The organism is Pseudodesulfovibrio senegalensis (genome assembly GCF_008830225.1).
Classification (GTDB): Bacteria; Desulfobacterota; Desulfovibrionia; order Desulfovibrionales; family Desulfovibrionaceae; genus Pseudodesulfovibrio; species Pseudodesulfovibrio senegalensis.
The window spans coordinates 915,655-1,028,274 of record NZ_WAIE01000001.1; the positions used below are offsets into that span (position 1 = coordinate 915,655).

Sequence of the window (112,620 nt, forward strand, 5' to 3'; positions counted from 1 at the left end):
CGGTTCTGGCTGCAGTGGAAAGGATGAGGTGTATTTCGATGCCGGCGTTTGCAAGACCCTGCGCCACATCGAGTGAATACTGAATGCCGCTTGCGCCGCTTATGGCCAGAATGATTCGTTTGGTTTGCATCTTGGTCCGAACATTGGTTTGTACAAAAATGATTTTCAGGACATTTGGAATATTTCTATACTTTTTTTAGAAATATATGCAAGACAAATATTGATCAAGGAAAGAGGATGTATTCTTGACGGTGTTCCCGGTTCTTGCGAGCCTTTGCTTGACAATCCCGGTGTCCGGGGATAGGTATTCCCGCTTGTGCGGGCAATTAGCTCAGTTGGATAGAGCGCTAGCCTCCGGAGCTAGAGGCCGCAGGTTCGACTCCTGCATTGCCCGCCACTTGATAATTCTACCACGTCCCATGTGGTTCAAAAGCCCTCGGATTCCGGGGGCTTTTTTGTTTTGGAGCAGGACAAAAGGCGGGCCGCCCGGTAGGACGGCCCGCAGGTGGTCATTATGGGGACAATGTTTTATCATCAACCGCCGAACCAGCCCGGGGCGATGACTTCCATGGCCTTGCTGTAATGGACGCGCAGGTCTTCAAGGCCTTTGCCGATGACCTGTTCTTCCTTGCTCATGCTTGCCGGGCATGCTTCTTCCAACTTGGCGGCCACGGCTTCAAGTTCTTTCATGGTGGATTTGAGCTGGATGAGCGTGTCACCCATTTCACCGGCCTTTTCATTGGTCAGCACGTCATACAGACGGGCCTTCCATGCATTGAGTTCCATTTCAAGGCCCTTGCAGTAATGTTTGACCGCTTCCTGCTTGCCTGCATCATTGGGGCAACCGTCGATTCCGGTACAACTGGGGCAGGGGCCCGGGTAATCCATGTTCGCCATTTTGCTACTCCTCGGTTGGTACTATTGAAAATGGGGCTCCACAATGAAAACAGATAATAGCGTATTCGCGGATAATTGGAAGCGCTTGATGCAGATTATAACATTTGAGGCCGGGATAGGCGTGGCTGCTTGACTCGGCCACCAAGGCCCACTAAATATCGGGGCGCGATGGCGATGCTAAAACGGTTGGAGAAGACCATGATGAACAGAATGATCATTTCCGTCACGTTGTCGGTTGACCGGGAGCACCTTGATGATGCGTTTCTGGATTTCAATCTGACTGTTGACGATGAATATATCCATCCCGTGGACAGCTATATTGATCCTGCGGCCTTGGTGGCCAGCGCGGCGGCTGAGGGCGAGTATTTCATCTTTACCTGCAGTTGTGGTGATCCGGCGTGCGTTGGCATCGACAGGGGGATTGTGGTTGGTCATGATTCCGGGCATGTGCGTTGGAAGATGCGCAATCCTTTGGCATGGCCCGCCAATGAGCCTCTTCCCGACTGGGCCCAGGAGGTTGAGCTTGTGTTCGAGCGAGACGAATACCTGAGCGCTGTCAAGGTCGCCCTTGATCAGGCCAAGGCCCTTATCCGGCACTGGAACGGCCCGGGGACGTTGTGGGTCGGCCCCGGCGATATGCCGGTGGAAATGGTGCTGGATTTGGACATTGCGGATTTTTCATCCGTTTCCGCGGGCATGTTCATGCCTGGAGACAAAGCCCTTCACTGATTTTTTCCTTTTTTCCCCGGGCAGTGCACGGCGACCGTGCCGATGATTCATACATTATAATTGTCCCATGGCTTCAGGCGTGGTGAGGATGTATGAATTAGAGAACTGTCGGGAGAACAGCATGACATTGAACAGCCATCACCAAAACCAGTGTCGGGGGTGCGTTTTTTATCTGCGGAAATGCCTTGTGGGAATTCGAAGGCCCTGGAATCAGGTGCGGTGCGACAATTTTTTGCCGTATTGTCTTATCTGCACGTATCCGGAGTCGTTTTGCACCACTTGTTGCAACCGCCTGTTGCGAACGGGAAAACCCATGACCGGCGACAGACGCATGACCATGAATGTTGCCCCGGATCCTCCATGCCGCTGTGAATGGCATATCGAGTCTGAATAGTCTTCCTTCCTCAAATTTTCCCCGTTCATTCACTCTCCACTCTTTGCTTAACTTTTCTGCCACTTCCGTCTAGATTGCTCCCCAATACATTTGGGAGACGAATTCAAATGGGATATGTGAATCTGGGCCAGTTGATAGCCGATCTTGAGGCGCACGGAGAGTTGATCCGTATTGATGTACCCGTGGATGCCCGGCTTCAGGCCGGGGCCATTCAACGGCGTGTTTTTCGTGCGGGCGGTCCGGCCGTGCTTTTCACCAATGTCAGCGGGTGCGTTTTCCCCATGGTGGCGAATCTGTATGGGACCATGGATCGCATGCGCTTTATCTTTCGGGATACGCTGCAAACCGTGGAACGGCTCATGCGCCTCAAGCTTGATCCCATGACGGCCGTGCGGCGTTTCTGGGAGTATGCGGGCGCGCCCCGGGCCGCATGGAATACCATGCCCAAAAAGCTGCGGACCGGGCCTGTCATGGAAAACGAGTGTTCGGTCTCCGACTTGCCCGAGCTTGTGTCATGGCCCATGGACGGCGGCGGCTATGTGACACTGCCGCAGGTGTACAGCGAGAACCCGGTCAGCCCCGGTTTCGGGGCGTCCAATCTGGGCATGTACCGTGTGCAGTTGACCGGTGATTCTTATGAAACCGATCGCGAGGTGGGGCTGCACTACCAGATCCATCGCGGGATCGGCCCGCATCATGCTGAAGCGATCCGCCGCAAGGAGCCGTTGCGAGTCAATGTGTTCGTGGGAGGACCGCCCGCAATGACGCTGGCCGCTGTCATGCCTTTGCCGGAAGGGCTGCCCGAAGTCTTTTTTGCCGGCGCCATGGCCGGGCATCGTATTGGCTTCGTCACGGGCGACGGGCGGTTGCCCATCCTTGCCGAGGCGGATTTCTGCCTCAGCGGGACCATCGCCCCGGATTTGCAAAAGCCTGAAGGCCCGTTTGGTGACCATCTCGGCTACTACAGCCTTGCCCATGATTTTCCTGTGTTGCGGGTGGACAAGGTCTATCACCGCACTGGGGCTGTCTGGCCGTTTACCACTGTGGGCAGGCCGCCGCAGGAAGACACCATGTTTGGTCAGTTCATTCATGAGATGACGGCCGAACTTGTCCCTTCCGTATTTGCCGGAGTGCATGAGGTGCACGCCGTTGACGCGGCCGGAGTGCACCCGTTGCTGTTGGCTGTCGGAAGTGAGCGCTATGTTCCGTATGCGGCAGAACGTCAGCCGCAGGAATTGATTACCAACGCACTGTCGCTGCTGGGTAATACCCAGACGTCACTGTCCAAGTATGTGCTCATTTGTGCCCGGGAAGATTCACCAATGATCTCTGCGCATGATGTGCCCGGTTTCTTTGACAACCTGCTTCGTCGCATCGACCTGACTCGCGATTTTCATTTCATAACCAGAACGACCATCGACACGTTGGATTATTCGGGCATCAGCCTGAATCAGGGCTCCAAGGTCGTTGTTTCGGTCGCCGGCCCGCACAAGCGGCAATTGGGAACCGAGATTCCGGCGGATTTCGACTTGCCGGAAGGGTTTTCGGACGCTCAGGTGTTTGCGCCCGGCATATTGGTTGTGGGTTCCCGGGCCCATGATCGGGGCAGGGACGAACACGATCCTGCGCTGGAGCGACTTGGCGAGCGTCTGTCGCATGTGAAGGGACTGGAGGAGTTCCCGCTGATCGTGGTGGCTGACGATGCCGGGTTTACATCGGCCGATTGGGATAATTTTCTGTGGGTGGCGTTTACGCGTTCTGATCCGGCAACGGATTTGTACGGCGTGGGGGCGTTCTCGCATTGCAAGCATTGGGGCGCACGTACCTCTGTGATCATGGATGCCCGTCTGAAGACGTATCACGCACCGCCGCTGGAGCCTGTCCCCGATGTGGAGCGTTTTGTGGACGGACTCGGTGCTTCAGGCGGGCCGTTGCATGGTATTATTTGACAAAAAAGAGGGAGAATCTGATGGATGAACGGGTAACCGCAGAGTTGACGGAAGGTTTTGCCATGGACTTGTGGGAAACGGTCCGGGCCGCAAAGGGTGCCACGGGTGAACGGGTTTTTCGGCATACAATGTACGCCGAAGGGGAGGACATGGTTTTTGCCGGTCTGTTTCCCAAACAGGACTTGCTTGAAATCCCGGATATGGACGACGAATTCAGGTCTCGGTTGAAGGTGTTCAACCTGTTGGGCGTGGTTACGGACGGCAAACGTTCCATGGACATGTTTTTTCTGGGCGGATCCAACAAGCCTTTTACCTCTCTCAAGTCGCCCGGTGAGTTGATGAAGGTTCTGGAGCCCGAACCCCTCATGGCTTTTTTGCATCTGTATTTCAAGGCCCGGGGCTTTTCGTTCGATATCAGGGAAATGGATTACGACAATTTCATGCGTGCGGTTGAACGTGAAGCCCTTGCGGGTACGCCGTTGGCCGAGATGGCCAAATTGCAGAACTTGTTCGGCGCGTAAGGACGTACGGGCCGTGAGGGGGGGGGCTGGTTTTAGTCGTTTCCTGAAACGGCCTTTTGTACGACCATGTTCAGCATGGCTTCGTGCAGGCGAATGCTGATGGAATCACTTTCATCAACGCGATCCATGAGTTCTCGGAGTTTGTCCACCGTTTCCAGCAACACCGTGATGGTTTGATCATCAGGCATAAGCTGCCCCTTGCGGACCATTTCCAGAATGTTTTCCAGTTTGTGCGCCAGGGTTTCCACATTTTCGAGCTTGAGCAGGTTCGCTCCGGCCTTGACCGAATGGGCATCCCGAAAGATGCCGTGTACAACGGAATCCTCTATCTGATTACCGTCTGCTTCCAACTTGAGAAGCCCGGATTCGATGGAGGACAGCCGTTCGGCGGTTTCTTCCGTGAAAACCTGCAGCACCTGGTCGGTCGTTGTCATTAGCTGTTTCCGTTTTCTATCAATTCAATGGCTTTTTTGGCGATTGTGGACAAGTCCGGCTTGGAAACCTGAAAGTCCGCCTTCACGGTTTCACCTTTATGGCGCAGTTCATCGGTGATGATGGATGAATAGAGGATGACCGGGAGTTTTTGCAATACCGGATCTTCCTTTATGTTTTTTGTCAGGCTGAAGCCGTCCATGAGCGGCATCTCGATGTCGGAAATGACCACATCCACATAATTGCTGATATCTTTTTTCTCGTCTTCAGCGCGTTGCTTGAGCGCCATGATCTGTCTGAGAGCTTCCTCGCCGTTGGAGGTGATTATATGGTTGAAATTGGCCTGTTCCAACGATGCCTGGAGCATGGTTCGTATTGTGGCCGAGTCATCCGCAACCAATGCCGTGTACTGTTGCTGCGCGACCACCGATTCGATTTCATCGGGGTGCAGCTGAAATTCGGAAAGAATCGTTTCAAGATCAAGAAGTTGTATGAAACGATCTCCCTTGTCAACCATCCCTACGATGGCATCGGTGCTATGTGCGATGTAACCGGCGGGCGGGATTACCTGTCCCCATCCGACGCGGTGTATTTCCGTAACTCCGGAAACGAGGAATCCGGTAATGGAGTTGCTGAATTCCGTGACGATGACGATGTCCCGTTCGCTTTTGGGCATATCGATTTCGAGCCATACACTGAGGTCCAGCACGGGCAGAATGTGTTGGCGCAGGGGGATGGTACCCATGAAGGAGGGGTGCGGCGCCGATTCCGGAGGTTCGAGGTTCGGGGTCTCGATGACCTGCATCACCTTGGCCACGTTGACGCCGAAGTAGTGTTCGGTGAGCGGTGTTTCGTCCCCGTTTGTTTCGTTGATGAAGAATTCAAGGATTTCAAGCTCGTTTGTCCCGGTCTCCAGAAGTATGCCGGTATCAATGGCCGAGGTCTGTTTTTTTGTCATACCGTATTATCCTTCCTTTCGCACAGATCGGGGCGCGAGCCTCGCATAGTGGAGTTGTCTTGATAATAATTGTTAATGATTATTGTCCAATACAGTATTATTTCAAATATGGCGATTGTGCGCATGATTGAAATGATTTTTTTGAAAACGTCTTTTTGCCTAGTGGAGCAGTTCTGGAAAGATGCTCGTTATATTCTGCAATCAAGCTCTTGCCGAATGTGTTCGGTCTGATATGATCATTTTAATAATTCAATAATTTCTGCACGATGTATCAACACTCACACAGTGGAGGAAGGCATGGAAAGAACCGGCGTGACAACGTTTCAGGGCAATCCCCTTACCTTGATGGGGGCAGAGGTTGCGGTAGGTGCCAAGGCTCCTGATTTCACGGCCTTGGACAACGATCTCAATCCGGTGCGTCTGTCGGATTATTCCGGAAGTACTGTGATTATCGCTTCGGTGCCTTCGCTCGATACGCCCGTGTGCGATATGGAAACCCGGCGTTTCAACTCCGAAGCAGCAGCCCTTGGCGATTCTGTGAAGATTCTTACCGTGAGCATGGATTTGCCGTTTGCGCAGAAGCGTTGGTGCGGCGCTGCCGGTGTTGAAGCTGTCACGACCCTTTCCGACCACAAGGATGCAGAATTCGGTACCCGATATGGCGTGTTGATCAAGGAGCTTCGCCTGCTGGCACGGGCCGTTTTTGTCGTGGATGCTTCCGGTGTGGTTCGGTATGCGGTTTGCCTGCCGGACATAACGGACGAACCAGACTATGACGACGTCCTGTCTTTTGTAAAATCATTGAATTGATGAGGGGGTCTTTTTGGGCTAGTGACATTTCTGCAACAGGACGGATTTTTGCAGGCTGCTGCTGCAGCGGGATAAGGGGAAATTGATGAACGGTGATATTTGCAATCATACGGAGAATCACAATCCGGATGTGGACAGTGTCCGATTGACCATGCTTTCGGAAAAGGATTTTCTTTTTTTGGCAGAACTTTTCAAGGCTCTTGGCGATTATACTCGAGTCAGGATTTTGTATGCGCTCTCCGAGTCCGAGTTGTGCGTCTGTGCCCTTGCCGAGGTGCTGGACATGTCGCAGTCCGCGATTTCACACCAACTTCGCCTCTTGCGCGCTGCCCGACTCGTGCGGTATAGAAAAAAGGGAAAGAATGTCTACTATGCGCTTGATGACGACCATGTGGCCAATCTCTTGAAACAGGGATTGGACCACATTCGGGAAGAGGGGTAGGCATTGCCTCCCCTTTTTTTGTGTTTATATATGAACAAATGAACACATTTAGTTTGTTTGAGGTGGGTATGATAGATATGGGTATCGAAATTTTCATAGAATCATGGGCAGTCATGGTCGATGCTTCACCGTACGTGTTGCTCGGTTTTTTTGTGGCCGGTTTGCTCAAGGGCTTTGTGCCGGATGAGTTGATGGCCCGTCATTTTGGAAAGCGGACGTTTTCTTCGATCATCAAGGCCGCTCTGGCCGGGGTGCCGCTTCCTCTGTGTTCGTGTGGTGTTCTGCCTGCGGCCCTGGGGTTGCGCAAGCAGGGTGCCAGTAAGGGAGCGACAACGGCTTTCATGATTTCCACGCCGGAAACCGGAGTGGATTCAATGGCCGTCACGTATGCACTCATTGATCCCATCATGACGGTGATTCGTCCGGTGGCAGCGTTTTTTACAGCGATTTTTGCCGGGTGGCTCGTCAATGCATCCGATGCCGGGGAAAAACCTGTTTCGCGCGACCTGCCCATGGCTCCCATTGCCTGCGCATGTGATGACGGCGAGCAGGAAGATGGAACATGGAGGCGTTTTCATAACGGCATGCATTTCGCCTTTGGGGAGATGATAGGCGACATCGGCAAGTGGTTTCTCATGGGCGTTGTCATTGCCGGTGCCATTTCTGCACTGATTCCGGAGGGATTCATTGAACAGAGCGTGGGACACGGATTGCTGTCTCTGTTCGTCATGTTGGCCGTGGGCCTTCCCCTGTACGTCTGCGCCACGGCTTCTACTCCCATTGCGGCTTCCCTGCTGCTCAAGGGCCTTTCTCCGGGAGCGGCTTTGGTCTTCCTGCTGGCCGGACCGGCCACCAACGGAGCTACGCTCACGGTCATGTTCAAGGTGCTGGGACGCCGTGCCGCCTCCATGTACCTTGTGGCCATAGCCGTTGGTTCGCTGGTTTTGGGATGGTTGGTCGATCGGCTGTACGGGGCTTTGGGACTGGACATCCGAGCCGTTGTTGCGCAGGCCGGGGAAGTCTTGCCCCATTGGGTCGGTTGCGTGTCTGCGATTATCGTGCTGGGGCTTGTTGTGCGCACATGGCTGCGACCCCATGCACACGGATGTGGCTGCAGGGGGTGATGCCGGATTTCAGGGCATCCGCATGTCTTTTCATTCCTTGGGCTGCGTGGTAGATGCTGTTCATTCGTAACAGCCCATGGAGTTTGAGGATCATGAAAAGTATTTTTGCCGCATTTGTCCTGTTTGCAATGCTGTGGGGCACGCCTGCACAAGCCGCAAATGAAAATGTCACGATTCGCTTTGGTGTTCTGCCTGTTCTGGACACGCTGCCCATGCAGGTGGCTGTGCAGGAAGGCTTCTTTGCCGATGCTGGTTTGAATGTCGAGTTGGTCAGCTTTGCTTCGGCCCTTGAGCGTGATACTGCCATGCAGGCCGGACTGTTAGATGGGTATTTCGGCGACCTGATCGCCACCTGCCTGTTGGTGCGTCAGGGAGTTCCCATGCGCATAGCTCTGACGTCCTACAGGACCACGCCCGGAAGCCCCATGTTCGGCATAGCTGTGGGGAGCGGCAAGGCCGAAGCCACTCTGGCCGACCTCAGGGGAGCGTCGATCGGCTATTCCCGCTCCACCATCATGGAATACCTGCTGGACAGGATAAGCGAAAAGTACGGCCTTGCTCCTGACTATTTCAGGCGTATCGAGGTCAAGAAGATTCCCATTCGTCTGCAAATGCTCATGGACGGCCAGTTGGACGCGGCGATTCTGCCCGAACCGCTCATGTCGCTGGTGGAATATAAGGGCGGGGCGGTTGTGCTGACTGCCGAGGATATGGACATGCCCCTGACCGTGTTGTGTCTGCACGAGCGTTTTTTTGCCGATGAGGGCCGGATTTACCGGCGTTTTGCGGATGCCTATGCAAAAGCTGTGGAGCATTTGGCTGAAACCCCGGAAAAGTACCGTGGACTTATGGCAAGGACGTGTCGAATTCCGCCGCCGCTGGCACCCAAGTATCCCATTTACCGATACCCCGCGCCCGCACTTCCCACTGCTGCGGAACTGGATGACGTGCAGGATTGGATGATCGCGCACGATATGCTTAAACAGCGCATGCCCCATGCCAGGCTGCTCCCCGGGAACGTCCGGTAGTCATGCTCAGGGCCGGGGATCTATGCAAGCGTTATCCGGACGGCAACGCCGTTCTGGAAAACGTGTCCTTTGAACTTGCTGCGGATGAAACACTTGCCGTGGTGGGGCCGTCCGGGTGCGGCAAGACGACTCTTTTGTACGTCCTCGCCGGATTGACGCAGTGCGACTGTGGCACTGTGACCCTTGACGGCGCGCCCATTGCCGAATCCCGGCGTGATGTCTCCATCATTCTTCAGGATTACGGATTGCTGCCGTGGAAAAGCGTGGTCGAGAACGTTGCTCTGGGCCTCAAGGTTCGTGGCGTGGCGCGAGGTGAACGCCTTGTCCGTGCCGCAGAGCAGTTGCAGGAGCTGGGCATTTATGGTCGCGAGGGTGATTATCCGGCCAACCTCAGTGGCGGAGAGCAGCAGCGTGTGGCCATTGCGCGCGCGTTTGTTACCGAGCCGCGCCTGATGCTGCTGGACGAGCCTTTTTCCTCGCTGGACGCATTGACCCGTGAGAAGTTGCAGGGAACCATGCTGGAAGTCTGGAAGCGCAAGCGTGTTCCGTATGTCCTGGTGACGCACAGCCTTGAAGAGGCTGTTTTCCTCGGGAGAAGGATTCTGGTCCTTTCCGGCCGCCCGGCCCGGCCCGTGGCCTGTTTCGACAATCCCGGCTTTGGCTCCGAAGGATACCGGGATACGGAATCCTATTATGCCATGCTCCGGGAATTGCGGCGGGCAGTGGAGGCGGCATGGTGAAGTGCGCAGTGCGTTATGCCGCCGTGATTCTGGTGCTCGGCCTGTTGTGGAAAGGCGCGGCCCTGATGGCCGGAAGCGGGGTGCTGCCGCACCCTGAGGTTGCCTGCATAGCCTTTGTGCGCGCTTTGGGCACAGGTGGGTTCTGGGCCGATTTTGCTTCCAGCGCATACCGGGCCGTGACCGCCATGGTCCTTGCGTGGGGCGTTGCGTTTCCCCTTGGTCTGGTCATGGGCAGCAGCAGGCGCGTGGACGGTATTTTGGCCCCGTTCGTCTTTTTGACCTACCCAATTCCCAAGATCGTTCTTTTGCCCGTTTTCCTTTTGCTGTTCGGTCTGGGAGACGTGTCCAAGATCGCCATGATCGCGCTGATTCTGGGCTATCAGGTGCTGGTGACCACGCGCGACGGCGTGCGGGCCATTCATCCCAAGTATTTTGATTCGGTTCGTTCGCTTGGAGGCTCTCGGCGGCACATCCTGCTTGAGGTGCTGGTTCCGGCGGCCTTGCCGCATGGCTTCACGGCCCTGCGCCTGGGAACCGGGGTGGCTGTAGCGGTGTTGTTTTTCGTGGAGTCCTTTGCCACCATGCACGGCTTGGGGTATCGCATCATGGATGCTTGGGGCCGTATGGATTACGTGAACATGTTCATCGGGATTCTGGGCATGAGCCTTTTGGGTGCAGTGCTATACGAAGCCGCAAACTTTTTGGAAAAACGCATGTGCCGGTGGATGTCTGCCGGACGTAAATGATTGAACCATCCGGGAGGGTGAGACCCTGGTCAACCGCAAGCTTGAATTCGACGACAATGAACTGGCCATGCGCCTGTTCGGTCCTCAGGAAAATCATTTGAAACTTGTTGCCGAACGGTTCGATCTGAAGATCGAGAGCCGGGGGAGCAAGGTTGTGGTAACGTCGCTTGGCGACGATGAAAATGCCGTTGACATGGCCTGCCAGGTGCTTTCCCAGCTGTATGGCATGATCCGGGCAGGAAAACGCGTGCACCCGCAGGACGTCGACCTTGCCTGCCGTGTTTTGGACCGTGAGCCGGATGCCAACATCGGGCAGGTGTTTCGCAAGGATGTCTCCGCCGGGTCGCCCAAACGCGGCATCGTGCCCAAGACCCTGAACCAGCGCGCCTACCTTGAGGCCATCCGGAAAAGGGATTTGACCTTCGGGGTTGGGCCTGCCGGAACAGGGAAGACCTATCTTGCCGTGGCCATGGCCGTGGGGTCGCTGCTGCGGCGAGAGGTCAAGCGCATCGTGCTGACGCGTCCTGCCGTGGAGGCCGGTGAAAAACTCGGGTTTTTGCCCGGCGATCTGATCGAAAAGATCAATCCATACCTGCGTCCCCTGTACGACGCGCTGCACGACATGCTGGACTTCGAAAAAGTTCAAGAGTACATGGAGACCGGCATTATCGAGGTGGCTCCGCTGGCGTTCATGCGCGGCCGGACCCTCAATGACGCCTTTATCATTCTGGACGAGGCGCAGAACACCACGCCCGAACAGATGAAAATGTTTCTTACCCGGCTCGGATTCGGTTCCCGGGCCGTGGTCACGGGCGATGTCACCCAGATCGACCTGCCGCGCCACGACACGTCCGGCATGTTGCATGCCTTGGAAGTGCTGAAGGACGTAAAGGGCATTGAAACCGTGATTTTCGACGAACAGGACGTCATCCGCCATCCGTTGGTGGGCAGGATAGTCAAGGCTTACGACAGTCACGACAGCGAGGAATGATGCAACAGACAGGCGTTACCGTCCTCCGCCATTGCCGGGCATGGGAGCCGGTTTTCCCTCTTTCGAAAAGGGAAATCGGACCCGTTGCGCGTTGTATCTTGACCGAGTTGGGCCTTGATCATGCCCACTTCACGCTCAAGCTGGTGGACGATGCCGAGATCGCACGGCTCAACGCCGAATTCATGGGCTGCGTTGGTCCCACCAACGTGTTGAGTTTTCCCGCCGGGGACCCGGAATCCGACGAAAAAGCCGCACGGCAAGACGATGCTGCTGACCATTTGGGAGAGATTGCGCTTTCCGTGGACACGCTGGCCCGCGAATCCGTTTTGTATGGACAATCCCCCGGCGATCATCTTGTCCGTCTGCTTTCCCACGCTGTTTTGCATCTGGCCGGATTCGACCATGGCGAAGCCATGGACGCGCTGACCGATGCCGCTGTTGCCGCCTGCGGCGACCGACGATGAGTCTTCCCTTTTCCCGGCTGTAGAAGGGCGGTGTTCCGTCCTTTACATTCCTATTGATATCGGCCAAAATTCATCCCCTTTTGCTATTGTTATATGAACGATGGAGTGAGTGCACATGCCTAAACATTTTTTGTCCATTCTGGACATGTCCAAGGAAGAAGCCCACGCGGTTTTGGCGCGGGCCAAGGAAATGAAGGATACCTCCCACAGGAGCGACCTGCTTTCCGGCAAGACCCTGCTGCTGATTTTCGAAAAAGCCTCCACGCGTACGCGCGTGTCCTTTGAAGTGGGCGTTCGCCAGCTTGGCGGGGACCCCGTATTCATTGCCTCCAAGGATTCGCAGCTCGGCCGTTCCGAGCCGCTTGCGGATACCGCTCGTGTCCTTTCCCGCTATGCGGACGGCCTCGTGGTCAGGACTTTCGGTCAGGCCAAGCTGGACACGCTGGTGAAGTACGGAACCATCCCGGTGATCAATGCCCTGACGGACGAGTTCCATCCCTGTCAGGTCATGAGCGACATGCTGACCATGTATGAGCGCACCCCCGACCTTTCCAAGGTCAAGGTCGCCTGGGTGGGCGACGGCAACAATATGGCCCATTCGTTTGTCAATGCCTCGGCCCTGTTCGGTTTTGAACTGGCTCTGGCCATTCCGGACGGTTATGACATGGATCAGGATATCGTGGAAAAGGCTGCGGCCATGGGCGCGCGTTTTTCCGTGACCCGCGATCCTGCCGAGGCGGTTGCCGGAGCGCACTTTGTGAACACGGACGTGTGGGCCAGCATGGGGCAGGAAGAGGAACAGCGCATGCGTGAGGAAGCCTTCAAGGGCTTTATCGTGGATGAGGCCCTCATGAGCAAGGCCGATGCGGACGTGAAGTTTATGCATTGCCTGCCCGCCCATTGCGGGGAAGAGGTTTCCGCGCAGGTATTTGAATCATCCGCGTCCATTGTCTGGGACCAGGCCGAAAATCGTCTGCACATGCAGAAGGCGATCATGGAATGGATCTGGAAGTAACGGGCGTATCCTACATATTATTCGGGGAAGACAATGAGCAAGATTGAAAAGGTCGTATTGGCATATTCCGGTGGACTGGACACGTCCATCATTCTCAAGTGGATCGCCACCCATTACGGTTGTGAAGTCATCACCATGACCGCGGATTTGGGGCAGGGCGAGGAAATGGACGGCATTGACGAAAAGGCGCTTTCCACCGGGGCGTCCAAGGCCTATGTCGAGGACCTGCGCGAGGAGTTCGTGCGGGATTACGTGTTTCCGGCCTTCAGGGCCGGTGCCCTGTACGAGGGGCGCTACCTGCTCGGCACGGCCATTGCCCGTCCGTTGATCGCCAAGCGCATGGTGGAGATTGCCGAGCTTGAAGGCGCCCAGGCCGTGGCTCACGGCGCAACGGGCAAAGGCAACGACCAGGTGCGGTTCGAGTTGGCCCAGATGGCCCTGAATCCCCGCATATCCACCATTGCCCCGTGGCGTGATTGGGAGCTCAAGTCCCGTACGGACCTGATCAACTTTGCCAAGGAACACGGCATTCCCATTCCGGTCAGCCGCAAGAAGCCGTGGTCCATTGACGCCAACATGCTGCACACCTCGTTTGAGGGCGGCGAGTTGGAAGACCCGTGGAATGCGCCCGGACCGGATTGCTTCCGCAACGTGACCCCCATCGAGCAATGCCCGGACGAACCCGAGGAAATCACCATTGATTTCGAGCAGGGTGATCCCGTGGCCATCAACAATGTCAAGCACTCTCCGGCCGCGCTTCTGGCCAAGCTCAACGAGCTGGGCGGCAAGCACGGCATTGGTCGTGTGGACATGGTCGAAAACCGCTTTGTGGGCATGAAGTCCCGCGGCGTGTACGAGACCCCCGGCGGCACCATCCTGCACAGCGCCCACCGCGACCTCGAAGGCCTGACCATGGATCGCGAGGTCATGCATATGCGTGACGGACTGATTCCCAAATACGCCGAGATGATTTATTACGGATACTGGTTCAGCCCGGAACGGGAAGCATTGCAGGCCATGGTGGACAAGACGCAGGAGCGGGTCACCGGCACCGTGCGGCTCAAGCTCTACAAGGGTAACTGCATTCCGCTGGCGCGCAAGTCTCCGTACTCCCTGTATAATCCCGAGCTGGCCACGTTCGAGGAAGATTACGTTTACGATCAGGCGGATGCCGCCGGTTTCATCAAGCTCGTGGGGCTGCGTCTCAAGGGACGCATGCAGCAGAGCAAGTGGGGCGGCAAGGAATCCGACGAGGCATGCGAGTAACCCATGGCTGAAAAGAAAATGTGGGGCGGTCGGTTCGCGGAGCGGACCGCCGCCACCATGGAAGCATATTCGGAATCGGTTTCCTATGACCACCGCCTGTACCGCGAGGACATCCGCGGCTCGCAGGCCCATGCCCGCATGCTGGCCGCGCAGGGCTTTCTGACCGACGACGAGGCTGTAAAAATCGTGCAGGGACTGGACGCGGTGCGCGAAGAGATCGATGCCGGAAATTTCGAGTGGAAGGTCGAATTCGAAGACGTGCACATGAATGTGGAATCGCGTCTGACCGAACTGATAGGCCCGCTCGGCGGCAAGCTGCATACGGCCAGAAGCCGCAACGATCAGGTGGCGCTGGACTTCCGGCTGCACGTGGCCGCACGCCTTGAACAGTGGGATGAGCTTCTCCATGCCGTTGTGGCCGCGTTTCATGCGCAGGCCGAGGACCATGTGGAGACCCTGCTGCCCGGGTGCACGCATTTTCAGCCCGCACAGCCCGTGAGCCTTGCGCACCATCTGTTGGCATACTGCCAGATGTTCATGCGCGATGCCGCCCGCGTGCGGGACTGCCTTGGCCGCGTCCGCGTTTCTCCGCTGGGAGCGGCCGCATTGGCCGGGACCACGCATCCGATCAATCCCGAGGCCGTGCGCAGCGACCTTGGGCTGGACCATGTCTTTGCCAACAGCATGGACGCGGTCTCGGATCGTGATTTCGTGCTGGAAGCATTGTTCTGCTCCAGCATGATCATGGCGCACCTGTCCCGCTTCTGCGAGGAGATCATCATCTGGGCCAACCCCAATTTCGGTTTCGTGAAGTTGCCGGACGCCTATTCCACGGGCTCGTCCATCATGCCTCAGAAAAAGAATCCCGACGCCTGCGAGATCATGCGTGGCAAGACCGGGCGCGTGTACGGCTCGCTCATGTCCATGCTGACCGTGATCAAGGGATTGCCCATGACCTACAACCGCGATTTGCAGGAAGACAAGGAACCGTTTTTCGATGCGGACAAAACCGTGCGCATGTCGCTGGAGGTCATGGCGGGCATGCTGCCCGGACTGACCTTTGTTCCCGAGACCATGGCCGCCACCATGCGCAAGGGTTTTTTGAACGCCACGGAGTTGGCCGACTACTTGGCCGCGAAGGGCGTTCCCTTCCGCGAGGCGCACCACATCACCGGCGCGGCCGTGGCTTTGGCAGAAGAGCAGGGCAAGGGATTGGAAGACCTCTCGCTGTCAGACTTACAGAAATTCAGCCCGGAAATCGGGGATGATGTTTTTGACATCCTTTCGTACGAGGCCGCAGTGCGCAGGAGGACTTCTCCCGGAGGAACCGGTCCGGGATCAGTCAACGCGCAGCTGACAGCTGTCCGGCAATGGCTCGCGGACTAGCGGAGACAGCGATGAAGCATTGCCGTGATTGTATGTCCGGAATGCAGATATTGCCGTATCATGATGTGGAGCATTTGGCCTGAGCCAGACCAAGGGCTTTACGACCAGAAATGCATTCTCCACATGGAACTGAAGAGAATCAAGGTGACGTGTGAAAAGGGGCATCTTCTTTTGGAAAAAGGACAAAAACTTTTTCATCCAGTCGGTGTTGGGATTTGAGCGCGTCGTATTGTCTTGTGGCTCTGCGTTTTTTTGGATATCTGGATTGAATGGAACCGCCAAGAGACGTTTTTTCATATGAATTCTCTTGCCATTTTCTGAACAGGCCTTAGTTTTTGAAATGTCTTTGATTGTTTGTCCGCAGATCCATGGGCCCCTTTTTCCGGCTCTGGGCCAAGGCGGGCCACACATAGTTGCAAGGAGTCTTTCTTGAACAATTTTTCCAAGAATCTGATTATCTGGGCGACCATCTCGCTTTTGATGGTCGTTCTCTTCAATCTGTTCAATCAACCTCCGGCCCCTCAGACGCAGTATTCCTACAGCGAATTTCTCGCGCGCGTCGAGAGCGGCGAAATCATGTCCGTAAAGATTCAGGACAGCACCATCAACGGCGTCACCTCGGACAATCGAAGGTTCCAGACCTTTGCCCCGGATGATCCCAAGCTGGTGGATACACTGATTCAGAAGGGCGTGGAGGTTTCCGCAGAGCCGCCGGAAGAGGCACCATGGTACATGACCCTGCTTATGAGCTGGTTCCCCATGCTGCTGCTCATCGGCGTCTGGATTTTCTTCATGCGCCAGATGCAGGGTGGTGGCGGAGGACGTGGTGCCATGTCGTTCGGTCGTTCTCGGGCGCGTCTCATCAACGAGGAAACCGCCAAGGTCACGTTTCAGGATGTGGCCGGTGTTGACGAAGCCAAGGAAGAGCTTTCCGAGGTCGTTGATTTCCTGCGCGAACCGAGAAGGTTTACCCGCCTGGGCGGCCGGATTCCCAAGGGCGTTCTGCTCGTGGGCCCTCCGGGCACGGGTAAAACCCTGCTTGCCCGGGCCGTTGCCGGTGAGGCTGGCGTTCCGTTCTTTTCCATTTCCGGTTCGGATTTCGTGGAAATGTTCGTGGGCGTCGGTGCATCCCGTGTACGCGATCTGTTTTCCCAGGGTAAGAAAAACGCGCCCTGCCTTATCTTCATCGATGAGATCGATGCGGTGGGTCGTCAGCGCGGTGCCGGACTCGGCGGTGGGCATGACGAGCGCGAACAGACTCTGAACCAGCTTTTGGTTGAAATGGACGGGTTCGAGTCCAACGAGGGCGTAATCCTTGTTGCGGCCACCAACCGGCCTGACGTGCTTGACCCGGCCCTGTTGCGTCCCGGACGTTTTGACAGGCAGGTGGTGGTTCCCACCCCGGACCTGCGCGGCCGTGAACGCATCCTCAAGGTACACTCCCGCCGCACGCCGTTGGCTCCCGAGGTCGATTTGGCCACTATTGCCCGCGGCACTCCCGGCTTTTCCGGTGCGGATCTCGAAAACCTCGTGAACGAGGCTGCCCTGCACGCCGCCAAGAAGAATCAGGACCGCGTGCTGATGGCCGATTTCGAGGAAGCCAAGGACAAGGTCCTCATGGGCAAGGAGCGCAGAAGCGTAATCATGTCCGACGAAGAAAAGAAGACCACGGCATATCATGAAGCCGGTCACGCCCTCGTGGCCAAGTTGTTGCCCGGCACTGATCCTGTGCACAAGGTTTCCATCATTCCGCGCGGCATGGCTCTTGGCGTGACTATGCAATTGCCGGTGGATGATCGCCACGGGTACTCAAAGGATTATCTGGAAAATCAGATAGCCATGCTGCTTGGCGGACGCCTGGCCGAGGAAATCGTCCTTGATCAGAAAACCACCGGGGCCAGTAACGATATTGAACGCGCATCCCAGATGGCTCGAAAGATGGTCTGCCAATGGGGTATGAGTGATGCCTTGGGGCCGCTTTCCTTTGGGGATAATCAGGAACAGGTTTTCCTTGGCAAGGAGTTGATCCACAGCAAGGATTACAGCGAAGACACGGCCCGCATGATCGACGATGAGGTCCGCCGCATCGTGGATGAAGGATATGAGAAGGCCAAGAAGCTGCTCAAGGATAACAGCGAGATGCTTGAGGCCATAGCGCAGGCATTGCTTGACCGGGAGACCATTTCCGGTGCCGATATCGATTTGATCATGGATGGCAAGGAATTGCCGCCTGTTCCCGAGGTTTCCGGAAACGGAAACAACGGAAAGGACGGTTCCGATGATCAGTCCGGTTCCGACGAAGGGAGCGGATACGTTCCCAAGAGTGAAGCCGGTCCTGCAGCCTATGGCCCGGATGGAACACCTGTTGAGGACGCAGAAGGAGAGGATGATTTCATCCTTGAAGACGACGACAAGAAGATTCAGTAGCCATCGGAGAATATTATCGATCATGGCTGACATTACTTGGAAATTGAACGGGGGCAGGGCGTTAGGGCCTGCCCCCTTTTTTATTGCCGGAATAGTCAATGTGACCCCCGACTCCTTTTACGATGGTGGACTCCATGCGTCCGCCGGGTCGGCAGTTGAGCACGCTGTCAGGTTGGCCGCTCAGGGCGCGGATATTCTGGACATCGGCGGAGAAAGCACCCGGCCTTATGCCGATCCCGTTTCGCTTGAGCAGGAGATGGAGCGGGTGGTCCCGGTGGTGCGGGAGCTTTCCCAAATGCAGATGCGCGGTCCGGACGGGGAGGATGTGTGGCCGTTGATATCCGTGGATACCTACAAGGCCGGGGTTGCCGCTGCTGCCTTGGAGGCCGGTGCCGAAATCATCAATGATGTTTCGGCTTGCGCCTTTGATCCGCAGTTGGTGGACGTTTTGGGGCAGTACAAACCCGGCTATGTGCTCATGCACAGTCTCGGGCGTCCCGAAACCATGCAGGACGAGCCTCATTATGATGACGTGGTTGATTCCATCATGCTGTTTTTCGAGCAGAAGCTGAACGTGCTCCAGAAAGCGGGATTGCCTGCCGAACGGGTCGTGCTGGACCCGGGCATCGGCTTCGGCAAGACGCTTGAACACAATTTTCAGATATTGCGAAATATCGAACGTTTCATGGATTTCGGGCTTCCCGTGTACATGGGGTTGTCCAACAAGTCGCTTTGGCAGGGGCTGCTCGGCCTCGGGCCGGAAGACCGGTGCAACGCTACGCAGGTCGCCACGGCTCTGCTTGCCGCGCGTGGTGTGGCTATTCATCGCGTCCATGAGGTTGCGTTGACCCGTCAATCATTGACCATCGTAAGGGAAATGGCTTAAATCAAAACAGATGTTGGATATCTTCGGAATACAGATCAACTGGCAGGTTTTGCTGGATGTCGGCCTTGTCGCACTGATTTACTATTATTTGATAGTGATGGTGCGCGATACTCGTGCCGTGGCCGTGATTTATGGCCTCATGCTGGTGCTTGTCGTCTATTTTGTGTCCGGTTACCTGAACCTGTTCACGCTGCATACGCTGCTGAGTGAATTTCTTGATTCAATCTTTCTGGTCATAATCATTCTTTTCCAGCGGGACATTCGCAAGGCATTGGCCCAAGTGGGCACCGGGCGGATATGGAGCCGGGCGCAAAAAGTCGAGACCAAGGCTCTCGAGCAGTTGGTGCAGGCCGTTATTTCCATGTCCCGCACCAAGACCGGCGCGTTGATAGTGATAGAAAAAAGTGTGCCTCTGGGAGATATCATCGAACGGGGCGTGGAAGTGGACGGCGTCCTTTCCAAGGAACTGCTGGAAACCATATTCTTTGAAGACACCCCCCTTCACGATGCTGCGGTGATCATTCGGAACAACCGCGTTGCCGCGGCTTCGTGCGTTTTGCCCCTGTCTTCCAAGTTGCGGGGCGAAACCAAGTTCGGAACCCGGCACAGGGCTGCACTGGGCATCAGTGAAGGTACTGATGCTGTCACCGTGGTGATTTCCGAAGAGCGGGGCGATATTTCCTTGGCCATTGACGGCCGCCTGACCACAAATCTCGGCGAAGCCCGACTGCGTCGGTTGCTGCAAAAAGCGCTGGAGCACTGAGAAATGAAAAGTAACTGGGTTTACGCCGTCCTCGCCATTCTCCTTTCCGTTTTTTCCTGGTTTCTGGTGACGGGCCGGGAAAAGGTTGAGGTTCTTGCGGACATGTCTCTGGTCATGACCAATCCTCCCGAGGGGCTCATTATTGAAAGCGGCCTTCCCGACCATATCAAGGTGCGTGTGCGCGGCCCCAAGGGGCTGGTGCGTTCGCTGGTGGAAAAAACCCTGACGTATCCTCTGGACATCAGCAATCTTGAGGTTGGCGAGAGCGTGGTTGATATTCGCGAGGACCGTGTGCCGCTCTCTGCCGCCTTCGATATCGTGGAGATCAAGCCCAACCGCCTTGTGCTCAAGGTGGACCGCATGGCTTCCAAGGATATTCGTGTGGAGGCGGGGTGGAAGGGTACGATTAATCCCGATTATGAACTGAGCCGGGCGGAAGTGGAGCCGGACATGGTGGAGCTCAGGGGCCCTGAAACCGTGTTGCGCAAGATATCCTTCAACAAGGTGATCGTGCGCGAAGATTTTTCCGAAGAGGTCCCCTCCCTGTGGGAACGGGAAGTAGCCTTGGATTTGCCGGCGTCGGTGGAGGCATCACCCGGTCAGGTCAAGGCGATTCTGCATTTTTCCCCCAAGATGCGGCAGATATGGGTCAAGATTCCCTTGACCGTGCAAAGCCCCGAAGGTATCCGCGTCAAGCCGCGTCAGGACTATGTGCGGCTTTTGCTGGAAGGCCCCGTGTACCTTTTCCGCGATCGTCAGTTCCGAAACGACGTTGCCGCGGTTATCAAGGTTGGGGAGGATGCCCGGGCTGGAAAATATGAAATGGGGTACACCGTATTGCTTCCAGATGATTGTCGGCTGGAAAGAAAGAATCCCGAGACGATAAGTCTTACAATACGATAGGAGCGCTTTTCGCGTCCTGCCGGAGTATACGAGAATGAATCAGCGATTGTTCGGAACCGACGGCCTGCGCGGCCAGGTCAATATATTCCCAATGACTCCCGAGGTGGCCTTGCGACTTGGTCTGGCGGCTGGCCAGTATTTTCGCAATGGCAAGAAACGGCACAGGGTGGTTATCGGCAAGGATACACGCTTGTCGGGCTATGTGTTTGAAACCGCACTTACCTCCGGTTTTTGTGCCAACGGAATGGATGTTTTTCTTGTCGGCCCCATGCCGACTCCCGCCATTTCCTTTCTGACCCGCAATATGCGGGCAGATTTGGGTGTGGTTATTTCCGCGTCGCACAACCCGTTTATGGACAACGGCATCAAGTTTTTCGACCGTGACGGCTTCAAGCTACCTGATGAAGTCGAGGACGAGATCGCCGAGTTGGTCATGTCGGGCAAGTCCGATTGGGACTATCCCCAACCGGAAAGTATCGGCCGCACTTATCGTATCAATGACGCTCGTGGCCGTTACATTGTTTATCTGAAAAGCAGTTTTTCCAACCACCTGACTTTGGACGGCATGAAGATCGTGCTCGATTGCGCCAACGGCGCTGCGTACGGCGTTGCTCCGGATGTGCTGGAAGAGCTTGGCGCGACCGTTGTCCGTGTTGGTGTGGAACCGAACGGCATCAACATCAATCGACAGTGCGGTTCCATGTATCCGGAAGTCGTCTCGCGTACCGTCGTGGAAACCGGCGCGGATATCGGGCTTGCTCTGGATGGAGATGCCGACAGGCTTATTGTTTGCGATGAAAAAGGCAGGGTGCTTGACGGCGATCAGATCATGGCCATCAGCGCTCTTGAAATGATGGAACAGGACAGGCTGCCCGGTGGTATGCTGGTGGCCACAGTCATGAGCAACATGGCTCTTGAGCTTTTCATGCGTGAAAAGGGCGGTTCACTTCTGCGCACTCCCGTGGGCGATCGCTATGTGGTGGAAGCCATGCGGCGCGAAGGAGCCATGTTGGGCGGTGAACAGTCCGGCCATCTTGTTTTCATGGAACAGAGTACCACCGGGGACGGTATGCTTGCGGCACTGCAATTATTGCGTATAATGTGCGAAAAACAGCAGCCCTTGTCGGAACTTGCCCACTTGCTGCAACCGTTTCCGCAGGTTTTGAAGAACGTGCATGTCGAACGGAAGATTCCTTTTGAAGAGGCCCCCAAGGTCGTGGAGGCCGTCAGCAGGGTGGAGCGAGAGCTTGAAGGCAAGGGGCGTGTGCTTTTGCGTTATTCCGGAACCGAAGCTGTTGCCCGGGTTATGGTGGAAGGCCCGAATCAGGACAAGGTAGAGCAGTACACCGATGACCTTGTTGCTGTTTTGGAAAAATATCTTCGCTAATTTGCATACTGTTTCAAGGAGTCGTTCATGAAGATTCGCAAGGCGGTCATTCCCGTGGCGGGATGGGGTACCCGTTCCCTTCCTGCAACCAAGAACATTCCCAAGGAAATGCTGCCCATCTACAAGAAACCCATTGTGCAGTATATTGTCGAGGAAGCCATTGAAGCCGGGCTGACAGATGTGGTTTTCGTGACCAACCAGAACAAGAAAATTATCGAAGATCATTTCGATCGCAACTTTCTGCTCGAGCAACTGCTTGAACGCGCCGGCAAGAAGGAATTGCTTGAAGAGGTTCGCCGGGTTTCCGACATGGTGAACATCATTTCCGTTCGTCAGAAGGAACAGTTGGGGCTGGGGCATGCCGTGCTGTGTGCTGACGAGGTCTGCAAGAATGAACCCTTTGCCGTCATGCTTGGCGATGATCTCATGTTCGGCCTGAATGCCGGCATCAGCGAATTGCTGGAGGCCGCCCGTTCCGAGGGCAAGGCCGTTGTGGGCGTTATTGAAGTTCCCGAGGACAAGGTCAATCGCTACGGCATTATACAGGGCGAAGAGTTTGCTCCGAACATGTATCGGGTTAATCGTCTGGTGGAAAAACCCTCACCTGAAGAGGCTCCTTCCAACCTTGCCATTACCGGGCGTTACGTGCTCCTGCCCGAAATATTCGACATTCTGGAAAATCAGGAAGCCGGCGTGGGCGGAGAGATTCAGTTGACTGACGCCCTGCAGGGACTTGCCGATCAGGACAAGCTCATAGCCGTACGCCTTCAAGGCCAGCGGTTTGATGCCGGGGACTGGGTCGAATATTTGACTGCCAACATCTATTTTGCCCTGCATGATGAAGAGCTGCATGATGATCTGGTCAAACGTCTCATGGAGTTGCTTCCGTGCACAGATATATAGCAGTCCTTTTGGGGACGGTTTTCCTGTTGCTTTTGCATGCTCAGGCTTATGCCTTTGCGCCGGGGGAGCAGGAACTGGCAGACAAGTATCGCCGGAGTTACGGCGGACTGAGGTCGTGGACTGCTGAAATCCGGTTTGCGGATGAACCGGGAACGCTGTTGCGTATTGAATGGGCGTCCGGCAAATGGCGTCAGACATGGACTGATGTTTCGGGTATCGGTTGTGAGGCTGTGGGCATTGGGTGCCGGATTTTGGCTTCCTGTCCTGAACAGGATTTTCCTCTTCCCGTGCTATTGCCCTGGAGTCCGTTGCGTCCTCTGGAAATGTGGCGCGGCATGGGGCTTGATTTGAACAAGGCCGAGTTCAGGTTCAGCGGCGATTCTCCCAGCATCTTGTTTTCCAGCAACGCTACTTCCGCACTCATGAGTTTCAATAACGAGAGCCTTGCTCCGCTTGAGGCCAGATATCCTGTTGCGGACGGCGATCTCGTGTTCACGTATGGCGATTATCAGACGGTGAAGGGCTTTGCATTGCCTCAATCGGGTCGTGTGGACGCCCCTGATGGCGTCTCCATGAAATATTCTGTGAATTGGACCGCCATTAACGCAAGCGTTGTCCCATCCCTTTTCGACCGGGATGATTTTGTTGCTGCCCATGCCGGGAAAAGCTGTGTTTTCAGCTCCGCAGTGTTCGGTTCCTTGGGGGCAATTTTTCATTCCCTGCCTGTGGCACACTGAATCATGAAAGAATTCTGGCATGTTATCCTTGCCTCTCCACCGTACCAGAGCCTGACGTACGGTCTTCCTGATTATTTCCCGGATCCGCTGCCGGGTATGCGTGTTCTCGTGCCTTTGGGGCGTGGACACAGGGTGGGTATTGTTTCCGGTGCGGCTAGCGCTGCCCCCGCAGGAGTCAGGGTCAAGCCCATGCTCTGGCCTTTGGAGCACAAGCCGGTCCTGGACGACCATTATATGAGCCTGGTGCGCACATTGGCCGCACGGAACATGGAGCCGGAAGGGCGCGTGCTGGAGAATCTGTTGCCCCACGGCATGCGAAAGGCGTCGGTTTCCTTACATGTGGAGCGGGATTCGGCCAGCAGCCCGTTTCCGGCCACACTCAAGCCACCTGCGCTTGCCGCAATGGATGAAAGCGCACGACAGCAGCTCATGGATTTGTGGCATAGCGGAAAAATGCGTGCCCGTTTCAATATAAAGAAAGACGAGCAGGAACGTTTCGTTCGTCTGTTGGTTGATCCTCCGTGGCCTGTGCGCCCCAATGCGCGGCGGCAGATAAATTTGCTGGAACATCTTTTCGACAAAGGACCGCAGAGCCTGCATGCGCTCAAATATTCCTTGGGGAATTGGGCCGCGGACACTGCCTTGCGATTGGAAACGGCCGGTTTGCTGAACGTTGGTGCGTTGACATCGGACATGATCGATCTCGTGGATTCGGTGCAGTGCGAAGCGGAAGCCCCGGATTTTACTCATGAGCTGACCCGGGAACAGCAAGGTGCTTTTGAAACCCTGAGCACCGCGCTTAACACCGGTCAGGCTGCCACGCATCTGGTGCATGGCGTTACAGGGAGTGGTAAAACATACCTTTACCTGAGGCTTGCCGCACAATGCCTCGAAGCTGGCCGTTCAGTCATGTTGCTGGCCCCGGAAGTTGCTCTGGCGTGCCAGTTGGCAAAAGCTGCCGCGGCTGCGTTTCCCGGCAGAAAAATTTATTTTCATCATGGATACCAGAGTCCTCGCAAACGTGAATCCACGTTCATGGAACTGGCTGATTCGGATCAGGCTGCTGTTGTGGTGGGAACGCGTTCCAGTCTTTTTTTGCCTGTTCGCAACGTGGGGCTTGTTGTTTTGGACGAAGAGCACGACGAATCCTACAAACAGGAAGAGCGTATGCCCTACCAAGCCAAGGAAGTGGCTTGGTTTCGCGCCCGTTTGTGGGGCGCACTCATGATTCTGGGGTCTGCAACCCCTGACGTGAAAACCTACCATGCAGCCAAGCAGGGCGGCGTGCCGGTTTCCGTGCTGCGGGACCGTATCGGCACGAGTGTCCTGCCCGAGGTCTCTCTGGTTGCCATGGACGGCAAAAAGGATCGGGAACAGCCGTTTGCGCCTCAGACCGTGCAGGCCTTGCAACGGGTTGTCGAGGCGGGGGAACAGGCCATTGTCATGCTTAACCGCAGAGGCTACGCGCCACTGATGTATTGCGTTGACTGCGCCCAGGTGGTGCGTTGCCCCGATTGTGAGGTCGGCATGACGTTTCACAAGGGACGCGAGCGAGTGGTTTGTCATTACTGCGGCCGTCATCAGTCATATCCACTGCTGTGCTCCAAGTGTGGCGGCGGGAATTTTATTCCCATGGGCGAAGGCACCGAGCGTCTTGAGGAGCAACTTGAGGCCATGCTTCCCGATGGAACGGGGATTTTGCGTCTGGACAGGGATTCCACACGCAGACAGGAACGGATGGAAGAAATTCTGGATGAGTTCGGTCGGGGCGAGGCCCAGATTCTGGTCGGAACGCAGATGCTTTCCAAGGGACATCATTTCCCCGGGGTGACACTGGTTGTGGTGACGGATGGCGATCTGGGCTTGAATCTACCGGATTATCGGGCCTCGGAGCGTACTTTTCAGTTGCTTGTCCAGGTGGCTGGGCGTGCCGGCAGAGGCACACGTTCCGGAAAGGTGCTCATTCAGACACGCAACCCCGGTCACCCCATCTGGCAGGAAGTTCTTGCTGCCGACTATGAAGGCTTTTTTGCGCGGGAAATTGAAAAACGTCGTTCCTTTGGTTATCCGCCGTTCAGCAAACTGGGCCTGATTCGCATGAGCTTTCCTGCGGACTGGGAACAGGGTGCGCGAACGGTTATGGAATTTTCAGCTCATTTGCGGACTCTGGCCGCCCGTCTGGATGTTGTGGTCCTGGGACCGGCCCCTGCACCCCTCGCCATGTTGCGGGGACGCCGACGTTTTAATTGTTTGCTCAAGGCTGGGGACTGGCCTGCTGTCCGCCAGTTGTTTGCCGCATTGCGGGATGCCAATCCTGCCACGGCCAAGATACGCATGAGTCTGGACCTTGATCCCGTGAGCATGTTGTAGCATGGTTTGCGGCGTTCATGCGGTGTGCACAATCTCGACACCGGAATGATTGAAAGCTACAGTTTCATTTAAATCTGTAAACAACGGATCACACGATATGAAACGATTACTTTTACTCGTGACCCTGACAGGCCTGTTGTGCATGGCCGTGACTCCCGCCTTTGCCCGGGTGGGATTCATCAACCCGCAGCGGGTGGTCAATGAGTCCAAGATAGGACGCACGGCTCAGGAAGATCTGGCCCGTCTCGGTCGGATCAAGGATAAGCGCATCAATATCAGTGCCGAACGAATCAAGTCCATGCGCGCCGAGGTTGACAAGGGCATGCTTTCCGTTTCGCAGCAGAAAGTGCGTGAGGATGACATTGAAGCGGCTCTGGCGCGTCACAAGCTGCTTATTGAGCAGAGCAACCGTTCCATTCGGGATCAGGAAAATCAGTTGATTCAGTTCATCATGAGAAAGGCAGATAAAATATTGCGCCGGATTGCCGCCGGTGGCGGATTTACCTTGGTGTTGACCGACCCCGAGGCCATCGGGTTCATCGCTCCGGAAGTGGACCTGACGGACAGGGTTATCGAGGCCCTGAACAATGAAATGTAGGGGGGCGGTCATGCGACGTGCAGTTATCCTGACCTTATGGATGGTTTTGTTGTGTGCTGCGGCGGCCAGTGCCGCCGAATTTGGTGAGATTCGTTATCCGGACAGAACGTTGAATCTTCGCGTGGAACGCTCGCCCAAGGCCGAGTGGGTGGGAATTCTTCAGGCTGGCCAACCTGTTCGCGTGGCCTACCTGAAAGACGGCTGGGTTGCTGTTTTCGAACCCTATATGAAGACGCGGGATTCGGTTAAGGTGGCCGGGTATGCCAATGTGAAATACCTCAATAAAAAACGCAGCAAGGTTGAAGAGAAGTCCTGGGGGGCCGTGATGCATCCGCGCACAGCTGTCAACATCCGCTCCAAACGGAATGCCAGATCCTCGAAAATGGGGAAACTTGTTCCGGGGACCAACGTCCGGGTGGATTTTCCCGAGGACGGATGGGTGGCCGTGCTGGAAGACCGCGCGACCATTCGCAGCAAGCTCAATGTCCGTGGGTTCGTCAAGTCGACGTATCTTCTGCCCGGGCCCGTAGCAGGTACCGCTCGTAAACCGGCTTCCAGTCCCGAGGCTGTGCAGACAACACCACCAGCCACAGGCGAAGGGCAGGTTCGCGGTTCCGTTGCTCCTGCACCGAAAACCCAAAAAGCCGAGAAGGCTGAGGAACATGCCGTTTCCGACACGCAAGATCGTGAGGCCAAGGCACAGACTCCGGTCAAGCCGTGGGGAACGGTGATTACGGCGAAGCACAAGGTTCGCATTCGTAAGGAACGATCAATGACTTCGCATTTTGTGAAAACCGTTGCCGCGGGCGAACGGATAAAGATCGACTTTCCGAAAAATGGCTGGTTTGCCGTTTTCGAGCCCGATGCAACGGTCCGTTCGGAACAGCGGGCTTTGGGATATGTTTTGGCCGAGCATTTGAAAAAAGGCGAGCCTGTTACCGTGACACCCCGGCCTGAGTCCCTCGGGAACGAGGGGGCTAAAGAGGCGCGGCCTGCCAAGCCGATCATTATCAAGCCCGATCCTCTGGCTGCTAGTGCGCGGCCTGCGCCCAAAGGGGACAAATATCTGCATGGCGTCCACTACAAACTGCTGGAAAAGGCTGAAACCTCCCGTAATGGAGTGGATGTTGTGGACATGAAGATTTTTGTGGACGTCAAGCAATTACCCAAGGCGACCATCATGGAGGATTTCGCCAAAAGTCTTTGGAAAGAACATCGCAGAAGCAACAAGCTTCTGGTCATTCATATATTTCTGCCGGAAATGGATCTGGATGACATCTCTTTTATCGAGGCGGTGTATTCGCATGACGAGCCCCTTGAATTCTGGGCGAGGCGAACCGCTCTTTACGGAACGCGGTTCATGGATCAATGATGACGGTGTCCGGGATTTAGCCGTTCATACAGTTTTCGGATTTGGTTTTGCATAAAAAAAGCGCGGCCTCACGGGCCGCGCTTTTCATTTTTCGCTATCCGAGTTCATGACCCAGAACAAGAGGGAATTGGGGGGAAACTCGTTTCCGTTCGGCGTGTGTTTCTTTTTTCGTGGTCATGAACAGGCTTTTGCAACTTTGGCATTCCCAGTGTTTTCCGTGGGGCTGCAAATGGATAAGCAATCCTTCCCGATCATAACATAACTGGCAGAACGGTCCTTTTCGTTCATTGCCGTCTTCAAGCCAGTACTTCTGACCATCGTAGGCAACGTTCTGTGCCAGATCCAGCACATCGGCAACTTCCGTTAATTGTCTTTTGAGTGTGCTGTTTTCATCGCAAAGGGCGATATACTCGTCCTGGAGGGCCTTGAGAAGTAGTGTGCCTTCCTCAATGCGTCCTTCCCTGAAAAGAACCTGAACACGTTTGAACCCGGTGGCTTGAGTGACATCTGCCATGTTTCAATTCCTGTTGCGGTTGGTTATCGTCTACCGTATCGGCGCCATGTACCAATATCTTTAGGGTCTGCGAGGCTATACTGGAATAGTGACGCTGTAGAAGGGGGTTTGACTTTAGTCTTTTTTATAAGTAAACGTTTACTAAACGAGGGGGGGCGACATGACCAAATCAAAGCGTATGAGCGCGGAGGAGCGACGTTCGCAAATACTTGACGTGGCGTTGGATGTTTTTGCCAAAAGAGGCTTCAGCGGTGCGCGGACGCGCGAGGTTGCGGATCTGGCAGGGATCAGCGAAACCCTGATATATCGTCATTTCAAGACCAAGGCCGATTTGTATGACGCGGCATTGCATCATCTGTTCGGGGGGCACCCCATGCGCTTGGAGTTGCAGGACCCCATGCAGCGTAGAGATGACGAGGGAGTTTTTTTTCAGCTGGCATTGCACATGCTCTCGCATACCGCGTATGATCCCCGCATTGTTCGCCTGCACCTTTTTCAGCTGTTGGACGACCGCGTTCAGCCTGTAGAGGAAAGGCATGGTAAGGATAATACGTTGGTTATGCTTACCTCGTATGTGGCAGAGCGCATTGAAGATGGAGCGTTTGCGGGCGAGGACCCCGAATGTATGGCGCGTCTTTTTCATTATATGGTCTACATGGCGGTTACGGATATTCAGATGGGGTTATTGGGCGGTCCCTATTCGGTGGACCCTGAGCGTATGGCCCGGACAATGACCCGGACCTTTTTGAACGGTTTGCGCAGCAGGTAATTTTTTTTGCTGCGATTGTTTGTAAATATTTACTTATCTGAGGAGGAAGTCATGGCTCATGTTTGCCCGGTCTGGGTTGGTCGGCTTTTGGCAAGCCCGATAAGAAGATTGGTTGAAAATCCTGAAAAGATGATGCGTCCGTTCGTGCGCGAGGGCATGGTGGTTCTCGAGCCCGGATGCGGTATGGTTTTTTTTCCATACCCATTGCGCGATTGGTCGGTAAAAATGGAAGTGTGGTCGTGGTAGACGTGCAGCAGGCAATGCTGGACGGAGTTCGAAAGCGTGCCGAAAAGGCTGGCGTTTCAGGAATAATCGATTGTCGGCTGGCGGATGGGAATGAACCGTGCCTGGAAGATCTGAAACAGAATGTGGATTTTATACCTGTGATTCACATGTTGCATGAAACTCCTGATCAGCATGAGTTTCTGTGCACAATGCATAATGCCCTGAAGCCCGGAGGCATCCTGTTGGTGATAGAGCCGGGCGGACATGTTTCTGGTAAGGATTTTGCCGAGGTGCGCAGGACGGCGAAGGAAGTCGGTTTTCGTGAAATTGACAAAAGCGGAAAGCTGCGCGCGGTTTTTCAGAAGCCGGAGTCCGTGCGTCATTGATTTTTTTTCAGTTGTACAGCGCGGGGAGCTATGCTTTTTTCGGGACAACTGAATGACGTTTCAGTTTCGTTGTTGTTTTGTCCTCTCGCCAATGAATGATTTTGCACATGAAAAAAGGACTTGGATTTGTTCCAAGTCCTTGTTTTTTCTCGTGGTAGCGGGGACAAGATTTGAACTTGCGACCTTCGGGTTATGAGCCCGACGAGCTACCGAACTGCTCCACCCCGCGTCATTGAGAAGGGATATCTATGTGGTTTGCATTCAGGTGTCAACCTCTATTTACAAGTTTTTTAAAATTCCGTATCCCTACCCACCTATGACAAACACCAAAAAATTCTCGGTTGTTCTTCCCGTGTTCAATGAGCAGGACAATCTTCAAAAATTGTTTGCTGAGATCCGATGCGCCGCGGATTCCACAGGATGGGAGTGGGAAGCGGTTTTTGTGGACGATTGCAGTACGGACCAGAGCCTTGACGTGATCCGGACCCTTGCCCGGGACAATCGAGAGGTGCGCTTTGTGGCGTTTGAAGGGAATCGTGGTCAATCCGTGGCCTTTTGTGCCGGGTTCGACGCGGCCGATTCCGACGTGATCGTTACCATGGACGCTGACCTGCAGAATGATCCCGGTGATATTCCGGCCATGCTCGCTGCGTTTGGCAACGGTTGCGACATGGTTGTCGGCTGGCGAGCGCGCAGGAAGGATACCTTTTGGAAGCGCATTGCCTCCAGGATCGGCAATGCCGTACGAAACTGGTTTACGGACGATGGTATCCACGACACCGGGTGTTCCCTGAAGGTCATGCGCCGGGATATGCTCATGAATCTGCCGAGGTTCAAGAACATGCATCGCTTTTTCCCCATTCTCATGAAGATGCAGGGTGCCACGATCAGCGAGGTTGTGGTCAACCATCGGGAGCGTCATGCCGGGGTTTCCAAGTACGGCAACTGGCAACGCGCCAAACAGGGTATTTATGACCTTTTCGGGGTGCGCTGGCTCATGACCCGTCAGGTTTCGTATACAGTGCGCGAAAAGAAGTAGGGCGCGGTGAAAATGGTCCTGCCGCAGTTCTGGTGGCTGCTCCTTATCGCCACCTTGGGCCAGCTTGCGTATTTCGTTGCATTCTTCATTTTACGCTGGCGTTCGAAAGACGTACAAGAAATGCCGTTGGCCACGCAGGCTTCGCTGTGGATCGGCGGGTTATGTGGCCTTGGGTACGGTTTCATGCAGAGTGATTTTCTTTTTGTAGTGGGGCAGGCATGTGTTTTGCTCATAGCCATTCGAATGACAAGGAAGAACGGGGCTGAATGAAAAAGATCGACGACGTAGGCCGCATTGGCCTCAGGTCCATGCTCAAGGGCATGCTCATGCTCGCCGTGTTTGCTGCGGCCGTTGTTGCTGCGCGCAAGGCAGGATTGGACGACATGCTCGGCAATACGCAGTGGTTTACCGATCACGTGCTCGGGCGCGGGCCGCTTTCCGTTTTTATCTTTGTGGGTGTGTGCATGGGCTTTTCCGCACTCGGACTGCCCAGACAGCTGCTGGCATTTTTGGGCGGATTCGCCTTTGGCATGCTAGGGGGCGCGTTGCTGGCAACCCTGGGCTGCGGCCTTGGATGTGCTCTTGCTTCAGGATATGCCCGTTTCTTCGGTAAAAAAGGGATTGTCCGGCGTTTTGGCCCGCGCGTTCAAAAAGTTGATCGTTTCCTGAGCCACCAGCCGTTTACCATGGCGCTTGCGCTGCGTCTTTTCCCCTTGGGCAGTAATTTCATCACCAATCTGGCGGCAGGGGTAAGCAGCATTCCGCTTCTGCCGTTCGTGCTTGGCTCATCCATCGGCTATCTGCCGCAGAATTTTATCTTCGCACTGTTTGGGGCGGGCATGAACGCGGAATCCCGTACCGGCGTGATTCTGTCCGTGGGCATGAGCATCGCGCTTTTCGTGGCCTCAGGACTCGTGGGCATGGCCGCATATCGGCGCTATCGTGCCGAGGCTGCCGGTGTCGTAGACGAAGGATGACTATCTTTTGCTGTTCGATGGGATGAAGCGCCTGCATGCAAGCCAGACGGCAACGGCGATTACCGCTCCGAACAACCAGCCACCGACCACGTCCGTGGGGTAGTGCTTGCCCAGATAAACGCGGGAATAGCCTACCACCAGCGGGAGCAGCAAGGGCCATTTTTTCAGAGCGGGCCAGAACAGCATGCTCAGCACGGCCAGACACATGGTGTTGGCACCATGCGCCGAAGGATACGAGGTGCCGTTTTCCTTGGTCTGCTCAAAGTCGGCTGGCCGACGTTCCCATTGGCCGTCTTCCACAAAATATGTGTTGGGCAGGGCGTTGAGCGGCCTGACCCGATGGATGGATTTCTTGATCACATTGGTGCCCAGGTCGGTCATGCCCACGGCGAGCAGCAGCACGGGAATCAGCAACAGGCTGCGGGAACCGTATTTGCGCCATACCCATGCAGCCAGTGGTATCAACAGAACATAAAAGAGCGCGTGGCTGGAAAAAATAGGCATGAGCGTGTCCAGCAGGGGGGCTCTCATGTGCTGGTTGATGGTTTCCTGTATTGTTGCGTCCAGGGCCGGTGTTTTGAAAAACATGCTGTCTCCGTATTTTTCCGAATTTGTAGCGGGCTTTGGCTTCGGGAGCAATAACGCACTTCTTGATTAAGTTCGAAAAATGATTACAAATGGTTGGCGGAGTTTTTAATGCAGGGAACCACCAAAAAAAAAGCACGTATTGCCGTTGTCATGCCCAAGCTGGGCCGTTATGGCGGAGCCGAAGGGTTTGCTTGGCGGCTTGCTGCTGCCCTTGCTGAAAAGGGGCACGACGTGGATTTCATCTGTGCGCGGGTTGAGGAAGAAATACCGTCCGGCGTGCGTCCTGTGGTGGTGGGGCGTTTTGGGCCGTTTCGGTTCATCAAGGTGCTGTGGTTTGCCCTTGCAGCCGAATATGTTCAACGTCGCAATACCTATGATTTGGTTTTTGGCTTGGGCAATACCGTAACCCAGGACATCGCCCGGGTCGGCGGGTGCCCCATACGGGTATTCAACCGACTCTCCATTCGTGCATGGCCCAAGGGTTTTGCACGCTTTCTCAAGGCATTTCGTCGTGCTGTCTCTCCTGCCGGATGGACCATTGCCGCCATTGATTCACTGCGCATGAAACGGGCTGGAACCGTTGTTGCCGTGTCGGACTTCGTTCGGGAGCGTATCCTTGAGGCGCATCCGTATCTTGAGGCGCAGCGGGTCAGGGTCATTTACAACGAACCGGACATATCCCGTTTTGTCCCTGCAACGGATCAGGAGCGGCAGCATTGCAGGGGGGCGCTGGGAATCGGCCCCAATGATGTGGTTGTTGCCACGGCCGGAACCAATTTTATGCTCAAGGGAATCGGGCCGCTGCTCAGGGCCTTGGCCCTGTTGCCGCAGGAGTTCAAGCTTCACGTGGCTGGCGGACGTAATCCGGCTGCTTTTTTGCGGCTTGCGCGCACGCTCGGAGTGGAGGAGCGGGTATGCTTTCATGGCCGTGTTTCGGACATGGTTTCTTTTTATCGGGCTGCGGATGTTTTCGTGCTTGCCTCCTTTTTTGACGCCTGTTCCAATGCCGTGCTTGAAGCCCAGGCCTGTGGTTGCAGGGTTCTCTCCAGTGCCATGAACGGAAGTGCCCGCTTTGTCGATACGAAGTACGTCTTTCCCGACCCTGCCGACCATGCGAACATGGCGAAGCTGATACAGCGAGTCTTTCGGGAACCGGTAGCTGCTCCGCCTGACTGGCCGGATGCCATTGATTCCGGCCTTGGGCCGTATCTTGATCTTGTGGACAATCATCTTAATAACCGCAGGCCGGTGTGAAAATGCTGGATGTCTTGTTCTTGGTGAAAAAACGCCCCGTTTGCGTCCAACAGTCACGAGTGGCTCTATTCATGGATCGGGCCGAGGCCGAAGGTTTGGCCTGCAGCCTGCGAGATGTTCCGGAAAGTGGTCTGCGGCGGTTTTTATTTTTCATGGGGCTGCCCCGTGCCAGACAGATAATCGTTCATGACCTGCTGTTGTCCCGTGCTGAACTGGTGTGGCTCGGTACCCGTGGCGCCCGCATTGTCTTTGATTGTTCCACGGTTTTTCCGGAGAGTCGGCAGGAGCGGTTTGTGCACCAGTGCCGCAGGGCCGGGGTTTGTACCGCGTCGCATCTTGAATTGGCCCGGGTCATGAATCCCCATTGCGAGCGCGTGCGCGTGGTGCCCGAAGGAGTGGATACCGGACGCTTTGTTCCACGCAGTGAAAGTGATTCGGCCTCTCCGCTGCAGGTAGGCATTATGGGGACGCAGGAGACCGCCGGCGCGCTTGATTCTGTGCTGAACCGGTTACAAGGGCTGGCTGGTCCGGTTCAGTTTCAGGTTGTTTCGGAAAAGCCGTATGAAGGTCCTTGCAGTGATTTCGTTTTTTGGGAAAAGCGTTCCGAAGAACGCCTTGTTGCCCAGTTGTGGGGCATGGATGTCGGGGTCGTTCCTTCTGAGGAAAATGATTTATCAAGAAATGTTTCCGAATTATTGCAGTTTATGGCTTGTGGGATTGTTCCGGTGGTCTCTGCCGCGGGGAGCAATGCCGAAGTCGTTGACCATGGTATCGATGGGTTTCTTGTTGACGATCCCAGTGAGTGGGAAAAATATGTAATGCATTTGCTGGATGACCCTGAATTGCGTCAGGCTATGGGCAGAGCGGCCCGAGACAAGGTTGTATCGCGATTTGATAGTGCTGTCGTTGGTCGACAGTTTTGGGAGCCGTGGTAGATTGAACGAAATGATGTGATTGGCCTTGCCGGGATTGCCCGGCTTTTTTTTTGCGAATTAGTAGCATTTATGATATTTTAGTATTCAAATGATGTTACTGTTAAAGAATTAGTGCTCAAAAAGAGTGGTTGGATTTGCCCGTGATGTTTTTTGTGAGGTTGTGCATTTCTGCACAATCGTTAACGAAGGTGGGGTTCTGGGGGCAATGCGAGAAAAAAAAAGCAGGGAAAGTTTTCACAAGCCGAGACATTTCTTGCCTTTAGTTTGCAAATGAAGCTATAAGCAAAGTAATCATACAAACTTCATTCGGTCTTGTGGGGGGATGGTTGCGCTGCCGGATGAAAAGTTCTTGTGACAAGGGGTGTTCATGGAGACCAGGATTGCGGAGTGTCCGGGCGGGGCCGGACTAACCGAAGGCCTCGCAATGGTTTTTCGTCTGTTGCGCGACTGTTGTATTTGTATACGTACTTGCCTTGAAAAAGGGCGGGTATGTATTTTTTCGCGTCAAAACGTTTTTTTTGATTCTCTGCATGCTGTTCGTCTGCCGCGAACCTGTTTCCTGTCCGCGAATGTTTTCCCCTTTGTTGTTCCCTTGCGCGAACCTGTGAAGTCGAGACCGTTGCCGAGGTCTCAGGGTGAAGTGTTGGCCTTTGGCTGAAAGGGGAGGTCCTTGTTGCGCGGCGGCGTATTTATTTGTTTGCAGTCTTAATATTCTGCACATTCGTTGAAAAAAGTGTTTAAAGTTTTTTTATTTGTCTGATATTTAAAAGTTAATTGTACTAATTGCTCTTTGGGAAATGTTGAAAGTTTAACCCTGCTCCCGATGGTGCGGACGTTGTTTTTGGTGAGGGTCGTTGTTAGGCGCTTCATAATGCCGTTGAATCGTCATTAACGTTCCAAACCCGTACGACGCCAGAGGGTAAGAGATGTCCACAAGTGAGATGAAAGTGTTGATCGTCGACGACTCGCAAACAAATTTGGCACTGCTTAACCACCTGCTTTCGGAGCAGGAGTGCGATGTGCTTCAGGCCGCCAACGGGGCTGAAGCGATCGAGCAGGTCAAGGAAAACGAGTTCGCGCTGATCCTTTTGGATATTCAGATGCCGGGGATGAATGGGTACGAAGTTGCCGAAGCCATCAAGTCCATTGATAACGGCCGACACGTTCCGATTATTTTCATAACCGCCATTTTCCAGGATCAGGACAACGTGAAGCTCGGCTATGAAGCCGGGGCCGTCGATTATTTGTTTCGTCCGGTGGATGTGCAGACGCTCAAGAGCAAGGTACAGGTTTTTCTGCAGCTGCATCGACAGAAGGTTCAGCTGCAAAATGAAATCAGGCAACGCGCCGAGGCCGAACGTGCCTTGCGTGCGGCTGAGGAAAAGTTCAGATCGATTTTCGAGCGTGCGGTAGAAGGAATCTTCCAGTGCTCGATGGACGGAACCTTCCGGGAGGCCAACCCTGCCCTGCTGGGCATTTTGGGCTATGACCGTCCGGAAGATTTAATCGGTGTTCCGGGACTCGCCGACAGGCTTATGCATGATGGTGAGCAAAAGAGGCGGTTTTTGGCTTCGCTCCGTAACGACGGCTATGTTTCGAATTTTGAATTTGAGGTCATCCGTCAAGACGGCAAGGTGGTCTGGCTTTCGGAAAGCTCTCGCCTTGTCCGGGATGAAAACGGAGACGAGTTGCTGATCGAAGGGGTGGTGGAAGATGTAACGAGGCGCAAGAGCCGCGAAAAGGAGTTACGTCATCTTGCCACCATAGACAGCCTCACCGGGGTGCCCAACCGGCATGTGTTTTTTGATCGTCTTGAGCACGCCGTTCAGGCTGCAAGACGTTATAAAACAGAACTTGCCGTGTTGTTTGTAGATCTGAATGATTTCAAAAGCGTCAACGATTCCTTCGGACACGGCGTGGGCGACAGGCTTCTTGGCCAGGTCGCAGATCGTTGTCTCGGGAGAATCCGCGCGGCGGATACGTTTGCCCGTATCGGGGGAGACGAGTTTGGCGTGTTGCTTGAGAGGATAGAGGGTGTCGACAGTGTGTCAGCGGTGGCCCGCGGCCTGATTGATGTTCTGGAAAAACCGTTTGAGGTGAACGGCCGGATCATGCGAGTCGGGGCGACCATTGGCATAAGCCTGTATCCCGTCAATGGGGATGATGCAGCCGATCTGCTGAGCAAGGCGGATTCGGCCATGTACATGTCCAAGCGGACGGGAAGTTCCGGGTATGCATTCTACCGTCCGGTACAGTAGCTGATTCTGGCCGTTGGTGCGGCCTGGGACCAGTGTTCAGGTTGGTCGACATCGTTTCGGAGCCGGGTTGGCCGGTTTTGAAAACGGAACGGTTCGTCATACGACCCGTTCGTCAACCGCAAGAGGAACGTTTATGGTCTTCAACTGGTTGCACTTTGCCATCATTTTGTTCTTGCTGGCGGGGGTGTTGTTTGCTGCCGGGCCGTTGCTTCTGGCCTCGCTGCTTGCTCCAAAGGCCCGCGGAGGGGATGTGGGCATGTCGTATGAATGCGGCATGCGTCCCATGGGCAGCCCCTGGGTACGATTCGGCATTTCCTATTACGTCTATGCGCTGATCTTTCTCGCTTTTGACGTGGACGTGCTTTACCTGTTCCCGGTTTCAGTGGCATACCGGGAGGCCGCAGGGTGGCTTCCGTTTGTCAAGGTGTTCATTTTCCTTTTCTTTCTTATTCTTTCCATTGCCTATTTCTGGGCGAAGGGGGTTTTCACATGGCCGAGAAAGATACGTTGAAGCGCCCGGACCTCCTGACCGCCAACGGCAGTTACATGGAAGAGCCGTTGGTCAACGTCGAGTTGGCCCAGGATATCATGGATGTCTGCCGATCCATGTCGCTTTGGCCCATGACCTTCGGACTGGCTTGTTGTGCCATCGAGATGATGGCCACAGGCATGGCGCGATTTGACCTCGCTCGTTTTGGTGCGGAGGTTTTTCGCCCCTCGCCAAGGCAGGCCGACCTCATGATCGTGGCCGGGACCGTGACACACAAGTTCGCGCCGGGCATTGTCCGTCTTTACGAACAGATGCCTGGGCCCAAATGGGTAATCGCCATGGGCAACTGTGCCATTTCCGGCGGTCCCTTCAAATTCAAGGGGCAGTACAATGTGGTTGAAGGAGTGGACAAGCTGATTCCCGTGGACGTTTACGTGCCGGGATGTCCTCCCAGACCGGAAGGACTGCTTGAAGGATTGTTCGAACTGCAACGCAAGATTACCGGCAAACGCTGGTGGCCGGTTGCAAAGCAGGTGGGAGAGTGATCATGACCGTATTTGAACACTTCAACACGCTTTGCGTTGCCAAGGGCGACCGCGCGGCCACCGGAATAGACTGGAACGTGTTTCTGGATCCGGACCGGGTCGTGGATGCTGCCGAACAGCTGAAGCATTTGGATTTTCATTTGGAAAGCGTACACGCCATAGATGCGGCCGAAGGCATGTTGGTCAACTATCTGTTTGACCATTTTGAAAAGCGGGAGCGCGTATGTTTGCGTGTGTTGCTTGATCATACGGATGCCGAGGTTGATTCCATTGCGGGCGTGTTCCAGGGGGCCGAATGGCATGAGCGGGAGACCTATGATTTCCATGGCATCATGTTCAGGGGCAACCCGAATATGGTGAATCTGCTTTTGCCTGCCGAGTCCGACATCCATCCTCTTGTGAAGGCGGCCAAGAAACGGTTTACGCTGGTCGAACTGCTTAATTGTGGTGAAATCGTGAGCCGGGCCGACGGGTTCGACCTTCTGGATGAAAAGACAGAGGAGGCAGCGCAATGAGCTCTGAAACCGTTTTTCAGGCCCGGGTCGAAGACCCGATTGGCGGCGACTTCTATGCACGGCGTTTCCAGCAGGGGTGCGAGGAAAATACGCTGGTGCTCAACATGGGGCCGCAGCATCCATCCACACACGGCGTTTTGCGCGTCATTCTCGAGGTGGACGGCGAATATATCCTGCGGGCCGAGCCTGTTTTGGGATATCTGCACCGGATGCACGAGAAGATGGGCGAGGTAAAGAGCTGGTATCAGTTCATTCCCAACATGGGGCGCGTGGACTACGGGCATCCCCTGGCCTGGAACTGGGCTTATGTGGGAGCCGTGGAGAAATTGGCCGGGATCGAGGTGCCCGAGAGGGCCGAATACATTCGGGTCATCACCTGCGAATTGAACAGGCTGGCGTCGCACCTCTTGTGGTGGGGCGCATACCTGCTGGACCTTGGGGCATTTACCCCCATCCTGTACGCGTTTGATGATCGTGAAGCCATTCTGGACATACTGCAGAGGCCTACGGGGTCGCGCCTGACCTACAGCTCGTTCCGCATCGGCGGAGTGCAGATGGATCTGGACGACAAGGCCGTGCAGATGATCAAGGACTTCATCCCCTACTTCCGCAAGCGGTTGCCCATGTACAAGGATCTTGTCACGGACAACATCATTCTGCGCAAACGTGTCGAGGGCATCGGGGAGATGTCTCCGGACGTGGTGAATCGCTTCGGTTGCACAGGACCTGTGGCGAGAGGCTCCGGCATCAATTACGATGTGCGGCGCAACGAGCCATATTCCATTTATGACCGTTTCGACTTTGAAATTCCTACGGAAGATACCTGTTGCGCGGCAGGACGGTACCTGGTGCGCATGGAGGAAATGGCCCAGACCCTGCGGATTCTGGAACAGGCCGTGGAAGGGTTGGAACAGGCCAAGGGCGAACGCATCATGGAGAAGGCACCCAAGCCCAACTGGAAGGCTCCGGCGGGCGAGGCGTGGTTTGCCGTGGAAAGCGGACGCGGCAAGGTCGGCGTGCACGTGGTTTCCGATGGCTCCAAGACACCGTATCGCGTCAAGCTGCGGTCCCCGAGCTACAGCAACCTGAGTTCGTTCGGGGAAGTGGCAGAGGGTGTGCTTATTGCCGACGCCGTTGCCATTCTCGGCAGTCTTGACCTGATCATTCCGGAAATCGACAGGTAGGGGGGCGTATGACGACATTCATCAATACTCAATTGTTGCATCTGATCATCGCCCTGGTCGCAATCATGGCATGGGTCGGACTCAACGCGTTGGTTCTGGTTTACTTTGAACGCAAGTTTGCAGGCCACATCCAGCGCAGGCCCGGACCGTTCGAGGTTGGACCGCACGGCATATTGCAGCCGCTCATTGACGGTCTCAAGCTCATGGGCAAACAGCTGCTGACCCCGGACGGGGCGGACAGCGTACTGTTCTGGCTGGCGCCGGTCCTTTCCTTTGTGCCGGTGCTGTTGCTGTTTGCGCCCATTCCTTACGGCCCGGTTTTGACCGGCATGGAAATGAACCTCGGCATCCTGTTGATTCTGGCTTTCGCCGGATTCAACTCGCTGGCTCTGTTGCTGGCAGGGTGGGCTTCCAAGAACAAATGGGGGCTTTTGGGTGCTGCGCGTGCGGTGGCACAGGCCGTGGCATACGAGATCCCCATGCTTCTGGCCGTGTTGGCCGTTGCCTTCATCACAGGAACGCTGAATCTGACCGAGATAACCACCATGCAGGGAGCATGGCCCTGGCAATGGAACATCGTGATACAGCCTTTGGGCTTCATTATTTTCCTGGTCAGTGCTTTTGGTGAAACCAACCGCGCCCCGTTCGACTTGCCCGAAGGTGAGTCCGAACTGACCGCAGGGTTCCACACCGAATATTCCTCCATGGGATTCGGCCTGTTCTTCATGGCTGAATACGCCTACATGGTGGTCGTCTGCTCGGTGTGTACGGTTCTGTATCTGGGCGGTTTCAAGGGGCCGTTCCTTGACGGATGGTGGTGGTTCCTGGCCAAGACCTATGCACTGTTGTTCCTGATGATCTGGGTTCGCTGGACCTACCCGCGCGTGCGGTTCGACCAGCTGTTGAACATCAACTGGAAATGGCTGTTGCCGCTGGCCACGTTCAATCTGCTGGCAACCGCGCTTTTCATAAAGCTGTAGGGAGGAGGATCCTATGGAAACGATCCGCAGGAACATCCTGCAGCCCATCAAGGATCTCTGGAGCCTGATCGTGGGCCTCAAGGTGACCGGCAAGTATTTTGCCATGAAACAGGTCACGGTCCACTATCCGCGCCAGGTTATCGATGATGAAAACCTCAAGACATACGCGGGCCATATCGAGCTTGTGGGCAAGCCCAAGGACCCGTGCATGCCGCGGTGCATTTCGTGTCAGATGTGCGCCACAAGCTGCCCGAGCGGGTGTATCAAGGTGACCAAGCAGAAGGCACCAAAGCCCACGCCCGAACAGCAGAAGGCTATGGAAGAGGCCAAGGCCAAGGGAGAAAAGGTCAAGAAGCCTGCCGCACCCAAGAATCCTGCCGGATTCATGCTCGATTATTCGTTGTGCAGCCTGTGCGGTACGTGCGTCGAGGTCTGTCCCGTCAAATCACTTCGGTTCTCCAACGACATTTATCTTGTCGGAACAAGTCGGGACGATTTCAAGTTCGACCTGTTGGAACGCCTGCGCAGTCAGGCTGAGCCGCGGTGCGACGCGCCTGCATCAAAGAAACAATAAGCGAGGTTGACAGATGGAACTCATGGGTAAAGTGGCTTTTGCCGTCTACACCGCCGTCATCCTCGCCGGTGCGGTGGTAGCCGTGGGCAGCAGCAGCCTTGTCCGGGCCCTTGTGGGGCTGATCACGACCCTTGTGGGCGTGGCAGGCATGTACATGCTGCTCAATTCGCCGTTCATGGCCTTCATGCAACTGCTTATCTACGTTGGAGCGGTGAGTGTGCTCATCTTCTTCGCGGTCATGCTCACACGGGCTGATGCCGCGGGTGATGAGGCCAAACCCGCCTCCATACGCAAACACCTGTTTGCCCTTGTGGGGGCAGCGTCTCCGGCCGCGATTTTGGGCTGGATTCTTATGACCCGCCCGGTGGACAGCATAAACACGCCTCCGGATGTGAGCATCAACGCGTTGGGACACGAGCTGCTTGGTTCGTATTTCCTGCCGTTCGAGATCATTTCAGCCGTACTGATGATCGCCATGTCCGGCGCAGTGCTGCTGGCATGGGAAAGGAGGGGACGCAAATGAGCACTCTCGTTCTTTACCAACTGGTGGCGCTCATGCTGCTTACTGCGGGACTCTTCGGAATCACCAAGCGCAGGAGTCTGGTGGGTATGCTGATCGCCGTGGAGCTCATGCTTAACGGGGCAGGGCTGTCCATTGTGGCGGCCGCGCAACTGACCGAGGCCAATGCGACGCTCGGGCAGTTGGGAACCCTGTTCGTCATGGGCCTGGCAGCAGCCGAGGCAACGCTCGTGCTGTCCATAATCGTGGTCGTGTTCAGGCGGTTCGGCTCCGCAAAAACCGGTGATATCACCACGTTGAAGGAATAGTTATGGTCAACGGAGTCACAATCGAAACCACACGGTTGCTGATGCCGGTAGCTGCTACCCTTGTCGCACCGCTTCTGATCTGGCTGGCTCGCCACGATCAGAACAAACGGGAAGCCATGAGCTTTCTCGCGGCTGGGGTCACGTTTCTCTCGGTATTGAGCATGGCACCCATGGTGCTGCGGGGCGAGGTGCCCGGGTTTGAACTCTTCACGATTCTTCCCGGCATCAAGGTCTCCTTTGCAGCAGACGGGCTTAGCATGATCTTCGGGCTGATCGCTTCCTTCCTCTGGATATTCGCGACCAGCTACAACATAGGGTACATGCGCAGTCTCAAAGAGCACGCGCAGACCCGCTACTATATCTGTTTTGCCGTGGCCATATTCGGTGCCATGGGCGTGGCCTTTGCGGCCAACGTGTTCACCCTGTACCTCTTCTACGAGGTCATCACCGTGTTCACCTACCCGCTGGTCGCCCATCATCAGGACACCGATGGGTTCTCCGGGGCGCGGAAGTACATCGTCTATTTGATGGGTACGTCCAAGCTCTTCCTGCTCCCGGCCATGGTGCTTACCTACGTATTGACCGGCTCGCTGGATTTCAACTTGCACGACATCGTGCATGGCATGTTCTCGGCACAGGTTCTTGCCGAGCATCCCGGTCTGGTTGGCCTGACGTACATTCTGTATATCGCAGGTATCGGCAAGGCCGCGCTTATGCCGTTCCACAACTGGCTGCCTTCGGCAATGGTGGCGCCCACACCGGTTTCCGCGTTGCTGCACGCAGTGGCAGTTGTTAAGGCGGGTGTGTTTTGCGTCTGCCGGATCATCCTTTCGGGATTCGGCACCGGCGTTCTTGGCAAGCTGACCTTTTCGGACATGTCCTTCAGCATCCTGGGCAGCGTCTGGTTTGCCCCGGGAACGTTCATGGGCAATCTGAACCTCGGGCTGGCAACGGCGTATGTTGCGGCGTTCACCATCGTGTGCGCCTCGCTTATCGCCCTGACCAAGGACGACATCAAGGCCCGGCTGGCCTATTCCACGGTCAGTCAGCTTTCATATGTAGTTATCGGCGTGGCCATGCTCTCGCAATTCGCGGTGCAGGGCGGCGTGATGCACATCGCCCACCACGCCTTTTCCAAGATCACGCTGTTCTTCGCAGCCGGTGCCATCTATGTGGCCACGCACATCAAGAAGATCAGCCTCATGGACGGGCTGGGACGGCGCATGCCGTGGACATTTGGTGCGTTCGGTCTGGCAAGCCTGTCCATGATCGGCGTTCCTCCGGTCTGCGGATTCGTTTCCAAATGGTATCTGGTCAAGGGAACCCTGCAGATCGATCAGACGATCCTGCTGGTTGCCCTGTTGGCCAGTACGGCGCTCAATGCCGGGTACTTCGTACCCATTCTGTACAGGGCCTTCTTCCGCAAACCCGCGCCGGAGGCCAACATTGAGCAATACAGCGAGGCTCCGGGAGTCATGGTCGTGCCGTTGTTCACTACTGCGGTCATCTCCGTGCTGCTGGGTCTGTATCCGCAGACATTCCTGAACTTCATAAAAGTCTTCGGGAACTTCTAGGGGGTAACTATGAACAGCGGACTCGGAATAATGCTGGAAAAGATGCGGGACAACTGGAAGGCATGGAGAATGATATTCTTCGTGGTGCTGGCCGTGCTGGTCGCACTCAACTTCTTCATCCATCCGCATCATCCGCACTTTGGATTGGATAAATACCCGGGCTTCTGGGCCATCTTCGGATGCGGGATCGGACTTGTCATGGTCTTGGTCATGAAGAAGATCGTTCAGCCCACCATAGGCAGGAAGGAGGATTACTATGATCGAGGCGAGTAGCTTCCTTCACCCGTCCATCGGCTTCCTGGCCTTTGCCTTGGCCGTCCCGTTTTTCCGGGGCGGAGCATGGCGCTGGCTGGCGCTGGTGCCCCCGCTTCTGGCCCTGTACGGGATCATGACGGTGGACCCCGGCACGTATGGCGGACTGCCGTACATCGGTGAAACCCTCGTGCTGGGACGCGTGGACAAACTGTCCATTGTTTTCGGTCAGGTCTTCGCCATAATCGCACTTATCGGCATGGTGTATTCCATGCATCTCAAGGACAAGGGGCACTACATCGCCGGTTCACTGTATGTGGCGGGCGGATTCGGCTGCGTGTTCGCGGGCGACTACGTGACCCTGTTCCTGTTCTGGGAACTCATGAGCGTCGGCTCGACCTTCCTGGTCTGGCAGGCCGGAACAAAGGAATGCGTCGGGGCCGGTTTCCGGTACTTCATGTACCATACGGTCGGCGGCCTTTTCCTTCTGGCCGGCATGCTGTTGCGCTACAAGGCGCTTGGCACCTTCGCCTTCACGCACATTGATCCCTCGGCAGCTCAGTACTATGACTGGCTGATTCTGGCCGGGTTCTGCGTGAACGCGGCCGTGGTTCCGCTGCATGCGTGGCTGCCGGACGCCTATCCGCGTGCATCAATCGCGGGTGCGGTGTTCATGTGCGCGTTCACCACCAAGACCGCCGTGTACGTGCTTTGCCGCGGATTCGCCGGTTGGGAGGTGCTGGCCATAGCCGGTACCATCATGGCTGTTTTCGGCGTGCTGTACGCGTGTATCGAGAACAATGCGCGGCGCATCCTTTCCTACCACATCGTTTCGCAGGTGGGATACATGGTTGCGGGTATCGGCATCGGCACGGCCATGACACTGAACGGAGCCGTGGCGCACGCCTATGCGCACATCCTCTACAAGGGGTTGCTGTTCATGGGCGCGGGCTGCCTGCTGTATGCCACGGGCACGGCCAAGCTCGACAAGCTGGGCGGCCTTGCCTACAAGTTGCCGTGGGTCATGGTTTTGTACATGATCGCGGCCCTGTCCATCTCGGGGATGCCGCTGTTCAACGGCTTCATCTCCAAGACCATGACCATCACCGGAGCGGCCGAGGCGCATCGCACTTGGCTGGCTTTCGGTATGGAAGTGGCTGCCGTGGGTACGTTCATTTCGGTGGGCATCAAGCTCCCGTACTTCGCCTTCTGGGGACGGAAGCGCGAGTATACCGGTGAGATCAGGCCCATTCCGTTGAACATGTACGTGGCCATGGCCATGGGCGGCTTCCTGTGCACCTTGCAGGGTATCTATCCCGATATCCTGTACCGCTACCTGCCGTACGCGGTTGAACACGCCTATCACCCCTGGACCACATGGCACGTGCTGCAGGCATTGCTGCTGCTCGGATTCTCGGGGCTGGCGTTCTACTTCACCCGGCAGGTCATCACGCCGCACTCCAAGCTCAATCTGGACTTCGACTACTTCTACCGTCTGATCGGCAAGCTGGTCATGGCAGTCATCTGCTGGCCGCTTTCCAAGATTGACGACGTATGGACCGAAGTCTACCGCACCGTGGGCCTCAGAGGACTCATCGGCATGGGCAACAAGACGGCGTGGTTCGACAGGAAAGGCATTGATACCGTTGTGGACGGATCGGCATACACGGTCAGGAACATCGGCCGCGCAGGGGCCAAGGTGCAGACTTCGCGCCTTCAGGATTACCTTGCGCTTGCTGTGTTCCTCGGGCTGTGCCTGTTTGGTCTTGTCTGGTATTTCGGATAGATACTTTAATCAGGGAGTGACGTTTTGGACTACGGATACCCTGTTCTCACAAGCCTGATCGCCTTCCCCTTGCTGGCGGCGGTTGGCCTGTTCATCGTTCCGGGCTGGCTGTCCAGGGGCTTTACCCTGGCTGCTTCCATCGTGGAACTCATGTTGGCCATTCCGCTGATTCAGGGCCTCAGGTTTACATCGGAATTCCAGTTCGTGGAACGCTTGCCGTGGATTCCCCAGTGGGGACTCGAATACTATCTCGGCATCGACGGTATCAGCTACCTCATGGTCCTTTTGACCCTTGCGGTGCTGCCACTGTGCGTTCTGTGTTCGTGGACATACATCGGCAAACGCATCAAGGAGTTCCATTTCTGCCTGCTGTTTATGACCTCGGCCTGTATCGGGGTGTTTTCGGCACTGGATCTGGTTCTCTTCTATGTGTTCTGGGAAGCCATGCTTATCCCCATGTACCTGCTCATTGCGGTATGGGGCGGCGATGAACGGCGTTACGCGTCGATCAAGTTCTTCCTGTACACGCTGGCGGGTTCGACCTTGCTGCTGGCAGCCATCGTGGCTTTCCGCATCACGGGCGGCACGTTTGCCATCCCCGAGTTGATGACCATCAACTTTACCTTCAACTTCCAGTTCTGGGCGTTTTTGGCCATGGCTCTGGCCTTTGCCATCAAGGTGCCCATGTTCCCGTTCCATACATGGCTTCCCGCAGCGCACGTGCAGGCCCCTTCGGCCGGTTCCGTGATTCTGGCGGCCGTGCTGCTGAAAATGGGAACCTACGGATTCCTGCGTTTCTGCCTGCCGCTGACACCGGCGGCCAGTGAGTTCTTTGCGCCCATGATGATTGCCATCTCCATCGCCTCCATCATTTACGGCGGTGCGGTGGCATTGGGCCAGTCGGACGTCAAGAAGCTGGTAGCCTACTCCTCGGTGGGCCATATGGGATTCGTGACGCTGGGCATCTTCCTGTTCAACGTGCGCGGCGTGGAAGGAGCCATCATGCAGATGCTCAACCACGGCATCGTCACCGGCGCAATGTTCATGATGATCGGCGCGGTGTACGAACGCAGCCACAGCAGGAATATCTCGGACAACATGGGGCTCGGCAAGTATATGCCCGCGTTCATGTTCTTCTGGGGCCTGTTTGCCCTGTCGTCCTTCGGCTTCCCGGGGACCAACGGGTTCGTGGGTGAAATACTGGTGTTCATCGGCGCGTTCCAGGCCAAGACCTGGATCGGGTTCGCCATTGTTCCCGGTGCGTTGCTCGCAGCGGCATACATGTTCAAGGTCTCTCTCAAGCTGGCTTGGGGACAACCCAGTTCCTTCAAGCCGGGGTGGAAGGACCTGAACGAGCGGGAATGGACCTATCTGGCCATACCCGCAGTGTTCGTACTCTACATCGGTCTTGCGCCGGGCATCTTTTACAAGATCATTGACCCGTCCATCGAGAAGCTTCTGATGGACTTCGGAGAGCGCAAGGCCGTTGTGCAGGTGGAAAACCAACAACCCGTGAAAACGGCGGCTCAGAGCGTGTTCTCCGGCCTGCTGTTCAGCGCGGAATAAGGAGGTAGGAAGTGAACTTCGACATTTCGCTGCTCCTGCCGGAACTTGTTTTTCTGGCGCTGGCTCTGGTGTTGATGCTCCAGGCTTTCGGGATAAAATCCTTCCCCCGCGCAGAGTGGTGGGTTCCGGTGGGATCGTTCATCGGGGTCATTGCCGCCTGCCTGAGCCTGAATTGCCGCGGAACCATGTTCTACGGCGTATACGAGGTGGACATGGCCTCCCAGTTCTTCAAGGCGGTCATCGCCTTCGGGTACTGGATCGTTGCCGTGAACGCCTGCAAACAGGAAACCCTTGTCGAGGGCAAACGGCCGGATTATTACATGTTCCTGGCCTTTTCCGCTCTCGGATTGATGATGCTGGCCTCCAGCGTGGAACTGATCACCATTTATCTGGCTTTGGAGCTTTCCTCCTACAGCCTGTATGCGGTCATTCCCCTGCGTTCGGGCAGCCGGGGGGCGGCTGAGGCGGGCCTCAAGTACATTCTGTTCGGTGCGGTGGCCACGGCGTTGGCCCTGTACGGCCTGTCGTATGTCATCGCCGCGCAGCATACCACGTTTATCGCCGAACTGGCGGACAAGTCGTGGAGTTTTGCGCAGCAGCCCATGGCCGTGGTCGGCCTGTCGCTGTTCCTTGCGGGCATGTTCTACAAGCTGGCCCTGTTCCCGTTTCATTTCTGGGCTCCGGAAGTGTATCAGGGCGCCAGCAATGAAACCGCTGCCTATGTGGCGACCCTGCCCAAGATGGGCGCAATCGTGGTGTTGGTCCGTCTGGCCGTTTTCCTCAAGCCCGGCCTTGAACTGACCACCACACTCGCCGTGCTCGGCGGCCTGTCCATGACTTACGGCAACTTCGCGGCCCTGGCCCAGAAGGACCTGAAGCGTCTGCTCGGATTCTCGTCTGTTGCGCACGCCGGGTACATAATGGTCGGGCTGGTTTCCGGAACGGCAGAGGGACTGGCGGCCGCCAGCTTCTACGGGCTGGCGTACCTGCTCATGAACCTGTTGTGTTTCTGGGTGATCAGCCGCATTGCCGTGGACGGTCGCAATCTGGAACTGGATGACCTGAATGGCCTGTACCGGCGCGCGCCGTATCTGGCCTTTGCCCTTGGCGCCGGGGCGTTTGCCCTTGTGGGGCTGCCGCCCACCATCGGTTTCATCGGGAAGTTCTTCCTGATCACGTCCGCATGGAACCACGGATACAACTGGTTGGTCATTACATTGGTGCTCAACAGCGCCATCGCCATCTACTACTATCTGAACATGGTTCGCCATGCCTACACCAAGGAAGTCGAGGGCGAGGAAATGCCCAAACCTGATTGCGGCGTGCTGGGGGTCGTGGGTGCGAGCCTGCTGACCGTGGCCGTGCTCGGATTGGGCATGATTCCGGCTCCGGTGTTTGAGTTAGCGGTCAAGGCCGGAAAGGCATTGCTGCCCTGAGCGGTTCAATGACAAAAAAATGAAGAGGGCCTCCCGTGGGGGGCCCTCTTTTCTTTTGGGGATCAGTGGCTGTGGGTTAGGCTTCGTAGAGAAGATGCAACCCGGCAGAGGCCATGTCCCTGCATCCGGTCAGCACCATGGCCTGTTTGAGTTGGCCCATGACACTTTCAAGGTATTTGACCACGCCTTCCTTGCCGCCGCCGAGGGCCGCCGTGCAGAACGGGCGGCCGATCATGGTACAGTCCGCGCCAAGGGCCATGGCCTTGAGCACATCGAAACCGTCGCGGATGCCGCCGTCCACGATGATGGTCATTTTGTCTTTGACCGCATCGGCCACTGCGGGCAGCACTTCGGCGGTGCCGGGTGTGTGGTCGAGCACGCGGCCGCCGTGATTGGAAACCACGATTGCGTCCACCCCCGTGTCCGCTGCCATACGCGCCTCGTCCGGGTCCATGATGCCCTTGAGTATGAATTTTGCGCCCAGGCCGTGGATTTTTTCCACGATAACAGCGAGTTCCTTCACTGTCTTGGGGGAAACCGGACGCCCCATGAGCCGCAGGGTGATCAGGCCGGCCGCGTCGATGTCCATGCCGAAGACAGAAGGATTGGACTTGGCAGCCATGTCGATTTTTTCGTTCAGCTCGTCGCCTTCCCACGGTTTGATGAAGGGAATGCCGTGTCCGTCCACCTTGGCGATACCGTCAAATGAGCTTTTGTAGATGAATTCGGGCACGCCGTCGCCGGTGCAACCGATGACGCCCACTTCCTTGCTGCCACCGAGAATGGCGTCCACGTATTCGTGTTCTTCCATGCCGCCGCCCATGTTGAAGGACACGCCGCCGATGGGCGCGGCCATGACCGGCATGGCAAGGTCAATGCCCAGCACATTTACCGATGGGTCGGGATCACAGACATCGTGCAGCAGGCGCATGTTCAGTGTGACGTCAGCAAGCGCGGCTACGTTGTTTTTGAAGGATGCTCCGGTGCCGACGCCCCCCATGCCCGGGACTTCTCCGGCACAGGCGCGTCCATCGCAAACCGGGCATACCCGGCAGTATCCTTTCATTGCTTCGCGTGCTTTTTTGCGAATTTCCTTCATTTTTTCAGCTCCCTTCAATAGTTAGAAAAGACTCCACAACATGCGGGTTCCCACCACGAACAAGAGGATGGCAAAAACCTTCTTGAGCCTGTCCACAGGCAGGCTGTGCGCCAGGCGTGCGCCCAGTGGGGCGGTGATGACACTCATGGACACAATGCCGAGCAGGGCGGGCAGGTAGACGTAGCCCACAGACCACTCCGGCAGGTTGGCCACACCAAGGCCATTGTATATGTATCCCGCCGTTCCGGAAAGGGCGATGGGCAATCCGATGGCAGCGGCCGTACCGATGGCCGTATGAATGGGGACGTTGCACCATGTCAGGAATGGAACCGAGAGGGTGCCGCCGCCAATACCTACAAGGCTGGAAAAGATGCCGATGACGTTGCCGATGCCGAACATGGGTGTCGTGCCCGGAACCTGTCTGCTGGGTTTGGGTTTTTTGCCGGTAATCATCTGGTAGGAGACGTAATACAGGAATACGCCAAAGAATCCCTTGAGAAAGTTGGTGGAAAGATATGAGGCGATGCACGTGCCCACGAATGTACCGATGAGAATGCCCACAACGATGGTTTTGAGGATGTCCCAACGCACGGCTCCGCGCCTGTTGTGGGCCATGCAGCTGGATATGGAGGTGAAGATGATGGTGGCCAGCGATGTGCCCAGTGCCAGATGCATCATGACGTCGTGTGGGATGCCCTGTTTGGTGAAGCAGAAGTAAAGGATGGGAACGATGACCAGTCCGCCGCCGATGCCGAGCAGCCCGGCAAGCACTCCGGCCAGTGCCCCCATGAGCATGTAGGTGATGAAAACGGTGAGCATGATTACTCCTCGTGGCCGTCCAGCACGGCCTGTTGCATTTGAATGATGTGTCGGGCCATTGCTTTTTCCGCAGCCTGCCCGTCATGAGCTTCCATGGCCTCAATTATGCTTATGTGTCCTTGTACGGAATGGTTGGTTCGTACAGGGTCACGCAGATAGCGGGAACGAGTGTCGTCCAGTAGACGAGTGATGGTCTCCATGACTTGAAAAAGAGCACTGTTGCCTGTGGAGCGGGCCAGTATGCGGTGAAATTCGCGATCGAATTCGGAATCGTCTTTGTCCCCTGATGCCGCCCTGCTTTGGTCCAGCAGCACGGCCTTGAGCTCTTGCAACTGCTCCGGGGTGTGGCGTTCGGCGGCCAGCCCCGCTATTTGCGGTTCGATGATGCGTCGAAGTTCGAAGATTTCTTGAATATGTTTTTTTTGCTGGCCGATGGCTTTGGCAAATGTCTCGGTCAGCAGGGTGGTGTCGTTGGGGGCCAGATAAGTGCCGTCGCCAAGACGGCTTACGAGAACGCCTTTTTCCGCAAGAGCACGGATGGCTTCGCGTACGCTGTTTCGTGAAACCTTGAAAGTCTGGGCAAGTTTGCGTTCCGAGGGAAGTCTGTCACCGGGCTGCATTTCCCCGGTTTGGATCAGTCCCTGAATCTGGTCGACGATCTGTTGGTAGCGGTGTTTGCTCATATTGGTAAGACCAATTTTGTTTATGATTAAATCGGTCCTACCAATATTCTTGTGTGTAAAAAAAAGCAAGCTGTTTTGGCATCTGTATTGCCCGTCAATATCTTGCGGCGCACATGCTGAGGGTGTATGCTGAATTAATGGAGAAAAAATATGCATGAAGTAAGTTTGGGCGGAGCACTCCGTGACTATTTGACCGGCGAGGAACTCGAAAACACCACCTATGAGGAAGTTCGGCAGGGCTTGGCCAAGATGTTGGTGGAGGAAAAGGGATATCCTCGCGAGCGGATTCGATCAAAGGTCAAGCTGGAGTACTCGATTGACGGCCAGCAATATGACCGCGCGCTTGATTTCGTGATTGTGGACGAAGAGGAGCGACCGTTGTTCGTGATTCTATTCTGTTCGGGAAATGTGGGAACCTATGAGCGCGAGACCGCATGTGCTGCCCGACTTGTGCAGGGCGGACCCGCCCCGCTGGCTTTGGTCACGGATACCATGGAGGCCATTCTCATCAATACTGACGACGGCGGCTGTCTGCGCCAAGGCATGGAAGCCCTGCCCACATGGCAAGAGCTTCTGGATATGACAAAGGACGCCGAAGTACGACCATTGAGCGAAGAACAACGGGAAAAACAGACACGCATATTCCACGCCTATAGCGGATTTCTTTTCGGTGCCTGTTGTGAAGGAGCCTGTCCTGTTGCCGGTCCCAAGGATGATTGATCGAAGGTTCATTACTCCTTGATCAGGATGCACTCCCCAGGGCAGCAGTTCATGGCATCCTGCACCTCTTGTATGGTTGCTTCGGGGCGGATGACTATAGGCCTGTCAGTGGTCTCATCCCATTCGAAAATATCGGGATTCAAGTCCACACACCCTTGGCACCCATTGCAGTGCACAAGGTCCAGTTCCACATGTTGGGTATTTGTAGCGTTGCTCATAAATCAACAATAATAACTGATATTGATTGAGGCAAGGTACGGTCATGAAGATTTTCCGCACGACTCATGGTGGAGTGTTTGGCGGGAACGGCTGGATATTTATCAGTCTGACGGCCGTTTTTTTGCTTTTTATCTGTTTGTATGGGTGTTTTGAAGAACGGGACAGTCCGGGGGCGGCACTGTTGTCCACGGGGTATACCGATATTGCCGAACAGGCAAAGGGAACCATTGTTCATTTTTACATGGATGACAGTGATTCGTTTGCGAATAAGTGGGTAGATACTGTGTTATGTCCGTTCATGAAACGGCGTTATGATATTTCCGTTGTGCGTGTTCCCGTTGTTTTGGATGCGTTTGCGCGGGAGGTTGTTGCTTCCAGGGATAGGGGCGATTCGCATGGAAGTGCCGACTTGGTGGGCGTTTACGGCAGAAATTTTCGAAATTTGAAACAGGCTGGGGCTTTGTTCGGGCCGTATGCGGAAAAGCTTCCCAATTATCTTTTCTTTGTGAACAAGGATATGGCCGGTATTGATTTCGGCATGCCGGTTGACGGTTATGAAACGCCGTTCGGCATGTCCAGGTTCGTCTTTGAATACGATGCGGACCGAATGAACGAGCCGCCACGAACAATGGAGCAGCTCAGGCAGTGGATCAAGGATAACCCTGGCCGTTTCACGTACTGTGCGCCTCCGAATCCGATTGGGGCTGCCTTCATTCGGCAGGTCCTGTTTGCTGTTTCCGGCGGGGCAGATCAATATTATCGTATCTTTGACAGAAAATTGTTGGAGCGCAACGTGCCGTTGTTGTGGGACTACCTTGAGGATATTCGACCATTCATGTGGAAGAAGGGAAATGAATATCCGGAAAGCCGGGCCCATATGGATGGCTTGTTTGCTTCCGGGGAAATCTGGCTGAACATGTCGTATCGGCCATTGCATGCTTCCTCAATGGTTCTGGCTGGCGAATATCCCATGTCGGTTCGCAGCTATGCCATGGAGGACGGCGCCCTTTTTCATTTGCACTGTGTGGCCATCCCTTTTGACGCGCCCAACAAGGGTGGGGCAATGGTGCTTGCCAATGTGCTCATGTCCCCTGAGGTGCAGTATTCCAAGCTCGGTCCCGTGCTCTGGGGAGATCTCCCCGGCATTGACGTCTCTCGCCTGCCAGGCAGTATTTGCGATCGTTTTTCATCGGTGTATTTGGGACGTGCTGCAGCTTCGCACCATGACTTGGCAGTGGCGGCCATTCCGGAGATCTCGGCGGAATACGAGAATGATCTGGAACAGGGGTGGAAGTATCATTTTGAACCATAATTGTAGCGGACTTTGTCTGAATGCCTTTAATTCTTGAGGGTTGTGATTTGTGCGCGGTCCAGGTGAATGCTTTTGCACTTGCCTTTTGAGCGGCTTGGTTGTAGCTCACAGACTTCACATCGGCTCGCGGAGCCTTCCGGAAAATCACATCACAAAGACGAATCGGATTATGAAAAACATATACCTCACAGGGCCGCGCGCTTGCGGCAAGACCACGGTTGGGAAAATGCTGGCCGAATACCTGAAACGGCCTTTTGTGGACACGGATCAGGTGTTTGTGGAAAAGCACGGGCAATCCATTGCCGAGTGTGTGGACGCCGAAGGTTGGGATGTGTTTCGCAATCGCGAGGCCGCCGTTCTTCGGGAGCTTGCGGGCAGACAAGGCCTTGTGGTTGCCTGTGGCGGGGGCATTGTGCTGCGCGAGGAGAACAGAAAGATTTTGGCGCGGGGCATGACGGTATATTTTGATATCGATGCGGACGAGTTGGCGCAGCGCCTTGAGAATGACCCGCTTGAGGCCCAGCGTCCGAGCCTGACCGGCAAGTCTCTTGCTGAAGAAGTTCGGGATGTACTCAAGCGCCGTGATCCCATGTATCGGGAAAGCGCCCATGTGGTTATTACCAAGGATTTGCCGGAGTTCATGGTTCGCACCATTGCGCGGTCTGCAGAGCGGTTGACGGAAAAAACTTGACTTTTTCGTTATATCCGATGCTATTGTATTCATTGGAATGAAGTTCTTTTATTGTGTTGGAAGTTCATTTTGACAGCATCGGGAGGTCGTGATTGGACAGGTTGCGTGAACGTCTGAAGACGATGGAGCACAGGCTGGAACGGCTGCAGGCCGATCCGCAGAACGGTCCGCGTATACTGTTTTTCAGTGGGGGCACAGCCCTGCGGCGGGCAAGTTCTGAGTTGGTTCGCCATACATGGAATTCCGTCCATATTGTCACCCCGTTTGATTCCGGGGGAAGTTCCGCTGTTTTGCGACGGGAGTTTTCCATGCCTGCGGTGGGCGATGCCAGAAATCGCCTGCTAGCCCTTGCCGATACCGACGATCCTGCCATTGCTCCTGTTGCTGATTTTCTGGGGTATCGTTTGCCAAAAGAGGAAGAAGCGTCTGCATTGCGTCGTGAGATCGATGCGATGGTTCGCGGTAAGCACTCGGCAATGACGGAGTTGCCCAAGACTGCCGCAACGGCCATTCGTTCCTGTTTGTCGGATTTTCTTGATGCCTGTTCCCCGTCTTTTGATTTTCGCAATGCCAGCGTCGGCAACCTTGTGCTGACTGCTTTGTTCTTGCGCAATGAGCGCCGCAGTGCTCCTGCCATTGACGAGTTTGCAACGCTGGTTCGTGCCCGCGGCACGGTGCGGCTTGTATTGGATGAGCCTCTTGATCTCATGGCCGAGTACGCGGACGGAAAAACCGTGGTCGGTCAGCATCGCATTACTGGCAAGGAAGTCGAACCGGTCAAGTCGCGTGTGGAACGAATCCGTTTTGTGCGCGGTACGCAAAATGTGCCCCGAAGCGAGGTCCGTATTGATGAACAGATCAGGAGGTTGATTTCCGATGCCGATCTGATCTGTTATCCGGTGGGCAGTTTTTATACCAGTATTGTGGCCAACCTGCTTCCGGCGGGTGTTGCAGATGCCGTGGCCGCAAACGGTTGCCCCAAGGTTTTTGTTCCCAATTTGGGGCTCGATCCGGAACTGTTCAATACGAGTCTGTCCGATCAGGTCTCGGCCATAATAGGCTTTTTGCGTCGCGGGGCCATCGTCAAGGCTGGCGGGTCTTACCTGGATGCCGTGCTTATTGATTCCGGTGACGCCCATTACCCGGGCGATGTGGATGAGGTTTTTTTCGAAAAGCTGGGGTTGGAGATACTCAGGACGCCTTTGCTTGACGGAAAACGTGGTCTTGCGGACCCGGCTGGTCTGGTGCGCGCCTTGTTGGCACTTTCGTGCTAGTCCGTGCTTGCCCTTGGCCGTTGCTGGGAGTAACACGTTTTTCATGCGTTCCAAGCTATTAACTCCATTTTGGCTGCCCGTATGGTTTTTTGCGGCCGCAATCGTGCTGGGTGCGGTGCTGTTGCGTCTTGATTGGTGCGATGGGACCCAGAGCCTTTCGTTTATTGACGCCTTGTTCACATCAACCTCGGCCATTTGCGTTACCGGTCTGGTCGTTGTTGACACCGGCTCCTATTTTACCCGGGCGGGACAAGGGGTCATTCTTCTGCTCATCCAGTTGGGTGGGCTGGGTATCATGACCTATACGAGTCTTATGCTGTATCTGCTCGGACGTCGGGTTTCGCTTGGCGACCGGATGGCTGTGGGGCTCAGCCTGTTGCATGATCCCCGGTTCAGCCTGCGTGGATTTCTTTTTCGTGTACTGCTCATGACCATGCTGATCGAAGGGGTAGGGGCGATCGCCCTGTGGTTTTTGGACCCTGTTGGTTTTTCTTTTTTTTCTGCAATATTTCATTCGATTTCGGCATTTTGTAACGCCGGATTTTCATTGTTCCCGAACAGCTTGGTCCGCTGGCAGGGTGATTGGGCTGTCAATGCGGTATTCATGATTTTGATCACCGCAGGTGGGCTCGGCTTTTATGTGTTGAACGAATGTTCCGGAATTGTCGGCCGACGAATCAAGACGTTGACGCATTCGGCACCGAGCAAGCCGCATCGCATGAGTTGGCACACACGGGTTGTGCTCAATACTTCTTTGTTTCTCGTCGTGGCCGGAGCGTTGGCTATTTTTGGCGCGGAATTGGCCGGAGGCGAGTCGTTTGGTGATTGGGATGACGAGTTGCTCATGGCGCTTTTCCAATCAGTGTCCTGTCGTACGGCCGGATTCAATACTGTGGAAATTGCCCACATGACAAATGTGTCCCTGGTTTTCATGTTGTTTCTCATGTTTGTGGGAGGATCACCGGGATCGTGTGCCGGTGGCATCAAGACAACTACCATACGAGCCTTGTGGGCGTTTATCGTGGCTCAGTTCCGCGGCAGTGAACAAACGCGGATCGGTCGTTTTTCCCTGTCTTCGCAATCCATGAACAAGGCTTTCACGTTGGTGGTTTTCGCCGGGTTCATCGTGGCCGGGACCACTATCGTGCTCAATATCAGCGAGGGCGGCGACATTCCGCATATTCAGGCCCGCGGGCATTTTCTGGAAACGCTTTTCGAAGTGTTTTCGGCCTATGGGACCGTGGGGCTCTCCACCGGATTGACCGGATCGTTGACTTCCGTGGGCAAAGTTGTCGTTATCATGCTCATGTTTGTGGGCAGGCTCGGTCCCATGTGGCTGTTGTCCGCATTGCAGAGCTGGCAGGCCGAGGAACGGTATCGGGTTGCGGAGCAGGATTTGCCGCTGGGCTAGTTTTTCAGGAGAAATCGTCATGGCAAACAAGATTGAAGTCGGCGTTGTGGGTCTGGGTAAGTTTGGTCAGGCTTTCGCACGGGCCTTTCAGGAAAAGGGACATACCGTTGTCGGGGTCGATCGTTCGGAAAGCAACGTTCGTCGCGTGCAGAGTTATTTGTATCAGACTTTTCAGGCGGACGGCACGGACAAGGGGGCCCTGGAACAGGTTGGTTTCAAGGAGCTCGATCAGGTGGTGGTTTCCACGGGCAAGTCCATGGAAGCCAGCATTCTCGTGGTGCTCAATCTCCAGGAGTTGGGCGTAAAGAAAATCTGGGTCAAGGCCGTGAGCGAAGAGCATGAAAAAGTGCTCAAGCGTCTTGGTGTACATTTTGTGGTTTTCCCTGAACGGTTTGTTGCCCAGCAAATAGCCCATCGCATGGCTGTGCCCGGTCTTCTGGATTATCTGGGCCTTGGTGAAGACGTGGTTGTGCGCGAGGTCGAAGTTGATCAATGGCAGGGCAAAAGCTTGCGCCAACTGGACCTTACCAATCGTTTCAACGTGCAGGTGGTGGCTTTCAGGGCCAAGGAGCAGGAAGGCCTTTCCTTTGTGCCTCGTGCGGATGTCGTGTTGACCCGCGGTGATACTCTTGTCATCCTCGGAAAAGGTGATGACGTACTTGAACTTGCAGATAGCTAGGGGATAATGATGAGCGGCAACTCTTTCGGAACCATATTCCGGTTGACTACCTTTGGTGAATCCCATGGGCCCGGCCTTGGCGGTGTTGTGGACGGTTGTCCCGCCGGCGTTCCCATGAGCGAAGAGATTATTCAGCAGGAATTGGACAGGCGCAGGCCCGGAAGTGGCAAAGCTTCCACGGCGCGCAAGGAGTCCGACAGAGTACGGCTGCTCTCCGGGGTTTTTGACGGCATGACCACGGGAACGTCTATTGGCTTTTACGTGGAAAATGAGGATCAGCGTTCCCGCGATTATTCCACTCTCAAGGATATTTTTCGGCCCGGACATGCGGATTTTTCCTTTCATGCCAAGTTCGGGCGCCGGGATTACCGCGGTGGCGGCAGGTCGTCCGGCCGCGAAACCCTGTCCCGCGTGGCGGGCGGGGCCATTGCGCAGGAGCTGTTGCGCCAGCAGGGCATAGCTCTTTATGCCAGCACTGTGGAATTGGGCGGAATTTCCGTCGCGACCATGAATTATGAAGATGCAGCCCAGACGCCGTATTTCAGTGCGGACCGGGATGTGGTTGCTGCATGGGATGAGCGAATCGATGCGGTCAAAGCCGATGGAGATACGTTGGGCGGCGTTGTGGAGGTCCGTGCCGTAGGCGTTCCTCCGGGGCTTGGCGAACCTGTTTTTGACAAGCTGGATGCCCGGCTTGCCTATGCCCTGATGGGCGTGGGCGCGGTCAAGGCCGTGGAGATCGGGTCCGGTTGCGTTGCGGCTCGCAGTACCGGCTCTGCCAACAACGACTACATGACGCTTGACGGTTTTACGTCAAACAATGCCGGGGGCAGTCTTGGCGGTATTTCCAGCGGGCAGGATGTCGTTGCCAGAGCATACATCAAGCCGATCCCGTCCATTGCCCGCGAGCAGAAGTGCATGCATCGAAACGGAGAAACCGTGTGTGTGCGCGTGGGCGGACGACATGATATTTCGGCCATTCCACGGATCAATCCGGTGCTCAAGGCCATGATGGCCCTGACATTGGCTGACCTGTTGCTGGTGGATCGTCGTTTGGGCGAACGCCTATAAAGCGTTTATCCGGCTAAACCGTACTATTCACAAAATGAAAGGACATGGCGTTCCAACCGTTGGAAGCATCACCAATTGGTCGTGCGTGTGCCGCAAATGATTTCCACCCCCTATTAAGGGGAAGCGTCTTGCCGCGCACGCTTCGGTATTCTCGCCTCGTTTGAACATCCCATTGTATCTGGTCTGATCGAAGGGGCGAACAACAAGATAAAGACATGGAAGCGGCAGGTGTGAATTATGTTTTTCAAACTCGGAATCATGGGAATTCACGAAGCGAAGTATGCTTGATCCGGATGAGCCGTATAAACGAAAAAGGGGAACCAGCCATCAGGTGTTCCCCTTGTACTTATTTGTTGGATTTCAGCGGCTTGAGTCTCACTGCGGTGCCGTAGCAGGAGTAGTACTTGTCCCCTTCCGGGTGAAAGGCCACGGATTCTCGATAGCCGATGATGGCGTCCGCATTGACATCGATGGCCTGAGCCATGAGACCGTAAAAGGCGTTGTCGAACGTATAGCTTCGACAGACGATCAGGCCGAAAGCCCCAACAATGTCTCTGCCCGGAACGGTTTCCGTGGTTACTATCTTGAGTTTGCCCGCCAGATACATGTCTTTGGCCAGCTTGGTGCGCTGGTCGGTTTTCGTATCATCCTTGCTGACGCGTTTGGGCGAGCCGAAAAGAAGGGCCATATGTGATCCTTTGTGTGAACTTTATTGATTTGATTCGCAATATGTATCCCAGATTCCCCTGCAAGGGCAAGTGGGTTCTCCTCGATAATGCAAAAGGCCGCCCCTAACCGGGACGGCCTTTGCATTGTATAGCGATTGGGTTCTAGGGCAGCACTTTCATGAGATAGGCCTTGTCCGCATTCAGGTAAGTTCGGGCAAGCTTTTGGATTTGCTGCGGGGTGACGGATTGCGCCTTTTCGATGAGCATGCGCTCATGATCAGTGTCGAAACCCAGGGTCGTCAACAGGGCTGCCTCCCGGCTGCGGGAAAGCAGGGATTGGTGTTCCTGGTAGTATTCCCCCTTGAGGATGCTTTTGGCCCGGTCCAGTTCCTTTTGGGGCAGCGGGTCGAGTTCAAGCTCTTTGAGAACCGTTTTGAATCCCTTGAGGGCTTGATCCACCTTGTCCGGGCTGGTGCCGATGTACAGTGCCATGAGGCCGCCTTCGCGAGCCTGCCAGAGAAAGGAGGTGACCGTGTATCCGAGACCCTGTTTATCGCGCATGTCCCGGAACAGAAGCCCGGATTGACCGGCAAGGGCGGCCTTGAGAACGGCCAGTTGTGCCGACGTTTCAAGGTCGGATTTTCCGGGAACCGGGAAGCTCATGACGATGTGTGCCTGGTTGCGTTCCGGCAGGGACATGTCCTTTTCGCGTGCCGTATTCCATCGCAGCTTGGGGAACGCGTAATTATTGGAGGGATCGGAGTGTGCGGTCGCCACGGCCTTTGCAAAGTCCTCAATGTTTTTGGCATCAAAATCACCGACAACGGCCATGGTGAAGGGCCTTGTCCGTTGTTTTTCCCAGAACTTGCGGGCATCCGCGGCAGTGATTGCGGCAACAGATGCGGGTGTGCCGTCCGAAAGGTAGCTGTAGGGCGCGTCTGCAAAAAGGAACGGGAAAAGGTGGCGGAACATCAGTCCGAGCGGCTGGTCTTCTCGACGTTTGATGGATGCGATCTGATCTTGACGGGCGCGATCCACTTCTTCCTTGTCCCAGGAAGGCGAAAGAGCCATTTCCTTGAGTAGTGGCAACACCTTTCCACTGAAACGCGAGGGGTATTTCGCTTCCAGCGCAAAGGTGGTTCTGCCCGCACTTGCGCCGATACTGGCAGCATGGTCGGAAAGGAAATCCTCGATTTCGGTTGCGTTCATGCTGGCGGTTCCTCGTGTCAGCACGCTTGCGCTCAAGGCGGCCAATCCCTGCTTGCTGGCGGGAACATCCCCTTCGCCTCCGGCCCAGTACATGGATAAGGCGGTGTAGGGCAGGGTGGTGTCCGGCATGAGGATGAGCTTGCTGCCATTGGGCAGTGAAACCGTTTTGGAAATTCCGGTGTCCGTATCAGACTCTTGTTCGGCGCGTTTTTCGGTTTTCCAGATGGCTTTTGTCTGGCCGCTCAGCTTGTCTTCCTTGATGCCGGAATTTTCCGGAGCAAGAATGGCCGTGGCCAACTGGTCGGGGCGAATGTAGCGACTGAAGAGTTGGCCCATTTCCTTTCTGTCGACATGATTGAGCGCGAAAAGGTAATTCTGTTCGCTTTGTTCCCCGTCCTCAAAAAGCTGGAAAAATCCGAGCTTGGCGGCCAGCCCGGACAGGGTTTCCTTGGAAAGAAAGAGCGAGTCCTCAAGGTTCAGGCGTGCGCGTTCGATTTCACGGTCCGAAAAGACGGACGGGGTGAAGGCGGCCATTTCCTGCATCAATTCTTTCCAGAATTCCTGCACCTTGTCCGCGTCCAGTGTTGCATGAATGTACATGAATCCTGAGCGTTCAAGGGACATGGGAGACATGCCGATGTTGTCCACAAGACGTTTTTCGTATTTGAACTTGCGGTAGAGGTAGGAGGTTTCATCTCCGCACAATAATTGGGCCAGCATTTCCAGCCCGGCGTTTTGGGCAGCCTTGAGGTCTGGGATGGGGAACGCAGCACCCAGATAGACCTTGTTCCATTTGCCTTCGACCACCTTGACGGCCGGACCATGGACCTGCGGCAGAGCAAACGGCTTGGTGGGTATGATGTCCCGGGTATTCCTTTTTGGCCCCAGCAATCGTTTTGCCTCGGCAATGGCCTTATCAACATCCACGTTGCCCACTATGGTCAACAGCATGGATTGCGGTTGGTAGAATGTATTGATGTAGTCGTGAATTTTTTTGGAGGTCAGGCTTTTTACCGTGTCCCGGTAGCCAATGATGGGCCATTCATAGGATGTTCCCTTCCAGATCATGCCCTGAATGGTTTTGAACAGCCGACTGGAAGGAGTGTCTTCACCCCGTTCCAATTCCGCCAGGACAACCTTTCGTTCACTGGCAAGCTCGTCGGGGTCGATCTTGGCGTTGAAGGCCATGTCGGAAACAACGTCCATTCCCAGTTGCCATTGGTCGTCGGGAACTTCGACGTAATAGACAGTGTAATCGAAACTGGTGGCTGCGTTCAGGCTGCCTCCTACGGATTCGATATCCAGCGCGGTCTGTCCGGGCGCCCGTTTGTCTGTTCCCTTGAAAACCATGTGCTCAAGCTGGTGGCTGATGCCTGCCTGTCCGGGATCTTCATAGGCAGAGCCTGCATGCACATATAGGCGGATGTTGACCAGCGGAAAACGCTTGTCCTGTTTGACCAGGACAGTCAATCCGTTTTCGAGTTTGACGACATGCGAGTCAGCTTGCTGGGTTTGTTGCGCAGCTTCGGCTTTTGGCGTTGCGCCTGAATTGGTGGCAATGAACATCAGTAGCAGCCCTGCGAGAGCAAATAGTCTTTTTGCCATATTGTCACTCCATACTCCTTTGGGAAAACAGGAAACGTGGCGTAGGGTCCAGAGGCCCCCATGATAGTTGTTTGTTGTGTCAGTCTTGCAAATAACTATTTTTTTCCAAAAGGCAAGCTTTCACATGTGGTATTTTACTCGTTAAGAAAGCGCCAATTGGTTGACTTTATTCCTGGTATGAAGTGGTGGGGATTTCGTTTTGAAAATGTTGGAAAACAGGCCTTGACAGCCGTGGGGAAATTGGAGCAGGAAAGGGCGAACGGCAGACGGCGATTATATAATGTCGGTTTTCAAACAAAGACATTTTCAGGGGATTGAGCAATGAATCAGGACAGCCGCAAGAATTCGGAATATGTTGTCGGAGCCCAGGAAGAGGGCCGAGTCTTCACGCCGTATCCCGGTGCTGACGAGAAATATGAAGACGGCAATGACTGGCGAATTTACAACCCCGACAAATACCGTGACCCGAACTGGTCTCCTGACAAGGAATAGCCGCTAAAGTTCCGATTTTTCAAGGGCAATTTTGTTGCCCTTTTTTCTTGACTTATTAATAGTAATAGTTATTATTAACATAAGTCAGTTGAGAGAATCAGGGAACCAAGGAGGAACTATGGGTAGCCTGAGAGAATACAGGAATCTGGACATAGATTGGAACATGACTCCCGAAGATGCAGTGACCATGTACCTTGAGTGGGGAAACAATTCCTGGCATGCCGACCATCGGCCCGTCACTTCCAAGGCTGATTTCAGTAATTATTTCGTGGTATATGCCTGGGATGACAACCCCAAGGTCATGCTCATCAGGCGCAATTCGGAAGAAGCTCGGGAATTGGTTGTACTCGACCTTCCTGAGAAGATTGGAAGACGTTTTCTCGAGTCCGTAAGCCACCTCAAGGGAGTATATGCTCCCAACCAGGAAGTGCGTGAGTGGCTGGAGACACAGATGGACGTCTAAAAAGCTCAACAGAGTGATTCAAAAGGGGAAGGCAGCGTGGCTGTCTTTCCCTTTTTTTCTGGAAAACATGCGTGTTGGGTACCGAAGCACAGTTATTCCATTCCCTCCTTGCGAATTGTATTTTTTCCGGTTATTTCCCATTGTTCCAAGGAGTTTTTATGCCAAATACATATGCAAGCAGAATGGGGACGGTGCATCGTTCCTTTATTCGGGAAATTCTCAAGGTCACTGCTGACCCTTCCATCATATCCTTTGCGGGCGGTTTGCCCAATCCCCGGATGTTTCCGGTGGAGGCCATGAAGGAGGCCGCGGTTTCGGTTCTGGGCACGAGCGGCCCTGCTTCCCTGCAGTATTCCACCACCGAAGGGGACCCTGTGCTTCGGGAGTTTATTGCCGGGCGGTATTCGAAAACCAAGAATCTTTCGGTCACGCCGGATGATTTGATTGTTACCACCGGATCTCAGCAATGCCTGGATCTTGTGGGTAAGGTTTTTTTGAACAAGGGTGACAAGGTCGTTATTGAAAGTCCCGGATATCTGGGGGCCATTCAGTCGTTCTCCCTGTTTGAACCAGAGTTCGTGGCCGTCCCGCTGGAATCCGACGGCCCTGATCTGCAACGGCTGGAAGAGGCGTTTGCCGATGGCGCAAAGGTCTTTTACGCCGTACCCAATTTTCAGAATCCGTCCGGCCTGAGTTACAGCCTGGAAAAGCGTCGGGCTGTTGCCAAGCTTTTGGACAAGTACGGCGTTCTCTTTGTTGAGGATGATCCCTATGGCGAGTTGCGTTTTAAGGGCGAACATCTGCCCACGGTACATTCCCTGCAAAAAAAGCCGGGCATTTTACTTGGTTCCTTTTCCAAAATTGCGGCTCCGGGATTTCGGATCGGTTGGCTCGTGGCTTCGGGTGAGCGGCGTGACAAGCTGATCATCGCCAAGCAGGCTGCGGATTTGCACACAAGCACAGTGACCCAGGCGGTCATGCGGGAATATGTGCTGAATAATGATGTGGAAGAGCATATCAGGCATATTTGCGAAGTCTATGGTTCCCATCGTGACGTCATGGTTGCAATGATCGACGAATATTTTCCGGATACCGTGGAAACCACACGGCCGGACGGCGGAATGTTTTTGTGGGTCACCTTGCCGAAAGGGTGTTCCTCCATGGAGTTGTTCGACAAGGCCATTGAAAGAAAAGTGGCATTTGTACCCGGCAAGCCGTTTTATACGGACGGCGGCGGGGAAAACACTCTGAGACTCAATTTTTCCAATGCGGAACCGGATCGTATTGAAGAGGGAATCAAGCGGCTGGCTGAAAGTATCAGAGAGTTTGTGCGTTAATTCGATCAGAGATAAATCGAGGAGGCTGCATGTCTCAACATGTTGTTGTTATCGGCGGTGTTGCGCTGGGCCCCAAGACCGCTTGCAGATTCAAGCGACTTGAGCCGGGGGCCAAGGTTACCATGCTTGATCAGAGTGATGTGATATCCTACGGCGGGTGCGGTATTCCGTATTATGTTTCCGGCGATGTCTCGGATGCTGAAGAGTTGTGCACCACAAGTTTTCACATGGTTCGGGATGTGCCGTTTTTTGATGAGATCAAGGGCGTGGATGTCATGACCCGCACTCGGGCCGAGTCCATCGACCGAGCCGCAAAGAAAGTGCAGTATACGAACCTTGCCACCGGGGAAAAAGGCGAATTGAGCTACGACAAGCTTGTCATTGCCACCGGTGCGACCCCTCGACGCATGAATCTTCCGGGCGAAGACCTGCCGGGCGTGCATTATGTTTCCACACCCCATGATGCGGAGCGTATTCGCCAGTCCATTTCCAAGGGACAGATCGGCAAGGCGGTCATCATCGGTGCCGGATTCATCGGCCTGGAGATGGCCGAGGCCCTGACCGACATGTGGGGAGTTGAGACTACGGTCATTGAAATATTCGATCAGATCATGCCTCGGCTTGTGAGCCCGACATTGGCGACCATGGGGCGCAAGCACATGGAAGAGCAGGGCGTGGTGTTTCGCATGGGTGAATCCGTCAAGGCCATTGAAGGTGACGGAAAGGTGCAGCGGGTAGTCACGGACAAGGGCGTTCTGGAAGCCGATTGTGTTATCGTTTCCGTGGGGGTTGTGCCGTGTGACGACGTTGCCCGCGAGGCCGGCATAGAATGCCACGAGCGTGGCGGCATCCTCGTTGACGACCACATGCGCACCAATGACCCCGATGTGTATTCGGGGGGCGACTGCGCCATCATCAGGAATCATATCACCGGGCAGCCCCTTTTCCTGCCGTTGGGTTCCATGGCCAACCGGCAGGGACGTGTTATCGGCAATAATCTGGCTGACGGCGACAGTCGTTTCCCGGCTGCGGTGGGATCGTTTGTGGTCAAGCTTTTTGAAACCTCCCTTGCCGGTACGGGCCTGAGCCTTGAAGCCGCCGAACAGGCTGGGTTCGATGCCTTCAGCGTGATGCTTGTTCAGCTGGACAGGGCTCATTTTTACCCAACCAAGGAACTCATGAATCTGGAATTGGTCGTGGAGCGGGGTACCCGCCGTGTGCTGGGAATTCAGGGTTTTGGCAGTTCCGGGGATGCCATGGTCGGACGGATCAACACGGTTGCCGCAGCATTGCATTTTGATGCCACCATTGACGACATCAGCAATTTGGAACTGGCCTATTCGCCGCCCTTTGCCTCTGCCATGGATATCCTCAACACCGTTGCCAATATGGCGGATAATGTGTTGCGCGAAATCAACCGCGGCGTTGGACCCGAGGAATTCGAAAAGTTCTGGGCCGCACGTGAAGACGGTGAGTATTGCTTCATTGATTGTCGTGAAGCAGGAGATGCCAAACCGTATATGGAACGCAATCCTGAGCATTGGCACAACGTGCCGCAGGGCGAGATATACAAGCGTCTCGACGAGATTCCCGAGGACAAGACCTGCGTTTTGGTATGCAATACGGGCGCGCGTTCGTATGAGGCCCAGATCATGCTGACGCACAAGGGCCGCAAGAATGTCGTCAATATCCACGGCGGAATGGCTTCACTCAAGAAATATGGAATAGAGCTTTAGCGATCCTTGTTATTTGTTCTTGTATCTGGTGTCGAATGTCATGTAATAAAACACCCGTGTCCGGTTTTCTCGGCACGGGTGTTTAACTGCAAGCCCAGGTGAGCGAATGCGTTTTCTGATTGTTGACGACGACGAGTCTATCCATCTTTATCTACAAGGAATACTGGCTCCGTTTGCAGAGTGCGACGCAGCTTATTCCGGTGAAGTCGCTGTAGATTTTTTTCTTCAGGCCCATGAGGAAAAACGTCCATATGATGTTGTTTTCATGGATATCCTCATGCCTGAAATGGATGGTCACAAAACTGCGGAGTTATTGCGTAGGGAGGAGGCCAAGTTGGGTGTCGCTGAGAGCGAACAATTTACTCTGGTGATGATTACTTCGTTGGTGGACAACAGAAATGTGAGTCGTGCGTTTTTTAATACCTTTGCCTCCTGTTATATTGTCAAACCGTTCGACAAGGAAAAGGTTTTGGACGAGTTGCAGGCCAACATGATTATTTGACGGCAGCATTCCCGCAACGCACGACAGCGCCCGGTTCACCTCGAACCGGGCGCTGTCGTGCGTTGCGGGGGCTTTGTTATATGCAGGCCAGTCCGGCGCTGAGCTTGTCCAGGATGTTGCGGAGCATGGTGCGTTCCTCGGGCGAGAATTCCCGCATCATGGTTGCTACCCGTTCATAGTAGTCTGGCAGGATGGTGTAGATGGCATCCTCGCCTTCGGGCGTCAGGCTGACCATTTTTACACGCCGGTCATCGGGGGCTATTTTCCGTTTTACCAGACCGTCCTTGACCAGTGTATCCAGAACGCCGGTCATCGTGGCATTGGTGACCCCCGTCCCTTTTGCCAGCTCTGATGGTGTCCAGCCTTCGCTGCGTCTGGAAAGCAGTATAAGTATGAAGAAGCGTCGCTGGGAGATATTGTATTTGGCAAGCAGGGAATTCAGCCATGTTTCCACATCCGACGCGACGCGCATGGTTTGCAGGAAACACATTTGTGCGGGCACATCCAACTGCGGAAAACGCTCGGTGTAGCGCTCAAGCAATTCCTCGTCAGGAAGATCGTATAATTCCAGCATGAAGAAACTCCGGGTTGTTAGGATACCAAGTAAAATGACGGGGCGGGGTGTGTCAAGTTGCTGTCTTCCAAAGCAAACCGCCCCTTTCGGGGCGGTGTATACTCATATCCTGTTTTCTTCCAGAGCGTGACAGGCGACCTGTGCGCCATTTTCCACCTCCCGCAGAAGCGGGATTTCTGCGTGGCAGCGGTCATTCGCATGTGGACAGCGGCCGTTGAATACGCAGCCAGTCGGCAGGTTGATGGGGGTTGGCACATCGCCGGAAAGACGGGTATGTCCTCCAGCCGTCCCGCCGAGTCTGGGAATGGCGGAGAGCAGTGCCTGCGTGTATGGGTGTCGCGGTGTGCTGAACAATTCCCCTACCGGAGCAAGTTCGCACAGACAACCCAGATACATGACCGCTACACGGTTGGAGATGTGTTCCACCACCGAGAGGTCATGGCTGATGAACAGGTATGTCAGTTTTCTGGTCTCCTGCATATCCATCATAAGGTTCAGAATCTGGGCCTGAATCGATACGTCCAGGGCTGCGATGGGTTCGTCAGCCACAATGAATTCCGGGTCCAACACCAAGGCTCGGGCAAGGCTGATGCGTTGCCTCTGACCACCGGAAAATTCATGCGGGAAGCGGTCGGCCCATGCCGGGTCGATACCTACTGCCTGTACCGTTTCCGAAACAACGTCCTTGACTTCCGCCCGGTTCAGTTTCGGGTTGTGGAATCGAACCGGTTCCTCGAGGATCTGGCGAACCGTCATGCGCGGATTGAGTGAGGCATACGGGTCCTGAAAGACCATTTGCATCTTGCGTCGAAATGGCCGTCTGGCCCCCCCGTGCATTCCCTGAATTTCCTTTCCCCGGAAAAGCACCTGCCCGGAGTTGGGCGGGTACAGCCCGATAATGGTGCGGGCCAGTGTGGATTTGCCGCAGCCGGATTCGCCGACCACGCTGAGGGTTTCGCCTTCCTGTATGGCCAGCGACACGTTGTTGACCGCTTTGACCACGGTCTGTTTGCGTGTGATTTTGCCGTTGTTGAATTTGAGCTGGTCGATCAGTCCGCCGGATATGTCGAAATGTTTGACCAGATTCTTGGTTTCAAGAAGCGGTGTGGTGCTCATGAATTATGCTCCGCGCTTGTCGTGATTGAAGCATGCTATGATGGTGCCGGATTCCAGTCGGGTCAGTTTGGGTGCTTCTTTTTTGCACCGGTCCGTGACCTTGTCGCAGCGAGGCCAGAAAGGGCAGCCTGTAGGCATGCTGGTCAGCCCCGGCATCATGCCGGGAATCTGATTGAGTCGTTTGCCCGAAGCGCTTTCGGGCAGGGCATGGATCAATCCGCGCGTATAGGGATGCTTGGGAGTATTGATGATTTCTTCGGTGTTGCCGACTTCCACAAGCCTTCCTGCGTACAGAACTCCGATGCGCTGCGTGACCTCCGAAACCACGGCAAGGTCGTGCGTGATGAGCATCAGGCCCATGTTTTCGTTTCTACAGAGTTCCAGCAGCAGGTCCATGATTTCGGCCTGAATGGTCACATCCAACGCCGTGGTGGGTTCGTCGGCAATGATGATGTCCGGGTCCGTCAGCAGTGAGATAGCAATGACGATGCGTTGGCGCATGCCCCCCGAGAATTCATGTGGATATTGCTTGAGTCGTTTTTCCGGCGAAGGAATGTAGACCTTGCGCAATTTTTCCAGACAGATTTCCTTGGCGTCCTTTTCCGAAACCGACATATGTGCCCGAATGGTTTCAATCATTTGCTGACCAACCGTCAGCACCGGATTGAGGGTCATCATGGGGTCCTGAAAGATCATGGAGATACGGTTGCCGCGAATTTTACGCATTTCCTCGTAGCTGTATTTGGAAATGTCCTTGCCGCGGAACAGAATTTTCCCCCCGGAGATGTAGCCGGGCTTGGAGATCAGATTGATGATGGAAAAGCCGAGAACGGATTTTCCTGCCCCTGATTCTCCGACCAGCCCCAACCGTTCGCCTCGGTCAAGGTCGAGATCCACATTGCGGACCGCGCGCACGGTTCCGGTTCTCAGAGCGAATTCCACGCTCAAGTCTTTTATTTGAAGGAGTGATTCCACTTCATTACCCCTTGTACAGTTTCGGGTTCAGGAAGTCCCTGACCCAGTCGCCCAGCAGGTTGATGACGAAGATGAGTCCCACCAGCACGATGCCCGGGAAGATGGTGATCCACCACGAGCCCGAGAAGATATATTCGAATCCGGCGGTGATCAGGGAGCCGAGCGAAGGCTTGGTGACAGGCATGCCGAGTCCCAGAAAGGATAGGGCTGCCTCGGACATGATGGCGTTGGCCACCTGTACTGTCGAGATGACCAGCACCGGGGACAGGGCGTTGGGCAGGATGTGGCGCCACATGATGCGGATCTTGGAAAGGCCGATGACACGGGCTGCTTCAACATATTCCTTCTTGCGTTCGGCCAGAACCGAAGCGCGCACGGTTCGGGCATATTGCGGCCATTCAGCAAGTCCGATGATCAGGATCAGCAACGGGATGGCCACTTTTTCATAGTCACCCACGCCGAATACCGTTTGGAATATGGCCCCAATGAAGATGGCCACCATATAGGTGGAAAAGGAGAGCTGCACATCGGCTATGCGCATGAGGATGGTGTCCAGCTTCCGTACGTAGCCTGAGAGCAGTCCTACGATAATGCCGATAAAGGCCTGCAGAGCCACGGCTCCCACGCCGATGATGATGGATACACGCATGCCGTAGAGGATCGTGGAGAACATGTCCCGTCCCTGAGCATCCGTGCCCAGCAGGAATGCGCTGTTGCCCTGAGCGGACCATGCCGGTGGCAGTTCCGAATCCATGATGTCGATGGTGGACATGTCATAGGGGTTATGCGGGGCGATGAGAGGCGCGGCAAAGGCGCTGAATACCAGGATGACCAGCACGGTAAAGCTGATATAGGCCACGGGGTCGCGCAGAAAGCTGAAAAGGAAGTATGATTCCCTGAATCGTTGCCATTTGGAGCGCATCTATTTCCTCCCCTGTACGCGGACCATGGGGTTGACCAATCCGTAGACCAGGTCGACCAGAGTGTTGACCACCACGAAAATGAATCCGACCATGACAAGGTAGGCCACCATGAGCGAGGTGTCGGCCCGCTCGACGGATTCGATGAACATGGATCCCATTCCTTGCCATTGGAATACTGTTTCCGTGAGGATGGTGAAAGCCACCATGATGCCGAGCTGGACACCACCTACGGTGATGACCGGCAGGAGCGTGTTTTTGAATGCGTGTACAAGCCAGATGCGGAAAGGCCGGAGGCCTTTTGCCCAGGCGAATTTGACGTATTCGGTTTCCAGGACTTCCATCATTTCGGAACGGATCAACCGGATGAACAGCGGAAGCATGATTGAAGAAAGGGCGATGGACGGCATGATCAGATGCTTGAGCCCGTCTGCGGTGAACAGGCCGCTTTGCCAGCCAAGTATGTCTACTGTTTCGCCGCGGCCGAACGAGGGCAGCCAACGCAGTTCGACCGAAAAGATGTAGATGAGAAGAATCGCGGTCAGGAATACCGGGATGGAAACGCCGATGATCGAACCTCCCATGATGAATCGCGACAGCATCTTTTTGGGCTTGATGGCCGAATAGATGCCCATGGGAATAGAAAGCAGAATAATGATAAAGGAACTGCAGAAAACCAGTTCAAGGGTTGCAGGGGCTTTGCTGACAATGACGTCCAGTGCGGGTTTTTTGAAAAAGAACGAGCGTCCGAGATCTCCGTGTACTGCGTTGTTCAGAAAACGGATGTACTGGACCATGAACGGGTCATTGAGCCCCAGTTGTTGACGTATTTCGGCCCGCTGTTCCGGAGTGACGCGCTCTCCGGCAAGGTCCCGGACCGGGTCGCCGAAATTGTGTTTGATGGCAAAACCGATGAATCCGATGATCATCATGACCACCAGAGCCTGGGCTATGCGTTTGATGGAAAATGCAAGCATTGATTGTGTTCCGGTTTACAGGTGGAAAGGGGAACCCCTGTACAGGGGCTCCCCTTTGTGTGCGGTCTTTTGTGAACCCTGCTACTTGATGACGAGGTCGCCGAAGTAGGGGAAGTTCATGGTGTTGACGACGGCTTCGGTGTTCATGTTGTCCTTGGAAGCCCAGGCGAGGTTCTGCCAGTGCAGGGGGATGAAGGCTGCGTCTTCGTAGAGCAGGCGTTCAACTTTCTGCAGCTGTTCGCCGCGCTTGGCTGTGTCGGTTTCGGACTGGGAAGCGACAACCAGCGCGTCCACTTCGGGGTTGCAGTAGTTGCCGGAGTTGTACTGGCCGTAGCCGGTTTCCTTGCTCGGGCACATGGTCAGGAATTCAGAGAAGTTGGCGGAGTCTTCGGTGTCCGAATGCCAGCCGATCATCTGGATGTCCGCGACCTGTGCGTCGAACTGATCCCAGTATTGGGCCTTGGGCATGGTCTTCAGGTTGACCTTGATGCCGATCTTGGAAAGCATGCCCACAACGGCTTCCGCGATTTTTTCGTCGTTCACGTAGCGGTTGTTGGGGGCGATCATGGTGCACTCGAATCCGTTTTCGTATCCGGCGTCCTTCATGAGCTGCTTGGCCTTTTCGATGTCGTAGCGGGGAGTCAGCTCGGCAACGTAACCGGCATAGCCCTTGGGACCCTGCTGACCGGCGGCGGTGGCAAAGCCCTTCATGATCTTCTTGACGATGCCCGGGTTGTCCACGGCGTACACCATAGCCTGACGCACCTTGGCGTTCTTGAATTCTTCCTTGCGGTTCTGGTTCATCTGGAAGGTGATGATGCGTGCACCCGGCAGGGTGGTAAGCTTCAGGCCTTCGGTGTTGCGAATGCGTTCAAGGTCTGTCGGCGGAACCGGCATGATGAAGTCGACATCACCGGAAAGCAGGGCGGCCACTCGGGAAGCGTCGTTTTTGATGGGGGTCAGGACGATTTCGTCCACGTTGCCTGTTTTGGTGTCCCAATAATCGGCAAAGCGGGAAAGAACCATCTTCACGCCCTGTTCGCGGCTGGCAACAACGTATTTGCCGGTGCCGGACTCATGTTCATTGGCAAAGGAAGGACCGGATTTGACGATCTCGTCCTTGCCTTCGTAGAACTTCTTGTCCATGGGGAAAATGTAGGTGGCCATGGCCATGACCAGACCGTAGGGCTTCTTGGTGATCAGGTCCACGGTATGTTCATCAATGGCTTTGGCTGTTTCAAAGGGCTCGAAAAGACCTTTGTAGTCCACGCTCTTTTTGAGACGTTCAAGGGTATAGACCACGTCATCCGCGGTGAAGGGATTGCCGCTGTGGAACTTGACGTCCTTGCGCAGGTGGAAGCGCATGGTCAGGGGGTCGATCTGTTCCCAGCTTTCAGCCAGGCGCGGTTCGAATTTCATGTCCTGAGTCCAGCGTACCAGAGGGTCGAAGACCAGGTGGGAATACTGGAGCATGCCGCCGGAAAGCTGCACGTGCGGGTCAAGGGAGACAGGGTCCGCGTCCATGGCGAGCTTCAAGGTCACCTTTTCTGCGGCAGCGGGGGTTGCCGCTTCCTTTTTTTCTTTCTTCTGTTCACCGCCTGCGCACCCGACAAGGGCTAGCGCAACAAAAATCATGGTGGCGAGGATCAGTGGTTTGATCCCGGAACCGAAACGTCTCATGAAGAACCTCCGTAATTGTGGTTGACAGCCGCCTGACAGGGCGAACACAATGCACATAGATTGAACACACGAGGACCATGCACGGGCGTCATGTTTGTGACGTGCTATTGTGAATAGTCCCGCAAAGCGCATTGATCTTTACACGGAATTCATAATTTAAACAATAGTTGCTTTTGAGGGTGTGCTTCCAATGCAAACAAGTAATATATCGAAAAGACAAGTAATTATTCTGCTTTTGTCGACGTTTTTTCTTCTCGGTGGATGTGGTTTCTTTTCTGGTAGTGGCAGCGATTTCGACACTGCCTCACAGTACGACCTGGACGGCGTTGATTCCATGCGGATCGAGGTGGAGCAGGGAGAGCTTTTCGTGCTGGACATCCGACAGCCCGATACGGGCATGGGCACTATCAAGGGCGCAGTGTTCGATCCCGTGTTGTTGCGTCTGGAGAAGTATGTTGAAGACCGTGAGCCTGGCGAGGTCCCCCGGGTGCGCTATCTGTTCACCCCGCTCGCCCCTTGTGCAACGAGCATTATCATCAAGCTGCACGGCAACACGTCCGAAGGACATCCCTCGGTTTACAAGCAGATAGATGTCATGGTGACCGCAGATTAACTCAGGCAAAGACCTGTCTGATCTTGGTCATGGACACGTACACGGGATCCATGTCCGGGTTTACGGTCTGCAGCAACTTGAGGGGACTCATGTAGTCTTCCCGCCAGTTCAATGAAATGACAAGTGTGTTGTCGTTTTCCTGAACACAATCGATCACGAACGAGCGAACATCGACTTCCTTGACCTTTCCCTTTTTTGTTTTCTTTTCGATAATCAATGATTCTGAGTTCATGAAGTCCTTCCATTGGCGCATGTGTCGGACGGTGTCTTCATGGCGCCCACCGAAGTGAATCGTGAAGTGTTCTTCCACTGATTGGGGCTGCTTTTTGCTCATGGAGAGGAAATCGGCCTTGTAGATTCTGATGCCTCGGGGCATTTGTTCACCCAGCGTTTTGACCAGTCGGTCCGGTGTCCAGTTCTCGCGGAGAAAGAGGTTGAACCATTCCTCGGTGCTTTCCACGCCCACAGGCAGGGCCTTGCCAAAGGACATGCGCGGCATGGGGTGGAATCCCGCGGAGAAGCTGACAGGCAAGTTGGCACGGCGCATGGCCCGCTCAAGCATGCTTTGCAGTTCCAGTTGGCTCAGGTAGGCGGCCAGCCCTGTCTTTTCATACCAGAGACGATAATGTCCGCCCTTGGCGTTCAGGTTTGGTTTGTCCTGAACGTATGGTGGCTGTTCGCCTTCCTGGTCGCGAGAATCGAAAATCACCCGTGGCCTGATATCCCTGTCCTTGTTCTGCGTTTCGAGAGTGGACGGGGTGCCTTTGTGATTGCAGACGCCGCATTGTCTGCAGGCGTTGTAACGACAGTCTTGGGTGATGGTTTCGGACAGGGCGCGTTTGCGTTCCGCCAGCATGAACCGTTTGGTCAGTCCGCTGTTGATGTGATCCCATGGCAGGGGAGCGTCGATATCCCGTGGTCCGGTGTATTCAAGCGGATCAAGGCCGTTATCCCGCATGGCGTTCAGGTAGGGAGCAAGGTCCAGTTTGTCTTTCCAGCTGGAAAAAAGTGCGCCGTTGTCACGAGCAGATTCCACAACGTCTGCAAGCCTGCGGTCTCCGCGCGAGAATATGCCTTCCAGAAACGTCATTTCCGGGATGTGGAATTTGAGGCGAACCCGTTTGTGGGGTCGAAAAATGGCACGCAGGTAATCGATTCGCCTGTGTATTTCCTCAAGGGATATTTGCGGCTCCCACTGGAACGGCGTGTGCGGCTTGGGCACAAACGGCGAGACCGCGGCCCCGACTTGCAATCGCTTGATGTGTGGTCCGGCAACGTCCCGGACCTTGAGACAGAGGTCGAGGATGGCGTCCAGATCGGCATCGGTTTCCGTGGGCAGGCCGATCATGAAATAGAGTTTGACCGATTGCCAGCCGTTGTCGAACAGCAGCCGTACATGGTCCAGTACTTCCTGTTCGGTGATGCCTTTGTTGATCACGTCGCGCATGCGCTGGCTTCCGGCCTCGGGCGCAATGGTGGCTCCGGTGCGACGAATGCTGGAAATGCGCTCCATGATTGGTTCGGACAGTGACCCCACGCGCAGGGATGGCAGGGAAATGGCAACCTGTTCGGCGGCGCAACGGTCGAAGCAGTCGGAAAAAAGGGTGTCCAGCGCAGAGTAGTCTCCGGTGGAAAGGGAAAGAAACGAGGTTTCTTCAAAACCGGTTGCCGCAAGGCCGTTGACCATGATTTCACGCAATTTTTCCGGGCTTCGTTCCCTGACCGGACGATAGATCATTCCGGCCTGGCAGAAACGGCAACCACGGGTGCATCCCCGGGCGATTTCCATGGTTAGCCTGTCGTGAATTGCCTGGCCGAAGGATACGGGCTGGTTTTGCGGAAATTCGACTGCCTCCAGATCGGGAATCACGGCTTTTTCCACGCTGGCATAGTCGTTCATCAGAGGCGTGAGCGGTTGTCCCGGCCCTGAATCTTCAAACAGGCTCGGTACATATACGCCCACCATGGTACGCAACTGCAGCAACAGTTCGTGCCGGGACGTGCCGTCCTGTTTTGCCTGTTCCAGAACCTTGAGGATGGCGGGCATTGTTTCCTCGCCATCGCCCACCACCATTACATCAAAAAACGGGGCCATGGGTTCGGCATTGAAACAGGCTCCGCCGCCAGCAATGATGAGCGGATGGGACTCGTCCCTGTTTTCCGTGCGCCGGGGAATGTCGGCCAGGTCCAGCATGTAGAGAATATTGGTGTAGCAAAGCTCGTGGGTCAGGCTGAAACCCACGGCGTCCAGTTCCGTAAGCGGCGTGTCTGATTCCAGGGTTGCCAGGGTGACGCCGCGTTCCCGCATGATGGCTGCGGTTTCTTCGCAGGGAGTGTAAACACGTTCACACCAGTAATGCGGATAATCGTTGACGGCTTTCATGAGGATTTTCTGCCCCATGTAAGACATGCCGATTTCGTACATGTCGGGAAAGGCCTGTGCCATGTGCACGGTGATGTCGGCCTTGTCCTTGAGCAGCGTGCCCCATTCCGATCCGAGGTAACGGGCGGGCCTGGGGAGCAGGGGGAGCAGTTCCTTCATGAATGGTACTCCAAGAGCAAAACGGGGTGGCTCCCGTGGAACCACCCCGCATGAAGATTTTTGGGGTTGCGATTGCTATTTTTTGAGCAGGTCGGAGAGGTCCGGTGTGCCGGCGCCGCCTCCGAGGTCGCCCAATCCACCGGTGGAGAGGGTGATGTTGCTGGAAGCCTCAAGGTATTTGGTTTGCAGGTCCTCGGGGCATTTTGCAAACTCGAAAATGGTGTGCTTCATGAGGATTTCTCCTCCCATTTCCTGGTCGAACGGGTACCCGTAAGGCAGCAGCATTATCTGTACACCCTGCTGGGTGGGGACGGTCTGGATGATGGCCGGTTCTTCTATCCTGTCTTCCTTGAATTTACCGATAACGGTTTCGCCGGTGACAAGTTTGACCAGCCTGATGTCGTAGCTCATGATGACTCCTTGTTTTTCAGGTCGGCCTAATAAGTAGGGATTGGCCGTTAGCCTGTCAAGCCGGGCTTTTTTGGAGACTTGGCGTTTTGCCGTCATCAGATTGAAAAAAGGCCGGACAGGGTGCACCCTGTCCGGCCCGTTTTTTGAGTTTTAGGATTGTTCCGGCCCATGAAGTATGGCCATCACTTCCTTTGTGTCGTGCGGCAGGGCTGCTTCCCCCTTGGCCGCATATTCCAGTTTCGAGGCGATGTAGATGGCGGCAAAAGCAATCAGCATGACGAATCCCCCAGGGTTCTTGAACTGGAGCATGGTCGGCAGGTACGCTTTGCCGAGGATCATGGCAAAGGACCCGATGATGCCCGTCAGCAGGCCGGCAATGGCACCGTTTTTGGTCATCTTGGGCCACCAGACCCCCATGACCAGCACCGGGAAGAATGTGGATGCTGCGATGGCAAACGCCAGTCCCACAAGCACGGCTATCTGCATGTTTTCGGCCAGGAAACCCAGTGGGATTCCGAGCAATCCGATGAAGATGGATGCGGTGCGTGCAACCTTGACTCGCGTTGATTCCGGCATGTCCGGGTTGAGGACGTTGACCACAAGGTCGTGTCCGATGGCTCCGGCGCAGGCGATGATCAGCCCGGCCACGGTGGAGAGTATCGCGGCAAACGCTCCAGCCACGACAATGCCCATCAGGATCTGGCCACCGAAGTATGAGCCGGCTACCGGGACGGCAAGGTTCTTGCCGTTGGCTGCCAGCCATGAACCCAGGTGCGGACTGAGGCCCATGGCCTTGCCTTGCAGGTACACGTAACGGATTACATGACCCACATACGGGCTCAGTATGTAGAACATGCCGATCAGCAACAGTACGTAGATGACGGTTCTGCGCGCGGCTTTGCCGTCAGGAGCGGTGTAGAAACGAACGAGGATGTGGGGCAGTCCTGCCGTGCCGAACATGAGCGCCAGCAACAGGGAGAGCGTGTCTTTGAGGTTGGTCAGCCAGTACGCCGGGCTTGTGTACGCTGCGCCGTCGAACATTTTTCCTGTAGCAGGATCAATCTGCTTGAACTCACTGATGAATTGCACCACGTCGCCATAGGTGAAGCCTTTTATCACGAACGGAATGAACGCGAGCAGGAACATGGCCCCGAACAGGATCCAGAATTGCACAAGTTGGTTGACCGTGGTGCCTTTCATCCCACCCACAGTGACATAGACGGTAATGATGCATGAAATGACGATAATGGCCGTTCCGTATTCCATGTTCAGGAGCAATCCCATGACCTTGCCCGCACCAAGCATTTGCGGAGCCATGTAGAACAGGGAAACGAACAGCACGCCGATCACACCGAGAACGCGTGCATTCTTCGAATGGAATCGCTCGGACACGAAATCAGGAACCGTGTAGCGTCCGAATTTGCGGAGCGGGCTGGCCAGAAACAGCAGCAGGGCGATGTAGCCTACGAAGAATCCCAGGGCGTAGATGATACCGTCGAAGCCGTACAGAAAGGCTACACCGGCAACACCGAGGAATGATGCTGCGGAAAGGTAGTCCGATGAAATGGCCGAGGCATTGATGAAGGAGTTGACCTTGCGTCCGGCCAGATAATAGTCGGCCGAAGTTTTTTGCCTGCGGAACATCCACGTGGTGACCACGGTAAATGAGAGCATCAGTCCAATGAGGACCAGCGCGGTGGTGGGTATTTGATATCCGACTTCCATTTAGTCCCCCTTTTCCTTGCTGATTTCATCCTCGAGAGCGTTCGCCTTGCCTACGTACCAGATGAACAGAACCCATGTGAGCGGATAGACCGCCAACGCTACGAGCCAGTAGTGGAGAGGAAGTCCCATGTAGATGGTTGTGACCATGGTCTGCGGCGCAAGGTATACCAGCAGAAAAATGCCTATGATGAGTGCAAAGTAGGGAATACCTACCTTCAGGGCCATGGCCAGTTGACGTTTGCGAATTGTTTCGATGTGATCCATTGTGTTACCCCCTGTGGCTTTTCTGGTTTGCCTACGGGTATGTTTTTACCGTAGGAAAAAAAGGGAAGCTTTCAATTTCAGGTAAACGGTCAAAGCCGTACGGTCGTGGCATTTTCGTGGTTGCCGCCCCCCGTGGGCGGGCGAAAATGGACGGTCAACGGTTGCATGCCGTGCGCAGGGAGCATGATTTGAGGCAGGAAATGCGGTGTGAACGCAGTGCGGACAGCTTGTTGCCCATGCCTGTCGGCTTTGGGGATGAGCTGGAAACCATGGTTCGACAGGGAAGTCTTGCGGGCGTGAAGAGTACCCGTCTTGATCTGGTCGAGGATTGGGTGGAGCAAAACAATTCTGCGGAATTGGTTTGCAGAAGTCTGAGCGCATTCAATCGACTGGTCATCCGCGCGGTGCTGCATGCCTATGCCGTTGAATACCCATGGCTTGAACGCACGACGTTTCTGGAGTTCGGTTCGGGGGGGCGTGATGAGCAGGTGCCCGGATCGGATCAGGACAATGGGCTTTTGTTTTGTGACGGGGCGCAGGAGGGTACGCCCCTTGACGAAGGCGAGATTGATGATGCGACTCATGACATTGTTGTGGCGCTTGACGGGGCCGGGATCCCCCTGTGTACAGGTAATGTCATGGTCAGCAACCCCCAGTGGCGTGGTGATTATGAGGTCTGGCGCAATCGACTGGGCGGGTGGTTGTCCAATCCCCATGAAAAAGGACCGTGGCAGTCTGGGGTGATTCTTGATTTTCAGCCCGTCTACGGTCCGAGCGACCCTGCGGTAAAGTTGCGTGAATGGATGTGGGAATATGTACGGACTCGACCGATGGCCCTGCGCATGATGGTGGATGAGTTAACGGACTATGCCATGCCATTGAGTTTCTTCGGTTCGTTTGTGACCGAGCGTTCCGGGCCGTGGGCCGGACATATGGACATCAAGGGGGCTGTGCTGGCGCACATGACAAATTGTGCCCGTATTTTGTGCCTCAAGCACGACATCGGCTGTGTGAACACCTGTGACCGGCTTCGAACGCTTCGATCGGCTGGGCATGTGGACCGGCATCATGGAGATGCGTTGCTGGACGGATGGGAATGGCTGCAATCCATGCGTCTGCATATCGGGATTTCCCGTCTCAGGAACAATCAGGCACCGCACAACCGGGTGCTTCCGTCAGACTTGTCTTCGCAGCAGAAACAGAACTTCAAAGCGGCTATTCATGCGGTGGAAAAACTGGTTCGGCTGGTGCAGGCCGGGGCCGGGCTGTGATTGGTCGGCTTTTATTTTGCATTGAGATGGCGTGGACCCTGCGTTTGGGCTCCTCCGTGACAGCTTGTTTTCGTGTGTGCTGTGATATAAGGACTTTTTCACAATGAATGTGTTGATCATAAATTTGACACGCTTTGGCGACCTGATCCAGACGCAACCGGTCATTAGCGGTTTTGCCCGAGCAGGGAACCGGGTCGGGCTTGCCTGTGTGGACAATTTTGCTTCGGCAACATCCCTGTTGCGTGATCTGGACACGGTCTTCCCTTTTCCGGGTGCGCGTCTTCTTTCCCTGTTGGACAAGAACTGGCGGGAAAGTCTTGGTGCGATCTGCGACTACCGGGACATGATCCTGTCGTCTTTTACTCCTGACGTTGTGGTCAACCTCACACCTTCTGTTCCGGCGCGCCTTTTGTCGCGTTCTCTGGAAGCGTCCCGGGTGTGCGGGTTCAGTCTGGACGAGCATGGTTTCAACGCGGATACCAGTCCCTGGGCTGCATTTCTTCAGGTAGCGGGCAACAATCGCGGTTCCAGCCCCTTCAATATATGTGATCTTTTTTTGCGCGCGGCCGATTTGAACGGTGATCCTGAAGGATTGCGTCTTGCCGATCCCGGGGCAGAGCATGTGCGCACGGCAAAAAAACTGCTGCATCTCCCGGAGATTGAGCATGCCGGGTTTGTGGCCTTGCAGCCCGGTGCAAGCGAAGAGCGGCGGCGATGGCCGGTTGGTCGCTTTGCGGCCGTGGCCGACGAGTTGTGGCAACAGCGGCGACTGGTTTCTGTTGTTCTCGGCACGCAGGGTGAGGCTGCTTTGGGCAAGCGCATTGAAGAAAGTGCCGATTGCCCTGTCATGAATCTTCAGGGCCGGACGTCTTTGCCGGAATTGGCCGCGGTTTTGCGTCAGTGCTGCCTGCTGATAACAAATGACACCGGAACCATGCACCTTGCTGCCGGTATGGGAACGCCCGTTGTTTCCGTTTTTCTTGCCACGGCACAGCCGTGGGATACCGGTCCGTATCGCGAGCAATGCCTGTGTCTGGAGCCGGATTTGGATTGTCATCCCTGCGCATTCGGTGCGGCTTGCGCCAAAGATAACGCCTGTCGTGAGGCCGTGCCGGTGGAGGCCGTGAGCGCGGCTGTTCGGCGTGTGCTGGATGGTGAGGGGGAGGTTGTGAGCGGAGCTCGTGCGTGGGTTTCGCAATTTGATGAACAGGGCTTTCTGACGCAAAATTCGGTTTCGGGTCATGGTTCGGACGACAGGACCCGTTGGATCGAATTGCAACGGGTTTTTTACCGTCGTTTTCTTGACGGTGATTCGCTGGAAGGGCTTTCCCGGTTCGGAGACGAGATGAGTCCGCAGTTTGTCGAAGCCCTGCAGTCAACGCTTTCCTCGGCACGGGATTATCTGTTTCTCATGCAGCAGCAGGGTGCCCTTTTGGCCCGCAATCCTCGGGATACCCTGAAGAAGAAATTTATGGCCTCATGGCAGCAACTTCAGAATATCCTTACGGAAAATCCAAGTCTCGAGGTGCTTTCCTCCTTGTGGCTGTTCGAGTCCCAACAACAGGGTCACGACTTTTCCGCACTCAGAAAGGTCATTGACCGTTATGCGGCACTTGTTGCCGCAATTCACGACCTCCTATAGCGTGGCATGTTTTTTGAATTCCTTTTCGGAGAAGCTCAAAAAGGAATTTTTAGCCCCATATTCAGGAGGAAGAAACCATGATAGTTATCGACGGCCAAAAGTGCGATCTGGAATTCGCGCAGTTTGAAAATCTCGACGAAATTTTCAGTACTGTTGCTGAAAAGGGATATCTGAATGATCGGGTGGTCACGGACGTGTTTGTGAATGACGAACCGTTCAGCGAGGTTTACCCGCATCAGTCCGAGGATATCACCGTTGGTGATGTTCGCAGCGTGGAAATCAAGACCATGGCCACGGCCGACATGGCCATCGAAATTACCCGCGAGCTCTACAAGGTCGTAACCCTCATGGGTGAAGGCGGACGCACTGTTGCCGACCTGTTCCGTCAGGCGGACGATGCTGAAGCTCTGGAAACGTATCAGGACCTTCTGGACGTTACCCGCAACTTCCTGGGCATGATCGGCGTGCTGCGCAATGAATACACCCTCAAGGACCATGAAGAATACGAGGCCATCGGCGAAGGCATGTCTTCTCTGTTTACGGAAATGACGGAAGTTCTGGAAAATGAAGACTGGATTCTTTTGGCCGACCTGCTTGAGTATGAATTTTTGCCCCTGGTGGACAAATGGAAAAAAGTGATTGCCCAGCTTCGCGAAGACATACGACAGGTTCGGTAGACGTGGACGCCCGTCGAAAAACACTCAACGAGGTCCTTGAAATGGGGCGGCGTGAGTTGAAACATCTTTTGGCCGGTGACGTCATGGAAGCCGAGGAGCTTGCACGTGAACGCTGTGACAAGGCGCAACAAGTTCTTTCCGGTTTGGATAAGGAATCCGTTCAGGCCCTGGAGGGAGAACTGCGCGCTTTTGACAGTCTCCAGCGAGACCTGACGGCAGAAGCATCGCTGTTGAAGGATCGGGTCCGGGATGAGTTGACCAATTTACGCAAGCAATCGAAGCGACTTGCCGGTTATAAGGTCGGTGCCGGATTCACGAAGTCCGGTTTCAACCGTTCCCGGTTTGTCAGCAGGACCGGTTAGGTTTCTTCCTTCTTTTGTTGAGACGAGAAAAAGGCCGGACATTGTGTCCGGCCTTTTTCATTGCCATTGTATACCGGCTTGATTGTCGTCGTATATACCTGCCCGGCCGAATGAAATGCCAATACGGGTATAACCGTCCCCGTCCGATTCCATGTTTCGTATCATTCCTTCATACCAATAGGGTTTGAAGACTTTTTCTCGAAAATTGAACATGAAGATATTGATGACCGCGCGCGCGTCGGTGATGCATGTGGCGGGGAGCATACTGTTGGATATGCGCAGGGCGATGCCGCCCTTGGATATGTTCAGGACGCTGTTGGTGTCGTGCCCGGAGGCATCCTGCGCGTATGAGTTGATGCCGATGTCCGGTACAGCGTCTGCGTAGGGGATATCGCTTGTGTCTGCGTCGGCAAGCCAGAGCTTGATGCGGATGAACTGTTGGTCCACTACGCGTTTTCGTCCATGCTCCCTACGTTTGATGAACTGGAAGCGGATAGGTGCTGAGAGAACGACTTGCGGTGATGCGGTATCCTTGTCCACTGGTTCCGCCAGCAGGCACGGGAATCCGTTGACTCGTTTTCCGGCTGCCTTAACCGGGGCGTGCAGGCATTGGATTGTGTCTCCCTTCTGTGCCGTCACGTTGCCCAGCCGTTCGATGACTTCACAGCGAAGTCTTTTTTTGTTTACACGGGTCAGTACGCAGCGAAACGCGGGGGAGCCGTCGGGATTATACAGCTCCAAGGTGGTTCCCGTCTTGAGCAGGTGGCTGGGGATGAGTGATGTCTTCACGAGTTCTGCAGTCTTTTCATGGCGCAGCACACGCAGGGCAAGCAACAGCAGAAGCACGGCCATGAGCACCAGCAGGGCTGCGAGCACGACTCTTGCCACAAGGACGTCCTCAATGCCGAGAATTTGCTTCAAGGCTTCGAGGACAAGGGATTGTATTTGTTCGGGCAACGTTTCAAGAGTGTTCATGGCGTATTGTTCACGAATTGTTTTTTGGCGTTCAGCACCTTGGCCAGATAGCGCCGTGTTTCGTCATGGGGAAGGTTTTGCCGAAGCCGTTCATAGACGCGCATCGGTCCCAGGGCATTTATGGTCCGGGCGGCCTTTTCCCTATCGCGATTGAAGGTTCGCAGCACTGCTCCGGGGCCGCCGTTGTATCCTGCAATGACACAATATTCACGTGAGACCGGATCGGTTATTCCGGAAAGGAGCCGATATTGGAGCATGTGCAGGTAGCCGGTACCGTATGTTATGTTGGTTGCCGGGTCCAGCAGGCTGTTCGAGGAAGGTCTGCCTTTTTTGCCGTGCAGCATGGAGTACACGTCGCTTCCTGCGGTTTTCGGGACAACCTGCATCAGGCCTATGGCCATGGCGTGACTGACGGCAAACGGATTGAAATCGGACTCGACTTTCATGATGGCGTATATGAGATTGCTGCTGACCTGAAAGCGACGGGATGACGTATCCACGAGGTTCCTGTATTTGGCGGCTCGCACATGAAGGTGGTCCCGTACCATGGGAATGGTGACATAGTGGATGGTTGTCCCCTTTTTCCCTGCGCGTTTGGCGAGTTTTGTCTTGACCAGAGCCTCGGAAAAACGTGAAGCGCGCCACTCCCATCGAACCGGTTTTGAATCGTAGTCCACCACTTCTCCCAGGAGAAACGGAGTTTCGCCAAGCGTGACAGGTGCGGATGAATAGAGGTCCACCGCTCGAGGGTCATTGGGGGTGAGCAGGGTTATGACAATGGCTTCACGCAAGCTTTCCAGCGGTCTTGTCGTGTCCACGGTTTCCACGGTCACGACACCTTTATCAAAATCGACCATGGCCCGGGATTGATAGTTCTGTGTGTATTTGACATATCGCTTGGGCGCAGGCAGCACGACTTCGTCTTCGCCCCAGTTGCCGCCAATGGCCTGGATGAATTTTTCGAGTATTTTTTTGAATGACTTCAGGTCATTGCCAAGGGCTTGGGGGTTGACCGCATAGTGGGCGGCCTTGCTTGCAGCAGCGCTTTGTGCAGCCGCACCGATGTCTCGGGACGCTGCGATCCGCGCAATACGGACCGCATCGTATCGTGTGCAACCCGTTAGAAAGAACATGGCTGCGATTGCAGCAAGCATCAGGGCTTGGTAGTGTCGCTTTGTTGCGCTTGGTGTTTTTGCCGACGTGTGAATTATTCTTTTGCGTATTTGTGTCATGGAGTTCGAAAGGCGATGAAAATGGATAAAATTATTGAAATCATTGATGGTGATCTGGCTCCCATTATTCCACGGTTCATGGACAACAGCAAACGGGAACTTGAGGCCATGCTGCAGGCGCTGGAAGCCGGAGAGTATGAGACCTTGAGCCGTTTGGGGCACAACACGAAGGGAGCCGGTTTCGGGTATGGCTTCATGGGAATGGGCGAGATCGGACGTACTATCGAACAGTCCGCCAAAGAGAATGATGAGCAGGCGTGCCGGACTGCGGCAGATGAATTGCGGCATTATCTGGAATGCGTGGAAGTGCAATACCAAAAATGAACGTCTGCCTTTGCATGACGTTCATTTTTGGTATTGGCCCGGTAGACCGTGGGGTGGTTGGCCGGAACTCTTTTTTTTAGCATACCTTGCTGTATCTGTTAGTTCCCGACTCTCTCCGACCTCACCTGTTTTCCAGGCTTATATTTAATATAAGCATGTATTGTGCCATTGGCAATGTCGACGCGCCGCCACTCATGATATGCTTTTGGAATTGCATATTTTTTTGAATACGACTATCGCCACGCAGCCCGGAACGATCCGGGCGGACGTCGGAAAAATGACCACCCGTCCATTTTGAATCAGGCCTGGAGCATCTCCATGGCGGCGTCCACGTCCCAATCCTCATGCACCACCTTGTTCAGCGCGGCCACGATGGCTTTGGGCGATTGGTTCTGGAAAATATTGCGCCCGACCGAAAGACCCGCGCCTCCGGCCTGCACGGAGTCATAGACCATTTGCACGAGGTCCCGGTCATTGTTGAGCTTGGGGCCGCCCGCAATGACTACCGGCACGCAGCAGCCGTCCGTGACTTTTGAGAACGAGTCCGGGTCGCCGGTATAGTTGACCTTGACGATGTCGGCTCCGAGTTCTGCGCCGACTCTGGCGCAATGGGCAACGACTGCCGGATCATATTCATTGGTGATTTTTTCTCCCCGGGCATACATCATGGCCAGAACCGGGATTCCCCACTCATTGGCTTCCGAGCAGATTCTGCCGAGGTCCGAAAGCATGTTCGCTTCGGTTTCGTCACCGAGGTTTATGTGCAGGCTGACCGCGTCCGCACCGAGCTTCAAGGCATCGGTTACGCTGGCCACGAGGCATTTGGCGTTTGGGTGCGGGGAAAGTGATGTGCTTGCGGAAAGATGGATGATGAGGCCGATGTCACGTCCTCCCTGACGGTGGGAGCAGCGGGGGATGCCTTTATGCATGAGCATTGCGTTGGCGCCGCCTTCTGCCACCTGGTTGACGGTGTCGCGCAGGTCCACGAGTCCATAAATGGGGCCTACGGTTACGCCGTGATCCAAGGGAACGATGATGGTCCTGCCGTTGTTGCGGTTCATGATCCGTTCGATGCGGATTGCCTTGCCGAGCTGCATGGTGTTTCTCCTTGCTTGCCCCGGCCTTGTCTGAAACCCCGGCTCAATAAAAAAGGCCGCAGGTTTCAACCTGCGGCCTTGGGCGTTTGATTGGGTATGTTTTCAGTCAAGCACGCCGTAACCGCAGGTTTTTCCAAAAAAGAAAAAACCGAAGAAAAAGAAAAAGCGGTTAAAATTGTTTGCGTACATAAATTACGCATAGAGCGGGAGCTGCAGTGCTGTCAAGAGACAATTGTTTGTTTCAGGACGGGTCTGTCCACAGGAAACGGTCGCAAAAGCGGGGAGGGAGGTGCCGGACAATTCTGACCAGCAGGGCCACTGCAACTATGCTGAACAGGAAGCGTCCCCAGAATATGCCGGAAAAATGTGCGCCGATGAGCATGAGTAGAAATGTGTCTTCGATCAGTGCGTGCGACATGCCCATGAGGGTGACGGAATAGAACACGTCCTGTTTGCTCAGGTTGCCGGAGCGCGCTTCCTTGATGATCAGGCCGCTGCCGTATGTCAGCCCCACGGTCAGGCCGATGACCGTGATGGCCGAAGCCTTGGGGCCGATGCCGATGATTTTGAGGATGGGCCTGAGGATCTTGTTGAGGATTTCAATAACGCCGCAGGCCGTGAGCAGGCGCATGATGGCCATGAGGGTCATGATGACAATAAAGATATATCCGAAGTTTCTGGCTTGGCCCAAGGCCCATTTTGTGATGGTCGGGTCCTGCGTGACTGAGGGGGAAAACATGATAGATGCGGGCTGGGTGAACATGTCGCCGGCGGAATACACAAGATGCAGGATGGCTCCCAGGGCAAAGGCTCCCAGCATGCGGATGAATGCCTGGAAGAGGAAGCGGGCTCCTGCCTTGCGTGATACCGCCGACTCCAAAGGCAGGGCGTGGGCGACGAGCATGAGGACTGCGAGCACTGTGGCCTGTTGTTGGGTGAGGGTGATGTCTTGCGCCAGCGACATGAAGATGATCAGGCCTGTATAGACGTTGTTGACGATGGCTCCTGCCCATACAAACCCTGTTTCCGCGGGCAGCCCCACCAGCCCCATGATCGGTTCCAGCGGCATGGCCACATAGGTTATCAGCCCGGAATCTTGAAGGATTTTGACGCCAACAACGATGGGGATCATGACCTTGAAGAGCGTCAGGGCCGACTCGATGCTGTCTTTGAGCAGGCTGCGGATGAATTCGATGATTTTTTCCGAGATCGACATGGGGAATCCTTGCTTGTGATGGAGTGCGAATCTAGGCCAAAGACCGGAAAAAGAAAAGGGGAGACCGTTTGGCCTCCCCCTTATTTTTTGTTTGTGGTTGTGGTTACAGTATTCGGCTGGCTATCTGGAAGGCCGCAACGGCCATGCCGTACGCCAGTGCGGTTGAGCCGATGACACTGAAGATTGCCCATTTCCAGCTTGATTCGCGGGCCATGGTCACCACGGTGACAAAGCAGGGCGCGTAGAGCATGACAAAGAGAATCAGCGCAATGGCGCCGGCCTTGCTGAAGTTGGGATCGTTGGCGAGGCGTTGGGACAGCGGTTCCGCCGCTTCCGGGTCGACGTCGCCCAGCGAGTATGCCGTGCCCAACGTTGAAACAATGACTTCCTTGGCCGCAAATCCGCCCACCAGCGAGATGTTGGTGCGCCAGTTGAATCCTGCGAATCGTGTCACGGATTCAAGTGCGGTTCCCAGCCTGCCTGCAACGGTATTCCTGAGACTTTCTTCGGCTTCGGCATTGTCGATTCGTTGGAGGGAATCCTGGAGCGGGCCGATTATGTCGCCGTGAGCCCCCGCTGCTTCAGCCTCTTCGATCTGGAGGACAATGGGGGCGCGTTGGTTTTCAAAATGCGCAAGCCGTTGTTCCGGCAGGGACGGGAAGGTCATGGCCGCCCAGAGCAGGATGGATATTCCCAGAATGACGGTTCCTGCTTTTTTTGCATATTCCCACGTGCGTTCCCAGGTGTGGATCAGCACACCCTGAAGCGTTGGCATCCGATAGGGAGGCAGTTCCATGACAAAGGGGGTGCTTTTGCCTCTGATGACGGTCCAGCGGAGCAGGCGGGCTACAATCAGGGCCATGGCCCACGCCGTCAGTGTGATCAGCAACATGATGCTTGCGCCTTCTTGCGGGAAAAAGGCCGCCGCCAGCATAAGGAAGACGGGAACCTTGGCTCCACAGGTCATGTAGGGCGCAACAAAAAGTGTTGCCAGTTTTTCCCGTTTGCTGCGAAGTGTTCGAGTGGCCATGACTCCGGGCACGGCGCAGCCGCCGGCAATGCCGCCGGAAACAATGAAGGGCAGCACCGACGTGCCGTGGAGTCCGAAACTGCGGAATATGCGGTCAAGCATGTAGGCCATACGCGCAACGTATCCTGAATCTTCCAGAGCGGAAATCATCAGGAACATGAACATGATCAGCGGGACGAATCCGAGCACGCCGCCAACGCCGTCTATGACTCCGGAGACAATGAGCGAACGCAGCAAACCTTCGGGCATGACTCCGGCCACCGTGTCCCCCAGCCAGCCGAAGAGCGCCTCAAGCCAGTCCATGGGAACTTGGCCTACGGTGAATGTGACTTTGTAGATGAGATAGATGATTCCCAGCATGATCAGCGGACCAGCGATTTTGTGTGTGAGGACCTGATCCATTTTGTCGGACATGGTGATCCGCTGCGTGTCCAGCATGGGGTAGTGGACGACCTTGCGGATGATTCCGGCGATATAGCCGTAGCGGAAATCGGCAATGATGGCGTCCGGCGTGGCGTTGAGTGTCTTGGTTGTATGATCCGCAACTTCCGCGGCCATTTGTTCCAGCTGTCTGGAAAGCTCCGGGTTGGCGGCCCGCCCTTTAAGCACCACGTCTTCATCGTGCTCAAGGTATTTGATTCCGGTCCAACGGGCCGGAACCTTGTCCGTGAGGAAGGACTCTGCGGTAATGGCTTCTTCCATGGCCTCGAGCACGGGGTCGAGGTCAGGGCCATAGGAAATTCGCAGCGGAGACCACTGCCCCCTGTTTTTTTGCGCATGCTCCAGAGCCGCATCAAGAAGGTTTTTTGATCCCTGTCCGAGCCGTGCGACGGTTTCAATGGCCGGGCATTCCGTGAACTCTGCGAGTTGTGACGTGTCGATGGTCTTTCCACTGTCGCGCACTTCGTCCATCATGTTCAGTGCAAGAACCACGGGAATGCCCATTTCCCTGAATTGAACGCCAAGGTAGAGGTTCCTTTCGAGTGCGTTGGCGTTGAGCACGTCCACCACGACTTCGGGACGTTCGTTTACAAGATAGTTCCTGGCAACAAGTTCTTCCTGTGTGTAAGCGGTCAGTGAATATGTACCGGGGAGATCGACGATTTCGATATTGACGTCGTTGTGGCGCATCATCCCTGATTTTTTTTCAACGGTAACTCCGGGCCAGTTGCCTACGTGCTGTCGGGCTCCGGTCAAGACATTGAACAGGGTGGTTTTACCGCAGTTCGGGTTGCCGGCAAGAGCAACGGTGATATCCTTCATAAGCTTATTGCTCCCGGGGTTCGACCGTGATGTGGTCGGCTTCGCTGTTGCGGAGTGTCAGGGTGAAATCCTTGAGCCGCAGGGCAACCGGATCGCGCAGGGGAGCCTTGCCGATGACCATGATTTCGGTCCCGGGGATCAGGCCCATGTCCCGTATCCTGCGACCGAGTTCTCCCTTGGCCGCCACGCTCGTTATTTTGAGTTGCTGGTTGACTTTGGCCTTGCGCAGGCAGATTGCATTGCTCATGGAATGATTCTCCGTGTATTGGTGCGGGAATTGAAAATCGTTTTCATTTTTGGTCATGAAAGACGGTGTTCGTGCAAGCCGTTTTTCAGGTCCATATCCTTTTCGCTGCATGACTTGCTGCCTGGACACTTGGTGCATCCTGTACAGGCGCATGAGATGCCCCGTCCGTTCATTTGACGGTACAGGCGTCGCAGCACGAAAAAAAATGCAACAGCCACAATGGCCGCTGTGATGATTGTATCTGTCATGGTTCCCTCAAATGTTCAATATGGACATTGAACAAATAGTGATATTGAAAATCGGTGTCAAGTCGAGGCTTGCTTTTTTGTCAAAAAAAAGTATCAGCCACATGATACATGATGTCGCACGAGGGAATCTCTTGTTTTTCCTTTGCCACTGTGCTGAAATATGATGCGAAATCAGTGAGGGGTGTGTGAATAAAATCAAGCTACTGCTCGTTGCCGAGTCCGGCATGGCCCGCGACGCCTATCGGGACGAGCTGTTCAAATTGGGTGTGGAGGTTGACTGTATCTCCGATCCGGACGGGATGGAGGGGCAGCTTTGCGATGTGCCGTATAGCGGTATTCTTGTGGACGTTCCGACCATGATCCGTTCCGAAAGCACGAACAAGGGCCGCGTTTCCTCTGTCATGGACAGGTTCCCTGTATTGCGCCTGTTATACAACGGGGATCGTGGAGGCATTCGCGGTCTTTCGCATGGAGGCACAGTACGGGACAACAAGTCTTTGAAATCGTTTGTTCTGAACGAGTGTCTGACGTTTTCCCCGAGGACCATCCGGCGTTCCCGCCGCTCCGACCTCGTGCTTAACGTTTTGCTTGCAGCCGATGCGGATGATTTCGGAAAGCGGCATGAACGGACAGTGACCGTGAATGTTTCCGAACAAGGGTGTTTTGTCTATTCAACAGGAGAATGGGAGGATGACCAGACCGCGTGGATGGTCGTCAATGAACTTGATGACAAGACTCCCATTGGCCTGCATGTGCACTGGGCCCGTTTTTGGGGAGAAATGACAAGGATTCCCGGGATCGGGACCAGTTATTCATCCATTCAGCCCGGCCAGCTCGAGCAGATTCGGCACCTTCTTTAAGGAGAAAGCATGGCAGACGACAACAAGCGTTTTTTCGAGTGGGTCGAAGTCCTGTCCAAAGGAATTCTTCTCGGTGGGTCGATTGGGGCCATCGTGGGGTGGTTCGATATCATTCCGCTTGCCAAAGGGGTTGCTTTGGGAGGCCTGTGTGGCTGTCTGGCCGCCATCAATTTCAAGCAACGCCGGGATGACCGGTCAGAGTAGTTTGGTTGGAAAGCATAAGGGCCGCACCTTCGGGTGCGGCCCTTTTTTTTTATAGAATCTGGCTGAGGAACAGTTTCGTCCGGTCGTGTTCCGGGCTGGTGAAGAAATGTTCGGGCGGGCCAACCTCGATGACCTTGCCTTCGTCCATGAACACGACGTGGTCTGCAACTTCACGGGCAAAGCCCATTTCATGCGTTACAACCACCATGGTCATGCCTTCGGTGGCCAGCGTCTTCATCACGTCCAGAACTTCTCCGATCATTTCCGGATCCAAGGCGGATGTGGGCTCGTCAAAGAGCATGACCTTGGGATCCATTGCCAGCGCACGGGCAATGGCCACGCGCTGCTGCTGTCCTCCCGAGAGCTGTGCCGGGTGCACGTGTGCCTTGTCGTGTATGCCAACCTTGTTGAGCAGCTTCATGGCACTTTCCACGGATTCGGCCTTGTTGCGCTTGCGAACCGATGTCTGCCCGATGGTGACATTTTCCAGCACGGAGAGATGCGGAAACAGGTTGAAGGATTGGAAGACCATTCCTACTTCCATGCGGATTTTATTGATGTCGGTTTTTGGCGCGAGGATGTCCACGCCGTCGATGAGGATTTGTCCCTCGTCAGCATATTCAAGGCGGTTCAGACAACGCAAAAACGTGGATTTGCCCGAACCGGACGGACCGATGACCACAACGACTTCACCGGGGTTGACGTGGTAGCTGACGTTGTGAAGCGCCTGTACCTCGTGCGGAACGTAGAATGTTTTGAAGATGTTTTGTACGTCAATCATCAGTCTACCATCCTTCGCTCAAGGTATTGCACGAACATGGACAGGGAAAAGGTTATGACCAGATACAGAAGGCCGCACATGAGCCACAGCTCATAGGGCATGAGGCTTGTTGTGACAGCCTCCCGTGTGGCCTTGGTCAGCTCCCGTATGGCGATTACGCCAAGGAGTGACGAGTCCTTGATCAGGCTGATGAACTGGCCTGCAAGAGGGGGGAGTATACGTTTAAAGGCCTGCGGCAGAATGATCTTGCGCATTGCCAGCCCCGTGGTCATGCCCAGGGATCGAGCGGCCTCCATCTGTCCCTTGTGGATGGATTGGATTCCCGCACGGACGATTTCCGCCACATAGGCCCCCGCAAAAATGGCCAGACTGGCAACGCCGAACCACAGGCTCGGGATTTCAGGAAGGCCGGCCCTGGCCAACAGGGTGTTGATCAACGTTCCCAGAACAAAGTACCAGATCATGATCTGCACGAGCAGTGGAGAGCCGCGGATGAGCTCGATATATGTAATGGAGCTCCACTTGAGCGCCGGGTTGTTCGACACTCGTGCCAGTCCTGCAAACAGCCCGAGCAGGATACCGAAGAAGATGCCGAGACTGCTGAGTTCCATGGTCAGTATAAGGCCCTGAATGAACAGGCCGGGCTTCCATTTCTTGTAGGCGCTCAGTTCGTCGCCCATGTAGACGGTGTCGCCCTGTTGAACCATAAGGCCCTTGGCCGGGACCTTGTATTGTTCGGATTCTCCATCACCATGGACCACGACGATGCTTTCTTCGCCTTTGGTCGTGACAGAGGTCACCTCTCCTGCTATTTTCGAACGTATCTCTATGGTGTCTTCGTAAAGAAAATATTGTGGAACCCTGTTCCAGCGCCAGATGTACTCGGCCTTTTGCGTGGCGTAATAAAAGCCTAGGCAGACGATGAACAGCCCTATAAAAAAGACGACCTTCCACATGGTTTGCCTGCGTGCAAAACTTCTGTGGCCGGTATTTCTTCCTCGTACCATGTTTTTTCCCATACCTTAGCGAAAAAGAGAAAGCCGGGGACTGCGTGGTGCAGCCCCCGGCCGAAGCGTGCATGCTATTCGGACAGTTCCTTGATCCATTCCTGATGGAGAATCCATTTGTTGTACATGCGTTCATAGCGGCCATCGTTCTTGACCTGGCGGAGGAAATTGTTCAGCCAGTTCATGAAGTCCGGGTCGCCCTTGTTGATGGCCCAGGCAAGAGGCTCAAACGTGAAGGGCTTGTCAAGGAAGATTACCTTGTCACCGTATTCGGCCTTGAAGTACACGCAGTTCGGCAGGTCGTACACATAGGCGTCCGCCTTGCCGTTGATGACTTCAAGCACGGCCTCGGTTTCATTTTCAAACGACTTGTAGTTGCATTTGGGAATGTAGCGTTTCACGGCCTGTTCGCCCGTGGTGCCGAGCTTGGAGGTAACCGTGTATTTGGGGTCGTTCAGGTCCTTGTATGAAGTAATGGTCCCTTCGAGCTTGGGATTGAGAAGGATGGTCTGACCGACTACAATGTAGGGATCGGCAAAACCGATCTTGAGGTTGCGTTCCTGTGTCACGGTCATGCCCGACATGATGATGTCGAACTTGTCGGAAAGCAGCGCCGGGATGATGCCATCCCAGGCCGTGTTGACCGGCACAAACTTGACACCCATGGCCTTGGCCATTTCCTTGGCCATGTCAATGTCGAATCCGATGAAGTTGCCCTTTTTGTTCGTCATTTCAAAGGGGACATAGCCGGATTCGAAACCTACCCTGAGTTCGCCCCTTTTCAGGACTTTTTCCAGGGTGGACATCTTGGAAAGTTCCAGTTTTACATTGATTTCCTGGGGTGCGGGCTGTTGAGCCTGTTGCTTCGGAGTTTCCTGATTGCAACCGAACGCAAACAGCACCAGGGCAAAAGCCGCAAAAGTGCATGCCAGACGTTTCATGAACTGACCTCCTCGAGTAATGTGAATAATAGCTGAAAGAAGGTGTGTATAAATCGCAAGTCGCCGAACTTGTGAGGTTTTCCTTCTGTCAGGCTTGCCTTGATGGTCATTTTGCATGTGCAGACCACAAAACGTGCATTGTTGCTGGCGGCAGGTGGGCATCGTGTGCTTGCCTGCATCCTGCACAGACCGTTTTAGACCGGTTGGCCAGTGACTGCCTGTTGCTGATGACCCTCTCCTTGTTGCAGTGTTGTATATGACATTAATGTTTAAAAAAAACAAGCTTTCCTCAATGTCTGAAGAACGTTTTTGCAAAATGGTTGTTTATGGCAGCGCTTGAAAAAGTCATGATTTTCATGGCGATTGCAAGGCTTTTTCGCAATCGGGGTTGCGTTTTGTCGTATTAATACCGAAAAGAAGGCTGCCGGTTTCAATTGCATGTCTGGATATGGAGAAGGGAGCGCAGAGGCGGTCTATGAAACGGAAGAGTGTGTTGATTGTCGAGGATGACACCATCGCGCGGGTCGATGTTCATGCTGCTTTGGAGCGCATAGGCTATGTTGTTGCCGGAGAGGTTGAGTCCGGCGAAGCGGCAATGTCGAGGCTCAAGGAGGCTGACGTCGATATTGTTCTGATGGATATTCATCTTGCGGGTGACATGGATGGCGTGGAAGCGGCCCGGACCATTGCCCGGCACCATGCTCTGCCGGTGATTTTTTTGAGCGTGTATTCCGATGACGCTACCTTGGAAGAGGTCGAGGCATCTGGACCGTTTGCATTTCTCCTCAAACCGGTGAAGGACCACGATCTCCGTATTGCCATAGAAATGGCTCTCTACAAACACGGAATGGAACAGGATTTGTTGCGGGCCAGGACTGAAGCCGAGTCAGCCAATGAAGCGAAAACGTCGTTTCTGGCCACCATCAGTCATGAATTGAGGACGCCGCTCAATGGCGTGCTGGGCATGAGTGATCTTTTGCTGCAGTCTGATATTGGCCGGGAACACAAAGAGGGCCTGCAACTTATCCGCGATGCTTCCACCTCGCTTTTGGGCGTTCTGAACCAGATTCTCGATTACTCCAAGCTTGAGGCCGGGATCGGCTCCTTGAGCAATGCGGATTTCCGTTTGGATGAGTTGCTTCAGGGACTGGCTGGTATTGACTGCTGTACCCGGGAGAAACGGGGTGTTCAGTTCGATTGGAGCATGGCCGACGGTCTTCCGTCGTGGTTTGTGGGGGATGCCTCCAAATTGCGGCAGGCCTTGACCAACCTGGTTTCCAATGCGGTGAAATATACGGATGAAGGCAGAATCACTGTCTCGGTTCGTCCGTGTGAAAAGGGTGCGGTTCCCCAAAGAATACAGGATGGACAGGTTTGCCTGCTTTTTTCCGTGACTGATAGCGGACCGGGGATAACCGAAGAAAAGCAGCGGAATATTTTCGAAAGCTTTACTCAGGGAGAGAATTACATGATCCGCCATCATGGCGGCCTTGGCCTCGGGCTTGCCATAACACGTAAGCTTGTGGAATCCCTTGGTGGCGAAATATGGGTCGAAAGCCATGAAGGACAGGGGAGTTCGTTTTTCTTTTCCGTGAATCTGCAATTAAGCCGTTTGGGAGAAGTCGGTCCTGACATGAGCGGAGACACGGTGGATAGTGCGGCCTTGTTCAAGGGGTTGCGCGTGCTGGTTGTCGAAGACGATGTCATCAATCAGGTTTATGTAAGCAGGATTTTGGAGACCCGGGGGTGCCGGGTCGATTTGGTAGAGAATGGACAGGACGCTTTGTCTTTTCTGGGAGATCACCCCTGTGACATCGTCCTCATGGATATACAAATGCCGGTCATGGACGGGTTGGCTGCTACAAGGGCCATTCGTTCCGGCAGGAATGGAATTAATGCCCGGGTTCCGATTCTGGCTTTGACCGCATACGCAATGTGGGGAGATGAGGAACGCTGTCTCGCCGCCGGGATGGATGCATATCTTGCAAAGCCTGTTGATATGGATACACTGTTTCGGGCCATAGAAGAATCCATCCGGACAAGTCGGTCCGGGCAGAGTGTTTGACCATGGAGTTGCCGCGTGTCGTTTGAAAATCAGAGAATTCTTTCTCGGAGCATATATACCTATTGCCTGATAGCCTTGCTCGGTCTGGCCCTGTATTTGTTTTTTCGATTGGTGGAACCGTTTATCCACACCTTTCTTGTTTCCATGATGCTGGCGGTTATTTTTTCGCCTGTTTTCGGTTGGTTGCTCAAGGCGTGCAAAGGGCGGCGCAACACGGCTGCTGCCTTGACCGTGACAGTTATCGTATTCGTCATTTTGCTGCCTACGGTTTTCGTCCTGTTTGCCTTGGTGGAACAGGGTGTTGATTCCCTCTCGGCCATCAATGCGTGGCTGATCAATACGGATTTCGACAAGTTGGCGACTTCGTTGAAAATCGACGCCTACCTGAATTGGATCGAAGTCAAGCTGCCCTTCGTGCATTTTCACGATATTGATATACAGGCGCGCATCATGGAGTTTTCGCGAACGTTTGCCCAGACCATGATCGGCATAGGCAGTAACGTGGTCCGCAATGCTTCCGAGTTCATCCTCAAATTTTTATTGATGATTTTCATCCTTTTCTATTTCATGCGTGACGGTATTCAGATGGTCAATTACCTGAAGTACCTGTCTCCCTTGCGGGAAGCACAGGAAGATTCCATTATCGACAGTTTCAAGCGTGTTTCTCGTGGCGTACTCATGGGCTGCCTGTTGGTGGCCGTCCTTCAGGGGATCGTCGGCGGTATCGGGTTGGCCTTTGTGGGCATTCCGGGAATTTTCTGGGGGGCCATGATGGCCTTTGCCGCGCTTATCCCCGTCTTTGGAACGGGCATTATCTGGGTGCCTGCCGTGGGTTATCTGATCATCAATGGCGACTGGAAGTCTGCGCTTTTTCTGGCGGCGTGGTGCGGCGTCATCGTCGTTGGTATAGATACGTTTCTTCGTCCGTATTTCATGAAGGAGGCGGCGCGTGTTTCCACGTTCTACATCTTCATGGCCATTGTGGGGGGAGTCTATACTTTCGGTATGCTCGGTATTTTGTACGGCCCGCTTATTCTCAGTTTCGGAATGGTCATGTTGCAGATTTACGGCGAGGAATATGTTGACGCTCTCGTCGTCAAGGATTCGGAGGGATAGTTCGTGCGCCGTATTGTATTGGTTGTGATTTTCTCCCTGTTGGTTGCGGGAGCAGGAATGCTTTTGTTGCGCCAATATGCTCCTGCCCCTGAACCGAAACATGAGCCTGAAGTCGCCGAGACCCCTGTACCTAAAAAGCCTGTGTTCAGGCCATTGAGTGAGAGTGAGGCTGCTGTTGCTGCCCGGAATATTTCTCCGCTTGTTCAAGGGATTCCTTCGTGGACCGCGTTCGGGGCAGCCATGGAAACGAGCCTTGACTACCTGCTCAAAAAGGACAGGGATGCCGTGGCCGTGGAAACGGACGGCATGGACGTCACCTGGGGTGAGCTTGCTTTGAGCATGGTTGAGTTGCTGGAGTTGTTGCCTGATCTGGACGCGGAACCTGGGCTGCTGACCCGGCATTTCAGGTTGTTTGCCCTTGAACCGCCGACGTTGCTGACCGGTTATTATGAGCCGTGGATAGAGGCTTCCCTCGAGCCCTCTGAAAAGTACCCATATCCACTGTATGGAGTCCCTTCTGACTGCAAGACCATAGACCTTGGTCAGTTTCACCCTCGCTGGAAAGGGCAGCAGCTCGTGTATCGAATCAATGGCGATGCCATTGAACCGTACCCGGACAGGAAAGATATTGATGGTGCAGCGGCGCTCAAGGGATTGGGAGCAGAAATAGCGTATGCCCGCAACCTGATGGATGTTTTTCTGCTGCAGGTGCAAGGGTCCGGTCGGCTTGTTCTGCCGGATGGTTCGGTGCGCCATATCCTGTATGCGGGAAAGAACGGTCACCCGTATGTTTCACTTGGACGACTGCTCATTGATGAGGGGTATGTGCCGCAGGAGGAAATGAGCATGGGGCGTATTCGGCAGTTTGTTGCCGAAAACCCGGTTGTCGGCAGGGAGATGATGTATCGCAACCCAAGCTATGTTTTTTTTCGGCTGGCTGAAGAAGGACCTTTCGGAAGCATTGGGCAGGTCCTGACCCCCATGGTCAGTGTGGCTGTGGATCGGCATTATGTTCCGTTGGGGAGCGCCCTGCTCCTTTCCGGGGGCATTCCCCGTATCGGAGGGGGCGAGCGCGAATTTTGTTCGCTGGTAACGGCGCAGGATACAGGGGGGGCCATCAAGGGGACCCGGTGCGATTTGTTTTGCGGCACTGGCCCGGACGCCGAATATCTGGCCGGCCATCTGCAACATGATGCCTCGTTGTATCTTCTGGTGAGTAAGCGGGTTCTGGGAAAGAGGACAGATGTCCGTCAGCAGTAGGTCGGGGGCTTGCTGCCCTGTGAGATAACCCGTGAGGATGCTCGTACCCTGCGTGAATGGAATAATTGGCTTATGCTTTTGTCATGCCGGTTGCCTAAATAAACATGATACGTTTTGCATCATGTATGGTCTTCTTTGGTGATGCCGATGATGGGTATGCGTCGGCTCTGATTTGTTTGATGGTATTTCCCGAACAGTCTGTGTTGCTCATTGCTGCTGCTTTTTTTTGGTCAATATCAATGAATGGTTGCCGTGTCGAAGACGGAGCGTGTATGCCGTGTGGCGTCTTTATGATCCCATTGTCTGCGCTTGAATGTGGTGCCATATTTGTATAAGCAGTTTCTCTCAGCAATATTCATGCGTTTGGAGGGAAGTATGGCAAAATATGATGAGCTGTTTGACGGACAGTGTATGGAAACATTGTTTCCTCCCCAGCGTACCGAAGATTTTTTCGATGCGCTTTTCGGAGACGCGGAAGAGGGGAGTTACGACATAGCCTTGGCCTTTTCCGGGGAAAGGGATGAGGCCCTTGATTTCGAGTTTCAACTCAGACAGAGACCGGGCAAGTGTCTTGTTTGTAGCCTGACCTATGGATTGCCTAAGGTTTTTTCTCGGCATCCCGTGATCAATGTGCAGGGGTTGGCCGAGAAGATAGCCGCCCTTGCCGGCAAACAGGGGCAAGTGAGCTGGAAGCTGGGCATGACCGATGAGCGGACAGATGGACTGCATGTCATTCCATTGAGTGTTGAAGTTGCTTGATTGATTTTTGCACTGGTGAAATATGAGCCCGCCGCATTAGGCGGGCTTTTTTGTATCCTTTTTTACTAATTGTTGGTTTTTCATTTTTATGTAAATGGAGCTGACCGTAGCATTGATTTATGGGTGTATTTGCCAACAAGTATTATCGCAGGGGTGGGGTATGTGGTGTCGATTCCTTTTGTTGTTTTTTTGTATTGTTTGTTTGAATATTCCTGCTTATGGAGCTGTTTTTACGGTTTCCACGCAGCAGGAGTTTGTCGCAGCGCTTGAGGGGACTGCCATAAACAAACAGGATGATGAAATACGTATTTTGTATGGTGCTGACATACAATCCGTAGAATATGAACGCGAACCGGGGTACAGCCTGCGTATAGTGGGCGGGTTTGCCAATGACTTTACAGAGCGCGTGTATGCGTCGAGCAGTGAGAGTTCAGTCGTTGCGGAAATTCATTCCGGCATTCCTGAACCACAAAAAAGTACTACGGGACCTGTCCCCGATTCATCGATATCGGCAAAGCCTGCTGCCGTGACCTCTTCAGTCATTGCCACGGGTGGTACGGAGGTGGTGCTGGGCGTGCCCGGTTACGAGTGGCGGCACGGTTGCGGTCCCACGGCCGTTGGCATGGTCGCCGGATATTATGATATGCGCGGGTACGACGATCTTTTTGACGGCAGCGCATCGTCCCAAACCGACGGAGTGAATCAGGGTATTGCTTCTCAGCACAACTCCTCGAATCCCGGACATTATGAGGACTACAGCCAGCCTATTGATTCTTCTGGTAGCCTGCAAAATGACAAATCTGAACCTGGTGAAATCGCGCACGATTCCGACTGCATCGCGGATTTAATGCGTACCTCGTGGAGCGTGGACGACATGCGATATGGATGGAGTTATTCCAACATGATCGCCCCTTCCCTTGTTTCCTATGCCGCGCTGAGGAATCCCGGGTACTCGGTGACGACCACAGAGTATTATATGAGCTACAACCCGCAGTTGACATGGGATGTGTTCACCGGCGAAATCGATAATAACAGGCCCATGGTGTTTCTTGTGGATACCAATGCCGACGGATCTACTGATCATTTCGTGACTATCGTCGGGTATCGTGACAGCCCGAGCCGCCAGTACGGTTGTCTTGACACGTGGTCTCCGGCGAGTTCTGTGCGTTGGTGTAATTTTGAGCCCATGGGGTCAGGCGTGTCATGGGGTGTGTTCGGTGGGGCCGGGTTTGAATTTGCCCCATTGGACAGTGCTGTGAGTCTTGCCCCGGTTTACAATATCCTTCTGGACGCCATTGACTATTCACCTATCGAGGTCAATGCTCCGGGACCCGATTCTTCGGTATGGCGTTATGATAGTCATCCGCCCATGGCATGGAACAGTTCGTTTGAAGGAACGCAGGTCCGTTTTGAACTGTTTCGCAATGGTGTCAGCCTTGGTGAATATGCCGGCTGGCAGGACAATGACGGTATAGGCATGCGTTCCACACCTGTTGATGCTTCCTGGCCCAATGGTGATGGGTATCGTTTAAAAATGTTTAGTGATACCGGGACAGTAGGGTGGAGCGGGCCGTTTGCGATTACGGAAAATATTGAATAGGGATGGCCTGTTCAAAAGCCCCGGAACGCTTGTCGCGATCCGGGGCTTTTTTTGTTGTTTGTGGTGGCTCTAGTATATTTTGCGTCGTGAAAAGCTGGAGCCAAGTACCGAGAAGGTGTTTTCCACGATAAACAGTGCGTTCTCGTCGTGGGTGAAGGTGATTTCTTCCAGCTTTTTGAGCTGCACGTTGTTGACCACCGTCATCAGCACGTTTCTTTCTTCACGGGAAAATGCCCCGAACCCTTTCAGGAATGTTGCACTTTGCTTGAGTTGGTAGAGGATGTCGTTGCTGATTTCTTCGGCGTTCCTGGAAATGATGAAAACCGTTTTCCGCTGGTTGAACAGGGAAAGGGTTTGCTCCACCACGATGGAGGTGATGGAGATCATTATGAGCGAGGCGATGACCAGATCCAATTCGAAAAAGTACATGCCAAGGCAGAAGAGGACTGCGTTGAAACCAAGGTACACCCTCCCTATGCCGAGGTTGAAGCGCTGAAAGAGGAAGACGGCAATGACATCGAGACCGCCGTTGGAGCCGAGTGACCTGAGCACCACGCCCGCACCAAACCCCGTGACAATCCCGCTTGCTATGGCCGCATAGAGTTCATTTTGAACGGCAAAGTTGAAATTGATCCATTGATAAAAAAGCGTCGTTGTCGCTGTTGCATAGGCGCTGTAAAAGAAAAAACGTTTGCTGACCTTGAACCAGGCAAAAACAAAGAGCGGAATGTTCAAAAACAGGTTTATCCAACCCGGGCTGAACATATCGGTCATGTAGTAGGTCAGCGAAGCCAGGCCAAATACTCCTGCCGGAATGAATCCGTGAGGAATGGCAAAGTTTTTGATGCCGATGCAGACGATAAAAGTTCCTGTCGTTATGAGCAGGAGGTTCCACCAGACGGAGTAGGAAAAATCGAGCCGAAATTGTGGTCCTTTACCGAGTTCCGATCTGCTTGTACCAGACATTCATGCTCTCCAGTTTGCCTCCGATTTGTGTGTTGTTGTGAAGGGTGCCGCCAAATGCATATCCGGCGCGGGCAAATACAATATTCATTCCATAGCTTTCGGCCCTGGCGATGGTGAAGGCCGTCTGGATTCCCAGTGACGGCATTTCCTTTTCCATGTGGGCCAGCAACAGGCCGGCGGCTCCCTTGCCTCTGAAGGCAGGCAAGGTAGCAAAGTCGGTCATTTCAACGCAAGCCCAATCTTTGTCCATTTCAGCAGATGCTGCAGCCACAAGATTCTCATCTTGAAAGATGCCATAGAAAATGACGTTTTCTTCCATCATCTGTTTGAGATAGCCTGGATCATTGACCGGAAACGGATAGGACTCGAAGACCGTGTCATAGAGTTCGGCCAGTTCTTGGGCATTGCCGGTGGCAAGGCGTTGTATTTGGTGTGTGGATGTTGGGCTGTGGGCGGTTTCCGATTTTTGATCGGCGCACTCCAATACCTTGGTAATACGTTCTATGTCCCGCGGTATGGCGCGGCTCTGGTCCAGATACTTGCTCATGAAGTAGCCCGCAACCTCGCCTTTGTACATGCCGGGCACGCGGGCTTCGTCAATGAAGCCCCGCGCAGTGAAGTGCCCGGCTTTGTCGGACGGTACTTTGGCAAAAAGCTTGGAGTAGCCGTTATCCCGTCCGAGAGCGTATATCTTATCCACGACCTCCGGGAGGTCGTCCTTGTCGAGTTTCAAGATGTAGACACGGTCGTTGGCCGGACCGTGCTGAACGACTGTTTTTCCCAACCGTACCACTGCATCAGGCCGCATCGTCCCTCCGTCCTATGCGTTCGTTGTCTTCCGGGGTCAGGCTTGTGGTGTCGTCCCAATCCGAAAGGAGTTTTTCTACGCCGATAGCCTTCTCTTCGCCGTCGTCTTCCTTGAGTTGCAGATTGCACTTGGAGCATTCGCGGTCGCAATAGGTGGCCTCGTACGCTTCGGGTTCGTTGTACGTGGTGATCACGCCCTCGTAGTTGCGCAGGACGATTTTGTTTGTGCCCCACGAAACGATATAGTTAGGCATGACGGGAATCTTGCCACCGCCTCCGGGTGCGTCCACCACATAGGTGGGAACGGCAAAACCGCTGGTGTGCCCCCGAAGGCTTTCGAGGATTTCCATGCCTTTGCCGATGGGAGTACGGAAATGGGTCAGTCCTTCGGACATGTCGCATTGGTAGAGGTAGTAGGGACGTACGCGGTTTTTGACCAGTTTCTGGTTCAGGGTCTTGATCAGTCGCTGGCAGTCGTTGACCCCGGCCAGCAGGACGCTTTGGTTCCCCAGCGGTATACCCGCATCGGCCAGCTTTGCCAGGGCACGACGGGAAGATGCCGTGATTTCACGCGGATGGTTGAAGTGGGTATTGATCCACAGCGGGTGGTGCTTTTTGAGCATCGCGACCAGCTCGTCGGTGATGCGATACGGCAGCACCACGGGCGTGCGTGTTCCGATGCGCACCACTTCCACATGTTCAATGGCGGATACTTGTGTCAGCAGCCAGTCCAGTTTTTCGTCGGAGAGCAGGAAAGGGTCACCGCCGGAAAGCAGGACGTCGCGCACTTGCGGGGTGTTGCGGATGTAATCGAGGCCCGCTTCAAGGTTTTTGCGTGATGGAATGGAATCCACATCGCCCACTTTGCGTTTGCGCGTGCAGTGTCGGCAGTACATGGCGCATGTGTTGCTGACGTGAAAGAGAACACGGTCCGGGTAACGGTGTGTAATTCCGGGGGCCGGACTGTCCTTGTCCTCGTGCAGCGGGTCAGCCATGTCGTGGCGTTCAATCTTCAGTTCCTTGGGGCTGGGAAAAGACTGCATGAATATGGGGTCGTTGGCATAGTCTTCCGGGTCAATGAGCGAAAGGTAGTAGGGCGTGACCGCCATGGGGAATTTCTTGAGGGTCTGTTCATAGATACGTTTTTCCTTTTTGGGGAATTTAACGTTCAGGACCCTTTCGAAATCGTCAATGTTTTTGATGGAATGACGTACGTGCCATTTCCAGTCGGTCCAGTCGGACTTTGACGTGGATTCATCCAGTGAATCAGCTACTTCCTGTTGGTGTTCGTTGAATATCGGCATATTTTTCTCCTTTATGTTAAAGGATTTGGCTAAGGAATTCCTGGGTTCGCGTTTGGGTCGGCGTATCAAAAACCGTGTCCGGGGTTCCCTGTTCCAGAATTACGCCTTCGTCCATAAAGGCCACGGTGTCGGCCATTTCGCGGGCGAATCCCATTTCGTGGGTAACCACCATCATGGTCATGCCGTCTTCGGCAAGCTGCTGCATGACCGAGAGGACTTCTCCGACCAGTTCAGGGTCAAGGGCCGAAGTCGGTTCGTCGAAAAGCATGACTTCCGGTTCCATGGCCAGTGCCCGGGCAATGGCCACGCGTTGCTTCTGCCCGCCGGAAAGCGTTTCCGGATATGCGGTTTCCTTGTCGTCCAGTCCGACTTTGGCCAGATAGTGGCGAGCAAGTTTTCTTGCTTTTTTTTTGGGGATTTTCTTTACCTGTGTGGGGCCTTCCATGACGTTACCCAACACAGTCATGTGCGGGAAAAGATTGAAGTGCTGGAAGACCATGCCCACGCGGGAGCGCAGTGCATTGATGAACTTGTCTTCACCAGTGACAAGGTCGCCGGATATTTTTATTTTACCCTTATCATATGATTCCAAGTAGTTCACGCAACGAAGCAAGGTGCTTTTGCCGGATCCGCTAGCGCCGATGATGACCACCACTTCCGAGGGCATGACGTGCATGTCGATGCCCTTGAGCACATGAAGGTCACCGAACCATTTGTTGACTCCAGAGATTTCAATGACAGGTGCTTCCTGCATGATGGCCTCCTATGCGGTGCTGACATCCAGCTTTTTTTCGATTTTGTGGAACAGTCCGCTGAATATTGCCGTGTAAAAAAGGTAAAACAGGGCCGCAATGAACAGCATTTCCATCATCATGAAGTTGGACGAGGCAAGTTGCTGCGATTTGAGCAGCAACTCGTTGATGGTAATGGTGCTGGCCAGCGAAGAATCTTTGAGCGCAATGATGAATTGGTTGCCCAACGACGGGATGGCCCTCTTGAACGCTTGGGGCAATATGATGCGGATCATTGTTCGCGGATATGTCATGCCCAGACTGCGTGCGGCCTCCATTTGGCCGTCGGCGATGGATACGATGGCTCCGCGAAAGATTTCCGCTATGTAGGCACCATTGTGAACGCCTAAGGCCAGTACCGCAGAGGTGATGGCACTGAATCCTGCCAGGCTTCGCAATCCGAAATAGATGAACAGCAATTGAAGCAGAAGCGGTGTCCCCCGGATAATATAGATGTACGCCCGTGCCGGGAGGTTGAAAATTCGGCGAGTGGAGATGCGTAGAAAGGCTGTTCCCAGTCCGAGTACCATTCCCAGAAAAATGCCCAGCGCAGAGACTTTGAGCGTCATCCATGCTGCGGGCAGGAAATAGGGAAAATACTTCGGAACCGCGGCTATGTCGAAGTACATTGTTTATCCTGTGTATTTGAGTGGAGAAAAATCGGGCGCGGCGGTGCGTTTACCGCCGCGCTCCCATGAAAGCGTTGTTTACTGAACGGTGATGTCAGTTTTAAGCCATTTGATGCTGAACTCGGAAAGGGTGCCGTCTTCATGCATGTCGGAAAGAATGTCGTTGACTTTGTTCAGCAGCGGCTCTTCGCCCTTGCGGAAGGCCACGGCAATGCTTTCGCTGCGGAGCGGCGATCCCAGCAGGGCGATGTTGAACTTTCCGGAGTTCATGGCGTTGACGCCCACGACGCGGTCGGTGATCACGCCGTCAACAACTCCGTTGGAGAGTTCCATAAGGGTCTGGGTGTCGTCTTTGTAAAGCTTTACATCCCCGGCCCCGAGCTTGGTGGCATCGTCGGCAAACGTGGTTCCGGTGACCACGCCTATTGTCTTGCCCTTCATGTCGGCAGGCTTGGCGTATGAGGAACCTTTGCGAACGACGAGTTGAGCGCCGGAATAGTAGTAGGGAGTGGAGAAGTTCACTACCTTGAGCCGCTGTTCTGTAACGGCCATGCTGCCGAGAATGCCGTCGTAGGCACCGGAGCGAAGTCCTTCGATGATGCCGCTCCATTCCGTTGTCACAGGTTTGAACTCGACACCGAGGCGCTTGGCCACTTCCTTGGCCACGTCCACATCAAAGCCCACGAGCTGGTTGTCGGAATTGTAGAAATTGAACGGGGGGTAGCCGCCACTCATGGCAAAGCTGATTGTCTTGGTTTCCTTGATGCGGGACAGGGCATCCTGTTTCTGTTCGGAACATGCACACAGAGAAAGCAGATAGAGCGTGGCCGCGCAAACGGCCAGACAGCGCAACAAGGTTTTCATGATGTCTCCTGTTTGTTTTTTGAGATAGCAATTTTTCCGCATGGTAATAAACTGCTGTTTTTGAAATTCGGTTTGCTTGCTTTTATGTCTTTTACTTATGAGTGTGACTTCAGCAACAATCGAAAAGATAAAGAATCAACTGCAATGAAACCGAAGTAGCCATGAGTCTTTTTTTGTTTTTGCGGTGCTTTCAAAAAAAGTCATGGCGCGTAAACGTGATTCGTTGTTTTCGCGAGTATTAGACACAACAATGGCATCCCTGATCAAGGGGGCGAATCAGGTATGCTTCGGGTATTCGGGTATACCCGACAGTTAGCCCAGGGAGGGTTTTTGGCGCAGGTATTGGAAGAGTGTGGTTTTGTTGCCGCGCAGTTTCAGTTTTTTGCGGATGTTCTTGCGGTGGGTCTGCACGGTTTCAAAGGACATGTTCAGGAATTCGGCAATCTCTTTGCCGCTGCGGCCCAGCTGGATGAGCTGGCAGACCTCCACTTCGCGGGGGGAGAGGCGCAATAGCTCGGGGTCGAGTTCGCCGGTGCCGTCATCGGCGAGATCCACAAGCTGTTCCTCGATGATGGTCTTGTAGCCTTCGCGGATTTCTGCTGTGTCGGCTTTGGCGATGCGCTCCAGGGCGGGCAGCATCTGAGCCTTGACCTGGTTGCTGAGGTTTTCGCGCAGTTCCTTGCGGTCTTCTTCCACGGAGCGGATGACCTGTCGCAGAGCTATGTCCATCTGCTTTACCTCGGCCTTTTTCTCACGCAGATCCTCGCGCAGTTCTTCCTGCGTGGAAAGATCGTGCAGAATTAATTGAAAAAGACTGTGGTCGGTAAAGCGGATCTTGCGCAGGATCGCCTCCACGGGAAAGGCATCGTCCTCACTGTCCAGGGCGACCATTTTTTCGGTCAGGATTTCCTTGGGGCGAATGTTTTTCATGGATTGGAGCACGGCTGTCCTGAATCGTCGTCCGAGAATGGTCGTCACGGCATTGCCCGCAAGAGTCTGTCCTTTGGCCGCGTATGTCTCCAGCGCTGCGGTGTTGGCCGTCAGTATGGTTCCGGATTCGTCCATGAGCAGGGTCGGGTCTTTTGCCGTGTCAAAAAGCGCGTTGAACAGGGTGATGGAGTCCGACCACGCGGTGATGTTGTCTTCCAGCCGTTCCTCGTATGTTTCGTAGAGGGCCTCGATGGGGCGGTTGTCCGTGGCAATGACCACGAATCCGCCCTGCGCAGCAAGCGGTGGCGCAACAGGGATGATTCGCAACAGGAAGCTCCTGTCGTTTGGGCAGGGAATTTCGTGAATCTGGAGCGGCGCGAATTTGTCGAGTGTCTGATCGAGCGACCCCGTTCCCAGCGCGAGGTATTCCCAGAAGGGGGTGTTTTGAACCGGGCTTTGGGGCAGATAGCGCAGCCGTGTATTGTTCGAGCTTGTGATCAAGCCCTGACCGTCTACAAAAAGGATGACGTCGTTGAGGGCCTCGGCAATGTCGCTCGGATCGGTGGGCGCGGTGAATGTGTTTTCCTGTTCAGTCATGTTCGGCCATGATTTCAGAAAAAACGGAACCCTTCAACCGTGGGGAGCGACGATATCTGTGAGCCGACTATTTTTTATAAGTAATTTGCCCGTCACATATGGTTACCGCAATGGGCAGTTTGCATTCCCTTTTTTCCAGGACGGATATTTTCCCGGAAAAGATGACAAAGTCCGCAAGCATTCCGGGTTTGATGCTTCCTTTTATGTTTTGGCTGTATTCCGTGAACGCCGGACCGGTGGTATATGCCGCCATGGCTTCAGAAAGCGTCACGGACTGTTTTTTTGCCCCGTTGTACCAAGGTTCTCTGTTGATCGCATGGTGGATGGCTGTGGGTACATCACACGATACGATAGGCCAATCACTCCCGAAAACCAGGGTTGCACCGTTTTCAAGAGTTCCCTTCCACGCAAAAGCCGTATCCCATTCGTTTTTGGGGATTTTGGTATGCCACATTGTCATGGGAGGTCTCTCGTGAAGGGGCTGCATTGAGGCTATCACGAATTCTTTCCCGAATCGGGGAATATCTTCGGGACTGCAGGTTTCGATGTGTTCGATTCGGTGCGGAATCTTATGGCCACGTTTGCCATCAACGGCACTGTTGCTGATTCTTGCCGCTGAAATGGCATCCAGCATGGCCCTGACAGAACCATTGCCGATACTGTGGGCTGCCACCTGCATTCCCAGTTTGTCTGCCAGAATGAGCAGGGCGTTGAGGTGAGTCTGTTTGAATTCCGGGATACCCGGCGATGGTTTTTTGTCGAGCAGGTAAGCCGTATCTTTTTCTATGACTCCGTCCATGAATATTTTCAATGTGTCCAGGCGAATTTTTGCATGTTGCCCGAGATGTCGGGGCATGTCGCCACTTGCGTGGGGGTTCTCTCGTTGAAGATGTGGGGCTATGTGTTTTCCATGAACGGTATCTCTGATGTGGGCAGAGGCCTTTTCTATTTTGTCTATGCTTGTCTGTTTTGTTTCCGGTTTGATGGCGGTAAGTTTTTTTTCGGGTTGCCCTTGTCTGTCTGCCCCTGTTGCTTTCAGCAGTTCCAAAAGTTCTTCGTGGAGTTGTTCAGCTGTGATTTTTTGGTTGCGGGCCTTGGTCAACAGACAGCGGGCAGAGTGTCCGGTAATGATATCCTTGAGCATATTGTGATCGTCAACGACTGAAAATGAAGAGTTGACCCTGATGGACAGGCGTTTTTGCTGCTCCAGCTCCAGGAGCAGGAGCAGGAAAGAAATGTCCTCGGCAGGTTGGGCCAGGGACATGCGATGCACCCCGGTAATCCCCCTGCTCGCCAGTTGATTGCAAACCGTTTCAAGGTCGTTGAGTTGTTGTGTGATTGAATGCGGGTATTTGGCCTGAAGTGGTCCATCGAGAAAGTAGTAAACTTCGGGTTCCCTGAATTCTCCGGTGGGAAAGCCGTCCGCGTCAATGACGATTTTTTGCTGCAGGTCCAGTTCTTCGATCATGTGTGGGTACGGTGGCATCGGATGCAGCAGGTCGGCCTGCTCAATCGCCTTGGTGTTGCCCCAGGCGGTATGCATGTCGTGGGCAAAGACCACGACAGGTTTATTGCTGACGATCTGGTCAAGGGTCTGGCGGCAAGTGGCGGCTGGGATTATGGGGACATCATAATAATGCAGCCCAAAAACGTAGAGGATGTCTGCATCGTTGTTTTTTTGGGCATGGGCTATCAGGCGATTGTTGAAGTCTGCGGCTGTTTGTACATCCTCCACATTCAGCGTCCCAATACGTTGCATGGCGACATCAAGGTGGAGATGGGAGTCGACAAATCCGGGGGTGACCGAGTTACCCTGAGCGTCCAGGATTATCGTGTTTTCCGTTGTGACCTCGGCAACTTCTTCGGGCGTACCTACCCGGGTTATGATGTTTTTGCTTACGGCGATGTCCACGATTTGGAAATTGTCCAAAAGTGCGTTCTTCACAATCAGGTCGGCTTTTGATGTCGGTGAGAATTGCAGGGGCGGGGCAATATGTCCTTCGGTGTCCGGAGAAAATTCTTCGGGACGCAGCTCCTCCCTGCCTGTTCTCATCAGTTCGGAGAGTGTGTTGGTCAAAGTCTGGCGCAGCACGGTTTCAGGCCTTTTAGGACAGTTCATGGCGAACCCCTTCCGGTTTCAGTGATAATCAATTTTTTTTATGCTGGTTGATAACGGTAGCGTTGTTAGCAAGTTATTCATCCGATGGATAGGTGGTTTGCAATGTTCAAAAGCTTAACCCACAGGTGTTTTCTGTGCGGCTTTTGTTGCATTATTGTGTTTGTGCAGAGCTTCGGATCACCTTTGTTGGTCCGTGTATCATGAGTGTTGTCCGATAGGAGGGCAGAAAAAAGCGACCAGTTGTGTTGCAACTGATCGCTTTTGTGTTGGTTGGCTTGGTGCCCGGAGCGGGAGTCGAACCCGCACAGTATTGCTACCGAGGGATTTTAAGTCCCTTTTAAGCATGAGGTTTCTGTAGGGTTGTGATTCGTATGCACCTAAAATAATGAAATTTTAATTCTCATATATTCTCATTGTGTCTCAGTGTTTCTTGTTTTTTGTGTCACTCAGTTGTCAATTTAATTGTTTCCAGAATTTCATCAAGCGTCAACCCGTGGCCGTTGAGTTTGGACTGCATTTGGATTCTGTAATCTTTGTCGAGTTTGTCGAACTCGTAGTTCTGAACGCTCAACATGCAGGTTAAGATCAACAAGGGGTCAATGTTCTCGTAATCCTCAATGTAACTCCAAAGGAATTCTGAAAGTGCCTCAAAGTTTGAGAAATGATATTCTTCAGGGCACCACCAATTCCAAGTGTTGGGGTTGTCGGGATATGCTTTGATTGAATTTTGGAGGAGTGCTTTGTCTTTCTCGGTCTGCATTACTTCATGATAGTCGAACGACGTCTTGTAGAGTTCGTTCGAATCGAGTTTGCTGGGTGTCCATGATATCCAAGATGTTGCTGCTACAGCTTTAAATCCAGTTAGTATTTTGTTCCTGTCTCCGGACATTGCTGCCCAGAGCGGTGGGTTGTCTTCTTGATCTAAATCTCTGGCAAATAGTTCGTAATGCCAATCCTCCCATATCGCAGGGGCAAGATAGTCGCCGTTTACTGGGGGGCCATAGGTAAAGATATCTGCTGTGCCTGGCCAAAGCCCGTCCAGTGCGCTTACAATTTTTGCTTCGACTCCCCTGAGGCCTCGGAGCCATCTAGACCATCTTCCATTATCTATAGGTTTTGGGTGTGATTGTTTGTCGCTGGCTGCCAGTTTAGCAAGGTAGTCAGAACTTGTACGGCTAAGCGCGAATGTTGAGGCTGTTCCGTCGGTATTCGATGCCATACATGCACAGTTGTAAGCCCAGGTTTTTGCCTTCAATCGATCTATTGGAGTGGTTTTAGGTCTTGGCATGTTGTGTTTATGACATATGTCTTAAACCGGGTCAAGTGAGCTTCTTTAGGGCAATTACTCACTCATTCTCAAATCTGTATCTTTCTTCTCAAGGAATCCAATTAACGGAGAAGAAGATGGCTCATCGAGTAAAAAAGCAAGTAGAACAAAAGATTTATCTCTTTAAGGATATGTGCGTCTTATTGGGGATGTCCGACAGATCTCTGTACTGCATTCTGAATCGCAAAAACTGGGAAGTAATTCCTCCACCTTTTAAGCTCGGCGGGAAACTGGCCTGGCTTGTTAAAGACGTGGACAGGTTCCTAGAGGAAAAGGCTGAAGCTGCGATGAAAGAAGCTGGGCTTGTTTGAGGAGTACACTGATATGCGAAGAGTGAGAGCTCCTTCCGTTGCAGCTACTGGTAAGCATTTTTCAAATATGACTTCACATCAATTGAGTCTCTTTTCGTGGGATGTTGGAGAGAACTATTCCAACATAGTTGAGTTATACAATGAGATCCCGAAATACGTTCATAATGTGTCTACGGCAGAGAGTCATCTTGAGTCAAAGGAGCGGTCGTTTAAAGTCGGTGGCAAACTCTACAAGGTAATTCTTCATCCAGCCCGAATTAAGATTCAGGATCCAGAAACCGGTAAGTTAGCCGGTACCAAAGAGATGTTTATTGGGACCCGTGAAGAGTTTGTTGAAGATGCGATTATGAAGATTGCTATTGAGAACAAATGCCTTTTCGAATTGAAGGACACAACGAGAGTGTTTGTCACAATCAGACAAATTCAAGAAGAGCTCAAACGAATTAAGCGCACCTGTAGCTATGAGGAAATCAAGGAAGCAATTCAGGTTCTAGGCGGTGCAAGAATTATTCTAGAGGACGAGAATGGAGATGCTGTGGCCGGAACAAGCACGTATCCAGAATTTCAGCTTTCTACGGAGAGCAAGGATGGTCGCGGGTATGTCCAGCTTCATCCTTTAGTCTCTGAATACATCAAAGTGGGGCTTTACCGACAGATTGATTATGAGCTTTGCATGAGGTTTAAGAGTCGGTACGCAAGAAGAATTTTCAAGTTCTTGAACCTCCGTTTTAGTGGAGCGCGATACGGCCAACCTCCGATTGACATCTATCTTAGGGCGTTCATAGGGCGACATGGTTTTACGCTTTATTCGAGACTTTCAGACAACGCGAAACAGTTTAAGGTTGGGCTACGTGAACTAGTCAATGCTGAAGTTCTTGAGTCTTGGGCGGTTGAAAGAAAGAAAGGGCTGAATTCTGATTATGTATTCAAACTTATTGTCCACTCGAAATTTTCCCTCTCAATGATGAGAGCAAATGGAATAAAGAAAGGGGTTCAAAAGAAGTTGGGTAAGGCTGGCAATGGTTAAGGATGGCTTCCCCAACAAGGGCTGTTTAAGGATGGTCTCCCTGATTTTCCACATTTCAACAGGAGTAAGGT

The 112,620-nt window shown here is 54.4% G+C and carries 117 protein-coding genes, 2 tRNA genes and 1 pseudogene (1 of these 120 only partly in view); 76 read left to right on the forward strand and 44 right to left on the reverse strand.

Annotated features, from left to right (window positions below):
* Positions 1-130, reverse strand: partial view of a UbiX family flavin prenyltransferase gene (locus F8A88_RS04140; protein ID WP_151149821.1) — the start only. 431 nt of this gene lie to the left of the window's left edge; 130 of the gene's 561 nt are visible here — the first part of the coding sequence; the start codon lies at positions 128-130; the stop codon falls past the left edge of the window.
* Positions 131-320: 190 nt separating this feature from the next.
* Here F8A88_RS04140 and F8A88_RS04145 point away from each other — a divergent pair.
* Positions 321-397 (forward strand) — tRNA-Arg (locus F8A88_RS04145).
* Positions 398-534: 137 nt separating this feature from the next.
* On the opposite strand, the gene F8A88_RS04150 is transcribed toward F8A88_RS04145, so the two are convergent.
* On the reverse strand, positions 535-897 hold the full coding sequence (locus F8A88_RS04150) for a hypothetical protein (protein WP_151149822.1): 363 nt from the start codon (positions 895-897) through the stop codon (positions 535-537).
* A gap of 198 nt (positions 898-1,095) precedes the next feature.
* Between F8A88_RS04150 and F8A88_RS04155 the strand changes: the two genes are divergently transcribed.
* The 3 genes from F8A88_RS04155 to F8A88_RS04165 all read left to right on the forward strand — a co-directional run bounded on the left by F8A88_RS04155 (position 1,096) and on the right by F8A88_RS04165 (position 4,490).
* The gene (locus tag F8A88_RS04155; RefSeq protein ID WP_241667333.1) at positions 1,096-1,626 is read left to right on the forward strand and encodes a hypothetical protein; all 531 of its coding nucleotides are present in this window, start codon (positions 1,096-1,098) and stop codon (positions 1,624-1,626) included.
* A gap of 501 nt (positions 1,627-2,127) precedes the next feature.
* Complete coding sequence (locus F8A88_RS04160) at positions 2,128-3,969, forward strand: UbiD family decarboxylase (protein WP_151149823.1); 1,842 nt, start codon at positions 2,128-2,130, stop codon at positions 3,967-3,969.
* Positions 3,970-3,989: 20 nt separating this feature from the next.
* Positions 3,990-4,490: a hypothetical protein gene (locus F8A88_RS04165; protein WP_151149824.1), complete on the forward strand. Its 501-nt coding sequence runs from the start codon at positions 3,990-3,992 to the stop codon at positions 4,488-4,490.
* Between the two features lie 32 nt (positions 4,491-4,522).
* Here the strand turns inward: F8A88_RS04165 and F8A88_RS04170 are convergent, their stop codons facing one another.
* Both F8A88_RS04170 and F8A88_RS04175 read right to left on the reverse strand, forming a co-directional pair.
* A complete protein-coding gene (locus tag F8A88_RS04170; protein ID WP_151149825.1) occupies positions 4,523-4,924 on the reverse strand; it encodes an Hpt domain-containing protein in 402 nt (133 codons plus the stop codon).
* Complete coding sequence (locus F8A88_RS04175) at positions 4,924-5,880, reverse strand: chemotaxis protein (protein WP_151149826.1); 957 nt, start codon at positions 5,878-5,880, stop codon at positions 4,924-4,926. Before F8A88_RS04175 ends, F8A88_RS04170 begins: the two co-directional genes overlap by 1 nt.
* Before the next feature lie 297 nt (positions 5,881-6,177).
* Between F8A88_RS04175 and tpx the strand changes: the two genes are divergently transcribed.
* From tpx to argH, 11 genes are all read left to right on the forward strand, one after another.
* Positions 6,178-6,690, forward strand: a complete 513-nt coding sequence (gene tpx, locus F8A88_RS04180) for a thiol peroxidase (RefSeq protein ID WP_151149827.1) — start codon at positions 6,178-6,180, stop codon at positions 6,688-6,690.
* An 85-nt stretch (positions 6,691-6,775) separates the two neighbouring features.
* A complete protein-coding gene (locus tag F8A88_RS04185) occupies positions 6,776-7,132 on the forward strand; it encodes an ArsR/SmtB family transcription factor (RefSeq protein ID WP_151149828.1) in 357 nt (118 codons plus the stop codon).
* 68 nt (positions 7,133-7,200) lie between these two features.
* Positions 7,201-8,256 (forward strand): SO_0444 family Cu/Zn efflux transporter, encoded by a 1,056-nt coding sequence (locus F8A88_RS04190; RefSeq protein ID WP_170283768.1) that lies wholly within the window; start codon positions 7,201-7,203, stop codon positions 8,254-8,256.
* A 92-nt stretch (positions 8,257-8,348) separates the two neighbouring features.
* The gene (locus F8A88_RS04195) at positions 8,349-9,284 is read left to right on the forward strand and encodes an ABC transporter substrate-binding protein (protein WP_151149830.1); all 936 of its coding nucleotides are present in this window, start codon (positions 8,349-8,351) and stop codon (positions 9,282-9,284) included.
* A 2-nt stretch (positions 9,285-9,286) separates the two neighbouring features.
* Entirely contained in the window at positions 9,287-10,024 is a 738-nt protein-coding gene (locus F8A88_RS04200) for an ABC transporter ATP-binding protein (protein ID WP_151149831.1), read from the forward strand.
* A complete protein-coding gene (locus tag F8A88_RS04205) occupies positions 10,018-10,770 on the forward strand; it encodes an ABC transporter permease (RefSeq protein WP_151149832.1) in 753 nt (250 codons plus the stop codon). The genes F8A88_RS04200 and F8A88_RS04205 overlap by 7 nt, the downstream gene beginning before the upstream one ends.
* A 67-nt stretch (positions 10,771-10,837) precedes the next feature.
* Positions 10,838-11,761, forward strand: a complete 924-nt coding sequence (locus F8A88_RS04210) for a PhoH family protein (RefSeq protein ID WP_151149833.1) — start codon at positions 10,838-10,840, stop codon at positions 11,759-11,761.
* Positions 11,761-12,225, forward strand: a complete 465-nt coding sequence (ybeY, locus tag F8A88_RS04215; protein ID WP_151150258.1) for an rRNA maturation RNase YbeY — start codon at positions 11,761-11,763, stop codon at positions 12,223-12,225. Before F8A88_RS04210 ends, ybeY begins: the two co-directional genes overlap by 1 nt.
* Positions 12,226-12,340: 115 nt before the next feature.
* Positions 12,341-13,240, forward strand: a complete 900-nt coding sequence (gene argF, locus F8A88_RS04220; RefSeq protein WP_151149834.1) for an ornithine carbamoyltransferase — start codon at positions 12,341-12,343, stop codon at positions 13,238-13,240.
* Positions 13,241-13,273: 33 nt separating this feature from the next.
* Complete coding sequence (locus tag F8A88_RS04225) at positions 13,274-14,506, forward strand: argininosuccinate synthase (RefSeq protein WP_151149835.1); 1,233 nt, start codon at positions 13,274-13,276, stop codon at positions 14,504-14,506.
* A 3-nt stretch (positions 14,507-14,509) separates the two neighbouring features.
* Positions 14,510-15,892 carry an argininosuccinate lyase gene (gene argH, locus F8A88_RS04230; RefSeq protein WP_151149836.1) on the forward strand — a complete coding sequence of 461 codons (1,383 nt, stop codon included), beginning with the start codon at positions 14,510-14,512 and terminating at the stop codon, positions 15,890-15,892.
* Here argH and F8A88_RS15840 read toward each other — a convergent pair.
* Positions 15,845-16,402 carry a hypothetical protein gene (locus tag F8A88_RS15840; protein ID WP_170283760.1) on the reverse strand — a complete coding sequence of 186 codons (558 nt, stop codon included), beginning with the start codon at positions 16,400-16,402 and terminating at the stop codon, positions 15,845-15,847. The genes argH and F8A88_RS15840 overlap by 48 nt on opposite strands.
* Here F8A88_RS15840 and ftsH point away from each other — a divergent pair.
* From ftsH to F8A88_RS04285, 10 genes are all read left to right on the forward strand, one after another.
* Positions 16,322-18,319: an ATP-dependent zinc metalloprotease FtsH gene (gene ftsH / locus F8A88_RS04240; protein ID WP_151149838.1), complete on the forward strand. Its 1,998-nt coding sequence runs from the start codon at positions 16,322-16,324 to the stop codon at positions 18,317-18,319. The two genes, F8A88_RS15840 and ftsH, sit on opposite strands and share 81 nt — an antisense overlap.
* Positions 18,320-18,338: 19 nt before the next feature.
* Positions 18,339-19,205 (forward strand): dihydropteroate synthase, encoded by an 867-nt coding sequence (folP, locus tag F8A88_RS04245; protein WP_151150259.1) that lies wholly within the window; start codon positions 18,339-18,341, stop codon positions 19,203-19,205.
* A 10-nt stretch (positions 19,206-19,215) separates the two neighbouring features.
* Positions 19,216-19,968, forward strand: coding sequence for a diadenylate cyclase CdaA (cdaA, locus tag F8A88_RS04250; protein ID WP_151149839.1), 753 nt, complete (start codon positions 19,216-19,218; stop codon positions 19,966-19,968).
* 3 nt (positions 19,969-19,971) lie between these two features.
* Positions 19,972-20,871, forward strand: coding sequence for a CdaR family protein (locus F8A88_RS04255; protein ID WP_151149840.1), 900 nt, complete (start codon positions 19,972-19,974; stop codon positions 20,869-20,871).
* 34 nt (positions 20,872-20,905) lie between these two features.
* On the forward strand, positions 20,906-22,258 hold the full coding sequence (gene glmM, locus F8A88_RS04260; RefSeq protein ID WP_151149841.1) for a phosphoglucosamine mutase: 1,353 nt from the start codon (positions 20,906-20,908) through the stop codon (positions 22,256-22,258).
* 27 nt (positions 22,259-22,285) lie between these two features.
* Positions 22,286-23,161 (forward strand): UTP--glucose-1-phosphate uridylyltransferase GalU, encoded by an 876-nt coding sequence (galU, locus tag F8A88_RS04265; RefSeq protein WP_151149842.1) that lies wholly within the window; start codon positions 22,286-22,288, stop codon positions 23,159-23,161.
* 158 nt (positions 23,162-23,319) lie between these two features.
* The gene (locus tag F8A88_RS04270; protein WP_151149843.1) at positions 23,320-23,898 is read left to right on the forward strand and encodes a hypothetical protein; all 579 of its coding nucleotides are present in this window, start codon (positions 23,320-23,322) and stop codon (positions 23,896-23,898) included.
* 3 nt (positions 23,899-23,901) lie between these two features.
* On the forward strand, positions 23,902-26,268 hold the full coding sequence (gene priA, locus F8A88_RS04275) for a replication restart helicase PriA (RefSeq protein WP_151149844.1): 2,367 nt from the start codon (positions 23,902-23,904) through the stop codon (positions 26,266-26,268).
* Positions 26,269-26,365: 97 nt separating this feature from the next.
* Positions 26,366-26,866 (forward strand): OmpH/Skp family outer membrane protein, encoded by a 501-nt coding sequence (locus tag F8A88_RS04280; protein WP_151149845.1) that lies wholly within the window; start codon positions 26,366-26,368, stop codon positions 26,864-26,866.
* 10 nt (positions 26,867-26,876) lie between these two features.
* Positions 26,877-28,238 (forward strand): SH3 domain-containing protein, encoded by a 1,362-nt coding sequence (locus tag F8A88_RS04285; RefSeq protein ID WP_151149846.1) that lies wholly within the window; start codon positions 26,877-26,879, stop codon positions 28,236-28,238.
* Between the two features lie 94 nt (positions 28,239-28,332).
* On the opposite strand, the gene F8A88_RS04290 is transcribed toward F8A88_RS04285, so the two are convergent.
* Positions 28,333-28,752 (reverse strand): hypothetical protein, encoded by a 420-nt coding sequence (locus F8A88_RS04290; RefSeq protein ID WP_151149847.1) that lies wholly within the window; start codon positions 28,750-28,752, stop codon positions 28,333-28,335.
* Positions 28,753-28,912: 160 nt separating this feature from the next.
* Between F8A88_RS04290 and F8A88_RS04295 the strand changes: the two genes are divergently transcribed.
* The 3 genes from F8A88_RS04295 to F8A88_RS04300 are packed head-to-tail and all read left to right on the forward strand — an operon-like array spanning position 28,913 to position 30,132.
* Complete coding sequence (locus tag F8A88_RS04295; RefSeq protein WP_151149848.1) at positions 28,913-29,521, forward strand: TetR/AcrR family transcriptional regulator; 609 nt, start codon at positions 28,913-28,915, stop codon at positions 29,519-29,521.
* Between the two features lie 51 nt (positions 29,522-29,572).
* Complete coding sequence (locus tag F8A88_RS15845) at positions 29,573-29,767, forward strand: hypothetical protein (RefSeq protein ID WP_170283761.1); 195 nt, start codon at positions 29,573-29,575, stop codon at positions 29,765-29,767.
* On the forward strand, positions 29,761-30,132 hold the full coding sequence (locus F8A88_RS04300) for a class I SAM-dependent methyltransferase (RefSeq protein ID WP_241667334.1): 372 nt from the start codon (positions 29,761-29,763) through the stop codon (positions 30,130-30,132). Before F8A88_RS15845 ends, F8A88_RS04300 begins: the two co-directional genes overlap by 7 nt.
* Positions 30,133-30,284: 152 nt before the next feature.
* On the opposite strand, the gene F8A88_RS04305 is transcribed toward F8A88_RS04300, so the two are convergent.
* Positions 30,285-30,361: transfer RNA gene (locus F8A88_RS04305), tRNA-Met, on the reverse strand.
* A gap of 87 nt (positions 30,362-30,448) precedes the next feature.
* On the opposite strand from F8A88_RS04305, the gene F8A88_RS04310 reads away from it, so the two are divergent.
* Genes F8A88_RS04310 through F8A88_RS04320 form a run of 3 tightly spaced genes read left to right on the forward strand, consistent with a single transcriptional unit; the run spans position 30,449 to position 32,148 of the window.
* Complete coding sequence (locus F8A88_RS04310) at positions 30,449-31,171, forward strand: glycosyltransferase family 2 protein (protein WP_151149850.1); 723 nt, start codon at positions 30,449-30,451, stop codon at positions 31,169-31,171.
* Positions 31,172-31,177: 6 nt separating this feature from the next.
* Entirely contained in the window at positions 31,178-31,441 is a 264-nt protein-coding gene (locus tag F8A88_RS04315) for a lipid A biosynthesis domain-containing protein (RefSeq protein WP_421958073.1), read from the forward strand.
* On the forward strand, positions 31,438-32,148 hold the full coding sequence (locus F8A88_RS04320; protein WP_151149851.1) for a TVP38/TMEM64 family protein: 711 nt from the start codon (positions 31,438-31,440) through the stop codon (positions 32,146-32,148). The genes F8A88_RS04315 and F8A88_RS04320 overlap by 4 nt, the downstream gene beginning before the upstream one ends.
* On the opposite strand, the gene F8A88_RS04325 is transcribed toward F8A88_RS04320, so the two are convergent.
* Positions 32,149-32,736, reverse strand: coding sequence for a phosphatase PAP2 family protein (locus tag F8A88_RS04325; protein WP_151149852.1), 588 nt, complete (start codon positions 32,734-32,736; stop codon positions 32,149-32,151).
* 108 nt (positions 32,737-32,844) lie between these two features.
* Between F8A88_RS04325 and F8A88_RS04330 the strand changes: the two genes are divergently transcribed.
* The 16 genes from F8A88_RS04330 to F8A88_RS04405 all read left to right on the forward strand — a co-directional run bounded on the left by F8A88_RS04330 (position 32,845) and on the right by F8A88_RS04405 (position 48,913).
* Positions 32,845-33,990 (forward strand): glycosyltransferase family 4 protein, encoded by a 1,146-nt coding sequence (locus F8A88_RS04330; protein ID WP_151149853.1) that lies wholly within the window; start codon positions 32,845-32,847, stop codon positions 33,988-33,990.
* A gap of 2 nt (positions 33,991-33,992) precedes the next feature.
* Positions 33,993-34,925 (forward strand): glycosyltransferase family 4 protein, encoded by a 933-nt coding sequence (locus F8A88_RS04335; RefSeq protein WP_241667370.1) that lies wholly within the window; start codon positions 33,993-33,995, stop codon positions 34,923-34,925.
* Positions 34,926-35,866: 941 nt separating this feature from the next.
* Entirely contained in the window at positions 35,867-37,183 is a 1,317-nt protein-coding gene (locus F8A88_RS04340; protein ID WP_241667335.1) for a two-component system response regulator, read from the forward strand.
* A 133-nt stretch (positions 37,184-37,316) separates the two neighbouring features.
* Positions 37,317-37,694, forward strand: a complete 378-nt coding sequence (locus tag F8A88_RS04345; RefSeq protein WP_151149856.1) for an NADH-quinone oxidoreductase subunit A — start codon at positions 37,317-37,319, stop codon at positions 37,692-37,694.
* Complete coding sequence (locus F8A88_RS04350) at positions 37,673-38,218, forward strand: NADH-quinone oxidoreductase subunit B (protein WP_151149857.1); 546 nt, start codon at positions 37,673-37,675, stop codon at positions 38,216-38,218. Before F8A88_RS04345 ends, F8A88_RS04350 begins: the two co-directional genes overlap by 22 nt.
* A 2-nt stretch (positions 38,219-38,220) precedes the next feature.
* On the forward strand, positions 38,221-38,733 hold the full coding sequence (locus tag F8A88_RS04355; RefSeq protein WP_151149858.1) for an NADH-quinone oxidoreductase subunit C: 513 nt from the start codon (positions 38,221-38,223) through the stop codon (positions 38,731-38,733).
* A complete protein-coding gene (locus F8A88_RS04360; protein ID WP_151149859.1) occupies positions 38,730-39,917 on the forward strand; it encodes an NADH-quinone oxidoreductase subunit D in 1,188 nt (395 codons plus the stop codon). Before F8A88_RS04355 ends, F8A88_RS04360 begins: the two co-directional genes overlap by 4 nt.
* An 8-nt stretch (positions 39,918-39,925) precedes the next feature.
* Positions 39,926-40,897 (forward strand): NADH-quinone oxidoreductase subunit NuoH, encoded by a 972-nt coding sequence (nuoH, locus tag F8A88_RS04365; protein WP_151149860.1) that lies wholly within the window; start codon positions 39,926-39,928, stop codon positions 40,895-40,897.
* Between the two features lie 13 nt (positions 40,898-40,910).
* Complete coding sequence (locus tag F8A88_RS04370) at positions 40,911-41,471, forward strand: 4Fe-4S binding protein (RefSeq protein ID WP_151149861.1); 561 nt, start codon at positions 40,911-40,913, stop codon at positions 41,469-41,471.
* 13 nt (positions 41,472-41,484) lie between these two features.
* On the forward strand, positions 41,485-41,994 hold the full coding sequence (locus F8A88_RS04375; RefSeq protein ID WP_151149862.1) for an NADH-quinone oxidoreductase subunit J family protein: 510 nt from the start codon (positions 41,485-41,487) through the stop codon (positions 41,992-41,994).
* The gene (nuoK, locus tag F8A88_RS04380) at positions 41,991-42,299 is read left to right on the forward strand and encodes an NADH-quinone oxidoreductase subunit NuoK (protein WP_151149863.1); all 309 of its coding nucleotides are present in this window, start codon (positions 41,991-41,993) and stop codon (positions 42,297-42,299) included. Before F8A88_RS04375 ends, nuoK begins: the two co-directional genes overlap by 4 nt.
* Before the next feature lie 2 nt (positions 42,300-42,301).
* On the forward strand, positions 42,302-43,873 hold the full coding sequence (locus F8A88_RS04385) for a monovalent cation/H+ antiporter subunit D family protein (protein ID WP_151149864.1): 1,572 nt from the start codon (positions 42,302-42,304) through the stop codon (positions 43,871-43,873).
* A 9-nt stretch (positions 43,874-43,882) separates the two neighbouring features.
* Complete coding sequence (locus F8A88_RS04390; RefSeq protein ID WP_151149865.1) at positions 43,883-44,146, forward strand: 2TM domain-containing protein; 264 nt, start codon at positions 43,883-43,885, stop codon at positions 44,144-44,146.
* The gene (locus tag F8A88_RS04395) at positions 44,130-45,911 is read left to right on the forward strand and encodes a Na(+)/H(+) antiporter subunit D (protein WP_194163268.1); all 1,782 of its coding nucleotides are present in this window, start codon (positions 44,130-44,132) and stop codon (positions 45,909-45,911) included. The genes F8A88_RS04390 and F8A88_RS04395 overlap by 17 nt, the downstream gene beginning before the upstream one ends.
* Before the next feature lie 24 nt (positions 45,912-45,935).
* Complete coding sequence (locus F8A88_RS04400) at positions 45,936-47,477, forward strand: complex I subunit 4 family protein (RefSeq protein WP_151149866.1); 1,542 nt, start codon at positions 45,936-45,938, stop codon at positions 47,475-47,477.
* Positions 47,478-47,551: 74 nt separating this feature from the next.
* Complete coding sequence (locus F8A88_RS04405) at positions 47,552-48,913, forward strand: NADH-quinone oxidoreductase subunit N (protein ID WP_151150262.1); 1,362 nt, start codon at positions 47,552-47,554, stop codon at positions 48,911-48,913.
* A 76-nt stretch (positions 48,914-48,989) separates the two neighbouring features.
* On the opposite strand, the gene F8A88_RS04410 is transcribed toward F8A88_RS04405, so the two are convergent.
* Genes F8A88_RS04410 through F8A88_RS04420 form a run of 3 tightly spaced genes read right to left on the reverse strand, consistent with a single transcriptional unit; the run spans position 48,990 to position 51,514 of the window.
* On the reverse strand, positions 48,990-50,012 hold the full coding sequence (locus F8A88_RS04410) for an alpha-hydroxy-acid oxidizing protein (RefSeq protein WP_151149867.1): 1,023 nt from the start codon (positions 50,010-50,012) through the stop codon (positions 48,990-48,992).
* A gap of 21 nt (positions 50,013-50,033) precedes the next feature.
* On the reverse strand, positions 50,034-50,831 hold the full coding sequence (locus F8A88_RS04415) for a sulfite exporter TauE/SafE family protein (RefSeq protein ID WP_151149868.1): 798 nt from the start codon (positions 50,829-50,831) through the stop codon (positions 50,034-50,036).
* A gap of 2 nt (positions 50,832-50,833) precedes the next feature.
* A complete protein-coding gene (locus tag F8A88_RS04420; protein ID WP_161598336.1) occupies positions 50,834-51,514 on the reverse strand; it encodes a FadR/GntR family transcriptional regulator in 681 nt (226 codons plus the stop codon).
* A gap of 150 nt (positions 51,515-51,664) precedes the next feature.
* Here F8A88_RS04420 and F8A88_RS04425 point away from each other — a divergent pair, with 150 nt between their 5' ends.
* Positions 51,665-52,234: a type I restriction enzyme HsdR N-terminal domain-containing protein gene (locus F8A88_RS04425; RefSeq protein ID WP_151149870.1), complete on the forward strand. Its 570-nt coding sequence runs from the start codon at positions 51,665-51,667 to the stop codon at positions 52,232-52,234.
* 11 nt (positions 52,235-52,245) lie between these two features.
* Here F8A88_RS04425 and F8A88_RS04430 read toward each other — a convergent pair whose 3' ends face one another.
* A complete protein-coding gene (locus tag F8A88_RS04430) occupies positions 52,246-52,452 on the reverse strand; it encodes a ferredoxin (RefSeq protein WP_151149871.1) in 207 nt (68 codons plus the stop codon).
* Positions 52,453-52,496: 44 nt separating this feature from the next.
* Between F8A88_RS04430 and F8A88_RS04435 the strand changes: the two genes are divergently transcribed.
* The 7 genes from F8A88_RS04435 (at position 52,497) to F8A88_RS16080 (ending at position 59,125) form a co-directional block, all read left to right on the forward strand.
* Positions 52,497-53,765, forward strand: a complete 1,269-nt coding sequence (locus F8A88_RS04435) for an ABC transporter substrate-binding protein (protein WP_151149872.1) — start codon at positions 52,497-52,499, stop codon at positions 53,763-53,765.
* Positions 53,766-53,934: 169 nt separating this feature from the next.
* Positions 53,935-54,456 (forward strand): shikimate kinase AroL, encoded by a 522-nt coding sequence (gene aroL / locus F8A88_RS04440; RefSeq protein ID WP_151149873.1) that lies wholly within the window; start codon positions 53,935-53,937, stop codon positions 54,454-54,456.
* A gap of 92 nt (positions 54,457-54,548) precedes the next feature.
* Entirely contained in the window at positions 54,549-55,730 is a 1,182-nt protein-coding gene (locus tag F8A88_RS04445; RefSeq protein ID WP_151149874.1) for a GAK system CofD-like protein, read from the forward strand.
* A gap of 43 nt (positions 55,731-55,773) precedes the next feature.
* A complete protein-coding gene (locus F8A88_RS04450; RefSeq protein WP_151149875.1) occupies positions 55,774-57,141 on the forward strand; it encodes a TrkH family potassium uptake protein in 1,368 nt (455 codons plus the stop codon).
* A 19-nt stretch (positions 57,142-57,160) separates the two neighbouring features.
* Positions 57,161-57,820, forward strand: coding sequence for a potassium channel family protein (locus F8A88_RS04455; protein ID WP_151149876.1), 660 nt, complete (start codon positions 57,161-57,163; stop codon positions 57,818-57,820).
* 9 nt (positions 57,821-57,829) lie between these two features.
* The gene (aroC, locus tag F8A88_RS04460) at positions 57,830-58,891 is read left to right on the forward strand and encodes a chorismate synthase (RefSeq protein WP_151149877.1); all 1,062 of its coding nucleotides are present in this window, start codon (positions 57,830-57,832) and stop codon (positions 58,889-58,891) included.
* Between the two features lie 147 nt (positions 58,892-59,038).
* The gene (locus F8A88_RS16080) at positions 59,039-59,125 is read left to right on the forward strand and encodes a transposase (protein ID WP_151150263.1); all 87 of its coding nucleotides are present in this window, start codon (positions 59,039-59,041) and stop codon (positions 59,123-59,125) included.
* 112 nt (positions 59,126-59,237) lie between these two features.
* Here F8A88_RS16080 and F8A88_RS04470 read toward each other — a convergent pair whose 3' ends face one another.
* The 3 genes and pseudogenes from F8A88_RS04470 to F8A88_RS16090 form a co-directional block, all read right to left on the reverse strand.
* Entirely contained in the window at positions 59,238-59,579 is a 342-nt protein-coding gene (locus F8A88_RS04470) for a hypothetical protein (protein WP_151149878.1), read from the reverse strand.
* Positions 59,580-59,721: 142 nt separating this feature from the next.
* Positions 59,722-61,104 (reverse strand): M16 family metallopeptidase, encoded by a 1,383-nt coding sequence (locus tag F8A88_RS16085; RefSeq protein ID WP_421958089.1) that lies wholly within the window; start codon positions 61,102-61,104, stop codon positions 59,722-59,724.
* Positions 61,105-61,254: 150 nt separating this feature from the next.
* Positions 61,255-62,373 (reverse strand): annotated as a pseudogene (locus tag F8A88_RS16090) (M16 family metallopeptidase); the annotation flags it as partial.
* A 60-nt stretch (positions 62,374-62,433) separates the two neighbouring features.
* Between F8A88_RS16090 and F8A88_RS04480 the strand changes: the two are divergent.
* The 6 genes from F8A88_RS04480 (at position 62,434) to F8A88_RS04500 (ending at position 66,903) form a co-directional block, all read left to right on the forward strand.
* On the forward strand, positions 62,434-62,691 hold the full coding sequence (locus F8A88_RS04480) for a hypothetical protein (protein ID WP_151149880.1): 258 nt from the start codon (positions 62,434-62,436) through the stop codon (positions 62,689-62,691).
* Between the two features lie 3 nt (positions 62,692-62,694).
* Positions 62,695-62,865: a hypothetical protein gene (locus F8A88_RS15850; RefSeq protein WP_170283769.1), complete on the forward strand. Its 171-nt coding sequence runs from the start codon at positions 62,695-62,697 to the stop codon at positions 62,863-62,865.
* Between the two features lie 118 nt (positions 62,866-62,983).
* On the forward strand, positions 62,984-63,328 hold the full coding sequence (locus tag F8A88_RS04485) for a DVU0772 family protein (protein WP_151149881.1): 345 nt from the start codon (positions 62,984-62,986) through the stop codon (positions 63,326-63,328).
* Positions 63,329-63,486: 158 nt separating this feature from the next.
* On the forward strand, positions 63,487-64,665 hold the full coding sequence (locus tag F8A88_RS04490) for an aminotransferase-like domain-containing protein (protein WP_151149882.1): 1,179 nt from the start codon (positions 63,487-63,489) through the stop codon (positions 64,663-64,665).
* Between the two features lie 29 nt (positions 64,666-64,694).
* Complete coding sequence (locus tag F8A88_RS04495) at positions 64,695-66,401, forward strand: FAD-dependent oxidoreductase (RefSeq protein WP_151149883.1); 1,707 nt, start codon at positions 64,695-64,697, stop codon at positions 66,399-66,401.
* Between the two features lie 106 nt (positions 66,402-66,507).
* Positions 66,508-66,903, forward strand: a complete 396-nt coding sequence (locus tag F8A88_RS04500) for a response regulator (RefSeq protein ID WP_151149884.1) — start codon at positions 66,508-66,510, stop codon at positions 66,901-66,903.
* A gap of 76 nt (positions 66,904-66,979) precedes the next feature.
* On the opposite strand, the gene F8A88_RS04505 is transcribed toward F8A88_RS04500, so the two are convergent.
* The 6 genes from F8A88_RS04505 to F8A88_RS04530 all read right to left on the reverse strand — a co-directional run bounded on the left by F8A88_RS04505 (position 66,980) and on the right by F8A88_RS04530 (position 73,145).
* The gene (locus F8A88_RS04505; RefSeq protein ID WP_151149885.1) at positions 66,980-67,477 is read right to left on the reverse strand and encodes a MarR family winged helix-turn-helix transcriptional regulator; all 498 of its coding nucleotides are present in this window, start codon (positions 67,475-67,477) and stop codon (positions 66,980-66,982) included.
* 102 nt (positions 67,478-67,579) lie between these two features.
* Positions 67,580-68,593, reverse strand: coding sequence for an ABC transporter ATP-binding protein (locus F8A88_RS04510; RefSeq protein WP_151149886.1), 1,014 nt, complete (start codon positions 68,591-68,593; stop codon positions 67,580-67,582).
* A gap of 3 nt (positions 68,594-68,596) precedes the next feature.
* Entirely contained in the window at positions 68,597-69,568 is a 972-nt protein-coding gene (locus tag F8A88_RS04515; RefSeq protein WP_151149887.1) for an ABC transporter ATP-binding protein, read from the reverse strand.
* A gap of 4 nt (positions 69,569-69,572) precedes the next feature.
* A complete protein-coding gene (locus tag F8A88_RS04520) occupies positions 69,573-70,490 on the reverse strand; it encodes an ABC transporter permease (RefSeq protein WP_151149888.1) in 918 nt (305 codons plus the stop codon).
* Complete coding sequence (locus tag F8A88_RS04525) at positions 70,491-71,465, reverse strand: ABC transporter permease (RefSeq protein WP_151149889.1); 975 nt, start codon at positions 71,463-71,465, stop codon at positions 70,491-70,493.
* Between the two features lie 81 nt (positions 71,466-71,546).
* Positions 71,547-73,145, reverse strand: a complete 1,599-nt coding sequence (locus F8A88_RS04530) for an ABC transporter substrate-binding protein (RefSeq protein WP_151149890.1) — start codon at positions 73,143-73,145, stop codon at positions 71,547-71,549.
* Between the two features lie 334 nt (positions 73,146-73,479).
* Between F8A88_RS04530 and F8A88_RS04535 the strand changes: the two genes are divergently transcribed.
* On the forward strand, positions 73,480-73,758 hold the full coding sequence (locus F8A88_RS04535) for a hypothetical protein (RefSeq protein WP_151149891.1): 279 nt from the start codon (positions 73,480-73,482) through the stop codon (positions 73,756-73,758).
* 1 nt (position 73,759) lies between these two features.
* Here the strand turns inward: F8A88_RS04535 and F8A88_RS04540 are convergent, their stop codons facing one another.
* The 4 genes from F8A88_RS04540 to F8A88_RS04555 all read right to left on the reverse strand — a co-directional run bounded on the left by F8A88_RS04540 (position 73,760) and on the right by F8A88_RS04555 (position 78,700).
* Complete coding sequence (locus F8A88_RS04540; RefSeq protein ID WP_151149892.1) at positions 73,760-76,300, reverse strand: TIGR03960 family B12-binding radical SAM protein; 2,541 nt, start codon at positions 76,298-76,300, stop codon at positions 73,760-73,762.
* A 75-nt stretch (positions 76,301-76,375) separates the two neighbouring features.
* Positions 76,376-76,711, reverse strand: a complete 336-nt coding sequence (locus F8A88_RS04545; RefSeq protein ID WP_151149893.1) for a hypothetical protein — start codon at positions 76,709-76,711, stop codon at positions 76,376-76,378.
* 150 nt (positions 76,712-76,861) lie between these two features.
* Complete coding sequence (locus F8A88_RS04550) at positions 76,862-78,436, reverse strand: sodium/solute symporter (RefSeq protein WP_151149894.1); 1,575 nt, start codon at positions 78,434-78,436, stop codon at positions 76,862-76,864.
* A complete protein-coding gene (locus tag F8A88_RS04555) occupies positions 78,437-78,700 on the reverse strand; it encodes a DUF485 domain-containing protein (protein ID WP_151149895.1) in 264 nt (87 codons plus the stop codon).
* Positions 78,701-78,846: 146 nt separating this feature from the next.
* Between F8A88_RS04555 and F8A88_RS04560 the strand changes: the two genes are divergently transcribed.
* From F8A88_RS04560 to F8A88_RS04575, 4 genes are all read left to right on the forward strand, one after another.
* Entirely contained in the window at positions 78,847-79,971 is a 1,125-nt protein-coding gene (locus tag F8A88_RS04560; RefSeq protein ID WP_241667336.1) for a putative nucleotidyltransferase substrate binding domain-containing protein, read from the forward strand.
* Positions 79,972-80,074: 103 nt separating this feature from the next.
* Positions 80,075-81,613 (forward strand): glycosyltransferase family 9 protein, encoded by a 1,539-nt coding sequence (locus F8A88_RS04565; RefSeq protein WP_151149896.1) that lies wholly within the window; start codon positions 80,075-80,077, stop codon positions 81,611-81,613.
* Between the two features lie 77 nt (positions 81,614-81,690).
* The gene (locus tag F8A88_RS04570; RefSeq protein ID WP_151149897.1) at positions 81,691-82,290 is read left to right on the forward strand and encodes a DUF8043 domain-containing protein; all 600 of its coding nucleotides are present in this window, start codon (positions 81,691-81,693) and stop codon (positions 82,288-82,290) included.
* A 2-nt stretch (positions 82,291-82,292) separates the two neighbouring features.
* On the forward strand, positions 82,293-82,652 hold the full coding sequence (locus tag F8A88_RS04575) for a hypothetical protein (RefSeq protein WP_151149898.1): 360 nt from the start codon (positions 82,293-82,295) through the stop codon (positions 82,650-82,652).
* A 57-nt stretch (positions 82,653-82,709) separates the two neighbouring features.
* Here F8A88_RS04575 and F8A88_RS04580 read toward each other — a convergent pair whose 3' ends face one another.
* Together F8A88_RS04580 and F8A88_RS04585 are read right to left on the reverse strand one after the other, a co-directional pair.
* The gene (locus tag F8A88_RS04580) at positions 82,710-83,627 is read right to left on the reverse strand and encodes a hypothetical protein (RefSeq protein WP_151149899.1); all 918 of its coding nucleotides are present in this window, start codon (positions 83,625-83,627) and stop codon (positions 82,710-82,712) included.
* Positions 83,624-84,760 (reverse strand): murein transglycosylase domain-containing protein, encoded by a 1,137-nt coding sequence (locus F8A88_RS04585; protein WP_241667337.1) that lies wholly within the window; start codon positions 84,758-84,760, stop codon positions 83,624-83,626. The genes F8A88_RS04580 and F8A88_RS04585 overlap by 4 nt, the downstream gene beginning before the upstream one ends.
* 120 nt (positions 84,761-84,880) lie before the next feature.
* Between F8A88_RS04585 and F8A88_RS04590 the strand changes: the two genes are divergently transcribed.
* Entirely contained in the window at positions 84,881-85,183 is a 303-nt protein-coding gene (locus F8A88_RS04590; RefSeq protein WP_161598337.1) for an Hpt domain-containing protein, read from the forward strand.
* A 299-nt stretch (positions 85,184-85,482) separates the two neighbouring features.
* Here F8A88_RS04590 and F8A88_RS04595 read toward each other — a convergent pair whose 3' ends face one another.
* The 5 genes from F8A88_RS04595 to F8A88_RS04615 form a co-directional block, all read right to left on the reverse strand.
* Positions 85,483-86,280, reverse strand: coding sequence for a 2-amino-3,7-dideoxy-D-threo-hept-6-ulosonate synthase (locus F8A88_RS04595; RefSeq protein ID WP_151149902.1), 798 nt, complete (start codon positions 86,278-86,280; stop codon positions 85,483-85,485).
* Positions 86,281-86,521: 241 nt separating this feature from the next.
* A complete protein-coding gene (locus F8A88_RS04600; RefSeq protein WP_151149903.1) occupies positions 86,522-87,496 on the reverse strand; it encodes a hypothetical protein in 975 nt (324 codons plus the stop codon).
* 103 nt (positions 87,497-87,599) lie between these two features.
* Positions 87,600-89,789 carry a ferrous iron transport protein B gene (gene feoB / locus F8A88_RS04605; RefSeq protein WP_151149904.1) on the reverse strand — a complete coding sequence of 730 codons (2,190 nt, stop codon included), beginning with the start codon at positions 89,787-89,789 and terminating at the stop codon, positions 87,600-87,602.
* A gap of 4 nt (positions 89,790-89,793) precedes the next feature.
* Positions 89,794-90,036 carry a FeoA family protein gene (locus F8A88_RS04610; RefSeq protein WP_151149905.1) on the reverse strand — a complete coding sequence of 81 codons (243 nt, stop codon included), beginning with the start codon at positions 90,034-90,036 and terminating at the stop codon, positions 89,794-89,796.
* Between the two features lie 53 nt (positions 90,037-90,089).
* Positions 90,090-90,284: a FeoB-associated Cys-rich membrane protein gene (locus tag F8A88_RS04615; RefSeq protein WP_151149906.1), complete on the reverse strand. Its 195-nt coding sequence runs from the start codon at positions 90,282-90,284 to the stop codon at positions 90,090-90,092.
* A 185-nt stretch (positions 90,285-90,469) separates the two neighbouring features.
* Between F8A88_RS04615 and F8A88_RS04620 the strand changes: the two genes are divergently transcribed.
* Together F8A88_RS04620 and F8A88_RS04625 are read left to right on the forward strand one after the other, a co-directional pair.
* A complete protein-coding gene (locus tag F8A88_RS04620; protein WP_241667338.1) occupies positions 90,470-91,144 on the forward strand; it encodes a PilZ domain-containing protein in 675 nt (224 codons plus the stop codon).
* A 9-nt stretch (positions 91,145-91,153) separates the two neighbouring features.
* Entirely contained in the window at positions 91,154-91,348 is a 195-nt protein-coding gene (locus F8A88_RS04625; protein WP_151149907.1) for a hypothetical protein, read from the forward strand.
* 49 nt (positions 91,349-91,397) lie between these two features.
* On the opposite strand, the gene F8A88_RS04630 is transcribed toward F8A88_RS04625, so the two are convergent.
* The 3 genes from F8A88_RS04630 to F8A88_RS04640 all read right to left on the reverse strand — a co-directional run bounded on the left by F8A88_RS04630 (position 91,398) and on the right by F8A88_RS04640 (position 94,077).
* Positions 91,398-92,129, reverse strand: coding sequence for an amino acid ABC transporter ATP-binding protein (locus tag F8A88_RS04630; protein WP_151149908.1), 732 nt, complete (start codon positions 92,127-92,129; stop codon positions 91,398-91,400).
* Positions 92,129-93,136: an amino acid ABC transporter permease gene (locus F8A88_RS04635; RefSeq protein WP_151149909.1), complete on the reverse strand. Its 1,008-nt coding sequence runs from the start codon at positions 93,134-93,136 to the stop codon at positions 92,129-92,131. Before F8A88_RS04635 ends, F8A88_RS04630 begins: the two co-directional genes overlap by 1 nt.
* Positions 93,137-93,210: 74 nt before the next feature.
* Complete coding sequence (locus tag F8A88_RS04640) at positions 93,211-94,077, reverse strand: transporter substrate-binding domain-containing protein (protein WP_151149910.1); 867 nt, start codon at positions 94,075-94,077, stop codon at positions 93,211-93,213.
* Positions 94,078-94,465: 388 nt separating this feature from the next.
* Here F8A88_RS04640 and F8A88_RS04645 point away from each other — a divergent pair, with 388 nt between their 5' ends.
* From F8A88_RS04645 to F8A88_RS04665, 5 genes are all read left to right on the forward strand, one after another.
* Positions 94,466-96,142 (forward strand): response regulator, encoded by a 1,677-nt coding sequence (locus F8A88_RS04645; RefSeq protein WP_241667339.1) that lies wholly within the window; start codon positions 94,466-94,468, stop codon positions 96,140-96,142.
* Positions 96,143-96,157: 15 nt separating this feature from the next.
* Positions 96,158-97,258: an AI-2E family transporter gene (locus F8A88_RS04650; protein ID WP_151149911.1), complete on the forward strand. Its 1,101-nt coding sequence runs from the start codon at positions 96,158-96,160 to the stop codon at positions 97,256-97,258.
* 240 nt (positions 97,259-97,498) lie between these two features.
* Positions 97,499-98,518, forward strand: a complete 1,020-nt coding sequence (mltA, locus tag F8A88_RS04655; RefSeq protein ID WP_241667340.1) for a murein transglycosylase A — start codon at positions 97,499-97,501, stop codon at positions 98,516-98,518.
* Positions 98,519-98,893: 375 nt separating this feature from the next.
* A complete protein-coding gene (locus F8A88_RS04660; protein WP_151149913.1) occupies positions 98,894-99,277 on the forward strand; it encodes a pancreas/duodenum homeobox protein 1 in 384 nt (127 codons plus the stop codon).
* A 160-nt stretch (positions 99,278-99,437) separates the two neighbouring features.
* On the forward strand, positions 99,438-100,877 hold the full coding sequence (locus F8A88_RS04665) for a cysteine peptidase family C39 domain-containing protein (RefSeq protein ID WP_161598338.1): 1,440 nt from the start codon (positions 99,438-99,440) through the stop codon (positions 100,875-100,877).
* Positions 100,878-100,946: 69 nt separating this feature from the next.
* Here the strand turns inward: F8A88_RS04665 and F8A88_RS04670 are convergent, their stop codons facing one another.
* The 9 genes from F8A88_RS04670 to F8A88_RS04710 form a co-directional block, all read right to left on the reverse strand.
* A complete protein-coding gene (locus tag F8A88_RS04670) occupies positions 100,947-101,843 on the reverse strand; it encodes a YitT family protein (protein WP_151149915.1) in 897 nt (298 codons plus the stop codon).
* Complete coding sequence (gene ablB / locus F8A88_RS04675; RefSeq protein WP_151149916.1) at positions 101,812-102,651, reverse strand: putative beta-lysine N-acetyltransferase; 840 nt, start codon at positions 102,649-102,651, stop codon at positions 101,812-101,814. The genes F8A88_RS04670 and ablB overlap by 32 nt, the downstream gene beginning before the upstream one ends.
* On the reverse strand, positions 102,641-103,954 hold the full coding sequence (gene kamA, locus F8A88_RS04680; RefSeq protein ID WP_151149917.1) for a lysine 2,3-aminomutase: 1,314 nt from the start codon (positions 103,952-103,954) through the stop codon (positions 102,641-102,643). Before kamA ends, ablB begins: the two co-directional genes overlap by 11 nt.
* A gap of 16 nt (positions 103,955-103,970) precedes the next feature.
* Positions 103,971-104,708: an amino acid ABC transporter ATP-binding protein gene (locus F8A88_RS04685; RefSeq protein ID WP_151149918.1), complete on the reverse strand. Its 738-nt coding sequence runs from the start codon at positions 104,706-104,708 to the stop codon at positions 103,971-103,973.
* A 9-nt stretch (positions 104,709-104,717) separates the two neighbouring features.
* Positions 104,718-105,374, reverse strand: a complete 657-nt coding sequence (locus tag F8A88_RS04690; protein WP_151149919.1) for an amino acid ABC transporter permease — start codon at positions 105,372-105,374, stop codon at positions 104,718-104,720.
* A 78-nt stretch (positions 105,375-105,452) separates the two neighbouring features.
* A complete protein-coding gene (locus F8A88_RS04695) occupies positions 105,453-106,238 on the reverse strand; it encodes an ABC transporter substrate-binding protein (protein ID WP_151149920.1) in 786 nt (261 codons plus the stop codon).
* 312 nt (positions 106,239-106,550) lie between these two features.
* Entirely contained in the window at positions 106,551-107,765 is a 1,215-nt protein-coding gene (locus tag F8A88_RS04700) for a LuxR C-terminal-related transcriptional regulator (RefSeq protein WP_151149921.1), read from the reverse strand.
* Between the two features lie 67 nt (positions 107,766-107,832).
* A complete protein-coding gene (locus F8A88_RS04705) occupies positions 107,833-109,884 on the reverse strand; it encodes an amidohydrolase (RefSeq protein WP_151149922.1) in 2,052 nt (683 codons plus the stop codon).
* Between the two features lie 442 nt (positions 109,885-110,326).
* Positions 110,327-111,103: a hypothetical protein gene (locus F8A88_RS04710; RefSeq protein ID WP_151149923.1), complete on the reverse strand. Its 777-nt coding sequence runs from the start codon at positions 111,101-111,103 to the stop codon at positions 110,327-110,329.
* Between the two features lie 185 nt (positions 111,104-111,288).
* On the opposite strand from F8A88_RS04710, the gene F8A88_RS04715 reads away from it, so the two are divergent.
* Together F8A88_RS04715 and F8A88_RS04720 are read left to right on the forward strand one after the other, a co-directional pair.
* The gene (locus F8A88_RS04715) at positions 111,289-111,522 is read left to right on the forward strand and encodes a helix-turn-helix transcriptional regulator (RefSeq protein WP_151149924.1); all 234 of its coding nucleotides are present in this window, start codon (positions 111,289-111,291) and stop codon (positions 111,520-111,522) included.
* A gap of 13 nt (positions 111,523-111,535) precedes the next feature.
* On the forward strand, positions 111,536-112,549 hold the full coding sequence (locus F8A88_RS04720) for a RepB family plasmid replication initiator protein (RefSeq protein ID WP_151149925.1): 1,014 nt from the start codon (positions 111,536-111,538) through the stop codon (positions 112,547-112,549).
* The last annotated feature ends 71 nt before the right edge of the window (positions 112,550-112,620 follow it).

Coding starts and splice junctions, on each gene's coding strand:
- F8A88_RS04150 (WP_151149822.1), bottom strand. CDS start 897: ATGGCGAACATGGATTACCCGGGCCCCTGCCCCAGTTGTACCGGAATC.
- F8A88_RS04155 (WP_241667333.1), top strand. CDS start 1,096: ATGATGAACAGAATGATCATTTCCGTCACGTTGTCGGTTGACCGGGAG.
- F8A88_RS04160 (WP_151149823.1), top strand. CDS start 2,128: ATGGGATATGTGAATCTGGGCCAGTTGATAGCCGATCTTGAGGCGCAC.
- F8A88_RS04165 (WP_151149824.1), top strand. CDS start 3,990: ATGGATGAACGGGTAACCGCAGAGTTGACGGAAGGTTTTGCCATGGAC.
- F8A88_RS04170 (WP_151149825.1), bottom strand. CDS start 4,924: ATGACAACGACCGACCAGGTGCTGCAGGTTTTCACGGAAGAAACCGCC.
- F8A88_RS04175 (WP_151149826.1), bottom strand. CDS start 5,880: ATGACAAAAAAACAGACCTCGGCCATTGATACCGGCATACTTCTGGAG.
- tpx (WP_151149827.1), top strand. CDS start 6,178: ATGGAAAGAACCGGCGTGACAACGTTTCAGGGCAATCCCCTTACCTTG.
- F8A88_RS04185 (WP_151149828.1), top strand. CDS start 6,776: ATGAACGGTGATATTTGCAATCATACGGAGAATCACAATCCGGATGTG.
- F8A88_RS04190 (WP_170283768.1), top strand. CDS start 7,201: ATGATAGATATGGGTATCGAAATTTTCATAGAATCATGGGCAGTCATG.
- F8A88_RS04195 (WP_151149830.1), top strand. CDS start 8,349: ATGAAAAGTATTTTTGCCGCATTTGTCCTGTTTGCAATGCTGTGGGGC.
- F8A88_RS04200 (WP_151149831.1), top strand. CDS start 9,287: ATGCTCAGGGCCGGGGATCTATGCAAGCGTTATCCGGACGGCAACGCC.
- F8A88_RS04205 (WP_151149832.1), top strand. CDS start 10,018: ATGGTGAAGTGCGCAGTGCGTTATGCCGCCGTGATTCTGGTGCTCGGC.
- F8A88_RS04210 (WP_151149833.1), top strand. CDS start 10,838: ATGCGCCTGTTCGGTCCTCAGGAAAATCATTTGAAACTTGTTGCCGAA.
- ybeY (WP_151150258.1), top strand. CDS start 11,761: ATGCAACAGACAGGCGTTACCGTCCTCCGCCATTGCCGGGCATGGGAG.
- argF (WP_151149834.1), top strand. CDS start 12,341: ATGCCTAAACATTTTTTGTCCATTCTGGACATGTCCAAGGAAGAAGCC.
- F8A88_RS04225 (WP_151149835.1), top strand. CDS start 13,274: ATGAGCAAGATTGAAAAGGTCGTATTGGCATATTCCGGTGGACTGGAC.
- argH (WP_151149836.1), top strand. CDS start 14,510: ATGGCTGAAAAGAAAATGTGGGGCGGTCGGTTCGCGGAGCGGACCGCC.
- cdaA (WP_151149839.1), top strand. CDS start 19,216: ATGTTGGATATCTTCGGAATACAGATCAACTGGCAGGTTTTGCTGGAT.
- F8A88_RS04255 (WP_151149840.1), top strand. CDS start 19,972: ATGAAAAGTAACTGGGTTTACGCCGTCCTCGCCATTCTCCTTTCCGTT.
- glmM (WP_151149841.1), top strand. CDS start 20,906: ATGAATCAGCGATTGTTCGGAACCGACGGCCTGCGCGGCCAGGTCAAT.
- galU (WP_151149842.1), top strand. CDS start 22,286: ATGAAGATTCGCAAGGCGGTCATTCCCGTGGCGGGATGGGGTACCCGT.
- priA (WP_151149844.1), top strand. CDS start 23,902: ATGAAAGAATTCTGGCATGTTATCCTTGCCTCTCCACCGTACCAGAGC.
- F8A88_RS04280 (WP_151149845.1), top strand. CDS start 26,366: ATGAAACGATTACTTTTACTCGTGACCCTGACAGGCCTGTTGTGCATG.
- F8A88_RS04285 (WP_151149846.1), top strand. CDS start 26,877: ATGCGACGTGCAGTTATCCTGACCTTATGGATGGTTTTGTTGTGTGCT.
- F8A88_RS04290 (WP_151149847.1), bottom strand. CDS start 28,752: ATGGCAGATGTCACTCAAGCCACCGGGTTCAAACGTGTTCAGGTTCTT.
- F8A88_RS04295 (WP_151149848.1), top strand. CDS start 28,913: ATGACCAAATCAAAGCGTATGAGCGCGGAGGAGCGACGTTCGCAAATA.
- F8A88_RS15845 (WP_170283761.1), top strand. CDS start 29,573: ATGGCTCATGTTTGCCCGGTCTGGGTTGGTCGGCTTTTGGCAAGCCCG.
- F8A88_RS04310 (WP_151149850.1), top strand. CDS start 30,449: ATGACAAACACCAAAAAATTCTCGGTTGTTCTTCCCGTGTTCAATGAG.
- F8A88_RS04320 (WP_151149851.1), top strand. CDS start 31,438: ATGAAAAAGATCGACGACGTAGGCCGCATTGGCCTCAGGTCCATGCTC.
- F8A88_RS04325 (WP_151149852.1), bottom strand. CDS start 32,736: ATGTTTTTCAAAACACCGGCCCTGGACGCAACAATACAGGAAACCATC.
- F8A88_RS04330 (WP_151149853.1), top strand. CDS start 32,845: ATGCAGGGAACCACCAAAAAAAAAGCACGTATTGCCGTTGTCATGCCC.
- F8A88_RS04335 (WP_241667370.1), top strand. CDS start 33,993: ATGCTGGATGTCTTGTTCTTGGTGAAAAAACGCCCCGTTTGCGTCCAA.
- F8A88_RS04340 (WP_241667335.1), top strand. CDS start 35,867: ATGAAAGTGTTGATCGTCGACGACTCGCAAACAAATTTGGCACTGCTT.
- F8A88_RS04345 (WP_151149856.1), top strand. CDS start 37,317: ATGGTCTTCAACTGGTTGCACTTTGCCATCATTTTGTTCTTGCTGGCG.
- F8A88_RS04350 (WP_151149857.1), top strand. CDS start 37,673: ATGGCCGAGAAAGATACGTTGAAGCGCCCGGACCTCCTGACCGCCAAC.
- F8A88_RS04355 (WP_151149858.1), top strand. CDS start 38,221: ATGACCGTATTTGAACACTTCAACACGCTTTGCGTTGCCAAGGGCGAC.
- F8A88_RS04360 (WP_151149859.1), top strand. CDS start 38,730: ATGAGCTCTGAAACCGTTTTTCAGGCCCGGGTCGAAGACCCGATTGGC.
- nuoH (WP_151149860.1), top strand. CDS start 39,926: ATGACGACATTCATCAATACTCAATTGTTGCATCTGATCATCGCCCTG.
- F8A88_RS04370 (WP_151149861.1), top strand. CDS start 40,911: ATGGAAACGATCCGCAGGAACATCCTGCAGCCCATCAAGGATCTCTGG.
- F8A88_RS04375 (WP_151149862.1), top strand. CDS start 41,485: ATGGAACTCATGGGTAAAGTGGCTTTTGCCGTCTACACCGCCGTCATC.
- nuoK (WP_151149863.1), top strand. CDS start 41,991: ATGAGCACTCTCGTTCTTTACCAACTGGTGGCGCTCATGCTGCTTACT.
- F8A88_RS04385 (WP_151149864.1), top strand. CDS start 42,302: ATGGTCAACGGAGTCACAATCGAAACCACACGGTTGCTGATGCCGGTA.
- F8A88_RS04390 (WP_151149865.1), top strand. CDS start 43,883: ATGAACAGCGGACTCGGAATAATGCTGGAAAAGATGCGGGACAACTGG.
- F8A88_RS04395 (WP_194163268.1), top strand. CDS start 44,130: ATGATCGAGGCGAGTAGCTTCCTTCACCCGTCCATCGGCTTCCTGGCC.
- F8A88_RS04405 (WP_151150262.1), top strand. CDS start 47,552: ATGCTCCAGGCTTTCGGGATAAAATCCTTCCCCCGCGCAGAGTGGTGG.
- F8A88_RS04410 (WP_151149867.1), bottom strand. CDS start 50,012: ATGAAGGAAATTCGCAAAAAAGCACGCGAAGCAATGAAAGGATACTGC.
- F8A88_RS04415 (WP_151149868.1), bottom strand. CDS start 50,831: ATGCTCACCGTTTTCATCACCTACATGCTCATGGGGGCACTGGCCGGA.
- F8A88_RS04420 (WP_161598336.1), bottom strand. CDS start 51,514: ATGAGCAAACACCGCTACCAACAGATCGTCGACCAGATTCAGGGACTG.
- F8A88_RS04425 (WP_151149870.1), top strand. CDS start 51,665: ATGCATGAAGTAAGTTTGGGCGGAGCACTCCGTGACTATTTGACCGGC.
- F8A88_RS04430 (WP_151149871.1), bottom strand. CDS start 52,452: ATGAGCAACGCTACAAATACCCAACATGTGGAACTGGACCTTGTGCAC.
- F8A88_RS04435 (WP_151149872.1), top strand. CDS start 52,497: ATGAAGATTTTCCGCACGACTCATGGTGGAGTGTTTGGCGGGAACGGC.
- aroL (WP_151149873.1), top strand. CDS start 53,935: ATGAAAAACATATACCTCACAGGGCCGCGCGCTTGCGGCAAGACCACG.
- F8A88_RS04450 (WP_151149875.1), top strand. CDS start 55,774: ATGCGTTCCAAGCTATTAACTCCATTTTGGCTGCCCGTATGGTTTTTT.
- F8A88_RS04455 (WP_151149876.1), top strand. CDS start 57,161: ATGGCAAACAAGATTGAAGTCGGCGTTGTGGGTCTGGGTAAGTTTGGT.
- aroC (WP_151149877.1), top strand. CDS start 57,830: ATGAGCGGCAACTCTTTCGGAACCATATTCCGGTTGACTACCTTTGGT.
- F8A88_RS04470 (WP_151149878.1), bottom strand. CDS start 59,579: ATGGCCCTTCTTTTCGGCTCGCCCAAACGCGTCAGCAAGGATGATACG.
- F8A88_RS16085 (WP_421958089.1), bottom strand. CDS start 61,104: ATGGGCCAACTCTTCAGTCGCTACATTCGCCCCGACCAGTTGGCCACG.
- F8A88_RS04480 (WP_151149880.1), top strand. CDS start 62,434: ATGATAGTTGTTTGTTGTGTCAGTCTTGCAAATAACTATTTTTTTCCA.
- F8A88_RS15850 (WP_170283769.1), top strand. CDS start 62,695: ATGAATCAGGACAGCCGCAAGAATTCGGAATATGTTGTCGGAGCCCAG.
- F8A88_RS04485 (WP_151149881.1), top strand. CDS start 62,984: ATGGGTAGCCTGAGAGAATACAGGAATCTGGACATAGATTGGAACATG.
- F8A88_RS04490 (WP_151149882.1), top strand. CDS start 63,487: ATGCCAAATACATATGCAAGCAGAATGGGGACGGTGCATCGTTCCTTT.
- F8A88_RS04495 (WP_151149883.1), top strand. CDS start 64,695: ATGTCTCAACATGTTGTTGTTATCGGCGGTGTTGCGCTGGGCCCCAAG.
- F8A88_RS04500 (WP_151149884.1), top strand. CDS start 66,508: ATGCGTTTTCTGATTGTTGACGACGACGAGTCTATCCATCTTTATCTA.
- F8A88_RS04505 (WP_151149885.1), bottom strand. CDS start 67,477: ATGCTGGAATTATACGATCTTCCTGACGAGGAATTGCTTGAGCGCTAC.
- F8A88_RS04510 (WP_151149886.1), bottom strand. CDS start 68,593: ATGAGCACCACACCGCTTCTTGAAACCAAGAATCTGGTCAAACATTTC.
- F8A88_RS04520 (WP_151149888.1), bottom strand. CDS start 70,490: ATGCGCTCCAAATGGCAACGATTCAGGGAATCATACTTCCTTTTCAGC.
- F8A88_RS04525 (WP_151149889.1), bottom strand. CDS start 71,465: ATGCTTGCATTTTCCATCAAACGCATAGCCCAGGCTCTGGTGGTCATG.
- F8A88_RS04530 (WP_151149890.1), bottom strand. CDS start 73,145: ATGAGACGTTTCGGTTCCGGGATCAAACCACTGATCCTCGCCACCATG.
- F8A88_RS04535 (WP_151149891.1), top strand. CDS start 73,480: ATGCGGATCGAGGTGGAGCAGGGAGAGCTTTTCGTGCTGGACATCCGA.
- F8A88_RS04540 (WP_151149892.1), bottom strand. CDS start 76,300: ATGAAGGAACTGCTCCCCCTGCTCCCCAGGCCCGCCCGTTACCTCGGA.
- F8A88_RS04545 (WP_151149893.1), bottom strand. CDS start 76,711: ATGAGCTACGACATCAGGCTGGTCAAACTTGTCACCGGCGAAACCGTT.
- F8A88_RS04550 (WP_151149894.1), bottom strand. CDS start 78,436: ATGGAAGTCGGATATCAAATACCCACCACCGCGCTGGTCCTCATTGGA.
- F8A88_RS04555 (WP_151149895.1), bottom strand. CDS start 78,700: ATGGATCACATCGAAACAATTCGCAAACGTCAACTGGCCATGGCCCTG.
- F8A88_RS04560 (WP_241667336.1), top strand. CDS start 78,847: ATGGACGGTCAACGGTTGCATGCCGTGCGCAGGGAGCATGATTTGAGG.
- F8A88_RS04565 (WP_151149896.1), top strand. CDS start 80,075: ATGAATGTGTTGATCATAAATTTGACACGCTTTGGCGACCTGATCCAG.
- F8A88_RS04570 (WP_151149897.1), top strand. CDS start 81,691: ATGATAGTTATCGACGGCCAAAAGTGCGATCTGGAATTCGCGCAGTTT.
- F8A88_RS04580 (WP_151149899.1), bottom strand. CDS start 83,627: ATGAACACTCTTGAAACGTTGCCCGAACAAATACAATCCCTTGTCCTC.
- F8A88_RS04585 (WP_241667337.1), bottom strand. CDS start 84,760: ATGTTCTTTCTAACGGGTTGCACACGATACGATGCGGTCCGTATTGCG.
- F8A88_RS04590 (WP_161598337.1), top strand. CDS start 84,881: ATGGATAAAATTATTGAAATCATTGATGGTGATCTGGCTCCCATTATT.
- F8A88_RS04595 (WP_151149902.1), bottom strand. CDS start 86,280: ATGCAGCTCGGCAAGGCAATCCGCATCGAACGGATCATGAACCGCAAC.
- F8A88_RS04600 (WP_151149903.1), bottom strand. CDS start 87,496: ATGTCGATCTCGGAAAAAATCATCGAATTCATCCGCAGCCTGCTCAAA.
- feoB (WP_151149904.1), bottom strand. CDS start 89,789: ATGAAGGATATCACCGTTGCTCTTGCCGGCAACCCGAACTGCGGTAAA.
- F8A88_RS04610 (WP_151149905.1), bottom strand. CDS start 90,036: ATGAGCAATGCAATCTGCCTGCGCAAGGCCAAAGTCAACCAGCAACTC.
- F8A88_RS04615 (WP_151149906.1), bottom strand. CDS start 90,284: ATGACAGATACAATCATCACAGCGGCCATTGTGGCTGTTGCATTTTTT.
- F8A88_RS04625 (WP_151149907.1), top strand. CDS start 91,154: ATGGCAGACGACAACAAGCGTTTTTTCGAGTGGGTCGAAGTCCTGTCC.
- F8A88_RS04630 (WP_151149908.1), bottom strand. CDS start 92,129: ATGATTGACGTACAAAACATCTTCAAAACATTCTACGTTCCGCACGAG.
- F8A88_RS04635 (WP_151149909.1), bottom strand. CDS start 93,136: ATGGTACGAGGAAGAAATACCGGCCACAGAAGTTTTGCACGCAGGCAA.
- F8A88_RS04640 (WP_151149910.1), bottom strand. CDS start 94,077: ATGAAACGTCTGGCATGCACTTTTGCGGCTTTTGCCCTGGTGCTGTTT.
- mltA (WP_241667340.1), top strand. CDS start 97,499: ATGGAAACGAGCCTTGACTACCTGCTCAAAAAGGACAGGGATGCCGTG.
- F8A88_RS04660 (WP_151149913.1), top strand. CDS start 98,894: ATGGCAAAATATGATGAGCTGTTTGACGGACAGTGTATGGAAACATTG.
- F8A88_RS04665 (WP_161598338.1), top strand. CDS start 99,438: ATGTGGTGTCGATTCCTTTTGTTGTTTTTTTGTATTGTTTGTTTGAAT.
- F8A88_RS04670 (WP_151149915.1), bottom strand. CDS start 101,843: ATGTCTGGTACAAGCAGATCGGAACTCGGTAAAGGACCACAATTTCGG.
- ablB (WP_151149916.1), bottom strand. CDS start 102,651: ATGCGGCCTGATGCAGTGGTACGGTTGGGAAAAACAGTCGTTCAGCAC.
- kamA (WP_151149917.1), bottom strand. CDS start 103,954: ATGCCGATATTCAACGAACACCAACAGGAAGTAGCTGATTCACTGGAT.
- F8A88_RS04685 (WP_151149918.1), bottom strand. CDS start 104,708: ATGCAGGAAGCACCTGTCATTGAAATCTCTGGAGTCAACAAATGGTTC.
- F8A88_RS04690 (WP_151149919.1), bottom strand. CDS start 105,374: ATGTACTTCGACATAGCCGCGGTTCCGAAGTATTTTCCCTATTTCCTG.
- F8A88_RS04695 (WP_151149920.1), bottom strand. CDS start 106,238: ATGAAAACCTTGTTGCGCTGTCTGGCCGTTTGCGCGGCCACGCTCTAT.
- F8A88_RS04700 (WP_151149921.1), bottom strand. CDS start 107,765: ATGACTGAACAGGAAAACACATTCACCGCGCCCACCGATCCGAGCGAC.
- F8A88_RS04705 (WP_151149922.1), bottom strand. CDS start 109,884: ATGAACTGTCCTAAAAGGCCTGAAACCGTGCTGCGCCAGACTTTGACC.
- F8A88_RS04710 (WP_151149923.1), bottom strand. CDS start 111,103: ATGGCATCGAATACCGACGGAACAGCCTCAACATTCGCGCTTAGCCGT.
- F8A88_RS04715 (WP_151149924.1), top strand. CDS start 111,289: ATGGCTCATCGAGTAAAAAAGCAAGTAGAACAAAAGATTTATCTCTTT.
- F8A88_RS04720 (WP_151149925.1), top strand. CDS start 111,536: ATGCGAAGAGTGAGAGCTCCTTCCGTTGCAGCTACTGGTAAGCATTTT.